This window comes from Thalassobacillus sp. CUG 92003 (assembly GCF_013618635.1).
In the GTDB taxonomy this organism is placed as follows: Bacteria; Bacillota; Bacilli; order Bacillales; family Halobacillaceae; genus CUG-92003.
The window spans coordinates 1-115,343 of the sequence record NZ_JABLSJ010000004.1 but is presented as its reverse complement, the minus strand read 5'-3'; the positions used below and the strand labels follow the sequence as shown (position 1 = coordinate 115,343).

At 43.6% G+C, this 115,343-nt stretch carries 128 protein-coding genes and 1 other RNA gene; 19 read left to right on the top strand and 110 right to left on the bottom strand.

Annotation, left to right across the window (positions count from 1 at the left end):
• Positions 1-32: 32 nt before the first annotated feature.
• The 3 genes from HOP45_RS07420 to HOP45_RS07410 all read right to left on the bottom strand — a co-directional run bounded on the left by HOP45_RS07420 (position 33) and on the right by HOP45_RS07410 (position 1,262).
• The gene (locus HOP45_RS07420) at positions 33-239 is read right to left on the bottom strand and encodes a cold-inducible protein YdjO-related protein (RefSeq protein ID WP_181348440.1); all 207 of its coding nucleotides are present in this window, start codon (positions 237-239) and stop codon (positions 33-35) included.
• A gap of 75 nt (positions 240-314) precedes the next feature.
• Positions 315-515, bottom strand: coding sequence for a cold-shock protein (locus HOP45_RS07415; protein WP_181348437.1), 201 nt, complete (start codon positions 513-515; stop codon positions 315-317).
• Positions 516-752: 237 nt separating this feature from the next.
• Positions 753-1,262, bottom strand: coding sequence for a superoxide dismutase family protein (locus HOP45_RS07410; RefSeq protein WP_181348436.1), 510 nt, complete (start codon positions 1,260-1,262; stop codon positions 753-755).
• A 147-nt stretch (positions 1,263-1,409) separates the two neighbouring features.
• Between HOP45_RS07410 and HOP45_RS07405 the strand changes: the two genes are divergently transcribed.
• On the top strand, positions 1,410-2,129 hold the full coding sequence (locus HOP45_RS07405) for a SurA N-terminal domain-containing protein (RefSeq protein WP_181348433.1): 720 nt from the start codon (positions 1,410-1,412) through the stop codon (positions 2,127-2,129).
• A 476-nt stretch (positions 2,130-2,605) separates the two neighbouring features.
• Here the strand turns inward: HOP45_RS07405 and HOP45_RS07400 are convergent, their stop codons facing one another.
• On the bottom strand, positions 2,606-6,235 hold the full coding sequence (locus HOP45_RS07400) for a dynamin family protein (RefSeq protein ID WP_181348431.1): 3,630 nt from the start codon (positions 6,233-6,235) through the stop codon (positions 2,606-2,608).
• 230 nt (positions 6,236-6,465) lie between these two features.
• Positions 6,466-7,431 carry a P1 family peptidase gene (locus HOP45_RS07395; protein ID WP_181348428.1) on the bottom strand — a complete coding sequence of 322 codons (966 nt, stop codon included), beginning with the start codon at positions 7,429-7,431 and terminating at the stop codon, positions 6,466-6,468.
• Positions 7,432-7,532: 101 nt separating this feature from the next.
• Here HOP45_RS07395 and HOP45_RS07390 point away from each other — a divergent pair, with 101 nt between their 5' ends.
• On the top strand, positions 7,533-7,808 hold the full coding sequence (locus tag HOP45_RS07390) for an acylphosphatase (protein ID WP_181348425.1): 276 nt from the start codon (positions 7,533-7,535) through the stop codon (positions 7,806-7,808).
• 83 nt (positions 7,809-7,891) lie between these two features.
• On the opposite strand, the gene HOP45_RS07385 is transcribed toward HOP45_RS07390, so the two are convergent.
• The 4 genes from HOP45_RS07385 to HOP45_RS07370 all read right to left on the bottom strand — a co-directional run bounded on the left by HOP45_RS07385 (position 7,892) and on the right by HOP45_RS07370 (position 11,407).
• The gene (locus HOP45_RS07385; RefSeq protein ID WP_181348422.1) at positions 7,892-8,635 is read right to left on the bottom strand and encodes an SDR family oxidoreductase; all 744 of its coding nucleotides are present in this window, start codon (positions 8,633-8,635) and stop codon (positions 7,892-7,894) included.
• A 108-nt stretch (positions 8,636-8,743) separates the two neighbouring features.
• A complete protein-coding gene (locus tag HOP45_RS07380; RefSeq protein ID WP_181348419.1) occupies positions 8,744-8,980 on the bottom strand; it encodes a ferredoxin family protein in 237 nt (78 codons plus the stop codon).
• A 195-nt stretch (positions 8,981-9,175) separates the two neighbouring features.
• Positions 9,176-9,727, bottom strand: coding sequence for a histidine phosphatase family protein (locus HOP45_RS07375; RefSeq protein WP_181348416.1), 552 nt, complete (start codon positions 9,725-9,727; stop codon positions 9,176-9,178).
• An 81-nt stretch (positions 9,728-9,808) separates the two neighbouring features.
• Positions 9,809-11,407, bottom strand: a complete 1,599-nt coding sequence (locus HOP45_RS07370) for an amidohydrolase (protein WP_181348413.1) — start codon at positions 11,405-11,407, stop codon at positions 9,809-9,811.
• 202 nt (positions 11,408-11,609) lie between these two features.
• On the opposite strand from HOP45_RS07370, the gene HOP45_RS07365 reads away from it, so the two are divergent.
• A complete protein-coding gene (locus HOP45_RS07365; protein WP_181348411.1) occupies positions 11,610-11,984 on the top strand; it encodes a cytochrome-c oxidase in 375 nt (124 codons plus the stop codon).
• A 105-nt stretch (positions 11,985-12,089) separates the two neighbouring features.
• On the opposite strand, the gene HOP45_RS07360 is transcribed toward HOP45_RS07365, so the two are convergent.
• From HOP45_RS07360 to HOP45_RS07270, 19 genes are all read right to left on the bottom strand, one after another.
• Complete coding sequence (locus tag HOP45_RS07360) at positions 12,090-12,296, bottom strand: DUF6501 family protein (protein ID WP_181348408.1); 207 nt, start codon at positions 12,294-12,296, stop codon at positions 12,090-12,092.
• 56 nt (positions 12,297-12,352) lie between these two features.
• The gene (locus HOP45_RS07355) at positions 12,353-12,958 is read right to left on the bottom strand and encodes an alpha/beta hydrolase (protein ID WP_181348887.1); all 606 of its coding nucleotides are present in this window, start codon (positions 12,956-12,958) and stop codon (positions 12,353-12,355) included.
• A gap of 105 nt (positions 12,959-13,063) precedes the next feature.
• Complete coding sequence (locus tag HOP45_RS07350) at positions 13,064-14,119, bottom strand: AbrB family transcriptional regulator (protein WP_181348405.1); 1,056 nt, start codon at positions 14,117-14,119, stop codon at positions 13,064-13,066.
• Between the two features lie 79 nt (positions 14,120-14,198).
• Positions 14,199-15,161: a peptide-methionine (R)-S-oxide reductase MsrB gene (gene msrB / locus HOP45_RS07345; RefSeq protein WP_181348404.1), complete on the bottom strand. Its 963-nt coding sequence runs from the start codon at positions 15,159-15,161 to the stop codon at positions 14,199-14,201.
• A 102-nt stretch (positions 15,162-15,263) separates the two neighbouring features.
• Positions 15,264-15,761 (bottom strand): VrrA/YqfQ family protein, encoded by a 498-nt coding sequence (gene vrrA, locus HOP45_RS07340; RefSeq protein WP_181348401.1) that lies wholly within the window; start codon positions 15,759-15,761, stop codon positions 15,264-15,266.
• 71 nt (positions 15,762-15,832) lie between these two features.
• Complete coding sequence (locus HOP45_RS07335) at positions 15,833-16,516, bottom strand: uracil-DNA glycosylase (RefSeq protein WP_181348400.1); 684 nt, start codon at positions 16,514-16,516, stop codon at positions 15,833-15,835.
• A gap of 122 nt (positions 16,517-16,638) precedes the next feature.
• Complete coding sequence (locus HOP45_RS07330; RefSeq protein WP_181348397.1) at positions 16,639-16,887, bottom strand: DUF2584 family protein; 249 nt, start codon at positions 16,885-16,887, stop codon at positions 16,639-16,641.
• Positions 16,888-16,921: 34 nt separating this feature from the next.
• Positions 16,922-20,035 carry an AAA family ATPase gene (locus tag HOP45_RS07325; RefSeq protein ID WP_181348394.1) on the bottom strand — a complete coding sequence of 1,038 codons (3,114 nt, stop codon included), beginning with the start codon at positions 20,033-20,035 and terminating at the stop codon, positions 16,922-16,924.
• A 2-nt stretch (positions 20,036-20,037) separates the two neighbouring features.
• Entirely contained in the window at positions 20,038-21,192 is a 1,155-nt protein-coding gene (locus HOP45_RS07320) for an exonuclease SbcCD subunit D (protein WP_181348392.1), read from the bottom strand.
• Positions 21,193-21,396: 204 nt separating this feature from the next.
• Positions 21,397-21,621, bottom strand: coding sequence for a YozE family protein (locus tag HOP45_RS07315; RefSeq protein ID WP_181348390.1), 225 nt, complete (start codon positions 21,619-21,621; stop codon positions 21,397-21,399).
• A gap of 52 nt (positions 21,622-21,673) precedes the next feature.
• The gene (gene tatC, locus HOP45_RS07310; protein WP_181348388.1) at positions 21,674-22,438 is read right to left on the bottom strand and encodes a twin-arginine translocase subunit TatC; all 765 of its coding nucleotides are present in this window, start codon (positions 22,436-22,438) and stop codon (positions 21,674-21,676) included.
• Positions 22,439-22,530: 92 nt separating this feature from the next.
• The gene (locus HOP45_RS07305; protein WP_181348385.1) at positions 22,531-22,725 is read right to left on the bottom strand and encodes a twin-arginine translocase TatA/TatE family subunit; all 195 of its coding nucleotides are present in this window, start codon (positions 22,723-22,725) and stop codon (positions 22,531-22,533) included.
• A 25-nt stretch (positions 22,726-22,750) separates the two neighbouring features.
• Positions 22,751-22,963, bottom strand: coding sequence for a twin-arginine translocase TatA/TatE family subunit (locus HOP45_RS07300; protein WP_181348382.1), 213 nt, complete (start codon positions 22,961-22,963; stop codon positions 22,751-22,753).
• Positions 22,964-23,088: 125 nt separating this feature from the next.
• A complete protein-coding gene (mobA, locus tag HOP45_RS07295) occupies positions 23,089-23,697 on the bottom strand; it encodes a molybdenum cofactor guanylyltransferase (RefSeq protein ID WP_181348379.1) in 609 nt (202 codons plus the stop codon).
• Complete coding sequence (locus HOP45_RS07290; protein WP_181348378.1) at positions 23,694-24,182, bottom strand: dihydrofolate reductase; 489 nt, start codon at positions 24,180-24,182, stop codon at positions 23,694-23,696. The genes mobA and HOP45_RS07290 overlap by 4 nt, the downstream gene beginning before the upstream one ends.
• A 19-nt stretch (positions 24,183-24,201) precedes the next feature.
• Complete coding sequence (locus HOP45_RS07285) at positions 24,202-25,161, bottom strand: thymidylate synthase (RefSeq protein ID WP_181348375.1); 960 nt, start codon at positions 25,159-25,161, stop codon at positions 24,202-24,204.
• 90 nt (positions 25,162-25,251) lie between these two features.
• Entirely contained in the window at positions 25,252-25,860 is a 609-nt protein-coding gene (locus HOP45_RS07280) for an HD domain-containing protein (protein WP_181348373.1), read from the bottom strand.
• 9 nt (positions 25,861-25,869) lie between these two features.
• On the bottom strand, positions 25,870-26,724 hold the full coding sequence (locus HOP45_RS07275) for a DUF72 domain-containing protein (RefSeq protein WP_181348370.1): 855 nt from the start codon (positions 26,722-26,724) through the stop codon (positions 25,870-25,872).
• A gap of 101 nt (positions 26,725-26,825) precedes the next feature.
• A complete protein-coding gene (locus HOP45_RS07270) occupies positions 26,826-28,496 on the bottom strand; it encodes a formate--tetrahydrofolate ligase (RefSeq protein WP_181348368.1) in 1,671 nt (556 codons plus the stop codon).
• A gap of 403 nt (positions 28,497-28,899) precedes the next feature.
• On the opposite strand from HOP45_RS07270, the gene HOP45_RS07265 reads away from it, so the two are divergent.
• The 3 genes from HOP45_RS07265 to HOP45_RS07255 all read left to right on the top strand — a co-directional run bounded on the left by HOP45_RS07265 (position 28,900) and on the right by HOP45_RS07255 (position 30,438).
• Positions 28,900-29,100 (top strand): cold-shock protein, encoded by a 201-nt coding sequence (locus HOP45_RS07265; protein ID WP_181348365.1) that lies wholly within the window; start codon positions 28,900-28,902, stop codon positions 29,098-29,100.
• Between the two features lie 244 nt (positions 29,101-29,344).
• Positions 29,345-30,028, top strand: a complete 684-nt coding sequence (locus HOP45_RS07260; protein ID WP_181348363.1) for a queuosine precursor transporter — start codon at positions 29,345-29,347, stop codon at positions 30,026-30,028.
• Between the two features lie 11 nt (positions 30,029-30,039).
• A complete protein-coding gene (locus tag HOP45_RS07255; RefSeq protein ID WP_181348360.1) occupies positions 30,040-30,438 on the top strand; it encodes a ribonuclease HI family protein in 399 nt (132 codons plus the stop codon).
• A gap of 82 nt (positions 30,439-30,520) precedes the next feature.
• On the opposite strand, the gene HOP45_RS07250 is transcribed toward HOP45_RS07255, so the two are convergent.
• Positions 30,521-30,811 carry a DUF6123 family protein gene (locus HOP45_RS07250; protein WP_181348357.1) on the bottom strand — a complete coding sequence of 97 codons (291 nt, stop codon included), beginning with the start codon at positions 30,809-30,811 and terminating at the stop codon, positions 30,521-30,523.
• A gap of 725 nt (positions 30,812-31,536) precedes the next feature.
• Between HOP45_RS07250 and HOP45_RS21000 the strand changes: the two genes are divergently transcribed.
• Positions 31,537-31,611, top strand: coding sequence for a sortase B protein-sorting domain-containing protein (locus tag HOP45_RS21000; RefSeq protein WP_181348886.1), 75 nt, complete (start codon positions 31,537-31,539; stop codon positions 31,609-31,611).
• A gap of 297 nt (positions 31,612-31,908) precedes the next feature.
• Here HOP45_RS21000 and HOP45_RS07240 read toward each other — a convergent pair whose 3' ends face one another.
• The 3 genes from HOP45_RS07240 to HOP45_RS07230 are packed head-to-tail and all read right to left on the bottom strand — an operon-like array spanning position 31,909 to position 34,318.
• The gene (locus HOP45_RS07240; protein ID WP_181348885.1) at positions 31,909-32,409 is read right to left on the bottom strand and encodes an isoprenylcysteine carboxyl methyltransferase family protein; all 501 of its coding nucleotides are present in this window, start codon (positions 32,407-32,409) and stop codon (positions 31,909-31,911) included.
• Between the two features lie 3 nt (positions 32,410-32,412).
• Positions 32,413-33,498, bottom strand: a complete 1,086-nt coding sequence (locus HOP45_RS07235) for a type III polyketide synthase (protein WP_181348355.1) — start codon at positions 33,496-33,498, stop codon at positions 32,413-32,415.
• A gap of 52 nt (positions 33,499-33,550) precedes the next feature.
• Positions 33,551-34,318: an SDR family NAD(P)-dependent oxidoreductase gene (locus HOP45_RS07230; protein ID WP_181348352.1), complete on the bottom strand. Its 768-nt coding sequence runs from the start codon at positions 34,316-34,318 to the stop codon at positions 33,551-33,553.
• A gap of 121 nt (positions 34,319-34,439) precedes the next feature.
• On the opposite strand from HOP45_RS07230, the gene HOP45_RS07225 reads away from it, so the two are divergent.
• Positions 34,440-34,988 carry a hypothetical protein gene (locus tag HOP45_RS07225; protein ID WP_181348349.1) on the top strand — a complete coding sequence of 183 codons (549 nt, stop codon included), beginning with the start codon at positions 34,440-34,442 and terminating at the stop codon, positions 34,986-34,988.
• A 66-nt stretch (positions 34,989-35,054) separates the two neighbouring features.
• On the opposite strand, the gene HOP45_RS07220 is transcribed toward HOP45_RS07225, so the two are convergent.
• From HOP45_RS07220 to HOP45_RS07195, 6 genes are all read right to left on the bottom strand, one after another.
• A complete protein-coding gene (locus HOP45_RS07220; protein WP_181348347.1) occupies positions 35,055-36,545 on the bottom strand; it encodes a carboxypeptidase M32 in 1,491 nt (496 codons plus the stop codon).
• Positions 36,546-36,769: 224 nt separating this feature from the next.
• Entirely contained in the window at positions 36,770-37,906 is a 1,137-nt protein-coding gene (locus tag HOP45_RS07215; protein ID WP_181348345.1) for a THUMP domain-containing class I SAM-dependent RNA methyltransferase, read from the bottom strand.
• Positions 37,907-38,035: 129 nt separating this feature from the next.
• Positions 38,036-38,417: RNase P RNA component class B (rnpB, locus tag HOP45_RS07210), an RNA gene on the bottom strand.
• An 87-nt stretch (positions 38,418-38,504) separates the two neighbouring features.
• Positions 38,505-38,807: a cell division regulator GpsB gene (gene gpsB / locus HOP45_RS07205; protein ID WP_181348342.1), complete on the bottom strand. Its 303-nt coding sequence runs from the start codon at positions 38,805-38,807 to the stop codon at positions 38,505-38,507.
• Positions 38,808-38,945: 138 nt separating this feature from the next.
• Complete coding sequence (locus HOP45_RS07200; RefSeq protein WP_181348339.1) at positions 38,946-39,509, bottom strand: SLOG family protein; 564 nt, start codon at positions 39,507-39,509, stop codon at positions 38,946-38,948.
• Positions 39,510-39,859: 350 nt separating this feature from the next.
• Entirely contained in the window at positions 39,860-40,267 is a 408-nt protein-coding gene (locus HOP45_RS07195) for a cytidine deaminase (RefSeq protein ID WP_181348336.1), read from the bottom strand.
• Between the two features lie 167 nt (positions 40,268-40,434).
• Here HOP45_RS07195 and HOP45_RS07190 point away from each other — a divergent pair, with 167 nt between their 5' ends.
• Complete coding sequence (locus tag HOP45_RS07190) at positions 40,435-43,506, top strand: efflux RND transporter permease subunit (protein ID WP_181348333.1); 3,072 nt, start codon at positions 40,435-40,437, stop codon at positions 43,504-43,506.
• Positions 43,507-43,631: 125 nt separating this feature from the next.
• Here the strand turns inward: HOP45_RS07190 and HOP45_RS07185 are convergent, their stop codons facing one another.
• From HOP45_RS07185 to HOP45_RS07170, 4 genes are all read right to left on the bottom strand, one after another.
• Complete coding sequence (locus HOP45_RS07185) at positions 43,632-43,949, bottom strand: YbjQ family protein (protein ID WP_181348331.1); 318 nt, start codon at positions 43,947-43,949, stop codon at positions 43,632-43,634.
• Positions 43,930-44,115 (bottom strand): hypothetical protein, encoded by a 186-nt coding sequence (locus tag HOP45_RS07180; RefSeq protein ID WP_181348329.1) that lies wholly within the window; start codon positions 44,113-44,115, stop codon positions 43,930-43,932. Before HOP45_RS07180 ends, HOP45_RS07185 begins: the two co-directional genes overlap by 20 nt.
• A gap of 157 nt (positions 44,116-44,272) precedes the next feature.
• Entirely contained in the window at positions 44,273-44,644 is a 372-nt protein-coding gene (locus HOP45_RS07175; protein WP_181348326.1) for a DUF1798 family protein, read from the bottom strand.
• A 60-nt stretch (positions 44,645-44,704) separates the two neighbouring features.
• Complete coding sequence (locus tag HOP45_RS07170; protein ID WP_181348325.1) at positions 44,705-44,983, bottom strand: hypothetical protein; 279 nt, start codon at positions 44,981-44,983, stop codon at positions 44,705-44,707.
• Positions 44,984-45,566: 583 nt separating this feature from the next.
• On the opposite strand from HOP45_RS07170, the gene recU reads away from it, so the two are divergent.
• Together recU and HOP45_RS07160 are read left to right on the top strand one after the other, a co-directional pair.
• Complete coding sequence (gene recU, locus HOP45_RS07165) at positions 45,567-46,154, top strand: Holliday junction resolvase RecU (RefSeq protein ID WP_370457976.1); 588 nt, start codon at positions 45,567-45,569, stop codon at positions 46,152-46,154.
• 17 nt (positions 46,155-46,171) lie between these two features.
• Positions 46,172-48,946 carry a penicillin-binding protein 1A gene (locus HOP45_RS07160; protein WP_181348318.1) on the top strand — a complete coding sequence of 925 codons (2,775 nt, stop codon included), beginning with the start codon at positions 46,172-46,174 and terminating at the stop codon, positions 48,944-48,946.
• A 214-nt stretch (positions 48,947-49,160) separates the two neighbouring features.
• Here the strand turns inward: HOP45_RS07160 and HOP45_RS07155 are convergent, their stop codons facing one another.
• From HOP45_RS07155 to HOP45_RS07075, 17 genes are all read right to left on the bottom strand, one after another.
• Positions 49,161-49,520: a YpoC family protein gene (locus tag HOP45_RS07155; protein ID WP_181348315.1), complete on the bottom strand. Its 360-nt coding sequence runs from the start codon at positions 49,518-49,520 to the stop codon at positions 49,161-49,163.
• A complete protein-coding gene (gene nth, locus HOP45_RS07150) occupies positions 49,513-50,178 on the bottom strand; it encodes an endonuclease III (RefSeq protein ID WP_181348312.1) in 666 nt (221 codons plus the stop codon). The genes HOP45_RS07155 and nth overlap by 8 nt, the downstream gene beginning before the upstream one ends.
• A gap of 10 nt (positions 50,179-50,188) precedes the next feature.
• Positions 50,189-50,881 carry a DnaD domain-containing protein gene (locus tag HOP45_RS07145; RefSeq protein WP_181348308.1) on the bottom strand — a complete coding sequence of 231 codons (693 nt, stop codon included), beginning with the start codon at positions 50,879-50,881 and terminating at the stop codon, positions 50,189-50,191.
• Between the two features lie 109 nt (positions 50,882-50,990).
• Positions 50,991-52,283 carry an asparagine--tRNA ligase gene (gene asnS, locus HOP45_RS07140; RefSeq protein ID WP_181348306.1) on the bottom strand — a complete coding sequence of 431 codons (1,293 nt, stop codon included), beginning with the start codon at positions 52,281-52,283 and terminating at the stop codon, positions 50,991-50,993.
• A 27-nt stretch (positions 52,284-52,310) separates the two neighbouring features.
• Positions 52,311-53,495, bottom strand: coding sequence for a pyridoxal phosphate-dependent aminotransferase (locus tag HOP45_RS07135; RefSeq protein ID WP_181348304.1), 1,185 nt, complete (start codon positions 53,493-53,495; stop codon positions 52,311-52,313).
• Between the two features lie 26 nt (positions 53,496-53,521).
• Positions 53,522-54,058 carry a cell wall elongation regulator TseB-like domain-containing protein gene (locus HOP45_RS07130; protein ID WP_181348300.1) on the bottom strand — a complete coding sequence of 179 codons (537 nt, stop codon included), beginning with the start codon at positions 54,056-54,058 and terminating at the stop codon, positions 53,522-53,524.
• Positions 54,012-54,182 (bottom strand): YpmA family protein, encoded by a 171-nt coding sequence (locus tag HOP45_RS07125; protein WP_181348297.1) that lies wholly within the window; start codon positions 54,180-54,182, stop codon positions 54,012-54,014. Before HOP45_RS07125 ends, HOP45_RS07130 begins: the two co-directional genes overlap by 47 nt.
• A gap of 107 nt (positions 54,183-54,289) precedes the next feature.
• Entirely contained in the window at positions 54,290-57,088 is a 2,799-nt protein-coding gene (gene dinG / locus HOP45_RS07120; protein WP_181348294.1) for an ATP-dependent DNA helicase DinG, read from the bottom strand.
• Between the two features lie 98 nt (positions 57,089-57,186).
• Entirely contained in the window at positions 57,187-57,576 is a 390-nt protein-coding gene (gene panD / locus HOP45_RS07115) for an aspartate 1-decarboxylase (protein WP_181348292.1), read from the bottom strand.
• Between the two features lie 19 nt (positions 57,577-57,595).
• Positions 57,596-58,462: a pantoate--beta-alanine ligase gene (gene panC, locus HOP45_RS07110; protein ID WP_181348289.1), complete on the bottom strand. Its 867-nt coding sequence runs from the start codon at positions 58,460-58,462 to the stop codon at positions 57,596-57,598.
• Complete coding sequence (gene panB / locus HOP45_RS07105) at positions 58,459-59,295, bottom strand: 3-methyl-2-oxobutanoate hydroxymethyltransferase (protein ID WP_181348287.1); 837 nt, start codon at positions 59,293-59,295, stop codon at positions 58,459-58,461. Before panB ends, panC begins: the two co-directional genes overlap by 4 nt.
• Positions 59,288-60,283 carry a biotin--[acetyl-CoA-carboxylase] ligase gene (locus HOP45_RS07100; RefSeq protein ID WP_181348284.1) on the bottom strand — a complete coding sequence of 332 codons (996 nt, stop codon included), beginning with the start codon at positions 60,281-60,283 and terminating at the stop codon, positions 59,288-59,290. The genes panB and HOP45_RS07100 overlap by 8 nt, the downstream gene beginning before the upstream one ends.
• Entirely contained in the window at positions 60,259-61,467 is a 1,209-nt protein-coding gene (locus tag HOP45_RS07095) for a CCA tRNA nucleotidyltransferase (RefSeq protein WP_181348281.1), read from the bottom strand. The genes HOP45_RS07100 and HOP45_RS07095 overlap by 25 nt, the downstream gene beginning before the upstream one ends.
• Positions 61,451-62,590, bottom strand: coding sequence for an N-acetyl-alpha-D-glucosaminyl L-malate synthase BshA (gene bshA, locus HOP45_RS07090; protein WP_181348278.1), 1,140 nt, complete (start codon positions 62,588-62,590; stop codon positions 61,451-61,453). Before bshA ends, HOP45_RS07095 begins: the two co-directional genes overlap by 17 nt.
• Before the next feature lie 9 nt (positions 62,591-62,599).
• Positions 62,600-63,010, bottom strand: a complete 411-nt coding sequence (gene mgsA, locus HOP45_RS07085; protein ID WP_181348275.1) for a methylglyoxal synthase — start codon at positions 63,008-63,010, stop codon at positions 62,600-62,602.
• Positions 63,011-63,020: 10 nt separating this feature from the next.
• The gene (gene dapB, locus HOP45_RS07080) at positions 63,021-63,821 is read right to left on the bottom strand and encodes a 4-hydroxy-tetrahydrodipicolinate reductase (RefSeq protein WP_181348272.1); all 801 of its coding nucleotides are present in this window, start codon (positions 63,819-63,821) and stop codon (positions 63,021-63,023) included.
• Between the two features lie 4 nt (positions 63,822-63,825).
• On the bottom strand, positions 63,826-64,140 hold the full coding sequence (locus HOP45_RS07075) for a nucleotide pyrophosphohydrolase (RefSeq protein WP_181348884.1): 315 nt from the start codon (positions 64,138-64,140) through the stop codon (positions 63,826-63,828).
• A 185-nt stretch (positions 64,141-64,325) separates the two neighbouring features.
• Between HOP45_RS07075 and HOP45_RS07070 the strand changes: the two genes are divergently transcribed.
• On the top strand, positions 64,326-65,201 hold the full coding sequence (locus HOP45_RS07070; RefSeq protein ID WP_181348270.1) for a YitT family protein: 876 nt from the start codon (positions 64,326-64,328) through the stop codon (positions 65,199-65,201).
• Positions 65,202-65,404: 203 nt separating this feature from the next.
• Here the strand turns inward: HOP45_RS07070 and HOP45_RS07065 are convergent, their stop codons facing one another.
• The 32 genes from HOP45_RS07065 to HOP45_RS06910 all read right to left on the bottom strand — a co-directional run bounded on the left by HOP45_RS07065 (position 65,405) and on the right by HOP45_RS06910 (position 92,712).
• On the bottom strand, positions 65,405-66,094 hold the full coding sequence (locus HOP45_RS07065) for a zinc metallopeptidase (RefSeq protein ID WP_181348268.1): 690 nt from the start codon (positions 66,092-66,094) through the stop codon (positions 65,405-65,407).
• A gap of 66 nt (positions 66,095-66,160) precedes the next feature.
• Positions 66,161-66,910 (bottom strand): sporulation protein YpjB, encoded by a 750-nt coding sequence (locus tag HOP45_RS07060; RefSeq protein WP_181348265.1) that lies wholly within the window; start codon positions 66,908-66,910, stop codon positions 66,161-66,163.
• Between the two features lie 55 nt (positions 66,911-66,965).
• The gene (gene lhaT / locus HOP45_RS07055; RefSeq protein WP_181348262.1) at positions 66,966-67,562 is read right to left on the bottom strand and encodes a lipoprotein heptaprenylglyceryl N-acetyltransferase LhaT; all 597 of its coding nucleotides are present in this window, start codon (positions 67,560-67,562) and stop codon (positions 66,966-66,968) included.
• A gap of 85 nt (positions 67,563-67,647) precedes the next feature.
• The gene (locus tag HOP45_RS07050) at positions 67,648-68,538 is read right to left on the bottom strand and encodes a menaquinol-cytochrome c reductase cytochrome b/c subunit (RefSeq protein ID WP_181348260.1); all 891 of its coding nucleotides are present in this window, start codon (positions 68,536-68,538) and stop codon (positions 67,648-67,650) included.
• Between the two features lie 28 nt (positions 68,539-68,566).
• Positions 68,567-69,241 carry a menaquinol-cytochrome c reductase cytochrome b subunit gene (qcrB, locus tag HOP45_RS07045; protein WP_181348257.1) on the bottom strand — a complete coding sequence of 225 codons (675 nt, stop codon included), beginning with the start codon at positions 69,239-69,241 and terminating at the stop codon, positions 68,567-68,569.
• A 3-nt stretch (positions 69,242-69,244) separates the two neighbouring features.
• Positions 69,245-69,751: a QcrA and Rieske domain-containing protein gene (locus tag HOP45_RS07040; RefSeq protein WP_181348255.1), complete on the bottom strand. Its 507-nt coding sequence runs from the start codon at positions 69,749-69,751 to the stop codon at positions 69,245-69,247.
• Between the two features lie 131 nt (positions 69,752-69,882).
• Positions 69,883-70,338 (bottom strand): DUF2487 family protein, encoded by a 456-nt coding sequence (locus HOP45_RS07035; RefSeq protein ID WP_181348252.1) that lies wholly within the window; start codon positions 70,336-70,338, stop codon positions 69,883-69,885.
• Between the two features lie 153 nt (positions 70,339-70,491).
• On the bottom strand, positions 70,492-71,049 hold the full coding sequence (locus HOP45_RS07030) for a ReoY family proteolytic degradation factor (protein ID WP_181348250.1): 558 nt from the start codon (positions 71,047-71,049) through the stop codon (positions 70,492-70,494).
• A gap of 20 nt (positions 71,050-71,069) precedes the next feature.
• Positions 71,070-72,332, bottom strand: a complete 1,263-nt coding sequence (locus HOP45_RS07025; RefSeq protein ID WP_181348246.1) for a tetratricopeptide repeat protein — start codon at positions 72,330-72,332, stop codon at positions 71,070-71,072.
• 18 nt (positions 72,333-72,350) lie between these two features.
• On the bottom strand, positions 72,351-73,196 hold the full coding sequence (locus HOP45_RS07020; RefSeq protein WP_181348244.1) for a hypothetical protein: 846 nt from the start codon (positions 73,194-73,196) through the stop codon (positions 72,351-72,353).
• Between the two features lie 61 nt (positions 73,197-73,257).
• Complete coding sequence (aroA, locus tag HOP45_RS07015) at positions 73,258-74,550, bottom strand: 3-phosphoshikimate 1-carboxyvinyltransferase (RefSeq protein ID WP_181348241.1); 1,293 nt, start codon at positions 74,548-74,550, stop codon at positions 73,258-73,260.
• Between the two features lie 12 nt (positions 74,551-74,562).
• Entirely contained in the window at positions 74,563-75,663 is a 1,101-nt protein-coding gene (locus HOP45_RS07010) for a prephenate dehydrogenase (RefSeq protein WP_181348240.1), read from the bottom strand.
• Positions 75,660-76,766 carry a histidinol-phosphate transaminase gene (gene hisC / locus HOP45_RS07005; RefSeq protein ID WP_181348238.1) on the bottom strand — a complete coding sequence of 369 codons (1,107 nt, stop codon included), beginning with the start codon at positions 76,764-76,766 and terminating at the stop codon, positions 75,660-75,662. The genes HOP45_RS07010 and hisC overlap by 4 nt, the downstream gene beginning before the upstream one ends.
• Positions 76,763-77,143, bottom strand: a complete 381-nt coding sequence (gene aroH, locus HOP45_RS07000) for a chorismate mutase (protein WP_181348236.1) — start codon at positions 77,141-77,143, stop codon at positions 76,763-76,765. The genes hisC and aroH overlap by 4 nt, the downstream gene beginning before the upstream one ends.
• On the bottom strand, positions 77,140-78,219 hold the full coding sequence (gene aroB, locus HOP45_RS06995; protein WP_181348235.1) for a 3-dehydroquinate synthase: 1,080 nt from the start codon (positions 78,217-78,219) through the stop codon (positions 77,140-77,142). The genes aroH and aroB overlap by 4 nt, the downstream gene beginning before the upstream one ends.
• 1 nt (position 78,220) lies before the next feature.
• On the bottom strand, positions 78,221-79,387 hold the full coding sequence (gene aroC, locus HOP45_RS06990; RefSeq protein ID WP_181348233.1) for a chorismate synthase: 1,167 nt from the start codon (positions 79,385-79,387) through the stop codon (positions 78,221-78,223).
• Between the two features lie 96 nt (positions 79,388-79,483).
• Positions 79,484-80,263 carry a CheR family methyltransferase gene (locus HOP45_RS06985; RefSeq protein ID WP_181348231.1) on the bottom strand — a complete coding sequence of 260 codons (780 nt, stop codon included), beginning with the start codon at positions 80,261-80,263 and terminating at the stop codon, positions 79,484-79,486.
• A 416-nt stretch (positions 80,264-80,679) separates the two neighbouring features.
• Positions 80,680-81,126 carry a nucleoside-diphosphate kinase gene (gene ndk, locus HOP45_RS06980; RefSeq protein WP_181348230.1) on the bottom strand — a complete coding sequence of 149 codons (447 nt, stop codon included), beginning with the start codon at positions 81,124-81,126 and terminating at the stop codon, positions 80,680-80,682.
• A gap of 89 nt (positions 81,127-81,215) precedes the next feature.
• The gene (hepT, locus tag HOP45_RS06975) at positions 81,216-82,187 is read right to left on the bottom strand and encodes a heptaprenyl diphosphate synthase component II (RefSeq protein WP_181348228.1); all 972 of its coding nucleotides are present in this window, start codon (positions 82,185-82,187) and stop codon (positions 81,216-81,218) included.
• A 17-nt stretch (positions 82,188-82,204) separates the two neighbouring features.
• The gene (locus HOP45_RS06970) at positions 82,205-82,912 is read right to left on the bottom strand and encodes a demethylmenaquinone methyltransferase (protein WP_181348226.1); all 708 of its coding nucleotides are present in this window, start codon (positions 82,910-82,912) and stop codon (positions 82,205-82,207) included.
• Position 82,913: 1 nt separating this feature from the next.
• Positions 82,914-83,705, bottom strand: coding sequence for a heptaprenyl diphosphate synthase component 1 (locus tag HOP45_RS06965; protein ID WP_181348224.1), 792 nt, complete (start codon positions 83,703-83,705; stop codon positions 82,914-82,916).
• Positions 83,706-83,813: 108 nt separating this feature from the next.
• Positions 83,814-84,038 (bottom strand): trp RNA-binding attenuation protein MtrB, encoded by a 225-nt coding sequence (gene mtrB, locus HOP45_RS06960; protein ID WP_181348222.1) that lies wholly within the window; start codon positions 84,036-84,038, stop codon positions 83,814-83,816.
• Between the two features lie 194 nt (positions 84,039-84,232).
• Positions 84,233-84,505, bottom strand: coding sequence for an HU family DNA-binding protein (locus HOP45_RS06955; protein ID WP_181348220.1), 273 nt, complete (start codon positions 84,503-84,505; stop codon positions 84,233-84,235).
• 634 nt (positions 84,506-85,139) lie between these two features.
• Positions 85,140-86,618: a stage IV sporulation protein A gene (spoIVA, locus tag HOP45_RS06950; protein WP_181348219.1), complete on the bottom strand. Its 1,479-nt coding sequence runs from the start codon at positions 86,616-86,618 to the stop codon at positions 85,140-85,142.
• A gap of 391 nt (positions 86,619-87,009) precedes the next feature.
• On the bottom strand, positions 87,010-87,750 hold the full coding sequence (locus HOP45_RS06945) for a hypothetical protein (RefSeq protein ID WP_181348218.1): 741 nt from the start codon (positions 87,748-87,750) through the stop codon (positions 87,010-87,012).
• 16 nt (positions 87,751-87,766) lie between these two features.
• Positions 87,767-87,964: a DUF2768 domain-containing protein gene (locus HOP45_RS06940; RefSeq protein WP_181348217.1), complete on the bottom strand. Its 198-nt coding sequence runs from the start codon at positions 87,962-87,964 to the stop codon at positions 87,767-87,769.
• Positions 87,965-88,183: 219 nt separating this feature from the next.
• A complete protein-coding gene (locus tag HOP45_RS06935) occupies positions 88,184-88,441 on the bottom strand; it encodes a stage VI sporulation protein F (protein WP_181348216.1) in 258 nt (85 codons plus the stop codon).
• A gap of 61 nt (positions 88,442-88,502) precedes the next feature.
• Positions 88,503-89,543 (bottom strand): NAD(P)H-dependent glycerol-3-phosphate dehydrogenase, encoded by a 1,041-nt coding sequence (locus HOP45_RS06930; RefSeq protein WP_181348215.1) that lies wholly within the window; start codon positions 89,541-89,543, stop codon positions 88,503-88,505.
• 19 nt (positions 89,544-89,562) lie between these two features.
• The gene (gene der / locus HOP45_RS06925; RefSeq protein ID WP_181348214.1) at positions 89,563-90,873 is read right to left on the bottom strand and encodes a ribosome biogenesis GTPase Der; all 1,311 of its coding nucleotides are present in this window, start codon (positions 90,871-90,873) and stop codon (positions 89,563-89,565) included.
• Positions 90,874-91,050: 177 nt separating this feature from the next.
• Positions 91,051-91,236 carry a capping complex subunit for YIEGIA gene (locus HOP45_RS06920; RefSeq protein WP_181348213.1) on the bottom strand — a complete coding sequence of 62 codons (186 nt, stop codon included), beginning with the start codon at positions 91,234-91,236 and terminating at the stop codon, positions 91,051-91,053.
• A 13-nt stretch (positions 91,237-91,249) separates the two neighbouring features.
• The gene (locus HOP45_RS06915; RefSeq protein WP_181348883.1) at positions 91,250-92,128 is read right to left on the bottom strand and encodes a YIEGIA family protein; all 879 of its coding nucleotides are present in this window, start codon (positions 92,126-92,128) and stop codon (positions 91,250-91,252) included.
• The gene (locus tag HOP45_RS06910) at positions 92,125-92,712 is read right to left on the bottom strand and encodes a YphA family membrane protein (RefSeq protein WP_181348211.1); all 588 of its coding nucleotides are present in this window, start codon (positions 92,710-92,712) and stop codon (positions 92,125-92,127) included. The genes HOP45_RS06915 and HOP45_RS06910 overlap by 4 nt, the downstream gene beginning before the upstream one ends.
• Positions 92,713-93,004: 292 nt before the next feature.
• Between HOP45_RS06910 and HOP45_RS06905 the strand changes: the two genes are divergently transcribed.
• The gene (locus HOP45_RS06905; RefSeq protein WP_181348209.1) at positions 93,005-93,532 is read left to right on the top strand and encodes a hypothetical protein; all 528 of its coding nucleotides are present in this window, start codon (positions 93,005-93,007) and stop codon (positions 93,530-93,532) included.
• A 104-nt stretch (positions 93,533-93,636) separates the two neighbouring features.
• On the opposite strand, the gene fni is transcribed toward HOP45_RS06905, so the two are convergent.
• The 8 genes from fni to prsW all read right to left on the bottom strand — a co-directional run bounded on the left by fni (position 93,637) and on the right by prsW (position 101,540).
• The gene (gene fni / locus HOP45_RS06900; RefSeq protein ID WP_255437531.1) at positions 93,637-94,647 is read right to left on the bottom strand and encodes a type 2 isopentenyl-diphosphate Delta-isomerase; all 1,011 of its coding nucleotides are present in this window, start codon (positions 94,645-94,647) and stop codon (positions 93,637-93,639) included.
• Positions 94,648-94,681: 34 nt separating this feature from the next.
• Positions 94,682-95,824 carry a 30S ribosomal protein S1 gene (gene rpsA / locus HOP45_RS06895; protein ID WP_181348206.1) on the bottom strand — a complete coding sequence of 381 codons (1,143 nt, stop codon included), beginning with the start codon at positions 95,822-95,824 and terminating at the stop codon, positions 94,682-94,684.
• A 102-nt stretch (positions 95,825-95,926) separates the two neighbouring features.
• On the bottom strand, positions 95,927-96,508 hold the full coding sequence (locus HOP45_RS06890) for a lysophospholipid acyltransferase family protein (RefSeq protein WP_181348205.1): 582 nt from the start codon (positions 96,506-96,508) through the stop codon (positions 95,927-95,929).
• 15 nt (positions 96,509-96,523) lie between these two features.
• Positions 96,524-97,201, bottom strand: coding sequence for a (d)CMP kinase (cmk, locus tag HOP45_RS06885; RefSeq protein ID WP_181348204.1), 678 nt, complete (start codon positions 97,199-97,201; stop codon positions 96,524-96,526).
• A 297-nt stretch (positions 97,202-97,498) separates the two neighbouring features.
• Positions 97,499-98,161 (bottom strand): flagellar brake protein, encoded by a 663-nt coding sequence (locus HOP45_RS06880; RefSeq protein ID WP_181348203.1) that lies wholly within the window; start codon positions 98,159-98,161, stop codon positions 97,499-97,501.
• Positions 98,162-98,406: 245 nt separating this feature from the next.
• Complete coding sequence (ypeB, locus tag HOP45_RS06875; RefSeq protein WP_181348202.1) at positions 98,407-99,747, bottom strand: germination protein YpeB; 1,341 nt, start codon at positions 99,745-99,747, stop codon at positions 98,407-98,409.
• 12 nt (positions 99,748-99,759) lie between these two features.
• On the bottom strand, positions 99,760-100,554 hold the full coding sequence (gene sleB, locus HOP45_RS06870) for a spore cortex-lytic enzyme (protein ID WP_370457987.1): 795 nt from the start codon (positions 100,552-100,554) through the stop codon (positions 99,760-99,762).
• Between the two features lie 287 nt (positions 100,555-100,841).
• Entirely contained in the window at positions 100,842-101,540 is a 699-nt protein-coding gene (prsW, locus tag HOP45_RS06865; protein WP_370457973.1) for a glutamic-type intramembrane protease PrsW, read from the bottom strand.
• Between the two features lie 57 nt (positions 101,541-101,597).
• Here prsW and HOP45_RS06860 point away from each other — a divergent pair, with 57 nt between their 5' ends.
• Positions 101,598-102,569 (top strand): asparaginase, encoded by a 972-nt coding sequence (locus tag HOP45_RS06860; RefSeq protein WP_181348200.1) that lies wholly within the window; start codon positions 101,598-101,600, stop codon positions 102,567-102,569.
• Between the two features lie 214 nt (positions 102,570-102,783).
• On the opposite strand, the gene HOP45_RS06855 is transcribed toward HOP45_RS06860, so the two are convergent.
• The 6 genes from HOP45_RS06855 to HOP45_RS06830 form a co-directional block, all read right to left on the bottom strand.
• Positions 102,784-103,776: a YpdA family putative bacillithiol disulfide reductase gene (locus HOP45_RS06855; RefSeq protein WP_181348199.1), complete on the bottom strand. Its 993-nt coding sequence runs from the start codon at positions 103,774-103,776 to the stop codon at positions 102,784-102,786.
• Positions 103,777-103,942: 166 nt separating this feature from the next.
• The gene (locus HOP45_RS06850; protein WP_181348198.1) at positions 103,943-105,223 is read right to left on the bottom strand and encodes a Glu/Leu/Phe/Val family dehydrogenase; all 1,281 of its coding nucleotides are present in this window, start codon (positions 105,221-105,223) and stop codon (positions 103,943-103,945) included.
• 131 nt (positions 105,224-105,354) lie between these two features.
• Positions 105,355-106,299 (bottom strand): D-alanine--D-alanine ligase family protein, encoded by a 945-nt coding sequence (locus tag HOP45_RS06845; protein WP_181348197.1) that lies wholly within the window; start codon positions 106,297-106,299, stop codon positions 105,355-105,357.
• A gap of 112 nt (positions 106,300-106,411) precedes the next feature.
• Entirely contained in the window at positions 106,412-107,023 is a 612-nt protein-coding gene (locus tag HOP45_RS06840) for a genetic competence negative regulator (protein ID WP_181348196.1), read from the bottom strand.
• A 197-nt stretch (positions 107,024-107,220) separates the two neighbouring features.
• Positions 107,221-108,000: a metallophosphoesterase gene (locus HOP45_RS06835; protein ID WP_181348195.1), complete on the bottom strand. Its 780-nt coding sequence runs from the start codon at positions 107,998-108,000 to the stop codon at positions 107,221-107,223.
• Between the two features lie 90 nt (positions 108,001-108,090).
• A complete protein-coding gene (locus tag HOP45_RS06830) occupies positions 108,091-108,723 on the bottom strand; it encodes a CBS domain-containing protein (RefSeq protein ID WP_181348194.1) in 633 nt (210 codons plus the stop codon).
• 131 nt (positions 108,724-108,854) lie between these two features.
• Between HOP45_RS06830 and HOP45_RS06825 the strand changes: the two genes are divergently transcribed.
• Genes HOP45_RS06825 through HOP45_RS06815 form a run of 3 tightly spaced genes read left to right on the top strand, consistent with a single transcriptional unit; the run spans position 108,855 to position 109,939 of the window.
• Positions 108,855-109,064, top strand: coding sequence for a spore coat associated protein CotJA (locus HOP45_RS06825; RefSeq protein ID WP_181348193.1), 210 nt, complete (start codon positions 108,855-108,857; stop codon positions 109,062-109,064).
• Between the two features lie 2 nt (positions 109,065-109,066).
• Positions 109,067-109,327 carry a spore coat protein CotJB gene (locus HOP45_RS06820; RefSeq protein WP_181348192.1) on the top strand — a complete coding sequence of 87 codons (261 nt, stop codon included), beginning with the start codon at positions 109,067-109,069 and terminating at the stop codon, positions 109,325-109,327.
• A gap of 42 nt (positions 109,328-109,369) precedes the next feature.
• Entirely contained in the window at positions 109,370-109,939 is a 570-nt protein-coding gene (locus HOP45_RS06815; protein WP_181348191.1) for a manganese catalase family protein, read from the top strand.
• Between the two features lie 82 nt (positions 109,940-110,021).
• Here HOP45_RS06815 and HOP45_RS06810 read toward each other — a convergent pair whose 3' ends face one another.
• Genes HOP45_RS06810 through HOP45_RS20995 form a run of 4 tightly spaced genes read right to left on the bottom strand, consistent with a single transcriptional unit; the run spans position 110,022 to position 113,488 of the window.
• The gene (locus HOP45_RS06810; RefSeq protein WP_181348190.1) at positions 110,022-110,330 is read right to left on the bottom strand and encodes a hypothetical protein; all 309 of its coding nucleotides are present in this window, start codon (positions 110,328-110,330) and stop codon (positions 110,022-110,024) included.
• A gap of 2 nt (positions 110,331-110,332) precedes the next feature.
• Complete coding sequence (locus HOP45_RS06805) at positions 110,333-110,917, bottom strand: CPBP family intramembrane glutamic endopeptidase (protein WP_181348189.1); 585 nt, start codon at positions 110,915-110,917, stop codon at positions 110,333-110,335.
• Entirely contained in the window at positions 110,904-112,451 is a 1,548-nt protein-coding gene (locus HOP45_RS06800; RefSeq protein ID WP_181348188.1) for a RecQ family ATP-dependent DNA helicase, read from the bottom strand. Before HOP45_RS06800 ends, HOP45_RS06805 begins: the two co-directional genes overlap by 14 nt.
• 29 nt (positions 112,452-112,480) lie before the next feature.
• A complete protein-coding gene (locus HOP45_RS20995; RefSeq protein ID WP_370457972.1) occupies positions 112,481-113,488 on the bottom strand; it encodes a YpbB family protein in 1,008 nt (335 codons plus the stop codon).
• A gap of 211 nt (positions 113,489-113,699) precedes the next feature.
• Between HOP45_RS20995 and HOP45_RS06790 the strand changes: the two genes are divergently transcribed.
• Positions 113,700-113,948: a ferredoxin gene (locus tag HOP45_RS06790; protein WP_181348186.1), complete on the top strand. Its 249-nt coding sequence runs from the start codon at positions 113,700-113,702 to the stop codon at positions 113,946-113,948.
• 44 nt (positions 113,949-113,992) lie between these two features.
• Here HOP45_RS06790 and HOP45_RS06785 read toward each other — a convergent pair whose 3' ends face one another.
• Positions 113,993-114,442 (bottom strand): helix-turn-helix transcriptional regulator, encoded by a 450-nt coding sequence (locus tag HOP45_RS06785; protein ID WP_181348185.1) that lies wholly within the window; start codon positions 114,440-114,442, stop codon positions 113,993-113,995.
• Positions 114,443-114,567: 125 nt separating this feature from the next.
• Between HOP45_RS06785 and HOP45_RS06780 the strand changes: the two genes are divergently transcribed.
• Entirely contained in the window at positions 114,568-115,059 is a 492-nt protein-coding gene (locus tag HOP45_RS06780; protein WP_219914535.1) for an inorganic diphosphatase, read from the top strand.
• Positions 115,060-115,343: the final 284 nt, after the last annotated feature.

The window sequence follows — 115,343 nt, the reverse complement described above, 5'->3', positions numbered from 1 at the left end:
CTTCTTAGCTGGAACGTGACGCCTCAGGCACCTTATGATTTATAGTAGATACTGTTATTGTCGACAACCTGTAACACCTTTTGTGACGCTTCCATCGCATTGCCGCAACGCGGACATTTTGGTTCTTCCTGAGTTGTAAAATTATCCCTCATCCAGCAGTTACACTCTTCAGACTGACATAGCCAAATTTTTGTTTCTTCTTCTTTAATTTCTTCTTGGTTCTTTTTACCGAATGCCATCTTAAAGAAACCTCCTCTGGAAGAAAATATGATGTAAAAGAGACTGACTCCAAAAGCCAGTCTCTTTTATTGAACTTATAATTTAGTTACATTTGCTGCTTGTGGTCCGCGGTTGCCTTCAGTTACTTCGAATTCAACTGATTGCCCTTCTTCAAGGGATTTGAATCCTTCTTCATTGATTGCGCTGAAGTGTACGAATACATCATCTTCGCCTTGTACTTCGATGAAACCGAAGCCTTTCTCTGCGTTGAACCATTTTACTGTACCGTTTTTCATTCTTAGGTCCTCCAATGTTTCTAAAAAATTAATATGCGTTTCATTATCATAAGAAAAAATCACATATTATAAAAAGTACCAAAATGAATTGATAACTCTTTATAATAGGTGATTCGGAGTTACATTTCATTGATATCTTGAGTTATTTGTTTATCATTTAATACTATACTACTTTTGCATAAAAAAGTCAAATGAAGATTTCCCCTCCTTTCTCAGTAAGTTAAAGCGATTCTATGCTCAATTGCCGTTTGCATCCTGGATAATCCCACAGGCCAGTCTTGGTCCAGCATTTCCGGAAGGTTGAGATTGATAGTCATCAGGCCCTTGATGAATAATCACAGATTTCCCGATGATATCCTGAACGTTAAAACGGTCCGTGAAAAAAGCCATTTGAGCATAACCATTATTGGAAAATAACACAGGGAAATCGCCAGGATGATGACCATGGGGTTGATTGTTAGGGTTCCAATGCCCCCCAGCCGCTTGAAAAGGATCGCCATCATCGCCGATCGCGCAGCTTCCTTTTTCATGGATATGGAACCCGTGCGGTCCGATCTGTTTACCGTTATCCGCTTTTTTAAATGGGGGTAGGCCGGAAACCTGTACAAACACCTCCACCCCGAACGGAAGTTGCACGAAGTACACCTGCCCTTTCAAATCAGGTGCAAGCGGCCCCCCTTGAACTTCGGCAAGTGCATATTCATATTGGTATTGCCTGTACACCGGAACATAAGGATAGTAATACATACTTCAACCCTCCTAAGCTTTAATTGTATTATATGTATGAACGATGAGTGATTGATATGTTGCCTCACTCTCATTTGTTTACATCATATTTGGAATGTGCTACACTCCGCTTGAAGATTTAACATGCTTATAAGGAGCGATGACTACATGAAGAAAACGCTACTCACCATTGTGCTTGGTGCAATGTTCGCGATTGGTCTGACAGCTTGTTCAGGAGATGAGGATTCAGGCAATAATAACCAATCAACTGAAGAAGAAACAAGCGGAAATGATAGCAGTCAAGAGAGCTCAGAATCGGGCGAAAGTGAAGGCAATCCTGACGAGCCGGTGGCGACTGTTAATGGCGAAGAAATTCCCAGAAAAGACCTGACAAGCCAAATGGAGAGCATGAAGCAGCAATATGAGCAGATGGGCGCTTCTATTGAAGGAAAAGAAGACCAACTGCAACAAAATATCCTCGATTCCTTAATCGGAAATGAATTGATTTCCCAAGAAGCCGAAAAATCCGATATTGAAATATCAGACGAGGAAGTCAATAAACGATATGATGAACTGCCAGAAGAACAGCGCAAGCAAGCGCTTGAACAAGGCGGATATACTGAAGAATCATTGAAAAAAGAACTGAAGACCAGCATGAAAGCTAACAAGTTTGTATCCAACAATACCGAAGATGTCAACGTTACGGACGAAGAAATTCAAGCCGAATATGATAAGTTGAAAGAATCGCAGCAAGATGCGCCGAAATTAGAAGAAATAAAACCACGGATTAAACAAACATTGCAACAACAAAAACAGCAAGAACAAATCAAAAAATTAGTCGAAGAGCTCCGCAACAAAGAAGAGAACGAAGTTGAAATCTTGATTTAATAATCAACCTTTCATTCTATAGGCAGTCCAATTAGCATTTTAATTGGACTGCCTTTTTATGTTTTGCTCGGCATGTGGCCAGCTTCCTCATACTTCGCCTTGCGGTTCATCACCAATGATAATAAGAGAAATAACCAGATGGTTCGCCATACGACGAGACTACCGCGGAAAAATGGAGCTCGACGAGACTACCGCGGAAAAATGGAGCTCGACGAGACCCCACAGAGAGCGCAGCGAGAGAGAAATCTTTCCCGATCCCCGCAGGAAAGGGAGTTGTTTCAAAGCCATCCCTGCCACTTATACGTAAACGAACTTTCTTAACCCCGTAACCGTGCTACAAGAAACGCATTTATGATGAGTCAACGGAACCGTTTAACAGAACCTTTTGTTTTAAAGTTGCCTCCCGTAAAAGGACCTCGCATGTGAAAAAAGAACGCTCAGAGCTTTAGTCGCCCGGAGCGTTCTTTCGATTATCACTATGATTTTTCGTCCAGCATCGTTTGCATTTTTTGTTGAACAATGGCTAACTTATTCATGTCATACGGATTTACAACACTGTCTTTGGCCGCTTGTAACGTATCTTCTACGTTCCGCTTCCACTGCCCTTTTAATTGGTCCTCCCACATTTTCTCCCATTGTTGCATGAATAAACGTTGAAGGTCATCTTCCGCTTTCTGGAGCTCTTCAGACATCTTCGGATCCACCTGGGTACTCAACTGGTCTTTCATATTCTCCTTTTCATTTTTTTCAAAAAAAGCATGCGTTCCTTTGAACCATTTCACTGCTTGCTTCCAATCAGCATTCGACAGCTCAACCAGGATATGAAAAGAAGGAATATGGACAGAGCTTAATCCGGGTTCCACTAAATAGATATGCTCGTCTATATCGTTAAGTTTTGATTCAAGCTCTTCTTTTAACGAGCTGATTACGTGATCGAGATAGGATTCAACTCTTAATGTCACAGCTTGACATTCCTGATACAGCTCATGATTCAGTTCGCTAAGAAATCCGTCGAGGGCATGTCGCAGCTGCTCGGATGCTTCTTTCCCCTTCCCGTTTATAGAGGCTGGATTAAAATGATGTTTAAAGTAACTGGGCATGTTCAGCATCATACGATCATGGACATAATACATCTGTTTTTTCACCTTTTGTTCAAGTGCGCGTTTATAAGCAGCAGAATCGACTCGGTCAATTTCATCTGCAGCTTGACGCAAAGCAGATTCAAAATGGTCCAGCCTCGATTGTTTGTCACGCTCACTTAAGGAAGCAGATTCTTGCAACATGGTGAGCAAGTGATTAAGTTGCTGCATGTCATGATGAATCGACTCGATGATCACTTCTGCCAATTCATGCTTAATGAAATAGGTGAAGTTTTTCTCAAAAGAAGCTAAACCTGAGGAAGCACGCGCCCCGTTAATTGCGGATTTGCTGGAAACCGGGAATATCCTGGGATTCATGATGTGGAAACCAGCTAATTGGTCCGTCAGATAGGCCGTTACCTCGTTAAGTTCCTCACCCGATGAAGAAAGATCGGCTGCATTCAAAATAAAGAACATTTTATCCATACTGAAGACATCTTTGACTCTGCCAAGTTGAGTCAAGAATGATTGATCAGCCCTGGAAAAAGGATGATTGTAATACGTGACGAATAAAATGGCATCAGCGTCTTTGATATAGTCAAACGCCACATCAGTGTGCCGGGCATTGGCAGAGTCTGCCCCTGGTGTATCCACCAATGTAATGCCCTGTCTCGTCCATTCACAATCATAATAAACAACCATTTCTTCCACAAAACAAGCGATTTCCTCGTTCGATACATAGGCTGCAAAACGTGCTAGCGGAATCGTGATTTCCGTACCAATATCTTGTTTCACATGTTCGTATCCGTTTGAAACAGCATGAAGAAACGAAGCTTGCTTTTCGTCGTTGAGTGTATCGTGAACACCATTATTTAGCCATTCGATCAGCTCGGTCAACTCAGTTGGAAGCTTGGATGCGGCAACCACGTTTTGCAGGATAGACGTGATATCATCTTTTAGCTGGTCCGAAGACTTCATCACGACACGGACGGACCCATGGGAGTTTTGCTCATCAACTGGTGATATCTTATTAATGGCTGCCGTCGTAGGGTTAGGTGATACGGGTAATATGTGATCACCGAGCAACGCATTGGCAAAACTTGACTTACCTGCACTGAAGGCACCGAACAATGCTACAGTAAACGAACGGTCAGCAAGTCTTTCTCGCTTTGCGATCAATTGTTCGATGATGGTCTCGGTTCCCGGAAGTTCACGAGCGAACGTACTAACCTCATCCACTTGCGCCATTACACGATCTGCACTACATGGAGCCGTCGAGTTCGCTTTTAGGCTAGGTTCTTCCCGAAGGGCTTGTGGTTTCGCCTTAACATCTTGTTTAACCTGCACCGCTTCTGCTGCCTGTATGGTGGCGTACCTGTTTGCAATTCTTGTCGTGACGTCCTGATGGAGTTCGTCTGCAAAGCTGCTCCGCTCGGCCGCCGCTTCTAACTCCTGCCTATAGCGCGTAACATTTGCTTCAATATCCGCTAAAGCCGCTTCTGATTGCTGTTTCTCTTCGTTAGCTTGAATAAAGGCACGATAATCGCGCAATTCATCTTTTACCTGTTCATTCAACTGGTTCGTCATACGCTTTTGCAAATCATGGATATACCTTTTGAAATACTGTCTGATGTCATTGGCGAGTTTTTCGGTATAAATTAAAACATATTTACCCGTAACTGAAGCACCGGACTCAATAAGCGTGTTCAATCTTTCAGCAGGATACTCTAGATCCATAAGCTGAATGTCCTGAAGTAAAACAGGATCATCAATACTGTACATGTTCATTACATCGATTAACCGATCACGCAATGGCCATTTAACATTCGTTTCAATCGAGGAAAGGAGTCGGGTGTGAAACTGATTCAAGCGTCTCTCTCTTTCTTCTTCGGTTTTCTTTTGCGTAAATAAACGTCCCTTTTTGAAACCAGGCTGCATGGCTTGTAAATAGGATTCGGCATCTTCTCGAAGTTGGCCCGGAATGATATAGGCATTGTTTATAAACCCGGCGGCGCGCTTCTGCATATCCTGTGCTAACTGTTCATCTGCTTGACGAAGGTTTTGGATTTCCCCCTGCGTTGTCTCGAGCGAGTCATATTGATCAAGGGTTTGCTGGGCTTTGGCCATCACATCCTGGTGATGATCGATCTCAGGTTCCAGTCTAGCCTGATAATCATCTACACTGGCTTCCAGAATGGCTGACAATTGTCTTTCAATACGGTCTGCTTCCCTGTCATTTTGCGAGCTGTTCAGGATGTCTGTTGTTAACTGTGATAACTCATTGATGGCCAATCCCTTATCTTTCAACGATGTGAAATAAATGCGTTCGGGTCGGATGTCCCACGCTTGTAACGTCTGACGTACCCGTGCCTCGAAACTTGAGAAGTTTAACTCTGATTCATCGTGCTTGTCCACTTGATTAATGATCAGCGAATAAGGGGTCTGCAAATGCTCCAGCCGCTTTAAAAAAGCCAGGTTAACGTCTGATTGAACATGGTTATAGTCGGTCACATAACACAAATGATCCATGACATGCATAAAAGACTCCGTTATCACGCGGTCTGCTTCATTGGTGGAATCCACACCGGGTGTATCCAGCAGCATCATGTGGTCCGGTAGTGAATCAAGCTGTGTGAAAATATCCAAAGACCGTATTTCCTCCCCATTCTTGCAATACTGCTTAACTGTATCCAAATCCAATTCCCCGTCGAATTGGAGGGGGGACTGATGGTGGTAATATACGACTGTCCTCGGTTCACCTGACCTCAACCGCACTACATTAGCACTTGTCGGTATTGGACTTGACGGTAAAACATTTACATTCAACACCTCATTGATCAGAGTTGATTTACCTGCAGAGAAATGGCCGGCAAATCCGATCATATACTGGTGATGATCTAATTTTTCAATTAAATCCAATACTTTCTCAGCGTGTTTGGAATCATCGCTATTCACTAAATACGTATAGACGTGTTCTAATTGATTGATCTGTTCATCTGTTCCGGGCTTTGTCACGGTTGTGTTCATGATCGTTGCTCCTTTACGGTATGAAAAAACTTATGCTATATATTTTACTGAATAAGTACACTCCGTTACAACCTCTATTTCTAAGACCCTATAAATCGCACTGTCTAAGGTTTATATTAGCTTTCCTTATCAGCCGCAATCGAATGTGAGACAACTGTGGCGGCCGAAGTGTTACTAAATAGGGTTACAAATAAATCTAAGTTGCGTACAGGATTACGAGACATATATGGTTAACTGCCATTGTTCGATTTCAAACCTGGAAGACCGTATGCTGTGGCGGATTGTTGTACTGCCCGTAGTACGGCATGCTCCACTACCTTTGCCGACAATAGATCAAGAAGCACCGGGTCAGCCTCGACCTTAGGGCTATTCATGGCAAAGAGCGCATCGCCATCAAGCATCGTGTGGGCGGGACGCATAGTCCGCGCTAACCCGTCATGTCCTGATACGGCCATCCGGTGAGCTTGTGACTTGGTGACATCAGCATTCGACATGATACAGCCAATGGTCGTATTTTCCCGTCCCTGCTCAGTCGGAAAGCCATGACGAAGCAAACACGCCTCCGTATCTAAATAATGCTGATTGTCCTGATCATAAGCTCCTGCGATGATGTTACCGTTTTGAAAATCGATGATATCCCCCAAACTATTTACGCAGACAATAGCACCTATTTTCAGATTGCCGACTTGAAGTGCATATACACCCACGCCTGATTTCATAGCATATTCATGACCAAATGCTTTGCCCACAGTCGCTCCTGTTCCCGCTCCGATATTTCCTTCTCTCGTAGCCTGGAGATTTTGAGCTATACATGCTTGATATCCCATATTGTGGTCTGGTCTCACATCAGACTGACCGATGGCTAAATCAAAAAGAATGGCACCTGGTACGATTGGCACCGTCACACCCTGCGCTTCAAATCCGATGCCATTCTCCTCTAGATAACGCATGACACCCCCTGCTGCATCCAATCCAAAAGCACTGCCTCCAGCCAATAAGACCGCATGGACACGCTCCACCATATTGTCTGAACGTAACAGATCTGTTTCCCTCGTTCCAGGGGCCCCTCCTTTTACCGACACACTGGCTACTGCGCCTTCAGCACATATGACGACACTACATCCTGTAGCAGCGCGTTCATTACTGGCATGACCTACGTTAAAGTCATGCAGTTCATTTAAGGTTATGTGTTGCATACACTTACTCCTTTCTGTATAAAAACGGGCTTTTATGTTTTTCCCATAGGGTTTTAGGCAATGGTCACTATGAGAGATAACTGATAAAGAGGTGATCACTAGTGATGCATGCCCATTTAATTGTCCAAGGACGTGTTCAAGGGGTCGGATTTCGCGCGACCGCCCAGCAGATTGCAGGTAAGTATAACATTACAGGGTGGGTACGTAATCAATCAGATGGCTCAGTCGAGATAGAAGCTGAAGGCAGTGATAAAAATCTCGAATCGTTTATTCAGGCCATGAAAAAAGGACCGAGCACATTTGCGAAAGTAGAGAATGTCAAAGTAGAAAAGAGCGAGCAAGAACAAGGCTTTCAATCATTTGAAGTAAAATATTAGAAACAGTAAGAATTAAAAAGTCTGTGCCCTGAATCAAGAGATCATCAGCGGCACAGACTTTGTTATTGCATCCATTATTCCATTTACGATTTCTTTTGCATGGGACGGACAATCACTTCATTAACGTTTACATAGTAAGGTTGTGTCACGGCATAAGTGACCGCTCTTGCGATATCTTCAGCATTTAATGGCGTCATATCACGTTCCTTGAACATATCCAATACATCGCCATCCGTAATATGATCTGTCAATTCCGTACTGACAGCACCTGGAGACACATTGGTAACTCTCACACCTGTTCGGGAAAGCTCCTTCTCCATTCCCATTGATAAAGCTTTAACGGCATACTTCGTAGCAGAGTACACAGTGCTGGATGGGAAGACTTCATGCCCCGCTACCGAGGATACGTTGATAATATGGCCGCTTTCTTGTTCCAGCATGGAAGGAAGTGAAGCATGGACACCGTATAGAACACCCTTGATATTGACATCGACCATTTGCTCCCATTCATCGACATGATTGTTTTTCAAAAAGGAAAGCAACATGACGCCAGCATTGTTCACGAAAATGTCAATGCTGCCAAACGTTTCCTTTGTGTCATTGGCTAACCGTTCGACATCTTCTTTTTTTGTGACATCCGTTTCCACAACTTTTGATTGAACGCCATATTCGGACTCAATCGAATCGGCAAGCTCCTGTAAGCGATCGGAGCGCCGGGCAGCAAGCACCACATTGGAGCCTTCATTTGCCAAATGTTTCGCAATCGATTCGCCGATACCACTGCTTGCCCCCGTTATGATGGATGTTGTATGTGCTAATTTCGTCATATTTGTCCTCCTTTATTAACTCGTCCTCTTGGGGCTTTACCCGAAAATGAGCGATCGTATGCAAAAAACTGCGCAATCATTAGAATGATTGCGCAGTTTTATAATAGGCTATTCTTCGAAGAATTTTCGGTTGATATCAATGTATTTTTCTTCTTCCTCAGGCACTTCATCTTCAATATAGATCGCTTCCACAGGGCAAACTGCTTCACAAGCACCGCAATCAATGCAGATGGATGGATCTATATAGAACATATCTTTTCCTTCATGAATACAATCGACCGGACAAACGTCTACGCATTCGGCCGCTTTTTCGTCTTTACAAGGTGATGTAATTACGAAAGCCAATTAAATCTCCTCCTTTTTATAATTAGCGTGTTCATCCGTTACATGGACACGCCTTTCTATTTATCCTTATTATATAGGATAAATCGCAATTCCTTCTTAAAGCAAATATTTTTAAGATAAAGTTTACCTTGTGACCGCCAATTAGAAAAACACGTTTCTTCCATTTTGGCATTTATGCTTTTAGCAACTTTTCATTTAATCTTCCCAAATTCTTTCTGCTATATAGTCGCCGCCTTGCTTTTGCACAAGATAAGCATCGGGATTAGAAATCTGTTTCCATTCTTTAAAACCTATCTCAACATTGAAGAGTTGCAGCATCAACGCCAATAGATTACCGTGCGTGACGAGGAGAGTAGTGTCGTGGTCTGCATCATTTTCAAGTTCTTGCAACAGGCTGGCAACGCGTTGTTTAGCCTCATTCGAGGACTCCCCACCACATATTTTAAATTCAGGATCCAAGAAAGAATCTTCCAAAGTTTCCTCCCAATCATCAAGAGGTTCCCTGCTTAAGATCCGCTCCTCAAGACGTGCATCGGGCTCAATTTCGATCCCTTTATTTTCAGCATACGGTTTGATGGTTTCCGTCGCCCTAAGAAAAGGACTCGAAATGATGCGATCGATCTTATAGCTCGAATGGTCCAAAAATGTTGCAAGCGCCTGAGATTGTCGGACTCCTGATTTAGATAAAGGGGAATCTTCGTGTTGCCCTTCTGCAGCACTATGCCTGACTAATATTAATTTATCCATCTCATCGACCTCTCCTCTTTCTATCGGCTTATTCCTATTATCGACCATAATCGGAGTGATGACAAGGCTAGGAAAGAATTTTCACACTGAATAGGTCAATGAACCGCGATGATAGGTAGCTAATACGCGGACATCTTTCAGTTCATCCGGATCGACAAGCTGGGGATGTCGATCCATTAGAACAAAATCAGCTTGATAACCGGGAGCAAGTTTTCCCTTTGAACGCTCTCTGAACTCCAATTCAGCCGGTGTGGTAAAAAATCCACGAAAGGCCTCATCGATAGAAATCTTTTCCTGAGGCATCCACCCTTGCTCAGGCTGGTGGGATAGATCGGTTCGGTTGACAGCGACAAATACCGTCTCCAGCGGGTTAAGGGATCCGATGGGTAAATCGGAACTCATCGTAACCGGGATGTGCTCGCTTAACAAACTGTTAAAGGGATCACAATACGGAAGCAAAGACGTTGGCGTCCAATTTGCTTTCTTATGCCATTCCCCGATCAAAAATGAAGGCTGTGTTTCAATATAAGGCTTGAGCCGAGCCATGCGCTGAATTAAATCAGGAGCGAGTGTCTGGGCATGAATGATCCGATGCCTTAACCCATAGGTGTTTGCTTCCATCTGTTCCAACGCACTAATCGCTTGTTCCACTGCCCGATCCCCGATAGCATGCATCGCTACTTGCATGTTATGGGCAGAGGCTGTCCGCACCATTCTTTTGACTTCATCTGTTGAATAAATTAAAGTCCCTTCCATCTCTGGCTTTTCTGGATAGGGATTTCGCATTGCCGCCGTATGAAGGCGTTGTGTCCCATCTAAAAATAGTTTGATTGCCCCTACTTTAACTTGATTGGTTCCTTCTCCTGTCTGCCTGTCGGTGTGCGTCAGGAATGCCTCCAAATCATGCTGATCAAATACATAATGGTGGAGACAAACATCGATAGGAAGCGCACCTTCCGACTCGAGCTCGGTATAAGCGCTCCATAATTTTTCGTAGGACCCGATAAAGTTCAAATCATCCGTATGCACAGAAGTAATGCCGTGAGCGCTCAGGTCCGGCAAGGCTGCCCGCAACGCTTCTTTCGCATCTGCGACAGATCGCCCCCAGAAATGATGTTTAATATAATGAACGGCAGTATCTTTAAAGCGGCCATTCCATTCTCCTTTTTCATTTTTCTCCTTAAACACCTCGGGTTCCCGTTCAAATGCCTTTTCATTTTTTAAAAGATCGACTGCTTTGGAACTGATTACACATTCATGACCATCCTGATGCATGAAGTACATGTATTTATCAACATTGATTTCAGCAAGATATTCTTTTGTCAAAAGGTGGTCGATATCCTGGAAATTATCATCATTGAAGCCTTTACCAAACACCCAGTCATACTCTTCCAAGCGCTCATAATAGGTCTCTATGGCATTTTTCATCTCCTGCCAGCTGGAAACGTCAGTTAAATCAAGTTCTTTCTGCAGCAGACCGTAACGCAATAAATGCATATGACTGTCGTTAAAGGCCGGAGCCATCACCGCCCCTCCCCCGTCCACGACATCCTTAATTACGCCCTGATACCTTCCCCGGTTGATGGCTTGAATATGGCCATCCTTAATCTCTACATGATAGCGAGAATGGGGGTGATCATTGTTAAATGGTCGATATAACGTGATATTATCCACTATCATTACTTTTGCTCCTCTCGCATGCATGGGGCGTTTAAATAGTCATCATGATGCTATGTCACACGTAGAATACTGCCCTATACATTTTAAAGTCTGTTATGCTCTACCCCTTCTCTGAGACGAGCTAAACATCTCGCCTATAGGTAAATGAATGACATAAATTGGCCACAAACTGTGTACCTTTCAATTAGAAAGGAGGATGGAGATGGGAATTCGTTTGATTCAAATCTCAGCGGTTTATTTTCTGATCGGAGTCGTGTTGGTTTACATCCTGTCAATGGTTCATGATTATACGTTAACCCCTGTGCATGTCCACATTAATCTCATGGGATGGATTTCCTTGACATTAACAGGCATCATCTATCACCTATTTCCTAAAGCTGCTGCTTCCCGGCTCGGTATTCTCCATTTTTGGTTTCACAACCTTGGCCTTCCCATCATGATGGGATCCCTAGCCTTGTTGATCCTTACGGAAAAAGCTGTCTTCAAAATCGGGCTCCCGATCGGGGCGACATTGTTATTGGTCGCTGTTATTTTCTTTGTCATCAACGTCTTTAAAAATGTCCAGCCTCAAAAATAGAAATAAAAAAACAGACCAAAACTAGTTCGGTCTGTTTCATGCGTAGGCGATTATCTGTAATGGTCCTACTTTAAATGAAGTATGTTAACTATAACTCATTTTGCCTTAGTTCATCTCATTAAAGTAGTCTTTATAAAAACCACCAATTCTGCCTGAATCATCGATGATAAAATAAAATTCGTCGGTTTCATTTTTTACATCATATGCCTTACCTGGTGTGAGGACGTTTTCAACTACAAATTTTTCGGCATCATTATGAACGCATTCTATTTGTTTCACAGTTTTGCTTGTCTCCCAGTGTTTATGCAACATCACTTATCACCTCATGAGTCAGATTAGTTCTATCATACCTTGAAGATGTTTCAGACTCAATGATTCAAATGATGGTGATAATACTTAGATGCCTGAACAACTTCTGCTTCGGTTAATTGATGGCCTTTGTTCTCCCAGTACAGTTCAACATGGGCGCCGGCCCCGACTAACAGTTCATGTAAATCTTTCGTTTCCTGCGGAGAACAGATGGGATCATTTTCTCCGGCACCAATAAAGATATGACGATCACTTAAGTCCGGCAGCTCGATGCCGCGTCTTGGCACCATCGGATGAAACAACAAGGCTCCTTTAAAACTATGTTCATAGTGAAAAAGCAGACTTCCAGCTATGTTGGCCCCATTCGAGTAACCTACAGCTATGACATTGCGGCGTTCAAAGCCATATTCAGCTGCCGCTTCTTGGAGAAATTCGTCCAGTTCTGCTGTACGATTTAAAAGATCTTCTTCATCAAATACCCCTTCATCCAAACGTCGAAAGAACCGTGGCATCCCGTTTTCTGATACATTTCCCCGCACTGAAAGAATAGAGGCTTCGCGATCAATCATTTCGGCTGCTGGTAACAGATCCTGCTCTGTTCCCCCTGTCCCATGCAATAGGAGTAGAACGTTATCGTTTTGACCTTGCTGAAAAATATGCTTCAACTTCATGTAATCCCTCCAACCTTAAGTTTCTATAACATTTCTTTTTTATTTATCTTGACTTCAAGATTAATCTTATAGAATTTTATCGCCTATGTCAAAATGTCGTCACGCCTGTTTCTTTTTTTCTATCCGTGGGAGTAGCCATTTCAAAAGCAGCGGAATCAAGAGCACAATCGTTAATAATCGAATCATTTGCAATGAGCTGACAACTGACGGGTCCCCTCCTGCATCCGTGGCTGTTAAAGCCATTTCCACCAATCCACCGGGGGCAAGACTGAGAATGGCCGTCGCCAATGACATGCCGGTCCAACTTGTCAGCAAGAAGCCAAATCCAAATGCGAGGGCAATGAGGAAGATCGATAAGGATAAATAATAGAGACAGTATTTCCCCGCTTTAATCAAGTCTCGAACCGAAATCGAATTTCCAAGATGAACACCCAAAAACACTTGAGCTAGTATGAAAACCGGAGAAGGCAGCTGGAACATAGGAACACCGAACGTTTTCATAACACCGACGGTAAGCATCGGAACGATTACGAGAGACGCAGGGATCTTTTCTTGAAGTTTATACCCTAATAAAAACGTAATCAGATAGATTATGAGCGTCGGCCAGTACCCTTGCGCTGTGGATTGAGTAATGTGTTCACCCCCGCTTGCCGCCTCTGTGAAAAAATGCGTGGCTGAAAATGGAACAATAAATAAAACAGCGACGAGCCGGATGGTATGTAGAATCGTGACCAGCACAGTATTCCCGCGCATGGAGTCGCTGACCGCCATCATCGCTGATAACCCACCAGGTACGCTGCCGATCATACTCGTTTTCGTATCGATTTCAATATAATGAGATAAAACGTAGGCGTTACCTAAACTGACCCCGATTAATACGAGAGATAAAATACTGTAGGGTACCACGTAAGGTGCGACGAGTGAAAAAGTATCAGCCTGGAATGTATTACCAATTTGGATACCCAACAATGAAAAACCGAGGTTCCTCAGCTTTAATGATGAAGACGTTCCCCCGGGAAAAATGAGCTTGTACACGATGAGAATAGTAACAGGACCTAAAATCCAAGATAAGGGCAAGTTCAGCAGCCAAAATATAAGACCCCCCACAAAAGCGATGCCATATGATATGAATAAGGCAGGATTAAGCGATGGCATGGAATATTCCTTCCTTCACTAGCTGTTTTTCTTCACTACATAGTAAACCTCCTTGCCTGAAACGACAAGGAGGAATAGATTACGTTTGAAACAAATTCAAAAAACGGCCGTATCCTTTTTCTTCCATCTGGTCTTTCGGGATGAATGTCAGGGCGGCGGAATTGATACAATACCTTAATCCCCCCTGCTCTTTCGGGCCATCCTCAAACACGTGGCCGAGGTGAGAGGATGCATGATGACTGGTCACTTCTGTTCTTCTCATCCCGAGAGACGTATCCATGTCCTCTTCAATTACGTGTTGCTCAATTGGTTTAGTGAAGCTGGGCCACCCACACCCTGCGTCATACTTATCTGTCGAACTGAATAAAGGTTCGCCAGACACGACATCTACATAAATCCCCTCTTCTTCATGATCATGGTATTCATTTTGAAAAGGGGGTTCAGTAGCGCTTTTCTGGGTGACTTTATACTGCATATCCGTCAATTGATTGCGTAACTGCTGTTCATCGTCCTGGGGCGTCCAATGATCTTTGATGAACGCTTTTCGCCCAGAACCTTTTTTGTACAACTTATAATGAAAAGGGTGTTTTTTATAATAATCCTGATGCTTAGCTTCAGCTGGGTAGAACGTCTCGGCAGGTAGAATCGGCGTCACAATCGGCTGCTTAAATCTTCCTGACTGTTCTAGCTTGTGTTTGCTCAACTCAGCAAGCTGCTTCTGATCCTCATTATGATAAAATATGGCCGTTTTATACGATTCGCCTCTGTCAGCAAACTGACCGCCATCATCTGTCGGATCAATTTGCTGCCAAAACAGCTCTACCAATTTCTCATAAGGAAAAATGTCAGGATCATACGTAATTTGCACAGCTTCTAGATGTCCTGTGGTATTCGTTATAACGTCCTCATAGGTAGGATTCGGGGTATGGCCGCCTGTATATCCTGATACAATCTCATGAATACCAGGGCGCTCATCAAACGGTTCAACCATACACCAAAAACACCCCCCTGCGAACGTCGCTTTTTGTAATGTTTGTGTCATGCTAGAATTGACCTCCCATCTCACGGTGATTCATCACAATAGGTGACAGCCTATATTCTTCACCGTTTGACGAAAAAAATCAAGTCACATGCCTGAATGCAATTAATTGAAAAACAATTTCGGTTCAGACGTTCCTCTCCTCCGAGGCTCTTCCTGTATCGATGATGATTCCTCTTCTGACGATGCATGGTAGGATTTATTTTGGGTGTCGTTGCTTGATTCCGAACTCGATGCGTTATCCTCATCGTCTTCATCTGGTTCATTCATGATCTTCATCAAGTTGATCATAGCAGGTACGTTTTTCACGTAAGGTCCGTACTGCTCAATGTAAGGAGCGGCTGTTTTAGCCATTTTTACAATGTTCTCAATGTTACTCAGCCATCCGCCTCCTGTGTTAGCACCTGCATAAGGCGTGAAAGGCCCGCCGAAACCAGGACCAAATCCCCCCGCCCCTGGAAACGACTGGCCACCGGATTGGCCTCCGAATATACGACCGATCAAACCTGATAAACCTTGTTTGGGTCCTGCTTGCGCATATGGTCCAAAGCCATAGCCTTGAGCAGGGGGAAATTGGCGAAATTGATTGGGTGGTGGAAACATGACCTATCCCTCCGTACTAATGGATTTAGGATAGTCTATGCCCTTATTCATTAAACTGCATGGGCTTTTGCTCAAGTTGGTTCAAAGGGGAGCTGCCAATCAATCGGCGTCATGCCTGCTTTTTCAAGAAACGCATTCGCTTGTGAAAAAGGGCGGCTTCCAAAAAACCCTCGATGAGCAGATAACGGACTGGGATGAGGCGATTTCAGAACAAGGTGTCTCGTGCTATCAACAGCTGCCGCTTTTTTTTGGGCATGCCGCCCCCATAGCATAAATACAACGGGCAGCTGCCGCTCGTTCAATAAATGGATGACCTGGTCGGTAAAGTGTTCCCACCCCATCCCTTGATGGGAATGCGCTTGATGGGCTCGAACCGTCAGGACATTATTAAGAAGCAGAACCCCCTGCTCGGCCCAATGTCTCAAGAATCCATGCGCAGGCGGCGTCATCCCCACATCTGCTGCTAACTCTTTATAAATGTTTCTGAGCGATGGCGGGACGTCAACACCTGGTTTTACCGAAAAACTGAAGCCATGAGCCTGATCGATATTATGGTAAGGATCCTGGCCAATAATGACCACCTTGGTATCCGCAAAACGCGTCGTATGTAAGGCGTTAAAAATGTCATACATATCTGGATAAATCGTTTGTGATTGATACTCCTGTTTTAGAAAGTGCCGTAACGATTGGTAATAGGGTTTTTGAAATTCATCTTCAAGGAGGGGACCCCAATCATTGTGTAACACATTACGCATGCTTAGCCTCCATATGAAACATAATAAAAGCGCGCCGAGAAAAACACCCAGGAAATAGAGTGCCTGCTACTATTTCCCGGGCAAGCGCAAAAAACGACCTGCAAACACGGGGTAGAAGGGCATTAATTGACACTGTATAGCGAAACGAGTTGATATCTGCAAACCGTTTGATTATTTTTTAGCCACAATTCGACAATTTGCCCCGAACCGATTTGATCTGATTTAATGTGCCGTTTTATTTCGATCGTTTCTTCCATAGGGAATATTTTATATCCATCAAATACAATTTCAAAGATATTTTCTTCTGCATTGACCCGTTTTTCTTTTCCTTCTGTAATCAACTTCCATTCCATTGACAGTGGGGTAGACATAATGGTCGCTCCTCTCAATTATGATGGCGCTCCGTTAATCAAACATAAAATGCACACGTGATCCTTCAGGGCTCGGCGTAATTTGAAGCTTAGCTGGGATTTCCTCTTTTAACTGGGGAACATGCGAGATAATACCCAGCATGCGATGCCCCTCTTGCAATTCCTTCAAGCAGTCGATGGCCTGTTCGAGTGACCGTTCATCTAACGTGCCAAACCCTTCGTCTATGAACAGCGTATCAAGTTGTACACCTCCAGCGTGCGATTGGACGACATCGGCCATACCAAGTGCTAAACTTAGAGCGGCTTTAAATCCTTCTCCGCCGGATAATGTTTTGACAGAACGCTTTTGCCCGGTATGTTGATCCAACACCTCCAGATCCAATCCACTTTGAGCACCTCGTTTTGCTATTTGATCACTGCGCAGCAATTGGTAACGGTGATCAGTCATTTGATCGAGTCGCTGATTGGCCTGCATAAGAATCTCATCTAAAAACGAAGCCAGAACATAGCGTTCCAGGGAAAGCCGCAAATGGTTTTCACCTTTGGTAAGATCAGCCAGCTCTGCCACATCGTAATACTCATCAGCACGTGCAGCTTGTTCCTCCACCAACGTGTGAAGCTCTTCTGAAATGGCCTGATGATGTTTAAGATACAGATCGATTTCATTCAACTGTTGCTGTTTGTTGTCCCTATCCAATACAGCCTGATCAAGCGCTGCCTTCAATTCCTCCATGAAAGGTTCATCTTCTTCATGTAACAACTCATTCAGCTGATGTAACCGGCTGTTCAACGTATTCAACCGCTGCTGATACGCATGAAGATCTTTTACTAATTCCTCTCGTTTAGCTTTACTCAGCTTATGTTGGTGATAGGCAGCTTCTGTATGGAACTGCTCCGTATTTAAAGCGTTGTGAAATTGCGACTGTAAGTCATGCGCGGTTTGTTCTTCTTTTTGTAGATATTTATGCAGTTCAGTTATTTCAGTTTCCAGCTTTTTCACAGCATCCCGTTGCTTTTGGTGTTCCTGTTGGACCGTCTCCCATTGCTCTTCCATTTGTTTCAGTTTGGTCTGTGCTTGTTGGATACCCTGATTTAGCGATTCGGCATCAACATCATCATCGCTGAGCTCTTTCTTCGCCTCACCCATCAGAGTTTCATATTTCAATTTCTGCTGCTCATAGCCATGGAGTTCTGCATTGATCTGTTTCCACTTAGCGTGTTCCTCATCCAATTGTTGATCCAACTGCGTGATTCTCTCAGCTGCCTGTTGAATGTCAGAAAGCTCCGATTCTTTTTTAGCTTGCTCGTGCTGAGTATGATGGATTTGGTTTTGCAGCCACTCTCGTACTTGTTTAATGTTCTCCTCGGTCATATCCTCCAAAATATCGTGAACGTCCTCATAAGAACGATCTGTTCTCGCCTTTTGGGACTCTTTTTCAGATTTGATTTGATAATAACGTTCCTGCATGTCGTTCAATTCTCTTTCAGCTGTAAGGTAGCGTTCCTGTTCATGATGGACATCATCATCGCTCACCTCCGCTTCCCCGGGCTTGGCCACATCAGGATGATGCGTAGACCCACAGACGGGACATGGGCTGCCTTGTGCCAATTGACTGGCCAAGTGATAAGCGTGTTGACTTTTCAGCCTGGCTTCTGTTTGAACGTAAGCCTGCTTCTTGTCTTCCACTTCCTGTTTTTTATGTTTAAATGCCTGATCAATCGCACGAAAGTCCTGGTGCAAGGTAAGCAATTGCTGCATTTCGCCTTCGAGACGATTAACGTGCGCTGCTTGTTGTTCCATGTGTTGAACCGACGCACTTGCTTCGACATACGCACGATGAATGTCCCTTTCGTATTGAGCTTTTTCTTTCAGCTGGCTCCGCTCGTTTGCCGCCTTATCCATCCCGGTTTCGAGTTGCTTCAAATTCGCAGCTGCCGAATCGGTCCACTGGATGACCTCATGATGTTTTTGCCGCAACGTTTCCAACTCTTGAACCTTAGCCTGTTCCCGTTGTTTCTGCTTAATGGTTTCTTTCAATTGTTCACGTGCTGGAGCCTGAGCTTCGATTTGTTGATACTCTTCATCCAACTTGTGTAAGGCATGCTTGGCTTGGTCACGCCGCGGTCGTTTTTCATTTAGCTGTTTTTTCAGTTGCTCTGAATCTGCTCGCTTCGCTTCGAGCTGGTCCTCTATAGGCTGGATTTCCGCTGCGCGTTCAGCCCATTGGATCGTTGACTCAAGCTCTTGATAAGCTGTCTGTTTGCTCATAAGCTGGTCGTGTTCTTCTTTTAACGTGCGACGCTCAGTGAATAAATCTTGCAGTCTTTGGCCTTTATAATACATTTCCTGTTTCTGCTGGGATTTTTTCTTTAAGTTTTGCCATTCCTCTTGTAGACTCTCCCGCTTCAATGTGCCTCTTTCTATCTGGTAATCCAACATGCGGAGCATGGCAAGACGGTCAAGGTTGTCATCCGGCTCTTCTTCTGAGGCCCACTCCACTTTACTGAATTCTTGATCCATCAGCCACTCCAGCTTGGACAGAGACTCTTTCAACGATTTGGTATCTTCCTTCAATTGTTCTGTCATCTGTTCATAAAAATGGGTCCGAAAAATCCGCTGAAGAATCTCTTCCCGTTCTTTACTATTCTCAGAAATTAATCGCCTGAATTCCCCTTGGGGGATCATGATCATCTTTCTGAACTGTTCGTAGTCCAGAGCCAGCATCTCTTCAAGCATTTCATTAACTTCTTTGATTCGCGAGGCCATTAAGTGATGACTGCCATTTTGCTCAAGATAGAGTTCTGCACGGGCAGGTTCTTCTTTAAAACCTTCTCCGCGTTCCTTTTTACGACGTTGTTTCGGGAAACGCGTGACCTTATATGTTTTCCCTCTTAATTGAAACACGAAGGTGACTTCTGTCACTTCTGTCACTTTTGCAAAGTCACTGCGCAGTGTATCTTGATCACGATCACTGCCGCTAGCACGCCCGTATAATGCAAAAGCCATTGCATCAAACAAGGTTGTCTTTCCGGCTCCTGTGGGGCCTGTAATCAAAAAGATCGCCTCTTCGCCCAGCTGTTCAAAATTCACGACTTGATGATGACGATACGGTCCAAAAGCAGTCATTTCCAATCGAATAGCACGCACTTTTACTGCCCCCTCTCTTGCCGCTCGACTTTTTCAATGACCTGTTCCATCATCTGTTTACGTTTTTCTGAAAGCGGCTCTGCCATCATGTCTTCATAAAAAGAAGCAAAAACTTCCGTGTGGCTCATCCGTTGTTTCTCTTTTATTCGCTGTAGATCATAGAGCTGCTTATCTGAAGCTGACGATTTTCGCTCCAGCCTCAAAATATTGGGATAAACGTTCCGAAGTTTCGCCATCGGGTCCACAAGCTGCCCTTCATCTAATAAGCGTACATGCAAATAATTGTTTGGTTGCTCAGCCGCTTCTCCTTCAAGCAGATCAGCAAAATATCCTTCAACAATTTCCAGGTCGCGTTCAGGTTTAAGGGGAACGTGTGTCATCTCATGCAGCCCATGTTCATCAAGATCTATAATGGAGACGGACTTGTTGTGCGTCGCTTCCGAAAATGAATATTTTAATAGCGACCCACTGTATCGAATGTGGTCATACCATACTTTCTGAGGTTGGTGAAGATGCCCCATAGCCACATACGTAAAGTGTTTGAAAATCCGAGCATCGACATAAGAGCTTCCCCCGATCATGGAAAGTCTCTCTTCTGATTCGCTCTCCATTCCACCTGCTAAGAAAGCATGCCCCACCCATACATGCCGCTCATTCATATCAGAGTGGGCGTGGATGTACTCTACTAAACGTTCCATCGCTTGCTGGTGTGAACGAATGGTTTCATCTCCAAACATGCTGGCGACTTCAGCTGGTTCTATGTAAGGGATAAGATGAAAGTGAACCGGGCCGTATTGATCATGCAACGTAACCGGACGTAAGACACTCTCGACCTTCGTTTCTAAGTACAACCCCTGGGATTTAAACAACTGATTGCCGAACTCCAAACGATCAGGGCTGTCATGGTTGCCAGAGATAGCCAACACAGGTACATCCCTGTCTTTGATCAGACGGGTCAAAATGTGATTCAGTAACTCTACTGCTTCTTTCGGCGGGACAGAGCGGTCATATAAATCTCCGGCAACGACGACCGCGTCGGGTTCATATTCTTTTATGACATCCAACGCGTGGTCCAGAATTGCTTGTTGATCATGGGTCATATGAACCTGGTTCACAATTTTCCCTAAATGCCAGTCAGCTGTATGAAGGATTCGCATCTTCCACCCTGCTTTCTTCTCCGTATTGTCGTTATTCTCTCATACTATCATTTTACTCGAATTGCTTTTAACGCTTCAACTACAAAAGCGAATAGATCCTCAATTACAATAAAAAACGCTCCTTGGAATTTTTTCAAATCAGAAAAAGTTCAGGCTGCCGAAACATTCTCGACAGCCTGAACGCATAGGAGATGGCTTATAAGTTTATTCATCCAGTTCTTCGATTTCATATTGAGTCCATACGCGATCAAAAACGGCCAAAGCTTCTGGAAAGGGGATATTCCACTCCAGGTACCGACTGACTTCGTCATATGAAGTGGCTTGTTTCGGAAAACTGTGATCGCCGAACATCCAATCCGCCAGTTGTTTCTCCCCATCGTTTTGTTTATTTCCTCGATATCTCATCATGTAATGATAGAACGACCTCACATCAATGCCCCCCTTTGTCTTGTTCGTCCACTTTCTCTCTGGTCAACAACAGTTACTCATCTTCACTATCTTCTTCCATAAAAGCCTGGTGTTTTTTTAATTTCCTGCGATACACCATCCTGGAGAGAATAATACTCACTTCATATAAAACAATTAATGGCACGGCCACAACCAACTGAAGTACGAAGTCGGGGGGTGAAATCATTGTGCCGATAATGATCAAAACGAAATAAGCGTATTTTCTTACCTTGACGAGAAATGCTGGGTTTACGATGCCGAGACTCGTTAAAAACATCGTTATTATCGGAATTTCAAACAACACCGCAAAAGGCAATGTCACGCGGAAGAGGAATTTAAAATAACGATCCACGGTAAATATTTCGGTAGCCATCCCGTCGTTAAGGGAAAGCAGGAAAGGAAGAATCAATTTCACAAACACGATATATCCGAAAGCCAAACCGCCTAGGAACAATAAAAAGATGGCAGGAATATAGGAAAGCGACACTTTCCGTTCTTTAGACGTTAAGGCTGGTCTGACAAACATCCAGACTTGCAAACTTAAAACCGGTAACGTACCGATGATAGCGGCAAGGCTCGCAATGGTGAAGAAAATCCATATGATGTCACCTGGGCCGGTAAAATGCAGTTCGAAAGGCACGTCCATTTTAAACCATTCGAAAATATCCCGTACATATAAAAAACCTACAACGAAAAACGCGACAAATGCGACCAGTGTCCAGATAATCCGTTTCCTCAGTTCGGTCAGATGATCAGTCACATTCATTTCTGTATCGTTTCGTGTCTTCAGGTCATCCATTTGTCGTCACCTCCAACTCAAACAACTTTAACATGTGCATAAACATAAAGAAGATGTAAGGCTTTTCCCCCTTACACCTTCCAGATTCACCATTATGATTGATTGTGATCTTTTTTGCCAGTCTGATTGTCCTGATCATCCGACATGATATCTCCTGTAGCCTTCTTAAATTCTTTTAAAGAACTACCGAAAGCTTTGCCGATTTCCGGTAATTTAGATGGGCCAAAGACGACTAAGGCAATGACGAGAATCAATACTAATCCTGGAATGCCGATGTTGCTGAACATGATCGTCCCTCCTCGACAAGCGTCCTTACTTGTCCGAATTATTCTGTTGACTAGCGATATCCTTGACGTCATTCACTTCTTCCTTGACATCTCCAGTCAGATCTTGTGCAGATTGTTTAAACTCATGCAATGTTTGACCCGTTGCCTTACCGATTTCAGGAAGTTTTTTCGGGCCAAAAACAACGAGTGCGATGACGAGTATCAGGATTAAGCCAGGAATGCCGATACTTGAGAACATATAATTCACCAACCTTATTATGGATGCGATCCAATTCGATATAATAATCATGCTTCAATTTATTTAACGATAACGTCATATCCTTCGAAACGATTACATTTTACCATTAATTCTGTCATTTGTCTTTATTGACACAGAAATTTCACCATTTGGCAAGCCTGTCTGTAATCCTCAGGCGTATTCATATTAAAAAAATGAGCGTCCAGCTGTTGATCGGAAATGCCCGGAAACGCTTCGACAAAATGGACGTCCGTACGCTGCCATAATTGACGCAAACTGTAGTGGTGTTTTTCGATAGCGTCCTCTATATGAGAAAGCAAGCGGGTGCTGTAAAGGCCCGACATCGGGTGGTAACGATTATGATGAACCGGAATCACGATACTAGCCTCCAGCCTATTCAGTTCTTGCAAAAGGTGCTGATAGACTCCCTTTTCAATAAACGGCGTATCACAAGCGCTTAACGCCAGGACACCTTCGTCCATTCGGCTCAGAGCAGCATGCAGCCCTCCCATAGGGCCAATACCCGTATGTATATCCGAAATGACCGGATACGGCTGGCTGTTGAACGCTTCCCGCTCATCTGCCACGATTGTGATTTGGTCCGCCCATTCCGCCATGATGTTCGTGACACGGTCAATGACAGGACGCCCATTCAACTCCAGCCATGCTTTGTTCGTCCCCATACGTGACGACTGTCCTCCTGCTAACACAGCCCCTTGAACACACTGCTTCATACCCGGTCATATATCCTGAAATAATAATCATAGGGATTTTTATCGTTTTTGACGCCTTTTTCTTCAGACGTTAACGACCATGCGAAATGATCAAATTGCGGAAAATGCGTATCGCCGGAAAAGACCTCGTCAATAAATGTGATATACATTCTGTCGACTTCAGCCAATAATTGTTCAAACAACACACTGCCCCCGATGACCATCCACTCCGTTTCAGGCTCTGAGACGTTCCACTGGCGGATGGTATCGACAGAATGGATGATGTCACACCCTTCTGCGTGATACGTGGTGTCACTCGTCACGATCACATTCCGTCGATTCGGCAGCGGTTTTCCAAAGGACTCAAACGTTTTCCGCCCCATAATGATGGTGTGGTGGAGCGTTGTTTCTTTAAAAAATTTCAGATCATTTGGAATATGCCAGGGTAAATCATTATTGTTCCCGATTACCCGGTTCCGATCCATTGCAACTACAAATGAGATCACACTGAACACCTTTCCTTTCTTATACAGCGATAGGCGCTTTGATCGCAGGATGCGGATCGTAACCCTCTAGCGTAATATCTTCAACCGTAAAATCAAATATCGATCGCTTTGCTGTATTTAATCTGACTACCGGGAAGGAGCGCGGCGTCCTCCCCAACTGCTCATTCACTTGATCGAGATGATTTTTATAGATGTGAGCATCGCCTAACGTATGGATGAACTCACCTGGTTCCAAACCGCATTCATGGGCAATCAAATAGGTGAGCAACGCATAGCTCGCAATGTTGAATGGAACACCTAGAAAGATATCGCCGCTTCGCTGGTACAGTTGACAGGAGAGCTTACCTTCCGCTACATAAAACTGGAACAACGCATGGCAAGGCGGAAGCGCCATATTTGAAGGGACATCTTCAGGATTCCACGCGGTGACGATATGCCGCCTTGAATCAGGGTTTTCCTTAATTTGATCGATAACCTGCTGCAATTGATCGATGGTTTCATTCCGGGACGTCTTCCAGGCTCTCCACTGCCGTCCATAGACAGATCCTAAATCACCGAATTGCTCAGCAAATTGGTCATCTTGTAAGATTAACGTTTTAAACCGTTTCATTTCCTGCTGATAAACGTGGTCAAACGCTTCATCGCCCAGACGACGCCTTCCGAAATCCGTCATATCCGGCCCGTCGTACTGGTCACTTTCCACCCACGCTTTGAAAGCCCACTCATTCCAAATATTATTATGATGCTGAAGTAAAAACCGAATGTTTGTATCCCCGTTTATGAACCACAACAGTTCACTTACAATCAAGCGAAATGGTACTTTCTTTGTCGTTAAAAGAGGAAAACCATCCCCTAAATCAAATCGCATTTGATCACCAAACAATGAATAAGTCCCCGTGCCTGTACGGTCTTGTTTCTCAGTACCTTCTTCCAACACTTTCCGACATAAATTAAGGTAAGCTTGTTCACCTTTTGCCATTCTCATCACACACCTTACACAATTTCGACTTAACATACCTGCTCACATAAACATCTAAAACTCCTCCAACAAACGGGTAACCATTCATCCCTAATCAATCCGTCCCTCCCATTCTTCATGAAAATGTTCGAGAAAATCAATTAATACGTGGTGGCGTTTGTTGGCTTCTCGCTTGGCAGCAGCCGTATTCATGAGAGACGCTACCTTCACTAACTTATTATAAACGTGTTGAATAGAGGTCGCCCTTCCATCCTTTGTATCTGTGTGAATAAGTTGCCCGTGCGCCCCACCAAAAGCGAATGTACGTGCAATGCCGACTGCCCCTATAGCATCGAGACGGTCAGCATCCTGAACGATCTTACCTTCTAGTGTGGTCGGCACATTGCCTTTGCTGAACGAAACATCTTCTATGGCTTGAATGATTTGTTCAATGGTAAGTTTGGGAACTCCGATATCGGTCAAAAACCGGATCAGTTCTCGGGTTGCTGCCTGAGGGTCATCAGTCAGTTTACTATCCGCCACATCATGCAGCCACCCTGCCATTTCCGCGATCAGCTCATCTGCCCCCTCTTTCTCTGCGAGTTGAGAAGCGACGGCAGCCACACGTTTCATATGTTCGTAATCATGTCCCGTTGGATCGTCTGCTAACATTTGGGCCACATAATGTTTGATGGCCAGCATCCCTTCATTTGTCGCCATGCCTGCCTCCTATTCATTAAACAAGTCCATTTGACGCGGGTTAAGCTGCTCATACTCCACGCCAAGCAAATCGATCATCTGCTTGGCGTTTTCTGCTGCGTCCCACCCCGAGTTATTGTTGAACAATGCGGTAACATGCGGTGTCTGGCGCTCAAGTTCACGGATATGCGTCGCCCATTCCTGCAACTCTGCTTGATTGTATCGATAAAGAAACCGCACTTTCCGCCAGTCACTCCTGCCATTTTTATTCCAGCCATGAACATTGCGCCCATGAAAACGAATAAGTGTTTGTCTGGGGTGTGTGGGCTCGAGAACTGCCGGAACGGAGCCTTCTCCCGCCTGAGGTTCATCACAAATCGTATGAATCCATTGGTGTTCTTTCATAAAATCAAGGGTCTGACTGCGATATTCATGTGAATACCAGCTACGATTACGGAATTCCAACGCCAAAGGCAAGTCGGGCAGCCACTCCCGGATCAGACGTAATTTATGGATATTTTCTTTACTCACATTAAACCAAGGTGGAAATTGAAATAGCACTGCATTCAACTTGCCGGCCTCAATCACAGGCTCAATAGACTCGCGGTACGATGTCACAAGCTCTTTGGCCTCATGGATGGTCAGTTGGCTGCGATCATGTCCCGTCATCTGCTGATACGCTTTGATGACAAACGAAAAATTAGGCGGTGTCTGCTCGATCCATTTATAATAATGCTTCGTCGGTTGAATAGCGTAGAATGCCGTATCTACCTCCACAACAGGGAAATGAGAGCCATACACCGCTAGTTTATCGGTCGGCTTGGTTTTTTCAGGGTATAACGAAGGGTGATCTCCCCATCCTGTCACACCAATCTCTACCGTCATATTCATCAACCTTTTCTTTTCGATCGATTCCCCTTGATTGTAGCAAAAAGAACCTTTCCTGACTATATCAAACGACAGGAAAGGCTAAATGACCAAGCAGATTAAAACAATCCTTTAATCGTGCCTTCTTTCGTCACATCCATATTTAAAGCAGCCGGTTTTTTCGGAAGACCGGGCATGGTCATCACATCGCCAGTCAACACAACCAGAAATCCTGCCCCTACAGAAGCTCTTATCTCACGGATCGTAATGGTGAAGCCTGAGGGGCGTCCTAACAGGGCCGGGTTGTCTGAGAGGGAATATTGTGTCTTGGCCATGCATATCGGCAACCCCCCGTAACCGGCTTTTTCAAAACGGCGCAGTTGATTTTTAGCTTTAGACGTGATTTCAATATCTTCTGCTCCGTAAATGGTTTGCGCCACTTTACGAATTTTCGTTTCAATATCATCTGATAGATCGTATGTCCAATTCAAGGCAGGTGTCGTCGATTCACAAAGATGGACCACTTTTTCAGCTAAATCGTGTCCCCCCTTCCCTCCTTCAGTAAATACATCGACTAACGAAACCTCTGCCCCTTGCGTGTGGCACCACGTTTTCAAAAACTCGAGTTCAGCCGCGGTGTCAGCAGGAAAGCGATTGATGGCGATCACAAAAGGGATACCGAATTGTTCAATCGTTTCCATATGCTTCTTAAGGTTTCCCATGCCTTCCTCGAGTGCTGATAGATCCTCCTGTTCCAGTTCTTTCTTATCAAGGCCGCCGTGCATCTTTAACGCCCGAATGGTCGCTACGATGACCACAGCATCAGGTTCGAATTCGCCTGCCCTCGTTTTGATATCCAGGAATTTTTCTGCTCCCAAATCGGCTCCAAATCCAGATTCAGTGACCACATAATCCCCTAGCTTCGCCGCAATTTTCGTAGCCATGAGACTGTTACACCCGTGAGCGATATTGGCAAACGGCCCCCCATGAATAATCGCCGGCGTATTTTCGAGAGTTTGGACTAAATTCGGTTTAATGGCATCTTTTAATAGCAGCGTAAGCGCTCCTTCCATGCCAAGCTGTTGCACCGTTACGGGTTCCTTCGTGTAAGTATATCCCACGATCATCCGGGCGAGCCGTTGCTTTAAATCTTGCAAGTTGCTGGCTAAACAAAGGACAGCCATGATCTCTGAAGCTACGGTAATATTAAACCCATCTTCTCGCGGAACACCTTTAACCGGGCCGCCCAGTCCTACTACCACTTCACGAAGGGCACGATCGTTAATATCAAGCACCCGCTTCCACTCGACTCGTCTTGGATCCAGGTTCAACGCGTTACCTTGATGGATATGATTATCTATAAAAGCTGACAAGGCATTATTGGCTGTGGTGATGGCATGAATATCTCCAGTGAAGTGAAGATTGATCTCGTCCATCGGGATGACTTGCGCATAACCTCCCCCAGCTGCCCCGCCTTTTATCCCCATGGTGGGACCGAGCGATGGCTCCCGAAGGGCAATGATGGCTTTGTGATCAAGCTGATTCAAAGCTTGTCCCAGGCCAACTGTAACAGTAGATTTCCCTTCACCTGCCGGGGTAGGATTGATAGAGGTTGTCATGATGATCTTCCCATCTGGTCGATCGGACAGTTTATCGATCAACCCGTCAGATAACTTTGCTTTATAATGCCCGTAAGGCTCCCAATCATCTTTTGAAAGCGCTAACATTTCAGCTATATCTTCGATAGGTTTCATATTGGCATCCAAGGCGATTTCAATATCGGATTTCATTATGTAAGAACTCCCTTTCTCCTTAGGTATTATAGTTCTATTGTAACCCAGTTGCACAGATTAGGTCAGGGTGTTTTTGTCAAAATTATCATGTTACACTGAAATGTAACCTGGTTAGCGTGAATCGTTTGAAACGTGTTCAATCGAACACACGTAGCGTTTATCTAGGATCATATCGCTTCTACACATTTTTTCTCATTGATTCTCATAATTTTTATTGACTCACCCAGCCACATACGTTATATTGTGAATAAGCAAATAAGATGAGTCGAATCATAAATCTAATGTAGTTCACATAGAAGTGCTGAGATTTGATTCCGCATCTCTATGTTTTTTTTATGTGGATGTCATCTTGTTTGTAATTATCACGTTTTACGTGCAAGCTTTTAGGAGGATTTATATCATGGAAAACGGAACAGTAAAATGGTTCAACGCTGAAAAAGGCTACGGCTTCATTCAAGTAGAAGGTGGCAACGATGTATTCGTACACTTCTCTGCTATCCAAGAAGAAGGTTTCAAAACGCTAGAAGAAGGTCAATCAGTAACTTTTGAAATCGTTGAAGGCGATCGTGGCCCACAAGCTGCTAATGTAGTTAAAAACTAATTGAAACCTATATAACGAGCGGCAATCCTGACTGGGATTGCCGCTTTTTTTCGGTGCATAGGAAATTGTAAAATTCGGGCCCTGTGGGTAACACATACCTAATCAGCCACGTCCGGCTCCAGTGCCTTTGTTCGTGTTTTGATTGCTAAACCCATCTCACCCTTCTATAATGGGAAGTTAATGGCTTACACGCCACGCGGTTCGTGATCTCCCGCGACACCAAAACTAAGGAGGAAGAATTAAATTGAGCAACGAATGGTTATGGCTGATTTTCGCGCTCATGAATTTCAGTCTGCTTGTCATCATATATAAAATATTCGGCATGTACGGGTTGTTCGTCTGGATTGGTATGGCTACCGTCGTCGCTAACATCCAAGTCGTCAAAACAATCGAATTATTTGGACTGACTGCGACGCTCGGGAATATCATATACGGAACCGCCTTCCTTGCCACAGATATCCTGAATGAAAAACATGGGGCCGCCACAGCTAAAAAAGCTGTATGGCTAGGGTTCTCCACCCTGATTATCATGACCTTCATGATGCAGGTGGCCCTTCGGTTCACGCCTGGATCTGACGATGTAGCTCAACTTGCCCTGAATACCTTATTTGGCATCGTGCCGCAAATTGCGATCGGCAGTCTACTTGCTTATATCGTCAGTCAATATTTCGATGTGTGGCTTTATGCTAAACTGAAACAAATCGTAACATCTGATAAATGGCTCTGGGTACGCAACAATGGAAGCACAATGGTAAGTCAACTGCTTGATAGTGCTGTTTTTTGTGGCATAGCATTTTATGGGCTATACCCATTCAATATCTGGTTGGAAATTTTTCTGACGACCTATTTCATTAAATTTATTGTCGCTGCGATCGATACTCCGTTCCTCTATGCAGCTAAGCGTATAACTCACAAATCATTAAATTAAGGGGTGAGGTTGTGATTGAGGTTTATACAGATGCGGCTTCCTTGGGAAATCCAGGAGAGAGTGCTGTAGGCATCTTTATAAAAGAAAGCAGGCAACACCATGAGGTATTTTCATATTATTTAGGAAGCATGTCCAACCATGAAGCAGAATTTCAGGCGGTCATAAAAGCGCTAGAAATATGCCAGGAAAAGTATCGCGGTGAGATTCTCTCGATCCGTTCTGATTCAAAAATCGTCGTGGAAACATTGGAGAAGAATTATACAAAAAATAAAGTGTTTCAACCATTGCTCGCTACCATCAATCTGCAAATGGAACCGTTTGCTCACGTATTTATTAAGTGGATTCCTGAAAAACAAAACCAAAGAGCTGACCAATTAGCGCGTACAGCGCTTCAACATCACTCATCATAAAAATAAGCTGGGCTGTCGGAAACTACCGGCAGCCCATTTATGTACAAAACATAACGTCAGCCAGAACCATTAACGAAGAGATTTAGGTTTCGGCAGCTTCTTTGGACAAACCCTTTTCTTCAAGCAGTAACCACGCTTCTTTTGCTGTGAGGATCTCAGGGTGAGAAATGTGCTCCAAAATGCCAATGAAGAAGCCCGGATCAAACGTTTGTTGGAATTGAAGCGTGGCTTTTAAAGCTATCATTACTTTCCAATCAGGTGTATTAATCGAGTATTTTCCAAAGTAAATGAAATGCACATCTTCATCTGACAGTTTAAATCCCTTTGACCATAGATCCTCAAGATAGTAGCCTAATGATTTCTTATGTATCATATCTGTCTCCTTATCTAAGGGAGCTTGCCCAAGTTCTTTATAGATGATGCCCTCTCCATAAACTCATAGTTTCTTCTAAACAAATTTTTCAGTTTATGAAAATGACCTTCCTTACCCTTATTAGTGTAACAAATGCACAAAATTTGTCGAATTGTATTCTTATTATACCAAAAAAAACAACCAGGTGAACTACCTGGCTGACAGCTTGTAGAGAAACCCCTGTTTTCCGCAAGCTTCTTTTTCTTGCCGCCAGGAGCGATAGCCCCTTCCCTTTCCGTGGACGAGCGCCCGAGCTTCCTCGCGAAACCCACACTCGGCGATCTCGGCTCACTCGTTCTTCCGCAGGAGTGGAAGGGGCTTCGCCCCTTGGAATTTCTTTAAAACAGAAAAAGACTATCCTTCACCTAGCCCACCAATTTTAGATGGAGGGCAATCTTTTTCATGGGCTGAAAGACAGCTGGCCGTAATGCCTGCTCACGGATATTTTCCTTTCTACGCCATAGCTCACGCAGTCTTTTGGAATCTGCGATGCTATATTGTTCCTTTCAAATTTTATAAACCCATTATTCTATTGAAAGCCGACTTTAACGAACCTGCAATACTAACCACGCTTTAAGAGTTCGTTGTCATGCCCCCCAATTAACGAGGTGAAAAATAAAAGTTCAAGGAAAAAACTATACTGTCAAGACTTTCTCGACAGTCTCACAGCCAGGTGAGCTACCTGGCTGACATCAATCGTTCATATTTTTCTTTATGCTTCACTTCTGCTTGTTTCTTCGGCCTATTTATCATGTCGATGACGGACTGAGCTGCTGAGGATCCCACTTTCGCTAAAATCCAGACCATTAGCCCACTGTATAGAAATACGGTCAATACGATGAGAAATATCATGCAATAACCTCTTTCTTATTGAGAATGATTTTCATTTCTAATTAGAGTATAGCAAACCTGATACAAGAGCGCAATGTATTTTTCAGAACATTTACACAAAGCAAACCACAGCTTTATTGCGTCAATTCCGAACGCTTATGGTAATCTTCTAAAGGTATATTTACTCAACTAGACAGTTCGACGTATAAAACCATCCTCAGTTGTTTTCATGGTCTTCCCAATGCTTTGTTTTCTATCGGGAGTCGAACCGTTAGCAAAAGAATATGCACAATCGGAAATATTATGGCGGTAACCCATGCTTCAAACAGAAGCGGAATAATCAGCAGCTCCAGTCCGACGATTATATAATTGGGGTGCTTGAAGTAATGATACGGTCCTCTATTCACTAAAGAAGCAGTCGGCAGCACGATCACCCGTGTGTTCCAATACTTGCCTAATGATGCTATACACCATATCCTGGCTGCCTGCAGCACGATAAAGAGGCTGAAAAGGATTATGGAAAAGCTCACCGGTTCGTTTATCACAAACGCTTCTATCCCGAGCGATATAAAAAAAGCGACATGGGTCATAATAAACCACTTATAATGGGAGCGGCCAAACTCCACTCCGCCATTCTCCATCATATAGCGTCGATTTCGTTCCGCTAAAGCTAACTCGAGGCCACGTTGCCCAATAATAAAGCCGTATAGGAACAGAAAAGCTATCATCACTTACACCCACTCCAGTCCAATCAGTTCTGAGCTGAAACCCGGTCCTAACGCCATCATAAACGAGCGGGATCCGCTTGGTGGAAAAGCTTGCATACAGCCATCCAGAACAAACAGGACCGTCGCGGAGGACATATTGCCATATTGCTTTAATACGTGATAAGACGCCTTAAACGGGAAAGTGTTTACACCGAGCACTTCCTGGTAAGCCTCCAAAACTTTACGTCCGCCGGGATGGGCAACGATAAACGTTAAATCATCTGCACTTACGTCAATGCTCTTCAAAAATTCATCAACGTGCTCTTTCCAAAAATGATGCACTAATTGAGGAATGCTTTTATTAAATATAACCTTAAACCCCGTGTCCAGGACATCCCATCCCATAACAGACAAACTATCTTTTTTCGTTTTGGAACTTGTAACCGACAGTTTAGGCACTGGCCCTGTCGCGCAATTCAGGAGATTTGATTCATCGCCACAGACTAACACAGCAGCAACACCGTCCCCGAAGAGAGCCGTACCAATGAAGTTACTCACGCGCGCATCGTCATTCTGAAATGTTAAACTGCAAAGTTCCACACAAATAACGAGCACATTAGCTTCGGGTTGACCCTTTAGCCATTCGTGTGCCCTGGCGACGCCACTCGCTCCTCCAGCACATCCTAATCCAAAAAGCGGCATCCGCTTGGTATCTTCCCTGAATGTCCGCTGGTTGATAATCGATGCATCGAGCGTCGGTGTCGTGACGCCAGTCGAAGATACAAACATAATCATGTCAATCTCCTCGGGCTTAATAGGACGCGTCACATACTGTGTGTGCTGCAAACATCGATCAATGGCCAGAAGTGACAAACGGAGTGATACGTCTTTATATAAATCATTACGCGCTTTAAACCCGTGAGGCTCAGACAACCATTCTGGTGAAGCTGAAAAAAATCTTTGTTTGATGTATGTATGGTCAAATACAGGGGCTAAACGGTGAAATTCCCTGTGACTGATAGGGAAGATCTTTTCCACTAAACGTTTGACCTCGTCTTGTTTTATATTGTAGGCAGGTACGCTTGTCCCAACAGAAAGGATGTAAGACATAGGAGACTCCTTTTTTTCTTTAGTATGGAAACATCCCCCTCGTTTATGCGCCCTAAAAGCCGTAGATCGTCATGCCTCCATCCACAAACAAGGTTTGACCCGTAATGTAATTGCTTGCCTCAGAAGCTAAAAATACGGCAGCCCCCGCTATTTCCGGTAGCTTACCAATTCGGTTCAGAGGCGTTCTTGATAGAATCTCATTAACATACTCCTCATCCTGTAACAGTTTCTCCGTCATGGGAGTAGGAAAATACCAGGGGCCGATCGCATTTACATTAATATTATAAGGTCCCCATTCAAGCGCCAGATTTTTGGTCATTTGAATCAAAGCGCTTTTGGACATGGCGTAAACCACACCCGTACGGAGCGCCACTTCTCCACCTACAGAGGACATATTAATAATGTTGCCATGTTTCTGTTTTTTCATTTTTTTAGCTGCAAATTGGGAAAGGAAAAAGGCGCTTTTCATATTTGTTGATATGATTGTTTCCCACTCTTCCTCACTGACTTCGAGAGCATCACTCCTTATATTCATGCCAGCATTATTCACCCATATATCGAGGTTTCTCTCACCTGTGATCGCCTCTACCTTATGAATGATATCATCATAATAATTGACATCTCCTTGAATCGCGTAGGCGTCCCGGCCTGCTTCTCTTATCAGTTGACTGACTTCCTCCAATTCGTCCGAGGAACGAGCAATTAATATGACATCAGCTCCAGCTTCAGCAAAAGCTACAGAGATAGCTTTACCAATCCCTTTTGTCGCCCCCGTTACCACGGCTAACTGATTTTCAAGGTCAAATTTCGGCAAAAACATACATATTCTCCTTTCTTGCGCTAAAATAGTCAGTATTTTTTTACATTTTGCCAAATTCTTTACAATTTGGTAAATTAAGATTACACTAATTTGTGACTAAATGAAATGGGGGTAATTTACAATGAAAAAACTACTATTAGCTCTAGGTCTATCTTCAGCCCTAGTCGTTGCAGGTTGTTCTGACGATGGTGAAGACACTAACACAGAAGACGACACCAACACAGAAGAGCAAAATAACAGTGAAGAAGAGAATGCTGGTGCTGAAAAAGAGCAGATTTTAGACATCCAGGATAAAATAACCAAGGAATTCAAGCAGTATCAGTCCAAGATTTCTGCCTATCAAGCAGCAGTCGGAGCAGAAGAACCTGTTGACTCTGAAATTGAATCCGCAGCTGAAGAAGCAAAATCAGCAGCCGAAGCCGGCTCTGAAGCAGCAGCTAACTATACGATTGAAGCTGACATTTCAGACGATATGAAAGATCAGTACATGGACGCTATGTCTTCTCTGGAAGCTTATTACAACGAAGTAGCTTCAGCGTTAGATGAAAATATGATGGAAGCTGATTTCTCTGCAGCTGAAGAAGAATTTACGGCCTTCAATGATGCCCTTGGCAGTATTTATGAAGAAGTCGGACTTTATGCACCAAGCATGATGGAAGAGCTTGGCTAAAATATTTTATAGATAAAACCGGGTTATGGTGATTCACCATAACCCGATTTTTTGTATCCTTGACTATTATAATGCATAAAGTTTAGTGTATTTGGCCGTTAAATAGTCGGTCAGATAACGAGGATTTAAGTCTTCCTTTGTTACGTCTTGCAAAATCTGCAGCGGTTTTTTCGTTTTGCCGTGCTGATGAATGTTCCGGGTCAGCCAGGTCTTAATGTGACTGAAATCCCCCTGTTCAATCGTTCCCGGTACATCAATGGATTGTTTGATGGTGTTATGAAATTGGGCCGCGTACATATAACCAAGCGCATAAGATGGAAAATAACCGAACGCCCCACCAGACCAATGAACATCCTGAAGTACACCCTCTTTGTCAGAGGAAGGCCGGATACCCAGATACTGCTCTATTTTCTCATTCCATAGTTCAGGAAGATCAGCTACCTTAATATTTCCACTTATCAATTCTTTTTCCAGTTCATACCTTACCATGATATGAAGACAGTATGTCAGTTCATCCGCTTCAATCCGAATTAACGAGGGCTTCACTTCATTGATGGCCGCATAAAAACGATCAAGGTTTAGTGACTGGAAGGAATGAGGCGCGTACTGTTTAAATAAATCATAGTGACTGGACCAGAATGCTTCACTTCTGGAAACAAAGTTCTCCCAAAATAGTGACTGCGACTCATGAATCCCCATTGACGTTCCCGTAGCTAATGGGGTAAATGCTAATTTGGGATCGATATTCTGCTCATATAAGGCATGGCCGCCTTCATGGATCGTTCCGAAGACCGCTGTGCGAAAATCCGTTTCATCGTATTTGGTGGTCACCCGTACATCACCTGAGTTGAGCCCGATGGCAAACGGATGCACCGTCTCATCTAACCTACCCGCATCAAAGTCATACCCCATCCGTTTTAAAACTTCCAGGCTGAATGCCCTTTGTTGTTCTTTCGGAAAATGACCTTGCAGTACCGAAGGATCCGGTTTCACGGCTGATTGCTGAATCTCCCCGAGCAAGTCGGTTAGTGTTTTTCTGACAGGGGGGAAAACATCATCTAAGACACCTACCGTCACCCCGGGCTCGAACGCATGAAGAAGCGCATCATAAATATGGTGCTCGTATCCCCAGTAGTCAGCGAATTTTTGATTATAAGCAACCAGTTGTTCGAGATACGGTTGGAACGTATTAAAGTCATCATCCTGCTTTGCCTGCTCCCAGACAGACTCCGATTTAGATTGCAACGTCACGTACTCCCGATATTCTTCGGATGGAATGTTCACGCTGCGTACGTATGTCTCATTGGCCTCTTCAAGCGCTTTTTGCACTATCGGATCCTCCGTCTTTCCATCCAGTTCATCTATGTAAGCTTTCATCCTGTCTGAAGTTGAAATCTCATGAACCTTTTGTGCCAACGTTCCCATGACCTCCGATCGGTTCGTAACCGATTTCTTAGGCGCTTTTGTCCGCAAGTCCCAGGCCATCAAGCCTAGCGCTTCATTATAAGAAGCTTGTTCCTTCAATAATTGTTTGAATGCTGTTTCGGTCTTCCCCATATTCTTACCTCTCCCTTACCTTTTTGTGATTCTCTTCCTTTTTAAATCTTACCATATTCTGAAGGCTAAATAGTACTTCAGGCTCGATACGGATCAGAGACGCGCGACGGATGCACCATTCCCCCTCCATTAACACATTCTCATTATAAATAGGCAGTTCAGCTATACATGATTAATAAAAAAACCAGCATGGAGCAATGTCCATAGAGCTGGCCTTTGTTAGTTCATGACTCTTTTTTTCCAAAATATTGATAATAGTCGGTTTTAATAAACCCGTTGAACAACTTTCGTTTTTTGGTGGCTTTCTGGCCGTAATGTTGCTCAAATCCTTCATGCGATGTCAGAATGTAAACACTCCAGGAAGGATGATCACCCATGATTGTCCCTAAATCCTGATAACTTGCTTCCACTTCTGGCACGTCACCAACACGCTCCCCGTAGGGTGGGTTTGATACGAGATAACCATTGGCTTGTTTAGGGTTAAGATCGCGCACTTGCATTTGCTTCCATTTGATCAAATCACCTAATCCCGCTTCTTTAGCGTTTGCTTCAGAGATTTCAATCATACGGGCGTCGATATCAGATCCTGTGATATCAAGCGGCTGATCATAGTTTGCCTTCTCCTCTATTTCCATAAAAGCATCATCCCACACATTTAGAGGAATAAAAGGCCATGCTTCAGAAGCAAATTCACGGTTGAAGCCGGGCGCAATATTTTGACCAATTAAGGCCGCTTCAATCGCAATCGTCCCTGAGCCGCAAAATGGGTCCACGAACGGTTTGTCTGCTCGCCAGTTTGTAATTTTCACCAAAGCTGCCGCCAGTGTTTCTTTAAGCGGGGCCTCACCCTGGCCGACACGGTACCCCCGTTTGTGTAATCCGGTGCCTGACGTGTCAAGCGTGAGCAGCACTTCATCCTTATGAATCGCAACTTCCGTACGAAAAAAGGCACCCGTTTCCTTTAACCAGGAAGACACACCGTGTTTTTGTTTTAATCGTTCAACAATGGCTTTTTTTACGATCGACTGACAATCAGGGACGCTATACAGCTTTGATTTATGTGACTTTCCGACCACAGGAAATTCCCCGTCCTCCGGAATATAGTGTTCCCACGGATATGCCTTTGTTTGCTCGAATAATTCATCAAAACTATACGCATGGAACCTTCCCACTAATAATTTGACGCGATCAGCCGTGCGCAGCCACAAATTAGCACGCGGGATAGCTGAGACATCAGCTGTAAAAACAACGCGGCCATTTTCCACTTGAACCTCGTCATAACCAAGATCTTTAATTTCTTGCGCTACTATTGCTTCCAACCCCATCGCAGCAGTAGCGATTAAGGTTACCGTTTCTCCCATTCGTAAAAGCCCCTTTTTCTCATACAAATATAGTTCGCCCTTTGTGTGGACCTCTTAAATGAAAAATCCCCTCTAACGCAAAGAAAAGCGCTCAGAGGGGAACATTAATAATCGATGGACCATTGAATACTTTGTAAGCCATGTTCTGTACCATTTGTACTGCTATCGGTGGTCAACCTCGTACTCAGGTGGTAATCATCTATCTCCAGATTACACTGGCTCCTTATTGGTTGAGTTCCCTCAAAGGAGTGCCCCTACCTAAATTTGGGTTGCTCGCTCGCGGGGTTTACCTCGTTCCACTCAAAGCATTTCTACTTTGACTTCGTCACTGTGGCACTTTCAAAGTAGTCATTCCCTATTCAATTAAGAACGTAGGAATTTTCCCTGCCGTTAGCCTAGTATGGCTACCTTGACTTATGGTTTCGTCAAGCACGAACACTACAGGCATCTCAGCCTGTGCGAGCATGGACTTTCCTCTGTATGACGCATCATACAGCAATTACCCAAGTATTCAATAATTCTCATTGTTTTTTCATAGACACAAACTACCTTGCATTATACCATACAACAGCTTCAGTGTCACGTCATAGCATGTGTATCAATTATCAGCGTACTTATTTCCAAATACTTCTTTCTCAAGATTCGATAGCCTTTTTAACACATCATAATTGACTTGTGAAGGTGCTTGTTGAGGCTTCGATCGACTCTCTTCTTTTTGCGTTGACCGTTTTAACTTTTCATTCTCTTGTTTAAGTCGCTCAATTTCCTGATTAAATGTTTCATAATCTTTAATAATCAAATCGAGAAATTCATCAATTTCTTCCTGATTATAACCACGCATCGACGTTTTGAACTCTTTTTCAAGAATCTCTCTTGCTTCCAAATTTACATTTTCACCCATATTCTCACCTCTGTTGGACAAACATTACTTACATTTTTTCAGAACACACCACGCATGTCAATATTCAGCAGGCGTTGACCCAAGATTCTACTATGGTAACACGAGACCGCCCCTGGCGATATGCAAGCACATAAGCAGCTATTGAGTCCAATAATCCGGATCAGCCATCTTGATTTCTTCTACTGTATCCTCGAGATCCATCGCTGTTACGTAATATACAGGGTACCCGCCCTTATCATGATAGTGTTGAGCATGGTTCAGAAAATATTCCGGACTCCCTGGTGTCTCAGGATCATAAAGGACGAGACAGCCATCTGAATGTTCGATTAAAAACCGATCTTTCCGCTTGAACTGAAAGGGACCTTCGTATTCCTTATTATAGATGGGTTGGTAATAATCCGCCAGCATGGTCATTTCCTCATATAATAACTGAACCTCTTCTGGCCATCTTTTTTCTTGATTAAGAAAAGGAGGCAGAATCGCTAAGCGGACATCGTAAGAATCACGCAAGTCCGCCACCACTTGTGCAGCCCAAAGTTCGGTTCCCATCTGCCCGGAAATCAACACCCATTCCAATCCTTCTTCAATCAAGGCAGTCAGCCGCTTTTTTATCGTAGCTTGTATATAAAAAATACGAGGATCATCTGCATTATATATGCCTAATTCGGTAGGTTTATAACCTGTCACCACTACCTTTTTCATGTCACAAACTCCTTATCAAAGCCTGCTTTCATTATAGCTTATATTATGACTGCACTCCAAACAGAATACCATAAGAAAAAAGCACGAGTCTCAGTTGTCCACTCTTTATCATCGCTTACCTGCGCTTTATCGTCGCTTCGGCCTAACGTATCATCGGACGAGGCTGGATTATCATCACTCCGCCTCCTTTTATCGTCGCTCTACGTTTTATCATCACCGTAACCGCAAAAAACGCAGAAGTCGTTGAAAATCTCTTTCAAACATAAAAAGTCCGACCAATTTCAGCGAAATCGATCGGACTTTTTGATTAAGTACCAGCATTTCATTCCGAGTAACAACCATTCTCATGTTCATTGCTCATCTGCAGGCAAATCAGTCGGAGCAAAGGAGAAAGGCAGCAATTCTTCCATGGTAAACGTTTTAACGAGCCTATCTATATTCGTCGTATGAATAAGCATATCTTGATTGAAAAATTCGCTCATGACTTGACGGCATGAACCACAAGGCGGTACCGGGCGCTTCGTATCGGCCGCTACAGCCATTTCATCAAATTCGGTTTCACCCTCCGATATTGCTTTAAAAATAGCTACACGCTCAGCACAGCAACTTACCGGATAGGCTGCATTCTCAATATTACAGCCTAAATAAACACTTCCTGACTTCGTTCGTAACGCTGCACCGACAGGAAATTTTGAATAAGGCGTGTAAGCATGATTTCGTATGTTGATCGCTTCTTCGATTAATTGTTCTTTTTGCACCTTTCCGCCTCCCTTACATAGTGGGGAAATAATTATAAAAGATGAAGCATAAATTGTAAAGCGTTTCCACAATTATTATGCCGCACAGGTTAATTGATTGACAAACTAGTATGGAGGCCTTATATCTATAACATATAAAGTTACACTTAAATTAAAGGGGGCCTGCCATGAAACGATTACTTCATTACAAAAAAATTGTCTGGGTCTTTGTTCTGTTGTTCATCTTTACTGGAATATTTACATACCTTCAACTTCCTAAACGCGATATTCCTGAGATCAATGTGAACATTGCCACTATTTCGACTGTTTATCCTGGTGCCGCACCTAGTGAAGTCGAAAGCAGCATCGTTAATCCGATTGAAGAGCAACTCGAAACAATTGAAGGAATCAGTGAAACGACCTCTGCCGCTACAACTGGGTTTTCAAATATAACAGTAACCCTTGAAGACAGTGTTAATCGTAATACTGTAAACGCTCAAATCAGACAAGTCGTGTCCGACGTTTCACAAGAGTTCCCCGAAGACGCTCAAACGCCTGACGTAAATACCGATTTACGAACGTCGGCCGTTTCTTCCTATCATGTTTTAGGTGAAAATCCCGCCCAATTATATGAATTACGTGAGAGGATTGAGAACTGGCGTGAAACATTAACGGACATTAATGGAGTCGAGGCTTTACAAGTGAAAGGGCTCCCGGAAGAACAGCTGACGGTTCAATTGGATCCGGAAGCGTTGTCAGATAACCAGGTGACGCCTTCACAAGTGATTGAGGCCATCAATCAAGAATCATCGCCGAGCGCGATCGGAACCGAGCAACAGGATGATCGCATCTATCAGCTCAACTTCCCTAAATATACGGAAATCACTGAAATAGAAGACATTCCAGTCGGCCAAGATGCGGAAAATAACCCGGTACGCTTAGGCCAAGTTGGTTCTGTATCAACCGGAATAAAGGAAGCCGAAGATCTCATCTCATATGAAGGGAAGCCAGCCCTCTCCCTTACAATTCTAGCGGAGGAAGGCGTGAACATTACTTCTCTTCAACAGCGCATCTCGAGTCACGTGGAGGAATGGAAATCTGAACTTCCCGCGAATATTTCTCTCGACCGCTTTTATACACAAAGTACGATTATCGAAGAAGTGTTCACGAATTTACTGACCTCTTTCGCGATTTCCTTAGGGGCAGTCATCCTGATCATGCTGTTGGGATTACCTTTCTCCTCAGCCATTTTGGTTAGTTTGGCGATCCCTATCTCGATTCTTATCGGATTGATCCCGCTTCCTTATGCGGGCGTAGACCTTAATCAGATTTCGATCATCGGCATCATCATTGCGATTGGTATTCTAGTCGATGATGCTATCGTAGTGAATGACAATATTCAACGGCGCTACCAATTAGGTGACGCTCCATTAGAAGGGGCCATCAAAGGTGTGAAGGATGTCAGAAAGTCTATCCTCACGTCGACTTTGATGATTATTTTCAGTTTCTTGCCTCTTACCTTTCTATCGGGGAGTAATGGCGATTTTATCAGGGCACTGCCGACCGCACTGATTGTTACAATTACTGCGTCTACGATTATTGCATTAACGCTGATTCCGACGGTGCAGTATGCACGACGCAACCGTAAGAAGTGGAAACATACAGAGAAAGTCGGTTTGCTCGGTGGTGTTTTTAACGGCATCGAACGGCGTTATGCCGACCGCACGCTCCCTTTCATTTTAAAAAAACCGTGGGTTACAGGTGGAGTAGGTTTATTGATATGCTGCCTGCTTGCTTTGCTGGTCATTCGGATCCCGTTTGAGTTTTTCCCTTCTGCAGACCGACCTGAAGTCACCGTCTCAATCGAATTTCCTGAAGGTTATCCAATTGAGGAAACCCAGTCCCAGATAGAATCCATTGAAGCTTATTTGGCAAATAAGGAGGAGAGGATTCAAGAAACAGCTGTCTATACCGGAGGAGGGCTGCCGAATATTTTCAATTCTTCTTTAGAACGATCCGGACCTAACACAGGCCAGCTGCTGGTCAGAGTCAATCGTTCAGCCATAAGTGCTTCAACATTCATTAATAAATGGGAAGAACCTTTAAGGGAACAATTTTCTGAGGCGGAGATATTCATGGAGACGATCGTCTCAGGACCGCCGCCATCTCCCCCTGTTCAACTAAAAATTCAAGGGACGGAGCTGAATACGCTAACGGCGTTAGCCAAAGAGGCACGGGATGGTCTTGCGGAATTGGATGCGACGGAAATAGCTACCCTTAATGCGGGAGATGCCCAACCAGCCATCAATTATGAACCAGATCGGACGCTTTTAGCTGAGTCTAACATTCCCGTATCGCAGGTAACTTCCCTCATTCAACTGGCAAACACGGGGGTCCCTCTTGGAACATTTGATAATGGGACAGAACGGCTGCCGCTTCAAATTGCTATTGATGATGAACAAGAAGATGGCGTGAATTTAGATGCGTTATCCGTCACTGCGAGAAACGGCCAAGGCGGAGGGCCGCCTCCTTCCTTTACGTTAGATGAGGTGATCACAACAAACGAAAGCGAACAGACGTCGGTCATCCCCCATCTGAATGGCAAACGGACGTTAACCATTGAAGCTTATCCTAAAGACGAACGGGAAAGCACTTTTACGGAGGAAACAGACGCATTTCTCAGTGATTTTCAACAAAATCTCCCGCAAGGATATAATGTCGTCCAAAGTGGTGAAGCTAGTGCGGAATCCGAATTCTTTATCGAAGTGGCGAAACTTTTCGTGATTGTTCTATTCTTGATTTATTTGACGATTGCCATTCAATTCAATTCGTTAACAATGCCGCTGCTTATTACAAGTACCGTTTTTCTGGCCATTACAGGAGCGATTGTAGGGTTGTTCGTTTTCAATCAGCCTCTCAGCTTCTTGGCCGTTCTCGGCATCGTTTCGTTATCCGGAATTGTCGTACGAAACGCTGTCATCTTAATTGAATTCATTGAACAGAACCGCAAAGCTTACACGTCCACACTAGAAGCCGTTATAGAAGCGGGGAGAGCACGGGTGCGCCCGATCATTTTGACATCCTTAACTTCCATTGCCGCCCTGACCCCGATCATTTTCACAGGAGACGCCCTGTTCCGGCCACTAGCTGTTTCAATCGTGTCTGGCTTGTTATTCTCAACCGTTCTCACATTGCTCATGGTGCCGGCCTTCTATTTGATTCTGGAGTCCATTCGAAAGCGCAAGACCGTAAAAGGATAGGAATAACCCATGAGCTGTCGAGTATATCTCGGCAGCTCTTTTATGTTTGATTACACCAACGTCCTCCTCTAAAGCATGCTCTATAAGTAAGGGTATCTCCCACTTAGGAGATACCCTTGACGTGATTATGAGCCTATTGTTACGGCTGTTCCGTAGGCGATAATTTCAGAGGCACCTGAACTGATTTGAGATGTTTCCAGACGCATGGAGACAATGCCATTTGCCCCTTTCGATTCAGCATGTTTAATCATCCGCTTGATGGCTTGCTGCCTGGCTTCATCCATCATGGAAGTGTAATCCGTCAGCTCTCCCCCGACAATATTTTTCAATCCAGCTAATATGTCCCGGCCCACGTTCTTGGATTGAACTGTACTGCCTCTTACCAACCCATGCATGTCATTAATCGTACTGCCGGTTATATAGTCAGTAGTCACGATAATCATCTAATCCCTCCTCAGCTTGTTTTTCTTTCCATAACAGGATGATCAGACCGATTGTTACCATATGGCTGCTGCCAAATAGGACTAACCCCCAGAACCAATTAAAAAAGAATAGTAGAGCACCGGCCATTTGCAGAAAACTTAATAAGAATGCCAGGATAAGTTTCATGTCACCTCTCACCTGCCCGATATCAGTTCATACGTATAACACCTTGTTCAGGATTCAAAACTCTTTGTAAAAAAAGTTGGTCATAAATTGTTATGCGTGAATTATGGGGGCAGGATGACTCCCGAAATAGAGTCCACAAAAAAAGAAGCCGAATGGGTCATTCAGCTTCCTCACGGTTCTCCCAATCAGTAAGAATCATATCGACAACATAATGAACCGACCGATACATTTCCTTGAATCGTTTTTTAGGAACGTCGGCATAATAACCATGGAGAATAAGCATTTCAACATTTTCGTAGGTTGACTGCACTTGAGTAGGGTGCACATTAACATCCCGTCTCTTCACAAACTCTTCGGCCTGGCTCAGCCAATCCTTTGCTAATTCGAACATGGGCTTGGTTTCGACCTTTACTCGCTCAAAAAATTCTCTATCTTTTTTATCGACAGCCTCTTCTGCTTGGATAAACCGCTCGTGCAAATCATCAACTAATTCTTTTATGTTCCAGGACAGTTGTTGGATATCAGACATAAAGCATCACCCTTCACCGTCTACCTTATCATGGATTTTCCTCCATGCCTAGCAGGTGTCTCAACCAGTTGTCCTTCGTTTTACAGGCTGCAAGGTGGCTTGTGATAAATACAGTTCTTTGTGCGAGCGGCGTAATTGCTTAACTTCTTCCCGCAATTTCAAGATTTCTGTCTGGAGCTTATCTATCTCTTTGCGGTGCGAAACAGCCATTGTGAAAACAACATCATCGGCTTTCAAAGAAATGCGTTTATCCAAAACACGAAATTTTTCAATCATTCGGCCAAGACCTTCTTCAAATTCTTGCTTTGACACATGAAAATCAGGTGATTTCGTTACCATGAGAAAAGCCCCTTTCAGACTTGTTTAGTATGTCTATTCTTTAAGGGGTGTATATCTCCTGCCAGGATGACAAGACTAGTAGCAAACCTACAATAATTGTCAAAGTAAGGCAGTCTTATAACTGAGCAATCGACACAATATAAGGAGGAATTAAAATGAAAAAAAAGCAGCCGTTAAAAAAGAAACCAAAGCCGACTGAAAAGACAGGTAACCCGAAAATCGATGGAGAAAACAGACCTGCTACGTAGACAAAAAGCAGGTACCACTAAATGAAAATTCAGGATGAGAATAAGCTGAATGTATCAGAACAATGCCGAACGATTTCGTATAAATCAGTTCGGCATTTTTGTGTATCAAGGAAGCGTTCCATTTCAAAGGGCACGGATGTAACTTACATGAAAACCTCCCCCGAAAGAAGACCTCTTTTCCCGAATTAGATATATGTAATGGATCTAGTCGTTTTCGAAAATGCTTTGTGTTCCAAATTCCTTTCCAGATATAATAATAAATAAGGAATTATTTTAGTTCTCATTTTCGTTCATTTTTTGATATGATACTCTCATGGCTATAGGGAGGTATGCTAGTGAACTATCCGAATGGAAAACGAGCTCGGTCCAGTCAACCTAAGGCTTCTCGAACCGAGAAACATTTTGGGAACCGCGGTATGTCACTCGAGGAGGATATCAATCATACGAATGCCTATTATCAGAGCGCTGGCATTGCGGTCATTCACAAAAAGCCGACGCCGGTTCAAATCGTGAATGTTGACTACCCCAAACGTAGTGCAGCCGTTATAAAAGAAGCTTATTTCAAACAACCATCAACCACCGATTATAATGGTATTTATCGCAGTCATTATATTGATTTTGAAGCAAAAGAAACACGGAACAAGACATCTTTTCCATTCAGTAATATTCATCAACATCAAATTGACCATATGAAAGCCGTAGTGGAACATGGGGGACTCTGTTTCTTTATCATCAAGTTCACCCCGCTTGATGAAACATTTTTATTGCCTGCAGTGAAACTTTTTTCGTTCTGGGACGAACAATATAAGGGAGGAAGAAAATCGATCCCTTATGATTATGTGAAAAATAATGGTGAACTTATACCCTTTCATTATCAAGCACGTATCAACTATATCAAAATTTTAGATAAGCTCTATTTTTGAAATGGAGGAAATGAACAATGGCAAATGAAAGCCAGTCTCGCACAGCCAGAAGACAGCAAAAGGAAAAAGCGAAACATAGCAAACGAAAGCCTCTATTGAAAAAGATCATCATGTCGATTCTTTTAGTCGGTCTCGTAATGTTTATCGGCGGAGGAAGCCTGTTTGCTTACTATATTTCTAAGGCTCCTGCTCTGGATGAAGATAAATTATCTGACCCTGTTTCTTCTCAAATACTCGATCAAAATGATGAAAATGTAACGGATTTAGCCGGCGCAGAACGACGGACTAAAATCAGTCACGAAGATATCCCTGACGTACTTAAAAACGCAGTCATCGCTACAGAGGACGCTCGATTTTATGACCATATGGGCATTGACTTCCGTCGTATTGGGGCAGCCGTTTGGGCCAATATTACGCAAGGATTCGGCGCTCAAGGTGCAAGTACGATCACGCAACAAGTGGTGAAAAACTCTTATCTTTCCAACGCGAAAACGTTGGAGCGCAAAGTGCAAGAACAGTATTTAGCCATTAAATTGGACCAGGATTATTCAAAAGATAAAATATTGGAAATGTATTTGAACAAAATCTATTATGGACAAAATTCCTACGGGGTGGCTGAAGCAGCAGAAACGTATTTTGGTGTGGAAGATTTAAATGAACTCAATTTGTCACAAGCTGCCATGCTTGCCGGGCTGCCTCAGCGGCCTTCGGGTTATGACCCTTATCAACATCCCGAATTAGCTAAAGAGCGTATGGGCACCGTATTAAATTTGATGGTCCAGCACGATAAAATCAGTGAAGAAGAAGCGGAAGAAGCAAAACAAGTCAATATGGAGGAATTCATCGGACCTAAACCTGACCGGGATACCCCGTACGATGCCTTCATCGACCGTGTGCAAAAAGAAGTCAAAAAGAAACTTGATGGTGTCGATATATTCAAAGACGGCTTGAAAATCTACACAACGTTAGACCGAAGCGCTCAGGAGCATGTTGAACAGGTCTTAAGCGACGAAGGGCCCGTCTCCTTTTCGGATGATAAATTCGAATCTGGTATAGCCGTTACCGACACCCAAAGCGGTGCCATTCGGGCGCTAGGTGGTGGACGTGATTACCAGCGAGGTAATTTCAACATTGCCACCGAATCAGAAAATCAAGCTGGTTCAACATTCAAGCCTTTATTAGCCTACGGTCCGGCTATCGAGTCACAAAAATGGTCCACTTATCACCAAATTAATGACGAAGAGACACAATTTGGTGAATATAACCCGAATAACTATGACGATAATTTCAAAGGTTGGATTACCATGCGCGAGGCCTTGGTAGACTCGCGTAATATTCCTGCCTTAAAAACGTTGAACGAAATCGGGACGCAAACAGCGAAAGATTTTGCGAATGGCTTAGGCATAACATTTCCCAATGATAATATTAAATTGACCGAAGCCATTGGAGGTGCGGATGCCGTTGTGAATCCGTTACAAATGGCGGGCGCCTATGCTGCCTTTGGTAATGAAGGCATGTATACAGAGCCTTTCTCCGTTCGTAAAGTTGAACTGCCTGATGGGAGAACGATCGATCTTAAACCGGATACGAGCCAAGCAATGGAAAAACATACTGCGTTTATGATGTCTTCCATGCTTAAATCGGTTGTGACTGAAGGCACCGGAACGGCTGCGAACATCTCAGGCTTACCTGTAGCTGGTAAAACAGGAACAACGAATATCGGCGATAATGTCACGCCTGATTCCTGGTTTACGGGGTATACAACCAACTACTCTGTCTCAATATGGAGCGGCTACTCGGATAACACAAATCTGAGCAGCAGCCAAAAACAAGTGCCGCAAACCCTCTTCAGGTCCGTCATGGGCACCCTATCTGAGGGCAAAGAAACTTCTGATTTTGTCAAACCGGATACAGTAGAGTGGGTTGAAGTGGAAAAAGGCTCCCAACCAGCTAAATTGCCGAGCGATTATACGCCTGAATCGGAAATTGTCACCGAACTATTCCATGTTGACAATAAACCGAGTGAAGTGTCAGAACAATTCGATCAATTGGATCCTGTAGAATCATTATCAGCTGAATACAACGAAGAAAATAACACGATTCAGCTATCCTGGTCCTACGGCGATGCAGAGAATGTTTCGTTTGACGTTTCCGCCAGTATCGATGGTGGCTCACAACAAGGGTTAACAACAACAAAAGAAACCCAACAACAGGTCACTAACGTTGAAGCTGGTGCCACGTATCAGTTTAGCGTTGTCGCGACAAGTGATGGTGGAGGCAGCCAAAGCAGCGAAGCTTCTACAGTTGAAGTATCTGTGCCTGGAGACGAATCAGAAGAGGAAGAAGAAAATGAAAATGGCGACGAATCAGAAGACGAATCTGGCGAAGATTCTGGTGAAGACTCCGGCGATGGCCACGGGGATGGTTCCGGTGATGGATCCGGCGATGGCTCCGGGGATGGATCCGGCGACGGTTCCGGGGATGGATCCGGTGATGGATCCGGGGATGGCTCCGGCGACGATTCCGGCGACGGCTCCGGGGATGGCTCCGGCGATGGATCCGGCGACGGTTCCGGCGACGGCTCCGGGGATGGCTCCGGCGATGGATCCGGGGATGGCTCCGGCGACGGTTCCGGGGACGGCTCCGGTGATGGCGCTGGTGATGGCTCCGGCGACGGCTCCGGGGATGGCTCCGGGGACGGATCTAACGGTCAAGATGGAACACAGAGCGAAAACGGTTCTAACTCAAATACCAATCAAAACTCTAACAGCAACAATGACGAAGCTGCGTAAAACACGATATTCAGAAAGGTTGAAACTGTGTACTCGTGCTTCAATAGAAAAATAATGCATTAAAAAAAGACCTTCAATAGACAACCGATGTGTTCATTGGTCTATATTGGAGGTCTTTTCTTCATGTCGATTATTCAGTTAAAACCTGTTATTCCAACCCTGTCTCTACTACGATAACGAATCTCCCGTTATCTCCTTTTGGATTTTTCCTACCTTAAGTGTCCCTTTTTTTTATTTCTCTTTGAACGTTTGCTTTGGCAACCAATTTCTCTAACTCTTTAAATAGTTCATTAAGTTGAATATAAGCGTAATATTGATGAGGTTGTTCGGAGATGAACTCCAGCCGTTCCTTAACGTTCAATGGCGCATAATCAAAACCAGCCAGATCATCGGAAAGTTCTGCGGTCTCCGTGTAGGCTTGCTCATTCAAGTTGTATAAGGCGTGATGAAATTGAACCAGATGTTTGTTCATAGGTGGAACGGCGTCTTGGTATTGGCGGTGGTGGTAATAAGCTGAAATGTTTTCATGTTCCCATTTCCACTGTTCGATGAAGGTTTGAGCCTGCTCATTCATAAGCCACACCTTCTTCTTTTTTCATACGTTTCTTACCTTCCCGACATAGCACGAGTAGTTGGCATGACTCACACTCCGGCCGTTGTGATTTACAATGGTAGCGTCCAAAATAAATCATACGATGATGCGTTATGCTCCATTCTTCTTTCGGAATCTTACGCATGAGAGTCTTTTCCACTTCGAGAACAGAGTCTTTCCAGCGGCAGATTCCAAGCCGCTTAGCAACACGTTCGACATGGGTATCGACAGCGATTGCCGGTTCGTCAAACGCCACCGAAGCCACCACGTTCGCTGTTTTTCTACCCACACCAGACAAACTCTCCAGCTCTGCTTTTGTTTGCGGCACTTCGCCCTCAAATTTATCAAGCAGCGTTTGGCAGAGTTTCCTGATGTTTTTCGATTTATTACGATAAAGACCGATGGAACGAATATCAGTTTGAAGTTCCTCAATCGGAACGGCTAGAAAATCCTCGGGAGATTGATATTTTTGGAATAACTGGCTGGTTACTTTATTGACCAGCGCATCTGTGCACTGAGCGGATAGTACGACAGCAATCAGCAACTCAAATGAATTACGGTGCGCTAATTCACACTTTGCCTCCGGAAACATATCAGCAAAGACATCGAGGCAGTAGCGGATTTGACTTTGGTTCAACATAAATGACCTCCTAAGAATCCTCCTCTAGCCAATTGTAATAAAGCGACACGTCCCGCTTCTTTTCGGGAGGGGCTTGTTCATGATCTTGTTTTCCTGTACGGAACTGTTTGCCTTCTTTTCGTGCCTGCTCTACAGAATGAATCCCTTTCTTCTTCCATTCTCTCAAAATACGGTCAATATACTTGAAATTCAATTTTCCCATTAAAACAGCTTCCCGTAGCGCTGCCTTTATTAAAGAAGGTTGTTGTTCATCCTGGTCAAGCCATATATTTATCGTTTCGATTTCAAAAGGAGACAAAGGGCGTCCAAACTCCTGTTCAAACAGGACAAACAGATTATCAGGGATGCTTTCATAAACTGGTTGTTCCTCAGGCGCTTCTTCTTGATACAGTGTGGTCCATAACGGCTCTAAACTGTAGCTTTCATTTAAAATATTCCGCTCATTCAGTTTTTGATCAATAGCTAGAAAACGCTTTTGAACGAGCCGTCTCAAGATGTCAGCACAATCCTTTGTTGAAAAGGACACGAAATCGGCTATCTCCTCGGGCGTTGGAAACTCATTGCCTTCGACAAGATAATGGTGAATATGAAGCACAACGATTAACTCGGGTTCCGTCAATCCAAGTTTATGGTACTGCATGAGCAATTGCTTCGGTACTGACAATTGATCATGCAGTATATGTTGATAACGGCGTTCAGCCATAATGCATGCACCTCAGGCTTTTATATTTCATGGTGATGAATCGTTTATGAAAATGGTAAAAAAAGACCTCCCATGACCATTAACATGGGCAGGCCTCTGACGTTCTCGCCTATGGATACAAACGGTTCAGCAGACGTGGGAATGGAATGGTTTCGCGTACGTGTTCTACACCGGCAATCCAGGCGACAGTGCGTTCCAGACCCAATCCAAATCCAGAATGGGGCACACTTCCATAGCGGCGCAGCTGCAGATACCATTCATACGCCTCTCCGGTCAAACCGTGCTCATCATAGCGTTGTTCCATCAGCTTCAAATCATCGATCCGTTGCGACCCTCCGACAATTTCACCATACCCTTCCGGTGCAATTAAATCGGCGCATAAGACAACATCAGAACGATCTGGGTCCGGCTTCATATAAAACGCTTTGATATCCTTCGGGTAGTGGGTAATGAAAACCGGCTTGTCAAAGCTTTCAGCAATGGCAGTCTCATGCGGGGCGCCAAAATCTTCTCCCCATTCAATATCGTCAAAGCCTTTTTCTTTCAACATATCAACCGCTTCATCATACGTAATCCGTGGGAAAGGCGCCGAAATCTTTTCAAGCATCGCTGTATCGCGCTCAAGGGTCTGCAGCTCAAGACTGCAATTTTTAAGCACAGAGGACGCGATATGAGACACATAGTTTTCTTGCACATTCAAACTGTCTTCGTGATCCATGAATGCCATTTCCGGTTCGATCATCCAAAACTCGATCAGATGACGTCTCGTTTTGGATTTTTCGGCCCGGAAGGTAGGACCGAAACTGAAGACTTTCCCAAACGCCATAGCGGCAGCCTCCATATACAATTGACCGCTTTGGGAGAGGTATGCTTCTTCATCAAAATATTGGGTATGAAAGAGTTCTGTCGTGCCTTCAGCAGACGACCCGGTTAAAATGGGAGGGTCTATTTTTACATAACCGTTTTCATTAAAAAACTCATACGTTGCCCTGATGATTTCGTTACGAACTTTCATGATTGCATGCTGCTTTTTAGATCTCAACCATAGATGACGATGATCCATTAGAAATTCCGTGCCATGATTTTTCGGTGTGATCGGATAATCAACCGCCTCGTGAATGACCTCGAAATCTTTGATTTGCATTTCATAACCGAACAGAGACCTCTCATCTTCGACGATGGTACCCGTAACATACAAAGACGTTTCCTGCGTCAAAGCTTTAGCTTCTTGAAACTTTTCCTCCCCTATCTCCGCTTTGACTACAATACCTTGCATAAACCCTGTCCCATCACGGAGCTGCAAAAATGCAATTTTTCCACTGGATCGTTTGTTAGCAATCCAAGACCCGATGGTGACATCTTCTCCTATATGCTTTGCCACTTCTGATATGGTCGTTTTCACAATTAATAACCTCCAGCTATTCGATAATTATGATTGATGCTTTTCGATAAACCGTTTAATACGTAATGATGCTTCTTCAAGCTGTTCAAGTGATGTGGCATAAGACAAACGCACATTATCTGGCGCCCCGAAACCTGCTCCTGGCACAAGCGCTACTTTTTCTTCCTCAAGCAGAGCTTTCACCCATTCGTCCACACTGGCAAATCCACAACGTTCTACCGCCTGCTTGACGTTCGGGAATAAATAGAATGCACCTTGTGGTTTGACACAGGAAACACCGGGCCATTCGGTAACAAGACTATACAGACGGTCCAGTCGCTCGCTGAATGCTTCTCTCATACGAAGGATTTCGTCATCTGACGCTGAGTAAGCTGCTAGAGCTGCGTACTGGGCAATTGAAGTCGGATTAGAGGTGGAATGAGATGCCATGTTAGTCATCGCTTTGATCAATTGTGCGTTACCTAATGCATACCCAATTCGCCAGCCCGTCATGGAATGAGATTTAGAGACACCGTTAATGATTATCGTCTGATTGTACAAGGCTTCAGAAAGACTGGCTATCGATACATGCGGCTGCTCGGTATAAATGAGCTTTTCGTAGATTTCATCGGACACAATCCATATCCCGTGCTTCAAACAGATAGAACCAAGTGCTTCTAGTTCATCTTTCGTATACATCATCCCAGTCGGATTGCTTGGGGAATTCAAAATGAACGCTTTTGTTTGAGGTGTGATCGCAGCCTCTAATTGTTCTGGCGTCAATTTGAATTGATTCTCTTCTTTTCCCTCCACTACAATCGGATGCCCTTCAGCCAATTTGACCTGCTCAGGATAGCTTACCCAGTAGGGGGACGGTACGATCACTTCATCTCCCGGATTGAGCATCACCTGGAATAATGTGAATAGTGCATGCTTGGCGCCGGTCGTTACAATAACCTGAGAAGCCTCATAATCCAGTTGTTGATCGTGTTTCATTTTGTTCGTTATGGCAGCTTTCAGGGCTGGGATACCTCCAGAAGGGGTGTACTTCGTCAAACCCTTGTCCATGGCCTCTTTAGCTGCATCTAGGATAAACGTTGGTGTGTTGAAGTCGGGTTCGCCTGCCCCTAAGCCAATAACATCATGACCTTCAGCTTTCAATTCGTTCGCCTTAGCTGTTATCGCCAGGGTACTCGAAGGCGTAAGTGATTGAACTCGATTTGCTAATTCCATTCGTATATGCCTCCATCCTATTCGTTTTATATGGCTTTTTTAAAAGACAATGTCTGATAATGGTCGCCATTCGATAACTCATAATAAATAAATACATATCTGCCGCTGGCATCTTCATATGTAAGTTCCCATAAAGGGAGATCATCTTCATAGGCTAAGCGTGATCCTTCAAGTTGACAACCGTCGCACGATTGTTTCCATTGATCGACCATCCCGCTTTCACTCACAGCCTCTTGCCGGGGTAATGTATCTAATACCTCCCCTGACGAAGCTGATACGAAGACATACTGTGAAGGTTGTCCATCCTTAAGCCCTTTCACTATATGGATAACGTCTCCGCCATTATAGGCTTCGACACTCTCTACCCCTGTAATCTCGGTCTGCTCTAAAGCAATATTTTCAGATTGTGCAAAACCTGACGTGCGCTTTTCATTAACAGAGTGAAAAAACCAGCCTAAAAAAATGAGGAGCATCATCGCACTTAACACTAATCCTCCACTCACCCATTTCACCCAGTTAGGTACGATAAATCGTGAAGATTGCTTTGTGTTGATCATCTTCATCTAGCGCCAGTCCAAACATTAGGTTTTCTTCTTTCAACGTTCGATTCAACGTGTCAACTATCTTATAAAGTTCATCCGAATGTTGTAATGTGACAGTGGAAAGTGTTTCGATTTTATTGTCCATTCATCATCGCCTCCATCTATCCTTCTGCTTCCTTACAGGGTAGCAATCCATATCATTATAACAGGTCTTGCTTCGTTTTTTTATGCGAAACTTAAAATTTTACCGATTCACGTCAACCACGATTCGGTTTCCTGAATTAACTGGTGCGTTGTCTTATGATGCACAGGAACATCAGGAATAGAATTCAAAAAATACTTTCCATATCGGGCTTTCATTAAACGTTGATCACATACAAACACGATGCCCCGATCGCTGCTAGAACGGATCAAACGTCCAAATCCCTGCTTAAAGCGAATGACGGCTTGCGGAAGCGAAAGCTCCATGAAGGGGTTATGCCCTGCTTCTTTTAATACGTGCGAACGAGCATTAGCGACGGGGTGATCAGGTGGTTGAAATGGCAGTCTGACAATCATCAGACACGTCAAATCTTCACCTGGTATGTCGACACCTTCCCAAAACGAACTTGTGCCTAACAGGATCGCTCGATTGAACGATTGGAAGTTCTTCTTCAAGCGATCACGACTTCCGCTTGATATGCCCTGCGCAAAAATCAAGTAATCATCTTCCTCCATGATATCCCTTAATAAATAATAGGCTTTCTTCAACATCTCATAGGATGTAAACAGCACCAACATACGCCCTTCCGTAATGTGAGCAAGCGAGTAGATCGCCTCGCACGTGGCGTGAATAAACTCCTCTTGATTGTCTTTGATATCGGGAAAATCAGTTGGTACCATCACATTGACTTGTTGGTCCATCGGATAAGGTGAAGGATACTTGAATTCGTTGATTGCTTGATCATGCATCCCTAATTGACGACGGATATACTGAAACGACTGTTTCATCGTTAAGGTGGCGCTCGTTAAAATCACACTCTCCTTCTTATCAAAGAGCTGCTCCTTCATAATTATGGAAATATCCAGCGGTTCACTGTACAAGAACACAGCGTTTTCTGCCCCGTTTGCTTCGATTTCAAACCACTTGACGTGTTCAATCCCTGCTTCTAGAAAATAGGATTCCAATCTGGCTATCATCTGTAACAGTCGATCACGGTGACGTTCGATATGGCCGATCGTAGCACTACCATCCACATCTTCCCGTAATTCTACTTCCGGTTTCATTTTGTAAAATAGTAATTCAAGCTGACGTGTAACATCCCGTAATGGCGCCAGTAACTGTTGGGTCATTTCCTGTAAGGCATCCATGTTTTTAGGGTTTTCTCGCGTAACGTCAAACACGTATTGAATACGACCGATATCACTTTTGCCTCTTTTTTTGTGCTTGGCCATTTTGAATAAATACCGGAACAATTCATCTAACGATTCTTTTGCAGATTCGAGTTGGCGTTCGATGGTAGTGAGTATCGCTTGGATGTCCGGCTGGTGTAACACAAACTGGAGGGGGCCATTACGGGCTGTCATGTCCATTATGTGCGAAAAATAGCTTTGAAGGGCAACATAATCGAACTGCAAACCAAAATGTTTACTGGCTGTTGTAACCAGATGGTGTCCTTCGTCTATGATGACACGGTCATATGCAGGTAACATCGGAAATTGATTGGTCAGGTCCATACAAAATACAGTATGATTCGTAACGATGAGATGCGCTTCATCAGCCAGACCGCGGGCTTTACGATAGAATGACTGCCGATTATAGTCCGCCCATAATTCGTTGTTTTCTTCCTGTTCGGTCGATATTTTAGACCAAAAATATCGACCGTTAGAAGGCAATTGGATTTCGTCTGCATCGCCAGAAGTCGTCTCGGTCAGCCAGACGAGAATCATCGCTTTGGTTAACGCTGTGTCATAATTATCATAACGACAATCCTCCATCTGCTGACTGAAACGAAGCACGCTGATGTAGTGACTTTTACCTTTCATCAACGCCACTTTGATTGGCCGATTGAGCAAAGTCTCCACCTGAGGTATTTCATTTTCCAATAATTGCCTTTGCAAATGCGTCGTATGGGTGGTGATCAAAATCCGCTCCTGATGATTCACAGCATAGTGCACAGCTGGAAGCAAGTACGCTAATGATTTACCTGTACCCGTCTCTGCTTCAATTAGAGCGTGACGAGAAGAAGTCAAAGCATCGTGGATAGATTGAACCATCAACTCTTGACTTTCCCGATATTCAAAATTCGGGAATATGGAACGTAATCCGGTTTCCTCGTGGAATATGTACTGTTTGAATGTGTTAAATTCACTTAATGGATGTATGCGAGAAGGCACTTTATCCTCTGACGCCTTGATCACCATGCCATGGAACAATTGCACATCATTCCTGAGCGAATGACTATACCGCTTGCGCAGCATTTCACTTTCCAGAAGCTCATGTAAATCACTTTTTAATTTCCGTTCCACTCTTAACAAGTGGGCAAGTGTTTCCTCGGGTAGCTGATTCATCTTGTCAAATAACACCATTAAGAGGTCACCCGTTACCTGAGCATCCGATAAGGCTCGGTGGGGGTTTTGATGGCTGATGCATAACTGTTCAGCCAGCTGGCCTAATTTAAAACTTGGCGCGCTTGGTAAAAACATTCTAGCCATTTCTACCGTATCCAATACCGGATTCCCCAATGATGCATAACCGCAACGATTCAATTCGGCATTCAAAAAGCCTAAATCAAATTGAATATTGTGTGCGACGACATAGCTGTTTTTGAACATACGATAAACGTCATCGACAATTTCATAAAATAACGGAGCCCCTTGGACATCGTCGTCCTGAATGCCGGTCAATCCGGAAATGAATGCCGGAATGTCGCTTTCAGGAAAAACGAGCGAGGAAAATTCCTCAATAACCTCATGATCCTCCATGGTGACGATTCCGATTTCAATAATACGATCTCCCTTTGCCGGGGCGTTCCCCGTCGTTTCTAAATCTACAATTGTATATCTTGCCATATATATCCTCTTTTCTAGCCTTTCGTCCCAAAAAAGAAAGGACCTCTGCTATAGCAATAGCGAAGATCCTCCTCTCTAATATACCGCCGTCTCCCTTGTTATATCGGCAGAGATGTCAAGGGGGGCTCCTCTTCCACCAATTGCTCAACTTCATTATGCGCATTCATCAAGGCAATCTTTGGCTTAAACGTTGCTAATTCTGCTTCCGAAAGGATCGCGTATGCTACCACAATAACGATATCATTCGGCTGCACCAGCCGGGCTGCTGCTCCGTTCAGACAGATGACGCCACTGCCTCTCTCGCCCGGTATGACATAGGTCTCCAGCCGCTCACCGTTATTATTATTCACGATTTGTACTTTTTCATGAGGCAGAATATCAACCTGTTCCAAAATATCCTGATCAATCGTCACACTGCCTACGTAATTTAAATTAGCCTCCGTGACACGAGCACGATGGATTTTACCTTTCATCATTGTGCGAAACATGTTAATCCTCCCATATCTCTTACCCTTTCACTACCGTCCCCGTATGGTCAAATACAACATTATCAATCAAACGTGCCTTTTTAAATTGGACCGCCACGGCAAGGATGACGTGATCTTCTATCAACGCTATCTCCTCTAATTCAGGATAAGAACGTAATTCAACATAATCTATTTTACCATGAGTTTCCCCTTCAATAAACGTTTTTACTTTTTGTTTTATGGCTTCAACTGAAGTTTCCCCGTTCATAAAGGCATCACGGCCGATTTTCAAAGCCTGCTGGATCGCTGGTGCCTCCAATCTCTCTTGTTTAGTCAGATTAGCATTCCGGCTGCTTTTGGCCAGCCCATCTGCTTCGCGAACAGTTTCGACGGCTACAATTTCAATTGGAAAATTCAGATCCTCAACGAATCCTGTGACAACAGCCACTTGTTGAGCATCCTTCATACCGAAATACGCACCGTCGGGTTGACAAATGTTGAATAGCTTTGCCAGCACGGTTACGACGCCAGCAAAGTGACCCGGCCTGCTTTTGCCACATAGCGCATCTGTTCGTCTCACTACTTGAATATCCAAAATCGGCGGAGTAGGATACATGGTCCTTTCACTCGGCAAGAACACATAGTCCACACCATGAGCTTTGGCTATTTGTCGGTCACGGGCTTCATCACGCGGGTAATGATCCAAATCCTCCCCTGCGCCGAATTGTAAGGGGTTAACAAATATGCTTAAGATCACAACATCATGGTTAGCTCTAGCCGCATCAAGCAATTGTTCATGGCCTTCATGCAAGTATCCCATCGTAGGAACGAATCCGACTGAATGATCTGATCGTTTTAGGTTCATTGAGATGGACTGCATTTCTGTTACAGATGAAATCACCCTCATGGCAAAGACCTGCCTAATGTATGTATGACGGCTTCATCCATCGTAAACGTATGCTCTTCTTGCGGAAATTGCTCATTTTTCACCTCATCCACAAAGGTGCTCAATGCTTCACGCATGTCGCGATTACTATCTCCATAAGCTTTGACGAATTTCGGGAGTCGATCAACCCCATATTGCAGAAGATCATGGTAGACGAGCACCTGACCATCACACTCAGCCCCTGCTCCGATGCCTATCGTAGGGATGGTGATAGAGCGGGAGATTAAACCGGCCAATTGCCTTGGTACACATTCAAGCACAAGCGCTACCGCCCCACTTTCCTCAACTAACTTGGCATCTTTGATAAGGCGTTCAGCGGATGATTTTTCTTTACCTTGAACTTTGTAACCTCCAAGGACATTCACTGACTGAGGGGTCAAGCCTAAATGACCAATTACAGGGATGCCGCCTGTCGTCAGCTTTTCAATCGTGGTCAGCACCTCGCCTGAGCCTTCGAGTTTTAACGCGTTGGCCTGCGTCTCCTGGTATAAGCGCGTGGCATTTCGAAGCGTTTCTTCAGAAGATATATGATAAGACATAAACGGCATATCAACAACGATAAACGTCTGCTCCGCTCCCCGTTTAACAGCTTTACCATGATGGATCATGTCCTCTACTGTCACGGAAATCGTAGAATCATAACCTAGCACAACCATCCCTAATGAATCCCCCACAAGGAGCATGTCCACATCTGCTTGTTCAGAAAGCTTGGCGGAAGGATAGTCGTAGGCGGTAACCATCGAAATCTTATCGTTATTATCCTTCATTTTCAGCAGCTGATGCCGGTTAAGCATAATATCCTCCTTTCCCCCAATGTATTTCAGCAGAGTAAAGTTTTTTCTCCTCCCCGTCAGGTCCCTCTGCGTTCAGAGCTCCATCCGGTTCAATATTCAACAATTTCCCTTCCCATTTTTCCTGCATCGTTGAAATACTGACGCGTTCTCCGATTCGATAACCATAAGCTTCCCATTTGCTTTTAATAGGGGGGAACCCTTCGCGCATATAAAGATCGTATAGCTGTTCGAATTTTTCCAGTAAGGCTTGGGTCACGAATTGCAATGACCACGTTTCACCTGTTTCAATCAGTAAAGATGTCGCCTTGTAATGAATATCCTCTGCCAAAGAATCGGCTGGCTGGTTCATGTTGATGCCCATCCCAAGGACGACATATTGGATGTGATCATGCTCGGCCTGCATCTCTGTTAAAATGCCAGCCATTTTTTTGTGATCGATCAATACATCATTGGGCCATTTTATTTGAGGCGTGACCTGGCACGTTTCCGCTAAAACTTCCGCCACTGCTGCCGCAGCTAATAACGTAAGCTGAGGAGCATGCACAGGCGGTAATTCCGGCCGGAGCAAAAAGCTCATCCAGATCCCTTCCCCCTGAGGAGAGTACCAATTCCTTTCCATTCTTCCTTTGCCCTCGAGCTGTTCATCCGCAATGATTACGGTCCCGTGGGGATAGTGTTGTTTAGCTAGTTCATGGCCCATCCGTTGTGTGGAATCGATCTGCCTGTGATGGATAAGCTGCTTGCCCACCCATTCTGTCTTCAACCCCCATTGGAGGGTGTTGAGACTCACCTTATCAGGAGAAGAAACGATGCGATAGCCCTTTCGGGAAACCGCTTCGATTTCATAACCGTCTTTTTCCAACTCCTTCATATGTTTCCACACGGCCGTTCGCGAAATGTGCAATTGATCAGACAACTGCTGACCCGATATATAGTCATCTGCCTGCTCTTCTAAGAGAGCAATCAGACGTGTTCGGGTGGATTCCATTTTATGACCCACTCCTTTAAATCTTGGAATTTATTCTCCAGTGCCCCGGTCACAACGCGCTGTTCTAATTCGTTTAGTGTCTGTTTGATCCAAGGACCTTTACGCTCATCAGGGTACATGGCAAGTAAGTCTTCAGCCCCAAACGCAAGCTCTCTCTTTGTTTTGATCGGGAGTTTTTTTTCAATCCGCTTCAACTCGGAATAAATGGCTTTGCTGTCTTGTTTAAACATATCTTCACACAATCGACTGAATGGCGTAAACAGATTCTGGTGCAAATTGTAAACAAGCCACGCATCAAGGTGCTGGTCGTTAAAATAAACGAGCTGCTTCCACAGATGCTCCGCTGCTTTATAAACGCCATTTGATTGTTTCCAGTCCTTACACCATGAAGCCAGATCCGCCACGTCGCCTTTTGCATAATAGTGTACCACAATTTCTGAAAATGACTGCAAAGGGAGTAGTGGTACGTATTCGAATGCATCAGGGTATTGACTGAACACCGGCAGGGAATGGTGCACCCCAGTCAAACGCATAAGTCTTAGTGCTTTCTGAGCACCGCTGCCAGCATGAAGTTTTTCAAATTCAATCGCGATCCTTTCAATGGCTATTTCATTTAGCAGGCTTGCTTGTTCTCGGATCGCCTGGAACGTGGCAGCATCCAATTCATAATTTAGTTGGCTGACAAATCGTAAGGCTCGCATCATACGCAAAGGATCTTCTCTAAATCTTTCTTCCGCACGTCCGACCGCTACAATTTTCTTAGCCATGATGTCTTTTTGACCCTTCCATGGATCTATGACGTTGCCAGCTTGATCCATAGCCATAGCATTGATAGTAAAATCACGGCGTTTAAGGTCATCCTTAATCTCTTTGACAAATGCGACATGGTCAGGGTGACGAAAGTCTTCGTAGCCGCTTTCAACCCGGTATGTGGTCACTTCAAACGATTCATGTTCAAAACGAACCATGACCGTTCCATGTTCTTTGCCTACTGGGATCACTTTATCAAAAATAGCTTCGATCTGATCCGGTGTTGCCGAAGTGGCGATATCGATATCCCCAATTGGACGACCGATGATATGATCACGGACGGCCCCACCCACGAAATAGGCTTCAAAACCTGCTTCCTGTATGTGTTGTAGAATACGACTGGCTTTCGTAAATGCGTCAGCTAAGTTGTTCATCATGACTCCACACCTGATTGTATAACGATACGTACTGACGGAGGATGGCCGTCGACCCGAACACATTCTGAACACGACGTTGACTATTTATAGAAAACTCAGCCCATAACTCTCCATTTTGAAGCAACCTCATGCTATAGTCATAAAACGCCTCAATTTCTCCTACCTCCGCAATAAAACCTGTTTCACCATGGTCAATCACCTCAGGGATGCCTCCGATTTTGGTCCCGATGCAAGGGACGCCACATGCCATCGCTTCGAGTAAGACAAGCCCAAAGCTTTCCTTTTCAGAGAGCAGCAATTTTAAATCTGCTATTGAAAGGATTTCACTCACATTTTCTTGTTTGCCTAAGAACAGGACCTGTTCTTCTAGGCCTCTGTCTTGGACCATTTGGTAACATGTGGAATACTCGGGACCGTCCCCGACAAGCAGCAATTTCGTGGGAGTCGTGTCCGCTATCCTTTGAAATGTTTCAATGACATCCGTTACGCGTTTGACTCTTCTGAAGTTCGAAATATGAACGATGACTTTTTCGTTCGGGTCTATTTTATATTGACTGCGGAGATCGCGGCGGTCTTGCCTGACATATTCTCGTTCGTCCACGAAATTGTAAATGACTTCCATGTCCTTATCCACTTGAAGCATATCTCGTGTTTGTTTAACTAAACTATTTGAAACAGCCGTGACCCGGTCTGATTGTTCAATACCAAAACGGATCATATTCTTTAAACTGGGATCGATGCCCAAAACGGTAATATCTGTACCGTGTAACGTGGTGACAATTTTAACATCATGCCGGGCCATCTGCTTCGCTAAGATGGCGCAAATAGCATGGGGCATCGCATAATGGACATGCAAAATATCCAACTGCTCACAGTTGATGATTTCGGCCATTTTATTTGCCAATGCCAAATCATATGGAGGATGCTGAAACACAGGGTAATTGCTGACTTCCACTTCGTGATAGTAAATATTCGAATAAACACGATTCAAACGGAAGGGAACCTGCGTCGTGATAAAATGAATTTCATGCCCTTGTTCAGCAAGAAGTTTTCCAAGTTCGGTAGCAATGACACCTGATCCCCCGACCGTCGGGTAACATGTAATCCCTATCTTTTTCATTTTATCACCTTATTCCTTCTTGTTTTCTTTAACAATCTCCCGCCAGTGCAAATCCCCGCGCTCCAGAGCTTTAATCAAGATTTCCGCCCCAGCGATGTTCGTCGCCAACGGTATATGATGGACGTCACACAACCTTAATAGAGCACTGATGTCAGGTTCGTGCGGCTGAGCAGTCAAAGGATCGCGAAAAAAAATCACCATATCCATCTGATTTTCAGCAATTTTAGCACCTATTTGCTGATCTCCTCCCAATGGACCCGATAAAAAACACGAAATGTCCAAACCGGTCTGATCGGCGATCTTCGTTCCTGTCGTGCCGGTTGCAAATAAGGTGTGGTTCGAAAAGATATGTTTATAAGCTGTGGCAAACTGAATAATGTCCTGTTTTTTCTTATCGTGAGCAACTAATGCAATATTCATAATATCCCCCTTATTCCATCAGGTTTTCAAGACCGTAGACGAGGAGGTCGAGCTTCATTACTTGCTCGGCCGCTAATTTCACACCCGACATAAATGATTCGCGGTGAACAGAATCATGTTTGATCGTCAACGATTGGCTCATACCGCCAAATACGACTTCCTGATGGGCAACGTAGCCTGGTAATCTGACGCTATGGATTTTCATCCCGTCTATATCAGCACCTCTTGCTCCTTCGACTGTTTCTTTTTCTTCCTCATGCCCCTGCTTATGCGGATTTCTCACATCCTGGATCAGTTGGGCGGTTTTAACGGCTGTCCCAGATGGGGCATCACGTTTCTGATCATGGTGCCGTTCAATAATCTCAACATCAGGGAAATATTTAGCTGCCCATTTGGCAAACTGCATCATGAGCACAGCGCCGACGGCAAAATTAGGGGCTATGACAGCTCCTAGCCCTTTAGATTCCGCCAATTCCGTAAGCTCGTCCAGCTGATCTTGAGTGAACCCAGTCGTACCGATGACTGGCCTGACATTATGCTCAAGTGCTAATTTCGTATGTTTATAACAAAATTCAGGTGTTGTGAGGTCAATTAATACATCAGCTTCAACCGTGGACAGACACGCTTCAGCATCTTCGTAGATGAGTGCCTCAAAGGATGGTAAGGTTTCGATATCTTTTACAGCGTAGCCGTCATGTTTTCTGTCAATACATGCTACTAAATGAAAGCCTTCTTCCTTTTCGATCATTCTTAATGCCTCGGAGCCCATCCGTCCGCGCGGTCCAGCCACAATCAGTTTTATCGGTGCCATCAGGTTAATCCGTCCCTTCTTCTTTTTGCGTCCAGCGATTTTGATCTCTCGTTTCTATTTTAGCCATCGTGCGATTGAATGCGTCTGATAAATCGATATCAAGCGAGTTAGCGAAGCACGTTAGGACAAACATGACATCCCCCAACTCCTCTTCCATTGTCTGATCCGGTTCACTTTGTTTTTTCGGCTTTTCCCCATAGTGATGGTTAACCTCTCTCGCAAGTTCACCTATTTCTTCCGTCATTCGTGCGGTCAAACTGAGCGGGGAGAAATACCCTTCTTTGAATTGAGATATGTAGGCATCAACTCGATTTTGCATATCTTCCAACGTATAGGTCACAAACGCCACTCTCCTTTGCCTCTTATTGTTCCCCTTAAATGGTAGCCAATAGATCACGTTTTGACAAATTATTTACTCGTTAAACACAATCTGTGTGTTGTTGCTTTCTAAACCTTTGCTTATAATGAGTATCGTGTCATTCTAATTTTTGGAGGTGCAAACGCATGTCACTGTTCGGTTTAAGGTTCAAAAATGTCATTCTCATTATAGTGGGGTCAGCCATTTTTTCCTTTGGCCTTGTCCATTTCAACATCCAGAATGAGTTAGGTGAAGGGGGATTCACAGGGATAACCCTGCTTTTGCTCTATTTATTCAACTGGGATCCAGCGCTTATGAATATTTTATTGAATATCCCCGTCCTCATGATTGGCTGGCGTATCCTGGGACGCACGACATTCTTATATTCGCTGCTTGGCATCTTAGCCGTTTCCCTATTCATTTGGCTCTTTCAATTATACATGATTCATATAGATTTAAAATCAGATATGACTTTAGCAGCCTTATTTGCCGGCGTTTTTATCGGAGTAGGACTTGGCATCATTTTTCGGTATGGCGGCACCACAGGCGGTGTCGATATTATTGCCCGTCTGATTCATAAATATTGGGGCTGGAGCATGGGACGCGCCATGTTTATGTTCGATGCAGTTGTTATTGTCACATCGATTGTAACGTACTTGAATGCTGTCCAAGGGATGTACACCCTGGTAGCTGTCTTCATTGGAGCACGGGTGATTGACTTCATTCAGGAAGGTGCCTATGCAGCACGAGGTACGACCATCATCTCTGCACAGAGTGAAACCATTTCAGCAGCTATTATGAAGGAAATGGATCGAGGCGTCACCGTATTGAACGGTCGGGGTTCCTACACAGGAGAAAACCGTGATGTCTTATACTGTGTGATAGGGAAAAACGAAATCGTCAAACTGAAGAGCCTGGTGAACGCCATTGATCCGCACGCTTTCGTAGCAGTCAACGCTGTTCATGATGTGCTGGGAGAAGGCTTTACGCTGGACGAAAATAAAAAACCACTGCATGATTAACGCCGTTTCTTCATAGAAACGGCGTTAATCCATCAATAAGACGCGTGGAAAGGAACTTGGCGAAACCCCGCAGTGAGAGAAGCAACTGAGAAGGCTTGCCGGTCCCCCGTATTTCCAGGTTCGAGGTAACATGCTTACATCAACACTAAAATCAGGGACAAAAAAAGCAGTAGCCGCTTGTCGGCTTCTGCTTTTTTATCGAATTATTCTTGATTCATACCAACAAACATTAAGATGAAACGAATGAGCTCAGCAAGTGCAACAAGTGCAGACGCTACGTACGTTAACGCAGCCGCATTCAAGACTTTTTTCGTCTTTCGCTCTTCATCATTGCGGATAACACCCGTTGATACCATTTGGCTCATAGCCCGGTTAGAGGCATCGAACTCCACAGGCAGGGTTATGAGTTGGAACAGGACCGCTGCTGAAAATAACACGATCCCTACGAAAAACAACCCCGTAAAGTTCAACAGTAAGCCGCCTAATATAAGAAAGAAGGACATGTTAGACCCAAAACTTGCTACCGGGACTAAAGCGCTTCTAAAACGCATAAACGCATAATCTTGTGCGTCTTGTATCGCATGACCGACTTCGTGTGAAGCTATTGCGGAAGCCGCCATAGAACGACCGTGGTAATTATCAGATGATAAACGGACCACTTTAGAACGTGGATCGTAGTGATCGGATAATTTCCCTCTCACTTCTTCAATTCTGACATCATACAACCCGTTATCATCCAGTATTTTCCGGGCAACTTCCCGTCCTGTCAAATACGATGACGTCGCAACTTTTGAATATTTTTTATACGTGCTTTTCACTTTTGATTGAGCCCATAAAGGAATAATCAAGAGTAACGCAATATAGATTAAATAGGAACCAAGTGACTCAAACATTGTCATTCCTCCATCTTAAGATGTGTTTTACTTCTAGCTTAATTTTATGCAATCGCGGGGGAAAGGTCAACTATTTGATTTAGCTTTCACCCGTTCAGCTTTCTCTGCTTCATATTTTCGGTATCCTACGTAGGCAAGTGTCAAGATAATGCAACCCCCTACAATTAAAACAGTCCAGAATAAAGCATCCCGGCTCATACCTGTTTCGGTTTCTAAGGGCTCGTCACTCAGCATTTCAAGTAATTGACTGCTCCAATATTCCATTTCCTCTGGATCAGTTTGAGCCGTCAACTGTTCAACAAGTAAATCCATTGTCTGGCGCTTGTCTGATGAGTGCAACATTTCAGTGGCAGGGGCGATCTGCTGCCATGTATTCTCCACGTGTCGTAAAGCATTTTCAGCGCTGGCATCTGGGGTGTAGTTGATATTCTGAGTTTCCTGTTTTAATTCAGCGACAGATGCTCTATATAGTTTTCCACTATTTTGCTCAACCATACTATCAAGTAAGACCACCAGGCCATAGGAATATGTGGTCCATTCCGCTCTCTCTCCCTCAGCTGAATCCAACTTTGCTATCAGTTCTTCAAAAAGCGGCCGTTGTGATTTATGGTTCGCCTCCACGTATGCACCCAGCTTGTCCTTATTCAGATTGTACATCCGCTTGGAAAGTTCAATCTTATCATCTATAAGTAAATGATGATACTGACGTATGAATTGCTGCATATCATCCTGATTCAATCCTTCAGCCTTTATTCCATTGGGGAACAGGAAAATACAAAGTAAAATCAGTCCTGCAATCTTTAGAACCCTGCCCATGAATACGTCCCCCTCCATTATGTTCTACCAAGAGTTTATGAAGGAGCGGACAAGTTTAGACCTCAGGTTTTTCATAGCTCAACTTTAAATTAGGGTGAATACACACGGCATAAACTACCGCTATACTGACAATACTCAGCCAGAATGTGAAATAACCGATTTCATTCATATAAGTCATCAAACTATGATAAATGGGCATTTGTTCGAAAACGTAATCGATAATATCGTTATGAAGTGTCCAAACCCCGGCCACGACAAGGTGACGGAGCTTCATTTGGTAAAAGGGTGCATAAAGCAACCCTTGGATTGCCATAGCGCCATGAGAGGCAATCAGCATATATCCCTGCCAGCCAATCGATCCTTCCAACGCCAGGGTTAACAGATTCATCACCACCGCCCATGTCCCATATTTCAGTAGCGTGACTGCAGCAAGCGCCCCGATATATGAAGTCGTTTTTCCATATAAAATGAAACCGAGAAAAATGGTAAAAAATAAGCTTGCTGTAGGACTGTCGGGCACAAATATCATATAGACAGGGTCGGTGATGCGAAGCTGCCATCCGTACCATAGATATCCATACACAGTCCCAAGCAAATTAACAACGAACAAGATCATGATAAACCATTGTTGTTTCAGTATGTAGGCTATCATTGCTTTTCCCTCCTGTGCACGTGCCTTAATACAAAACAAGACCGCGCTAAACCTGTGGCATAGCGCGGCAACTGTATATTATATATTATTCTTCTGATCCGGAATTGCCTTCCCCGGAACCTCCATCGCCTTCTCCAGAGCCAGACCCGTCTTCGCTTTCGCCGGAACCTTCACCGGAAGACTCTCCACCTTCAGAAGAGCCTCCTTCTCCACTTCCAGCATTAGCTACGAATTCTGCCAACTGTTGAAGTTCTTCATCACTGCCTTCAAAGAGTCCAGATGGCATCTCACCTATGCCATTTTGGGCAATATTTTTTATTTCGTCGACTGATTTCTCCGTTTCAAGTAACGAAGGATAGTCTCCCGACCCTTGCAATTGTTCGCCGTGACAATTCATACAGCTATTTTCATATAGAGCATAGCCGGGATCATCGGTATTGATTTCCACATCAGCGTTTTCACTGACACCATATTTTTCTCCACGTGCTTCATAATCAACTTCTGAAACAGATTCGTACGTGAGCCAAAACGTAGCGATAACCCCTAGAAGCATCAAACCCGTGGCAATCGGACGTTTAGCTGGGTGGCGATCAGGTCCACGATCCAGAAATGGAGCAAGCAATAAAGCCCCAAACGCTAATCCAGGCATCACGATCGCACCCAGTACAATGAATTCCCCACCGGCAAACTCATATTTCAAAAATTGGTATAAGAATAAAAAGTACCAGTCAGGCAACGGAATGTACCCTGTATTCGTTGGATCTGCCTGTTGTTCAAGTGGTGACGGATGAGCAGCAGTCAAAATTAAGAAACCGATTAAGAATACAGCACCAACCAGCCATTCCTTCAAGAGAAAGTTTGGCCAAAAGGCTTCCGTCCGGCCTGGGTATTCGGAATAGTCTTTAGGTAAATTAGATTTCTGTTCGTCGGTAATCCGTGAATCGCCGACGAACTTCATACCTTTTCCCCTTTGCACAGCGTTCCCTCCTTTATATCACTGTATCTTACATTGGGCCGGAAATACCCTGCTTACGGATGAGAATAAAGTGCGCACCCATTAAGCCAAACAATGCTGCCGGTAAGAAGAAGACATGAATCGCAAAGAATCGAGTCAGCGTCTGCGCCCCGACAATATCGGGATCACCAGCCAGCAATGTCCGTATTTCATCCCCTATTAATGGCGTGGCAGCCGCGATTTCCAGGCCGACCTGAGTGGCGAAATAGGCTTTGTTGTCCCATGGTAGTAGATATCCTGTAAAACCGAGACCTAGCATGACGAAGAACAATAATACTCCGACAATCCAGTTCAGTTCACGAGGCTTCTTATAAGCCCCCTGGAAGAATACGCGTAACGTATGTAGGAACAACATGACAATCACTAAACTTGCTCCCCAGTGGTGCATCCCACGGACAATTTGTCCATAAGCGACTTCTTTTTGTAAATAATAGACAGACTCCCAAGCGTTTACAATATCCGGTACATAGTACATCGTCAGGAACATACCAGATAAAATTTGGATAACAGTAATAAAAAATGTCAATCCGCCAAAACAATAAACGAACGCTGAAAAGTGATAAGCTGGGTTTACGTGCTCAGGCACTTCGTGATCGGCAATATCACGCCACAAAGGGGTAATATCGACACGCTCATCGACCCAGTCGTAAAGTTTCTGTAGCATGTATTAGATTCCCCCTCCTCTGGAGTGCGCTTTACCCAAATAAAGCATACCGTTTTCAACCTTGTGGTCGTATACAGGTAATGGCGCAGTAGGCGGTGTACCTGGTATATTCACACCATCTTTTGTATATCTTCCGCCATGGCAAGGACAGTAGAACTCGTCCTCTTGCTCGGTTCCCCAGTCAACTGTACATCCTAAGTGTGTACAAATGGGGGACAACGCAACAATTTCATCATCATTTGTTCGGTAAACCCAAGCGCTTTTTTGCACCTCAGATTCATACCATCCGTCTACCTGATCAACCTTCCAATCTATCCGCTGTGGTTCATTTGTAATGTCATCGACTGAAAGTCCGACCGACTTCAATTCTCCAGTCGCGGCAGGTTGTAACACAGGGTCGATGGCGAAACGAACCATTGGAGCCAGCATACCAGCAGCCATAAATCCTCCTACACCCGTCAAAGTGTAGTTCAAAAATTGACGTCTGGACACCCTTTGTTTATCGCTCATTCTTTTCCCCCCTCTATGCTGAAATCCATGTTACATGGACGAATTACACACAGTATACTAGGACATTACCATGATAGCGCAATCTCATAGCCCGGTCAATAAATTATCACGTTTAGAGATAAAGTTTTCCTTTACCAATACGCTTGGATCAACTCTGTAATTTGGCGGGCTTGCTCTTGAATAAATGATTGGGTTTCTGTTGATTGCAGATCAGCTTGCTTCAAGCCAGGAACCCATAATAAATTAGCATTCACATCTTTCTCTACTTTTTTCCATTTGCTGTCTACCGTAAATAGAAATATGTGTTGAAATGATTGCTTCTCAAACTGTTCAACCCACTGATTCAATCGAGCTATTTCTTCATCAAGCGAGCCTTTCAAATAGTAATAATCGGGCCCGAGGAAAATGCGGCCGCGGTATTCCTTCTCAATCGCTCGGGTGAAGATATGGGTTAATTCCACTTGAAAGGAGGTTGTGATAAAATCGGCATCCTTGCTCGGCTCAAATGGGATCAACGGAATGACCAATGTATCGATGTATTCTTTCGCTTCTACATATTGTTCAACGTCAGCTTTTCTTAGTAGCATGTCCCTTCACTATCCTTTCCTATACACATCTATTTTACTAAAGATATATTCAAAGAACAAAACCGTTTTACACCTTTAAACCCATTTTGAAGACAACAGAATCGATCCAAAGAAAAAACCAGACATAGTCAGCCTGGTTAAGGGTGATGCTTATTAGTAATCTTCAAGTTTTTTGACGATGTGTTTCCATTCGCTCGTCAGTTCGTAAAAGCGTTCCTTCTCCCCATTTTCCAGAGCACGGTCGATTTCTGACTCATACCGTTTCTTCTGATGCTCAAGAATGCTGAGGTCCAACAACCGATGCACCATACGGCGATCATTGTCATCGACATAATAATCCTTAGGCAAAAAGGGGTTCTCCTCTAAGACAAGCGCATAGCGGGAACATTGCTGGGCTTTCTTAAAGTTCATCTGAAGATAAATGGCTTCATCTTGGTTCAAACGAATATCATGAAACGATTTTTCAGCATCGGTCGTCATAATCCTATCTTTATAAAAACGGAATGGCGGGTCTTGAACACCCTGGGCACTAATGGCCAATCCACGCGGACAGAATTTCACTTCATCCACAAAGTGGACATGAGAAAGCAATGTTTCATGGTTGATAAGATAATTCAAAATCCATACACTTTCTCTTTTCTTTAACTGGAAATGATTCAAAAACCAACGGACAAATTCCTTTTTATCGTTGACTGAAATCGGTGTATGCATATTCGCTCCTCCCGCACCGTTTACTCAGTTCCATCATCGGTTAAACGACTGACAAACTCCTCAACTTCATGATCGGATGGCTCAATGACAAGATATTCTTGCAGCATTTTTTTCGCTTGCGCCATGTGTCCTTCTTCAACCAAGAAATAACCGAATTCTTTAAGAAAATCACTGTCTTCTTTAAAGGAAATATAAGCTTGATTATAATATTCCAGTGCTTCACCATACATCTCTTGCTTTTCTTTGGCATGGGCCAATTCCCAGAAGTAATTAGGATCTTCTTCTCCTAGCTTCAGCAATTCCTCGATTAATTCGGAAACAGACTCATAATCATCTTCGGCTTTAAAACGTTCGGTTAAAAACAGAATGGCTTCTTTATAACCTGGATCAAGAGCAATTGCCTCTCGCATATACCGATAGCTTTGCTCTGTTTCCTCCAGTTTATGAGCTAGACTACCCGCAAGATGATAAAGTTCTTTATTATATTCATCTTTATCTAGCCCTTTTTTCGCCATATCAAATGCTTCCTGGAGCATACCGTTTTCCTCATAAGCGTGAGCCAGTTGAGGGTAGACGGAAACATAATAAGGATCTTTGTTCAAGACGTTCTCCCACACTTTAATGGCAATATCATTACGATTGGCTTGGAACGCAACGACCCCGTGCCGGAATTGGATATCAGGATGTTCTTCCTCTACCCGGCTGAACATTTCCAGTGCAAGTTCGAACTCGCCAGTAGCGGCGTAGGCTTCAGCCATGCGCGAAGCAACCTCAACTTCTGCAATGACCGGCTGGTGCTCCATGGCATTCTCGTAAAACGGGATACTTTTATTGTATTCGCCATTGGAAAAGGCAAGTTCCCCAAGTGCGAAATCGATAATTGCCTCATTCGGTTCTACCTGCTTGGCCAATAACAGCTTTTGTTCAGCTACTTCATATAAGCCTTGGGATTGATATAAATCGGCGAGCTGCATGAGCGACTGGACATATTCTTCATCTTCCGGATTAAATTGATTAAGAAGGTTAATGGCTTCTTCGTCTTCTTCCAGATCAATGTGGATGTCTGCAAGCATGACTTTGATTTCTGCTTCTTGTGGATAGCGTTGAGTAAGTTCAAGCAGGATCATCTTCGCTTCTTCCAACATCCCCCACTGAATGTATAACTCTGCGATGGTAAACTTTTCTTCTTCATCTGCCTCAGGCAAATAAGTCTGCAAGGTTTCTAGAGCTTGTTGGGTGTTATTTTCCTCCATCAAACTTACAGCTTTTTGTATCTCTTCCATACTTACATCCTTTCACGGTTAAACAAAATGTTTGGGGATGGCAACGTTCATTGATTTCCCAGGATCAGAAGCCAGCACCGATTGATTCACCTGGGTAATTTTCCCCCTCATGACGGTAACATTCGGAACAGCATCATGATAACGAAAATTGATCTCACCATCAATCGGAGAGCCTTCACCGAGCCAATAAAGGTTATAATCGGCGTAACCGTTGGGGATTAACCTGCCTTTATAGGGATAAATGCCGCTCACTTTTAAATTTTCAAGGGTGAGTTCATCTTCGATTGGATCAACCAAGTGTATCATACCATAATATTGACACATCTCCTGCCATTTTGACCATAGTGCTGGAGACGAAACCGTGAAAGGAATTCTCCTGAAACTTTGACCTTCCTCCAACCATTCCCAAGCTTTCGCATGGAGAAAGTGCTCCTCTTCAACCTCAATCATGATAAACGGACAGGCTTGTCTCCCCAAAAATCGAACCATGTCGGATGTGAGCAGTTGAATTGGGACCTTCGGCACGATCATATGATCGACCGGAAGATGACGAAGGGATTGCTTAAATGTGTGGAACGTCTTTCTGAAACTGCCAGAAGCTGTCATCGGCCACTGAACTAACAACAAGGTACAGCCTCTTGCCATATAGTCTTCAGCATCCTTGACACGAGAGCTTGATGCAAACAAAGGGCGTTTGACATCCAACATAACTTTCCCGGGGGCAACGAGGAAACCATCCATATTAACATTGAAAACGTATTTGCCAAAACCTGTTCGTTGGAAACATTCCTCACTCACAATTACATCTTTTAAATCAAACTTACAGTCATCGTATATATACTGCCTAAAAGAATAAGCTTCCACGTATGAAAACCCCCGTTTGGTTTTCTATATACTATGAAAGCTCATCATAAATTATGAAATATCAGTGCTGCATCAACGAATTTATTACATCAAAAAAGCCAGGATAAGAGGTGTTGATGCTCTCAAAATCGGTGAGGGTGACAGGATGGCTGCAAATAAGCGAAGCTATGGCGCCCATCATGCCAATTCGATGATCGTGGTAGCTATGGATATGACCACCCGTTAACGGAGTAGGGCCTGTAATTTCCAGTCCATCTTCTAATGGTTTTACATGCGCACCCAATTGTTGGAGATTATGTGCAACTGCTTCAATTCTATCTGTTTCTTTCACCCTTAATTCCTTTGCATCTTTTATGACTGTCGTACCATGTGCCTGGGTAGCAGCAAGAGCGATAATCGGGACTTCATCAATTAAATTAGCTATGAGATCGCCTTCAATCGTAGCACCTTGCAAAGAAGCAGACTCGACAATGATGTCGCCGATCGGTTCACCTGCAATGGTCCGCTTTACGTCTGTTTGCAGTGACGCTCCCATCACCTCCAGCGCCTGGATAATGCCTGTTCGAGTCGGATTCAAACCGCAGTCTCTGATAACGATACGGCTGTCCGGTATGATTGAAGCTGCCACCAGAAAGAAAGCGGCAGATGAAATATCGCCAGGTACAGTTATATCAGCCGGTTTAGGGACTTGACCACCTTGAATGGAAATCTGCCCTTCAACGGCTTCAATGTCAATTTGATAGCGGGGGAGGAGCCGTTCAGTGTGATCACGTGTTTGGGTTTTTTCAATGATTGTCGTTTCTCCATCTCCCAACATTCCAGCTAACAGAAGCGCCGTTTTAACTTGTGCGCTTTTAACAGGCATATCATAGACCATGCCCTTAAGCTGGCCGCCTTGAATAGCCAGAGGTAATAACGATCCACCCGCTCGTCCTGAGATCTCGGCCCCCATTCTACTAAGCGGTTGAACCACTCGATCCATGGGGCGTTTCGTTAATGATGCATCACCGTATACCGTTGAAAAAAGAGGCAATGCAGAAAGTACACCCGTCATTAAACGAGCAGTGGTACCCGAGTTCCCAAAGTAAATCGGTTGCTCTGATTCGTATAGATGATGTAAACCTGGACTGTCAAGCACCACTCTCCTCTCATCCATAACGACCATTACCCCCATCATCTCGAAAGCTTTAACCGTTCTTAGACAATCTTCTCCCATTAGGAAATTATCTATGACAGATCTCCCTGTTGCCAGAGACGATAGAATGGCGGCACGATGCGAGATCGATTTATCACCAGGCAAGGTTAACTCCCCTTTTAGGTGACCCTTATGCGGGTGTAACTCAATAACGCTCATAACGACTCCTCCTCAATCCTCTATACCTACTTCGTATCGGAAACTTTCCAAAATGCGTTTGCTCTTCTTCTGTTCCCCACTCGTTTGAAAACTGATGCGCAGGACACCGGTGATCCCTTCCCTTATCTCCAAAATTTGAATATTTTTAATGCTGATATCATAGTCAGCCAGGTGACCGATCACCGTTAATAACGCGCCGGGTTGATCGGTGATATCAACATAAATATCGTAAAATGAAGGAATCGCCCCTTTACGGCGGACAGGGAGACCATCCCGGTACAATTTAGCTTCTTGTAAATACGCGTATGTCGCTTCACTATTTTGTTCTTCCAATAACTGTTTGACGTGTTCCATCTCTTTAATCCAATCGCTTAACATCGACAAAAGTTGCGGCCGGTTTTGGAAAAAGATATCTTTCCAAAGCTGCGGGTTACTTGAAGCGATGCGGGTAATATCACGAAACCCCCCAGCCGCTAATTCTTCCAGGTAAGGATGGGTCTTCTGCCAAACCCTTGCCTGATGAACAAGAGACGAAGCGATTAAATGCGGAAAGTGAGACACGACACCTGTCATTTCGTCATGCTCTTCAGTGGTGAAAACAAGAAAGCGTGCTTTTGTCGGTTCCAGCAGCGTTTTCAACTGTTCAATATATGCATGATCCACCTTTAATGAGGGCGTTAAGACATAAATGGCATTTTCGAACAGATGGGGTTTAGCAGCAATAAAACCCTGCTTATGGGACCCCGCCATCGGGTGTCCCCCCACAAAATGCAAGCGAGGGTTCTGGATGCGCTCGCCTGCTTTCATTACATTGCCTTTCACGGAGGAGACATCTGTAATGAGCAAATCGTGGTCGAGCGGAATCTCATCAATTTTCTTCATATATGCAATGGTGGTTGAAATCGGCGTTGCCAGGATAACTGTATCCACTTGATGGATACACGTTGTTATATCAAAGCATATTTCATCGACCCCGCCCTGTTGCAGAGCCAATTGAGCGCTGTTTGAATCGTGATCATAGCCAATGACTTTTATATCACTGCGCTGCTTTAAACTGAGGGCAAGGGACCCGCCAATCAAACCGAGTCCAATGACTAACACGGTATCTTTCAAGACGTCTCACCAGTTTCTTGCTTATTTAAATACAGTTTCATTTCAGTTTGAAGCTGTTCCATATCTTCACGAGCCCCTATGGTGACGCGTATCGTATTCGGAAGGCCTAACGCTTCACCGGAACGGACGATGAAGCCTTTACTCAACAAGTGTTCGAATACGTGATCTCCGCTGAGGGGGAGATGAATCAATAGGAAGTTGGCTTCACTGGGATAATACCCCAGACCCGCTTCATCACAAAATTCCATCAACCGTTGTTTGTTCCTCTGGTTTTCAGTCGTGGTCCAATCAATGAAAGCCTCATCATCCAACGCCAGCAAAGCTGCAGCTTGCCCAATCGTGGATGTATTAAACGGCTCTCTTGCTGGCTCTAATCGGTTGATAATCTCAGAATGAGCAATTCCATAGCCGACTCGGAGTCCTGCTAACCCATAAGCTTTTGAAAATGTTCGGAGCGTCATAAGGTTCGGATACTGTTGCAATTCAGCTATCACATCAAAATAGTCTTGGGCAGTCATATATTCGTAATAAGCTTCATCGACTACGACGAGTACATGATCAGGGCAATGCTCCATGACATACCGAAGCGTTTCGTCGTTCATATGGACGCCGGTAGGATTATTGGGGGTACACAACCACAGCACACGGGTGTGCTCATCAATCTGTTCCAACATTTCCTTTACATGATGGTGCCCCTCCACGAGCGGGACTTCTCGAACTTCTGCCCCCTCTATCAAGGCATTGTGCTGATATTGCGGAAACGTCGGTGTTGCCATTACCGTGTTTGCGCCAGGTTCGAGAAATGTACGACAAATAATTTGAACGATTTCGTCCGATCCATTCCCAAAAATGAGAGTGTTTTCGTCAACACGATGTTTTTGACTTAATTTCTGTCGCAATGTTCTCGCGTGGCCATCCGGATATTTTTCAAGCTCGGCGATCAAATTCGGAAGTTCCGTTTTCACACTAGAAGAGAAGCCGAATGGATTTTCATTCGAAGCTAACTTTATTATTCGCTCCAGCCCATATTCTTTTTTCACATCCTCTATTTGCTTGCCTGGTTTATAAGGTGCCATACGTGTCAGAACTTCTTTTGCTTTCATGAGGATCCTCCTCTTCCTGCATTCAAATCAGGTCGTAATTGCTTGGCATTATGGTGGTAAATATGACGTACCTCCGGCTGATCAAGTTCAGTTTCCACAGTGACCATGACCCGGATACATAAGGGTAGGCTATCAGGGACAGGGATCTCCTGCATACACATAACGGGAACATAAGTCCACCCGGGTACATGTCGCAAAGCTTTGGCCGGAAAAGCCGCATCTATATCTACCGTAGCACTGAACATGACGGATGCCACATTCTCAGCCTCTACGTGGTTATCGTGAATGATGTCTTCTATCAATGCTTGCGATCGAGCAATAATCTCAGCCGCTTCATTATGATCAACTGTAGTTGCTCCTCGTATGCCTCTGATCACTGGTCAAGCACCTCTCTTTTAAAACGATTGATAAACGACACAAGATCCTTGTCTGCGATGGGTTCAACCGTGACTTCACCCAAACGTTTTAACAATACAAAATGAATGCTTTCGTTAATGGCTTTCTTATCTTTCTTCATACGTTCCAATAGCTTTTCAGCTTTAATCTCAAATGCGCGGTCAATCGGGTAGTCATTATTCCTTAACCAATCTCTGAATGCCATAATGGGCAAATCTGCTTCAAGAACGGACTGACTGATATACATAGCAAACAGCATGCCGGCCGCTACAGCTTCCCCGTGCGTGATTTCACCGTAGCCCAAGTGCGATTCCACCGCATGGCCAAGCGTATGGCCAAAATTCAAATACTTTCTGATACCCGCTTCTTTTTCATCCTTTTCGACAATATTAGCTTTAATTTCAATGCCTTTTAACAGATGAATTTCCATCTGTTCCGGCGAAATTTTTGCAATATCACACGCCAATAGTTCATGAAATAAAGCGGGATCATCCAAACAACCATGTTTAACTATTTCAGCATAACCCGATCGTTTTTCTTGAGCGGGCAGCGTGTTTAACGTGTCAATATCATAAATGACTTGCACGGGGTTGTAAAAACTGCCGATCATGTTTTTGCTTTCCGGGTGGTTGATCGCCACCTTGCCTCCGACACTACTATCATGAGCAAGGATGGTTGTCGGCATTTGGACAAAGTCCACGCCGCGCATATAGGTAGCAGCTACAAAACCAGCCAAATCACCTATCATCCCCCCTCCTAGAGCAATGATGACAGAATGACGGTCTAAACCGATTTGAAAGCAGTAATCTTGTAATTTCGCATACATGTCCATGCTTTTTGATTGTTCACCGGCCGGGACGACAAAATCGTTGACTTTTATATCTTCTGAAAAAGCAGCCTTCACTTCATCAGTGTAAAGCTTTGATGCGTTACTGTCCGAAATTATAAAAACGTGACGATAGGAACTGCTCAGTAATCGACCAGCTTCATGCCGTAATCCTTTACCAACCATTACATCATAATCGTGGGAACTCGCCTGAACACGCAGCGTATGCATATTAAAATTCCCTTGCTTCTTCCCGGTAGTCATCCACGATCTTTTTCATACGGGGGAAATGATCAGCCGGAAATTGTTCTGTCAACGCTTTAGCAAGTTCAAATGCAACAACGTGTTCCATCACAACGGAAGCAGCGGGCACTGCACACGAATCAGAACGCTCAATGCTGGCCTGAAACGGTTCTTTACTGTCAATATCCACACTTTGCAGCGGTTTATACAACGTGGGGATCGGCTTCATAACACCTTTAACAACAATAGGCATCCCAGTGGTCATACCACCTTCAAACCCACCTAAACGGTTGGTCTTCCGAAAATATCCCGTGTCTTCGCTCCAGTCAATTTCATCATGCACGTCGCTGCCATTTCGGCGAGCTGCTTCAAAACCGATGCCAAATTCTACACCTTTGAAGGCGTTAATGCTGACTACACTACCAGCGATTCTAGAATCAAGCTTACGGTCGTACTGTACGTAAGAACCAACACCCGGCGGCATCCCTTCAACGAAAACTTCCACAACGCCACCAATGGAATCTCCTTCTTTTTTAGCTGCGTCTATTGCACTCATCATCTCATTTCCTGCATCCTCATCTAGCGTGCGAACTGGTGATTGTTCTGAGATTTCTGCACGTTCTTGAAACGACAGCGTATCCTTCTCTTCACTTCGAATACCTGCAATTTCTTTTACATATCCAATAACATCAATGCCGAGTTCATGGAGGAGCGATTTAGCTACTGAACCTGCTGCTACTCTTGCAGCCGTTTCCCTGGCGGATGAACGTTCCAGTACATTACGCATATCTCGGTGCCCGTACTTGATACCGCCGTTCAAATCTGCATGTCCCGGGCGCGGCCGCGTAACCGTGCGGCGGATTTTTTCGTTTTCCGGCAGCGGCTCTTCGCCCATAATGTCCTGCCAATGCTTAAAATCATCGTTTTCGATGACGAGCGTAATCGGTGAGCCCAGCGTATAGCCGTGGCGGACACCACTCGTAATGTTGACGAGGTCTTTCTCGATCTGCATTCGTTTCCCGCGTCCGTAGCCGCCTTGCCGTCTAATTAATGATTGATTTATATTGTCAACACGCAACGGAAGGTGTGAGGGCATACCTTCGACGATTGCTGTTAATTGTTTTCCATGTGATTCCCCAGCGGTTAAATAGCGCATGAACTTACCTCCAATGATAAATTTTACGTACTACTATATCACAAGCTTTCCAGTTTGTGTTCAAGTAATTTAAGTTTTCTTACAGAATTCCTCTCATTATGTAACTGTCTTTCGATAAAAGAATGTGTCAAAAACATCAAATCCATGAGTCTGGGGCGCAAATATCTGTTCTGTACTGCCAACGAATAGGAACCCTTCTGATTTGAGGGCGCGGTAAAATTTAGTGTAAAGCTCATTTTTTGCCGATTCCGTAAAATAGATCAGCACATTACGGCACACAATCAAATGGAAATCTGAATCAAATCGATCTGACAAAAGGTTGTGACGCTTAAACTGAACTGCATTTTTTATGGCTTCACTGACATGGTAAACGTTGTTGTCCTTCGTGAAGTACCGCTGCCTGATACTGTTCGGCACTCCTTTTAACGCCCGTTCATGATAAACGCCCTGTCTTGCTTTCTCTAGCGCTTTTTCGTCAATATCAGTTGCCGTAATCTGGATATTTTTCAAGGGCAGGTGCTGATTCAGAATCATAGCCAGTGTGTAGGGTTCTTCACCTGTCGAACAGGCAGCGCTCCAAATTTTAGGTCGCTTCGACTGCTTTAAAATTTCTGGTAGTATGCTTGTTTCTAATACGTCCCACCGTTTCATGTTACGATAGAATTCTGAGACGTTGATGGTCATGCGATCCAGAAGTTCCGACACCAATTCGTTATCACAACTCAATGCCTGAAAATACGTGTGAAAATTGTCAAAACCTCTTTTTTGCCGTAAAGATGTCAATCTTCTTTTCATTTGGGCTTCTTTGTAATGGGATAAATCTATCCCTGTCTGCTTTTTAATCTGCCTGATAAATCCTTCGTAATCGTTACACATCGTCATTGGTGCCCCTTTATCTAATGTAATTAAAGATTAATGGAAGCGCATCACGATGTAAAGGGTTAATGCACGGAAGTTAGTACACTCCCCAGGCACTATAATGAGTAGCAAAAAAAGAGGTTGGGACAAAACTAAATGAAATACAAAAATTCCGAACGATTTCGTTCGGAATTTCTGTATTTTAGAGAGCTGTTTAATGACCGCTCCGTCAAAACACTTCGCTTTCCATGGGCACGGCCTCAGCTTCCTCGGAAAGCAAAGAACGCTTTCCTGCGGGATCTTCGGCTCGCGCTGTTCCCATAGGAGTCTACGTGTTTTGACTACGCTCATGAACATCATTGAATTCATATCCATTTTTAATGTTCGTTTTTTAAAACTTCTCTTTTACTTATGTCCCAGTCTCTTTGCTACCATTAAAAAATCCATTTCGCGTCGTCTTTTGTATAATCTACCGTTTGATCTTTATTGAAGAACAAATTAATCTCCCGTTCCGCGCTCTCAGGAGCATCAGAACCGTGAATGACGTTCTTGCCAACGGTCAGCCCATAATCACCACGAATAGTGCCAGGTGCAGCTTCCAGTGGATTTGTCGCCCCCATCATTTGACGGGCAGTCGCTATAACATTCTCACCTTCCCATACCATAGCAAAAACAGGACCGGATGTGATAAATTCCACCAACTCCCCGAAGAATGGCTTATCTTTATGCTCACCATAATGTTCTTCTGCCAGGCTTCCTGGGATATGCATAAGCTGAGCTCCGGCCATTTTGAATCCTTTGTTTTCAAAACGGGTGACAATATTTCCAATTAAATTACGTTGCACGCCGTCAGGTTTAACCATAATAAATGTTCTTTCCATGACAAACACCTCGTTTATGTATTGTTGTAAGCGCTTTTAATCAAGTGCCATAAAAGAGTTTAACAGATAATAGTGAAACTGGCAATTGCTTACGACTTACGCTTGCCGATGTATTTCGCAATGCCTTTCAAAGTTTGCTTCGTTCGACCAGCAGGCAGCGCTTCTAATGATTCATAGGCCTTCGTTAAATAGTGGTCACTTAACTTTAAGGATTGCTCTATCGATCCATTTGTCTGAATGATGTGTAAAATATCCTGAAGATGTTCAGAATTTGCATCTGCTTCTGGCGTAAATAATGCGTTGACTTTTTGTTTGAAGCCCGGATCATGCATTGAATATAAAACAGGCAATGTAATATTTCCTTGCAGCAAATCACTGCCAGCTGGTTTGCCTAATTCAGCTTCAGAAGCTGTAAAATCGAGAACATCGTCGATGATTTGATAGGACATACCAACATAGTACCCGTAATCGTTAAGTGCATTTTCCTGATGTTTGGGGACGCGGCCGGCGATTGCACCCAAACGGCAACTAGCAGCAATCAACAAAGCTGTCTTCCGCTTGATACGCCTTAAATATGTACGCAGATTCTGATCAGTATTGTATTTATCTTTAATCTGCTCAATTTCGCCGAGGCACAGCTCCACCATCGTTTTGGATAGCACTTGATGGGCTCTCGGGTCATCAAGTTCCGAAAGAGATTCCAGTGACCGCGCAAACATATAATCGCCAGTATACATAGCGATGCGATTGTCCCATTTTGACTTGATCGTCGGCTGTCCCCTTCGCAGTTCAGCTTCATCGATCACATCATCATGAACCAGTGAAGCAGTATGAATCAATTCAAGCGAAACCGCTACGGCTTTCATGCGATCCAGCTCATAATCACCACATTTCCCGGCTAGCAAAACAAATACGGGTCTGATCCGCTTTCCTCCAGCTTCTAGAAGCTGTGTGGAAGCTTCGGTCAACACAGGATGTTCAGCTTGGATGGTGTGATTGATTGCTTCTTCAATTTTGGCAAGATCTTGTTTTAAAAATGAATAAATCATCGCTAACTTCATTGAAGGTCACCCTATGTTTATGGTTTCTTAACACCCATGTGCATGGCAGCTACTCCCCCCGTGAAAGACTTGACCTTTATATCGGAAAGACCTGCTTCGATGAACATGGCTGTCAGTTCGTCCTTATTTGGAAAGTCCTTGGCTGACTCCTGGAGCCAATTATACTCATCGTAACTGCGAGCGAACAAACGGCCAAGTACAGGCATAATATGTTTGAAATAAAAGTAATAGAGCTGCCGAAACCCTGGCACATGGGGTTGAGACGTTTCTAAACAGGTCACAGTTCCACCAGGCTTAACTACACGTCTCATTTCTCGTAACACTTGCGTATAGTCAGGGACATTTCGCAGGCCGAAACCAATCGTAACATAGTCAAAGTGATCAGAGGGAAAAGGGAGAGCCATTGCGTTGCCCCGTTCAAATTCTATCTGAGGCGTTTTCCGCTCCAGCTTTTTGTTAATAGCGACAGAAAGCATGTTATCACTGAAGTCAATGCCGATGACTTTACCTTGTTCTCCTGTTTTATCTGCTAAGGCAAAAGTCCAATCACCCGTTCCACAACAAACATCCAATGCTGATTCGCCGGGCTGGACATTCATTCGTTTCATAACGTCACGCCGCCAAAAACGGTGCTGCTGAAACGAAATAATGGAATTCATGCGGTCATAGCGCTTATATATATGCTCAAATACGTGATGAACGCGTTCTTCTTTGGATGGTTGCATGTTAGCCTTCCTCCGCGACATGGTTATCATAGTATTTTAAGTTAATGGTTGTATCTACGTAGGATTTCAGCCAGTTCAAGTGAATCGGAAGTTGAGAAACTGCCTTCTCGAGGCGGTGTATGTTCATCTGGATGGTTTGATCCACATAAGGAAGCAATTGTGATTCACCCATGATCGATTGTTTACTGCTCATTAAAATATCCATGACAGGCGAAAACCGACCTTCTTGATAGCTTTCTTTTTCGCGCACTAACTTGTTGGTAAGCAGCCACTCTCCTGCTACATCGTTGATGGAAGTGCGTTCGACATAACTTGCGACACGTTGGATAAGTAAAGATTCAACTTTTTTTAATGAACTCATAAATTCTTGGAAGGAACGCACATCCTGATAGTAAATCTCCATTTTCAATTCGTTGATTTCTTTAATGGCTGAAGCGAGCGTATGAATCATGGGAATATCTTCTAAAGTGGATAAGAGATAATAATAGAGCCCGCTATAATAATCACCGGCTAATACCGTCAACTGTCTTTTTTTCACCATGGCGGAATTATCGTCATCATCAGACAAGGTCACAAGATCGTGGGTATCAAGTGCGATTTGGACAAGCATGGTGGTCACAATATATTGTTCTTTTCTACTCTGGCTGAACGACGTATGGGCCACTATGGAAGATAAAATAACAAGTTTATCTTCATCGATGACGGGTTCAGGTATAAACTTAGCTAAGTATGGGTGGCGGACTTGTTCAGCTACTAACTGTTTTAAATGTTGGATATCCATGGATTGTCCCATCTCGAACACTTATCTCCTTTCAAGAATGGAGGCTGTCCCATTCCCATTGTATCATACACGCCATGCATAATGCTTTATGTAAACTAACCTCACTTGCCTGATTGAGCTTCAATCTTCTTCGTTGTTTATCATATCACCGTGACTCGTTTGAATATGGGCGTTGCCCCTTACTTTAACGGCAGAGGTATGTTCCGTGAATTGAGCGATCATAACCTCGTTTCTATCCAGTTTTTCAGAATGATGAAAACGCGTATCGGTTCCTCTCGTCAAGCCGATGACGTTCACGCCATCTTCTAAAGCTTTTATAACAAAAAAATCATTTGAGGTCGTCATATTATTGCCTCCTTATGTTTCTTTTCTACTATCTCTTACTCTCTGCTTCATGTCAATTATATGAAATTGCCTGATAGAGAGTCGCGCTTTGTACTATTATAACCATACTGCTTAGTGCCCAACCCGAAGGTTTCCACATTTCATAAAAAAAGGGTGCTTCTCAGCACCCTTTTTCCGTCAGCCCTATGTAGCTTTTATTTAACCACGTCTTTTAGGGCTTTACCAGGTTTGAAAGCTGGAACTTTGCTCGCAGCGATTTCAATTTCTTCACCTGTTTGCGGGTTACGGCCTTTACGTGCAGCACGCTCGCGTACTTCAAAGTTACCGAAACCGATCAGCTGTACTTTATCACCGTCTTTTAGTGAATCCATGATAGATTCGAATACGGAATCTACAGCTTGTGTAGCATCTTTCTTAGAAAGATCAGCTTTTTCAGATACTGCATTGATTAAATCTGTCTTGTTCATGACATTCACCTCCTCTCAAGGGGTTCACATCTTAAAGAAATGGATAAGCTTATCCACCCAAAATGCTTATAACCATAAGGCTGACATCCTTTTGAATGGATGACAAGCCTTATATTAAACGAGTTTACACCGAAATTCAATAGAAAATACTATATAAATCGCTTGATGGTGCGATTTATATGTGATTTCCCCCATCATATCATTAGAAAATCACCTTACATGCAAAACATTTGCAACAAGCTGTTAACCCTTGATGTGACAGGGTTCAAGCATAAAAATAACTCTAATATCGTAAATACGACATTAGAGCTTAGAAACCCTTTTAATTCGAAGAAAAAATTCCGAAAAAAATTATGAATCCGCTATAGATCCGTGTTAATATATCATTTAATCTCTTCACCCGGATGAAGCAGCTGCGCGCTCATTCTTATATTGTTACTGTAAGAAATAGAAAGGGGTGGCTATACAACCACTCCTTCACATGCCCGCGGAAATGTGAAAGATCCCAAGGACTGTTTTCCTTACAGAAACGATCACATTCAAGACTTTCAGATACCCATAATGTGAATAGCGCTTTCATGATCAATCAACCACAGCATCCAGCCAAAAAATAAAAAACGGCCCAACAGAGCCGTTATAAAATGATAGCAATCAATCCACCCGAACCTTCATTGATGATTCGTTCGAGGGTTTCTTTTAATTTATATCGTGCATTTTCTGGCATTAACGAAAGTTTTGCTTGAATGCCTTCACGTACAATTGAGCTCAACGAACGACCAAATATATCCGAATTCCAAATTGATAATGGATCCTCTTCAAAGTCCTGCATCAGATATCTCACCAGTTCTTCGCTTTGCTTTTCAGTCCCGATAATTGGGGAAAATTCGGAATGTACATCCACTTTAACCATATGAATTGATGGGGCGACAGCTTTCAAGCGAACTCCAAACCGTGAACCTTGTCTGATGATTTCCGGTTCATCTAATGCCATATCGGAAAGCTTTGGTGCTGCTATCCCGTAGCCTGTCTGTTTTACCATATGAAGCGCTTCTGCCACTTGATCATACTCGCGTTTAGCATGAGAGAAGTCTTGCATGATCTGCAGCAAGTGATCTTTCCCCCGGATCTCTTCTCCTACGATTTCTTTTAATACAACATCATACAGGTGTTCCGGAGCGTGCAAATCGATTTCCGCAATACCTTCACCCAAGTCCATGCCGGATAAATTAGCATCTGTAATGTATTCATAATCTTCAAATCGTCCGACTACCCTGTCAACATCACGGAGACGTTTAATATCCTGCACCGTGTCTTCAATAGACGATTGGAAACTGAGTCGCAGCCAGTGATCTGTGTCAAGCACCATAACCCAGCTTGGCAGGTTTACATTTACTTCTAACACCGGAAACTCGAACAGTGCCTCGCGCAGAACGCTTTGGACGTCATGCTCCCTCATACTTTCAATGGATAGGGCAAGCACTGGAATGTCATACTTTTCACTCAATTGCTGACGAAGTAATTCCGTATCCTGTTGATGCGGTTTCACGGAGTTGATGACCATAATAAAAGGTTTACCCACTTCTTTCATTTCCTCAACGATTCTTTCTTCTGCTGACACATAATCTTCACGGCTGATCTCGCCGATTGTGCCATCAGTGGTTACGACAATGCCGATTGTAGAATGGTCCTGAATAACTTTGCGCGTCCCTATTTCCGCCGCTTCCTGAAACGGAATAGCCTCTTCGTACCAGGGAGTGTGTATCATTCTCGGTCCGTTTTCATCTTCGTAGCCCACGGCTCCATCCACGGCGTAACCGACACAATCGACAAGACGAACACGCAAGTCTAAATGTTCATCAAACGCGATTGTAGCAGCTTGATTCGGTACGAACTTCGGCTCAGTTGTCATGATCGTTTTCCCAGCCGCACTCTGAGGAAGTTCGTCTAAAGCTCTTTCCCTTTCGGACTCTTCTTCGATGTTGGGTAATACGACAAGTTCCATAAATTTCTTTATGAAAGTAGATTTTCCGGTTCTTACCGCACCCACCACGCCTAAATATATATCCCCATTTGTCCGTTTGGAAATATCCTTGAAGATATCTACTTTTTCCAAAGGATCCCCTCCCGCTATAAGATTATCAATACAAAACAAGCTTTGACATTTTCATTCTATGACGTTGTCCAACTAAAATATGACCAGGGCGGAAAAAAAGATAAAAAATGGCTCTGCTGAAATCTTATGTTGTTCGGTTTAAAAAAAGGTCCATTATTGAGCAAAACTTTCTGTAAGCAGCGTACGAGCTGCAGAAGTATTTCGTGCCAGATGCCGCATAGGCTCGTGGAAATACCTTCCTAAAACAGAAAAAAAGGTTGGGACAAACGTAAATAACACACAAAAAATTCCGAACGTTTCGCCAAATCGTTCGGAATTTTTTGTGTGTTATAGAGGTATTTAAATGACCGCTCCGTCAAAACACGTCGCTTTCAATGGCCTCAGCTTCAGTTCAGGAACGATTGGTGTTCTCGTCTAAGTCCGGTTTAAATACCGGCTCCCCGTCTTCAATCGTATAAGGGGGGCTATACCCCGGGACGAATGGGGAATGATCGGTCAGTAAATATCTGAGGTCATCACCTTTTTCATAGGTATGATCATTTCCTTCCATGAACTGGTAAATATCTTTCCGGTAATCAATCACTAATTCCTGACGGTCGTTAATGAGAACAGGCAAATTTTTCTGTGAATAAGGACTTTCCACCGTAAGCGGGTTATCGTAGCCTAATTTTTCATATTTCAGTTCATAAATACCCGATGCAACCTCTTTACCGAAAGGGGGGTAGCCATTTTCCCTTTTATATACATCTATCTTCGTGTTGATCGAGCGAATCGTTTCTGAAGTGCGCAAATCAAGCACTTTCACTGTTGGATTCTCCTCCACATTGATAAGGACATATTGATAATGTCCCCCGTTCTCGAATGCAGTACCGGGTGCTTCCGAAATCAACCCTTGTTGTTTCAATGCACTAAAATCAAGCAAATATTTTTGAAAAATCGGCGTATCCTGTGGTTTTGTTTTAATCGGTAAATAATTGCTTGTTTGTTCCTGGTATTGCTCGACTGCATTTTGAACAGTTTCCAACTGCTGTTGATTGGGCACTTTATTTTTGGCAAGTTGATCATTCGGATAGAGACAACCTGTAAGGGCCATTAATAGCAATGGCATCAATGCGATTTTCATTAGCTTCATGATGCTTCCTCCCCACCTATGCTGTCGGTCCGCTGAATACGATATAAAATATAATGATGCCTGATAATATCATGAATACGTAGGCTAAAAATCCGACAATCCCAGCGATAATGCCTTTCAATTTATGGCGGCTCAGCCAAATTAAACCGATGGCTACGAACATAAAAATAATTCCTGCAAATGATATGTACATTTTAAGCATTGACTCAGACATTCCCGTCAGCTCCCTTCAGACCACTGCTTAATCCGAATGGTATTATACCATAGGCATCTCCCAACGAAAAACGAAACTGCCCCAAATGGAATAACCGGGAATGCCACGGCATCCCCGGTTGACTAAATAATCCCGTTAACAGCTCACATTAAAATAGGTGCTGCCCGTTATACTATGCATGTTAGCTTGATTATGCATCCTCAAGTGCCTACACGTTCATTACTTAAATATATTATTGAGACTGTTCATATCCAGCGGCATTTCCTGATTCACGATAGCCTCTACGATTTTATCCTCTTTCTTTTTAGATACTGGCTTATTCGCCATCTTCGACAACTGCTTTACCAATTGTCTTACCGTTTTTTCATCAGAAAAGTCAGCATGTTTGACAGACTCAGCCACTTGAAACACGTCGTCTGGATTTACATCAGCTTTTTTCTGAATTTTGTCGAACATATTCTTCTGAAACCCATCCATTAACACTCAACCTCCTCGTGCATTTCATTCAACATAGTATATGCACAGAGGAATAAGTGTGTCAGTCGTTGTATCGTTCACCTAAAATGTTCGAAAGGTCTTCCATCTCATGACGCCTGCCGCGGGTCATCAATTGATCCACGACATCTTTAGGCGCTGCATTTTCAAAAAGAATTTGATAAATCCCTTTTGTAATCGGCATTTCCACTGATTGTTCTTCGGAGAGTTGATAGGCCGCCTGAGTGGTTCGTACGCCTTCCACAACCATCCCCATTTGATCTAATACATCATCGAGCGGATATCCTTTGCCGAGCATATTACCTGCCCGCCAATTGCGACTGTGGGGGCTGGTACACGTGACAATCAGATCGCCTATTCCGGTCAATCCAGAAAATGTTAAAGGATTAGCCCCCATCGAAGTACCTAACCGCGCAATCTCAGCCAGCCCTCGAGTAATGAGTGCTGCTTTAGCATTGTCTCCATACCCTAAGCCATCAGATATGCCTGCACCGAGCGCAATAATATTTTTTAGTGACCCTCCAAGTTCTACACCAATTAAATCCGGAGATGTATAAACGCGAAACTTATCATTAATAAATAAGCCCTGTACAATTTTGGCCACTTCCAAATCATTGGAAGAAACTGTCACAGTTGTCGGCTGCTGCCGGCTTACTTCTTCAGCATGACTGGGCCCTGATAAAACAACGATGTCATCATATAAATGTCTCGGAATTTCTTCTGAAATCACCTGGGAAACACGTTTGAAAGATTCTGGTTCAATCCCTTTCGACGCGTGCGTAATGGTAACAGGTGTTGTCAGTTCACCTGCTACATCCCGGCATACTTCCCTCATAGCTTTAGTAGGCACGACAAGGACAACATGGGTAACGTCCTGCATCGATTCCGACAAATCGGAACTTGCGTTAATGCCATGAGGCAGCTTGACTTTGGCTAGATATTTTTCGTTCGTACGGGTTCGATTAATTTCCTCAGCATGTTCACGTCGGTGCGTCCACAAGCGAACGTCATGTCCATTATCAGCTAATACGACTGCAAGCGCCGTGCCCCAGCTTCCGGCACCTAAAATAGCTATCTTCTCCATAAGACCACCCTGCTTTCATCTAATTACGTTTCCGGGCAAATAGTTTGATTGGTGTTCCTTCAAATCCAAACGCCTCACGAATGCGATTCTCTAAAAATCGTTCATAGGAAAAATGCATAAGCTGTGAATCGTTGACGAAGACAACGAAGCTTGGCGGTTTTACTGACACTTGCGTCACATAAAATATTTTCAATCGCTGCCCTTTTATCGAAGGAGCAGGCTTAATAGCCAATGCATCCATGACCACTTCATTAAGGATGTTCGTTTGCACCCGTTTTGTATGGTTTTCACTGGCCTGCAATACCTTCGGAAGCAGCGTATGGATGCGCTTCTTTGTTTTCGCTGATAAGAAGACAATCGGTGCATAGTCGAGGTATTGAAACTGCTGCTTGACCTTGTCTTCAAATTCTTTCATGGACTGTTCATCTTTATCCACTGTATCCCATTTATTTACGACAATGATGACGCCTTTTCCTGCTTCGTGCGCATATCCGGCAATTTTTTTATCTTGTTCCAAAATACCGGCTTCTGCATCAATCATAGCTAATACGACATCTGAGCGTTCAATCGCTTTCAACGCTCTCATGATACTGTATTTCTCGGTATTTTCGTAAATCTTGCCCCTTTTTCTCATGCCAGCTGTATCAATAATAATATAATCTCGTCCGTCCTTCGTAAACGAGGAATCGATGGCATCTCGCGTCGTACCCGCGATGTCACTGACAATAACACGTTCCTGGCCGAGCAGGCTGTTTACGAGCGATGATTTTCCTACGTTCGGGCGTCCAATCACACTGAAACGGATTAAATCATCATCCTCTACCATCGGCTCACGTTCGGGGAAGTGATTGACTACCTCATCGAGTAAGTCACCGAGGCCTAAACCATGCGTGCCGGATATCGGAAAAGGTTCACCAAAACCAAGCGCATAAAATTCATATATATCTTCCTGCATTTTGGGGTTATCTATTTTGTTTACAGCCAATACGACCGGCTTATTGGATTTGAATAATATTTTTGCAACTTCTTCATCGGCTCCTGTAATCCCGTCCCTCCCGTTGACCATAAAAATGATAACATCAGCTTCTTCTATGGCAACCTGGGCCTGAGCTCTCATTTGGACGAGGAGTGGTTCATCCCCTAGTTCAATTCCTCCGGTGTCAATCAGGTTGAACTCAGTAGTCAACCACTCCGCCTCTGAATAAATCCGGTCTCTTGTCACACCGGGAGTGTCCTCTACTATGGAAATTCGTTCTCCAACTAAGCGATTGAAAATGGTGGATTTCCCCACATTAGGTCTTCCTACTACCGCGACGACTGATTTTCTCATGGAAGGCCATCCTTTCTCCGTTTCTACTGTTATTATTCCACGTTTCTCTGAAACTGAAAAGTGTAAAAAAGCTGTTCCCCCACAAAAGGTTGAACAGCTGCAGCTTGATAATTAATTCGAGTTTTTGTGCGAACTTTTCTATTTTAGCAAAAATCAACGAAATAAACAATTCTTCCTTCAGTGTTTAACGATGATATAGAGTGTATCACTTAAACGATGGGCAATGCCGTCCAGAATAGCCTCTAAATTCGCTGCAATAAATTCCATTTGGGCCGTTTCCTTACAAAAGAAGACGGGCACTCCGCCGCCCACTTCATCTTTATGGGTCGTTATGGCTGCTAATATCGCCTTTTCAATCTTCATCCTGCTCCGCCCCCTACTTACTGTTATCCTTCTCTGAAGGCATACGAATGGCATTTTCTAACACCGGCACAGCACCAATGACGTCAATCGCACGCTGGATATCATTGTCTTGCGGTAATAGAAACACTCCGATCCGACCGTCACTCAAGTCACGCTTAATTAAAGGTACTAATGCAGGTGTACCACTATCTCGATATACGCCCAACGAGACAGACACATCATGCAAAATGGCCTGCCGCTGACCGAGGTTGGCAATCGTCGAACGTACATTAAAGTTTTTGGGCGTTAATACAAACCCCATCCCGTATTCTAAAATTTCTTTTTGGCGCTCTGGTAAACCAATGTTCATGATATAAATTTGATCGATATATAATCCGGCTCCCTCAAAGTAGAGAGGGCTGTTTTCTATCGTGACAATCTCTTTTAAGGTTGCCCCATGCATTAATAGTTTAGACGTGATGATAGCCGCGACCACACAGCCGAGTGCGACCCATACATTAAAGGCTAAATAGGCAAACGTTACGACAAACGAGGTAAATATGACCAGATAGTTGCGACTTTCAAACGCAACCGCAATGCCTTCGATATACGTGTTCCCTCGTGGAACAAGCTCATAAGAATCAAGCTCGCTCAACGTGTTTCTTTCCATATTGCGAACTTCTCTGAATTGCGATGCCGCTAACGTTAGAAAGGTGACAGCTGTAAACTCCTTTTCCATGATAGAAGGAACCGCTAATGTGCCAAGCGCCGCTGCTATCAATCCTAACGACAAATGGATGATCTTACCATGAAGATATGTCGGGTACTGTCTATAATCGGTCCTTAACAATAAAAGCCGGATGCCTGTTCCCGCAGTAATCCCCAACAGGATGGGGTACGTATATTCATTCACAACGGCACCGCCCCTTTGTTGCTGCCAACCTTCATCAGCCATGCCTTTAGGTGCCTAACACTATGAATGATTAAGAGAATGAGCATACCTTTCATACATGCAATCATCATCTCCTGAGATGAATCTGCCAAGGGAAACGCAACGAGAGACATCGTTGCCGAAAGCATTAAATGAGCTAAAGCCATTCCCAAAACCCATAATCCCAGCTGCTCATATAGCGTAAATTGGTAGACGCCTATCAACACGTATAATGATATAATAATGATATAGTCGCTTATCAATACGTACCAAACCGGATGCATCATGGTAAATAGCTTAACGCACGTAAAACCTATGGCTATCAAAACGGGGCTGAAAAATCTTACAAAAATCCTCCCAGGCTTCAGCCATAACGTCAAACCTATGAACAGCATCACCATAACATTGCTTGATATGGTGATATTATATGCCGAAAAACTATATTGATAGAGAATCATGATTACTAAAACAGAACTTACCAACCAAAACCGAGTCCGGCTCGATGGCAAAAAAAATAAAATGATTATTACGACCAGCCAGCTATGCCAATAAAATACTTCAGCCATCACCCTTCACCTCTCCCACAGTATGGGTGAATTCCCGTCATATTAAACATCGCATACCGCAATAAATCTTTTCCACGTTGTCTCGCCCGATCCTAACAGACAGGAAACGTGAAGCCACGTTTTCGGTAAAGGTACACGTTTATGCGAATAGGGACCATGCGCTGAATGTTCAGTCTTTTTGAAACTTTCGCTCCAGTAAATCGTATGTATATAACCAACCTAACAAAGGAGAGGAAATTTTATTCATAAAATTACTCATGATCGAATACTCATTTCCTTCTTGCTTTTAGGAATGTGTGTTGTTTTTACCGGGTGTTCTGCCGGCGACTCACCTGACAGTACGGCTCAAGACCAAAATATAACGACAATCGAAACGGTTTTACATCAACAGTTCACTGGACCTGACCAAACATTAATGGATTTGTTAGACGACCCTGCCAATTCAACAATCATTGGAAACGGAGAAACAACAACGCCAGATGCGCCTACTCAGCTAGATGTATATTTAGAAGAAAAATATCGACCTTATTTTAGTGAACGTATGTATGAAGAATTTATTGGAACATATGCCCTGGAATATCACACTTCTCCATCTAATAACGGCTATCAACTTGACGTTGAAACGACAAAAATTGAAGACGTTGCGACTACTGAAGGAGCCTACGATTTCACTGTGAATGTACTGTACAAGAAGAAAGGAGGAGAAGAACGTCACGCTAATGTTACAGGGCGAATGAACATCAATAAGGAAAGTACCATCACTAAATATCGACTCATGGATGACGACGGCTTATCCAAATCTTTGACATCCAGTCATTAGAGTGAAATAAATAAGAACTAATAGATGGATCAACAAGGATAGACTTCATATAAAAAGCGACCAAATCATAGGCGATTTGGTCGCTTTTTAGTGGCATTTGACACTCATTTTCCATTTAGGCGTTGTTCACGCCAGTCTAAAGTGGCCCCCGTCAGCACGTAAGGTTTATGTCTTAATTCCGGAAGTGTAGAAGCGTTCATCAGCATTAAAGCGATTTTTATCTCTTCATGGATGTGAACGATCGTATCGATCAATCCTTCCACCCCTTCGGCATGCAACACTTTTAGTAACGTGCCGGACATTCCAAATGCATCCGCTCCCAACAATAAAGTTTTCACCCCATCTAAACCGTGCCGAATGCCTCCTGAACCCATAACATTAGCGTGTGGTAATGCTTCTTTTAATTCCATAATAGACACGGGGGTAGGGACGCCCCAATTTTCAAACGACCGGAGGGGCGACTTTCTCCGTTTATTTTCAATGTTAGAAAAGTCAGTACCGCCTCGGCCGCCTACATCAAAATAATCCACACCGATATTCTGCAGTATCCGGCCCGTCTCTTTAGCTATTCCAAACCCGACTTCTTTTACCACAACGGGGATTTCAATAGCTTCGACAATCGCTTCTATATTACTCAAACGGTTGGTAAAATCACGATCGCCTTCTGGCATGATCAGCTCCTGCAATGTGTTCAAATGGATTTGCACCGCGTCAGCGTTAAGCATTTCGATAGCTTCGCTAACTTGAGCTACACTTGCTTCACTACCGACATTCGCAAAAATAATGCCGCGGGGGTTTTCCTCTCTTACCACTTGGTAGCTTCGTCTCTCTTTTGGATCCTTCAAAGCAGCCATCTGGGAGCCTACCGCCATGTTAATACCGGTATGAGCAGCTGCTCGCGCAAGATTACGGTTGATCTTTTCTGTTTCAAGGCCACCACCGCCTGTCATCGCATTAATAAAAAGAGGGGAACTTAAATGAAGTTCCCCGAAGTGTGCAGCTATTTGTAAGTCATTCCAATTCAATTGCGCAATGCTTTGGTGCACAATCTCCATATCATCAAAATGATTATGATAGCTGCTCGTATAGTCGATGGCATGGCGTATATGGTCCATTTTTCGTTCGCCTCTGGACATACACAACCCTACTTTAGTCTTTGTATTTGTCGAGCTGGTCACCAATCATATCGCTTAGCTGAAAGCCGGAATGGTCATCTTCTTTTTCATATTGCTGAAGTTCTTTCCGATCCGCATCACGTTCAAGTTCTTTAATGCTCAATGAGAGGCGCTTAGCTTGCTCATTTACATCAAGGACCTTCACTTTGATTTCCTGACCTTCATCTAACACTTCACCAGGGGTGGCAATATGACGATTCGCCATCTGAGAAATGTGTACAAGCCCCTCGACCCCTGGGAACACTTCAACAAAAGCACCGAAACTTACAAGACGCTTAACCGTCCCTTCGAGAATGGCACCTTGTTCTACACGCTCTTCAAGGTTATGCCAAGGCCCAGGCTGAGTTTCTTTTAAAGATAGTGAAATCCGTTCGTTGTCGCGATCCACCGATAGGACTTTCACATTGATCGACTGGCCTTCTTCTACGACGTCACTCGCTTTCTCGACATGTTCGTGAGATAGCTGGGAGATATGTACAAGTCCGTCAATACCTCCAAGGTTCACGAACGCCCCGAAATCAGTCAAGCGCTGTACTGTGCCTTCAACAACCTGACCTTCTTCTAAACGTTGCAAGACATCTTGTTTTTGTGAGGTCTCTTCGTCTTCAACAACAGCTCGATGTGATAGGATGACACGGTTTTGGTCACGATCCAGTTCTACGACTTTCAGGCGTAGTGATTGGCCTTTATATTCTTCAAAATCTTCAACATAATACGTTTCCACAAGTGATGCGGGAATGAAACCGCGCAACCCGATGTCGACAACTAATCCACCCTTAACGACATCTTTAACTTCGGCTTCGAAAACTTCACCGCTTTCAAATTTCTGCTCGAGATCCTCCCAAGCTTTATCTGCATCGACCGCACGCTTGGAAAGTACAATTTCATCATCTTCAACTTTTTTCACTTGTAAGGTCAACTCGTCTCCTTCATTCACAACATCAGCTGCTTTTTCAACATGGAGACTGGATAATTCACTGATGGGAACAATCCCTTCTACTTTATAACCAACATCTACGAGGACTTGTTTTTCTTCGACTTTGACAACTTTTCCAGTCACAACGTCCCCTGCAGAAAATTCGTTCATTCCAGTAACTTCTTGATTCATTTCATCCATACCAAGCTACCTCCTTCAATTTCCGACACAACCTAAATAAAGAAATGCCCTTTTGTCTAACTTCTAATATTTAAAGCTTTTTGTCAAGTGTTTACACTTTGTTCATTGATAATTTTTATGCAATTGTCTGATTTCTTGCATAATTTTATCGGTCACTTCTCGGGCGGATGCTTTTTGGTCACGATAATACTGCATATCCATTGGTGGCCCATAAACGACTTTCAGTGGCTTAAAAGCTTTATATGGTCCTATAATGGCACAGGGTACGATATAAGCATCAGAGCGCAGAGCAAAGAATCCAGCCCCTGCCAGCCCTTCTCCGATCTCGCCATCTTTACTGCGCGTCCCTTCTGGAAACAACCCTAGCGTTTCATTATTATTCAAGATACCCAGTGCTTTTCGCAAAGCGGCTCTATCTTTCATTCCCCGTTTGATCGGAAAAGCATGCACGCGTAGTAAGATGCCGCCTAATACTTTATTTTTAAATAATTCTTCCTTAGCCATAAAGTAAATGTTGCGCTTGCACGTAATGCCGACAACCGGAGGGTCGATGTTGGCAATGTGATTCGAACAGATGATCACAGGCCCTTCGTTAGGCACGTTCTCTCTGCCGATGACTTTAATACGGTATAACGGGTAAAATACAGCGCTGCATAATGCCTTTCCAAGCCAATACAAGCTCATCTCAAGCTAACTCCTTTACGGTTTATTCTCTTGAATGATTTCAATGATCCGGTTGACCACTTGATCGATGCTCAAGGAAGTCGTATCAATTTCCACAGCGTCTGCCGCTTTCACTAGCGGGGCGACTTCCCGACTAGAATCAAAGGTATCTCTCGCCCTTATTTCTTCTTTCAAAGCATTCAAATCAGAAGGGAATCCCTTCTCTACGTTTTCTTTATGCCTGCGTTCGGCTCGCTCTTCTACAGAAGCAATGAGAAATATTTTCACCTCAGCATCAGGTATGACATGCGTCCCAATGTCTCTTCCATCCATAACGACGCCCCGTTTAGATGCCAGCCCCTGCTGCGTTTTGACCATGGCTTCTCGAACAGAAGCATGCTGGGCGACCACCGACACATTCTGGGTCACACGTTGAGTACGGATATCCGACGTCACGTCTTGTCCATCCACAAAAACATGCTGACCATCCGTTTGCTGCTCGAGCTTAATCGATGTCTTTGCCAATAATGAGGACATGGCGCTCTCTTGATCAAGCTTTAAGCTGTGTTGCAATGCCTTCCATGTTAAAGCACGATACATTGCACCTGTATCTATGTAAATATATGATAGCTTATAGGCTACTTGCCTGGCTACAGTACTTTTCCCTGCAGCAGCAGGACCGTCTATAGCAACTGCAATCGCTTCGCTCGCCATCCCAATCACTCGCTTCCCTTAATTTCATCATGACGCACTACCTTATGTTTCATAATAAAAGCGCACTTAGGCGAATGTTAAGTACGCGTGCGCCATCCTTCTTATGTAAATCAACGGTTCTGGTAAGTGTAGCGGCATTTACTCATTTACTGCTACTTTAAAAGAATAACACATAATCACAAGTGAAATCCACGTCCATTTCAAGAGAAGCTTTGTAAAATCTCACGATTGATTTAGCATGGACGCCACCCTAGTGGATTATGGTATAAGAGCTTGGAAGGTTAGAGCGATCCTCCATTACATGCCTTGTTTTTTTTGGTTCATTTGCTGCTCAAAACAATACTGAATGATGGTTTGTCTATCTGAATCTGAGATGTCGATGAATTCCACTGAAGCTTTATCCCGATTGGAATGATAATTTGCCACCACCCGGACGATCTTACCAGAAACAAAAATATATTTCTCTTCCCCAGCATTCGTCCCCAACACGAGGGTAATCTTAATGCTTTGATCCCTTTCAACGGTATGGTTTAGAGGCAGTAATACTGCAACTCCTCCACCGCTAATATCGAGGGTAACAGATGTGAATGGAGGAAAAAGATCTTCCGCATGCTGAATCGCAATGTCGGCCGCACGCTCTATTCGTACATATTTGCGCCTTTGAATACGAATAAGCTCATCTTCGCCGGGATAGGTTAACATGAGGACAGGAATCTTCAGTTTTTTCCGTGCCGCAACTTCAGTAGGAAATGTATAAACAGATTGGTTTCTCCCTAAAAAGCTAGCGTTAAACTGTATGCCCTCTAGAAAAAAATCCGTCCTCCCTGTTGCCAAATTAACCGGGTAATCAATATACACATGCTCATCTTCAAAATCCACGATTTTACACCTGTAACGATCTGGTTCTTTTTGTTCACGCTTCCATAATTCCAGCGTGACAGATTGCCCTACTTCAATCATACTTTCCCTTCTTTCTTCTTATTTAATTGGCTAAATATTACACCCATTATCTCAAAATTTCATTAAAAGGGAAAGACTGCCGAGAAAGTTCTGCGTTCACCTTAGCATTGTTTTTGTGTGTTATCTGCGATGACGAAGCGGTTATTGAACGCCTTTTTCAGTACAAAAAAATCCCGAACGGATGGAAGCTTGTTCGGGATTTTTGACTATCATTCAGTTTTATGTTCAATTGGACGAAAAATCGGCTACACCGTATCTCCGAAAATCATTTCGGCTTTTTTCAATTTTTCAATGTCTTCTTCTTTACCGGTCTCTGCGTTAATAAAAATTTTGTATGTTTCATTGTCCATTGTTCCCAAAAATTCATAACATAGTACTTCTTCTTTAGCATTATTCTCAATTACCGCTAAATGATGCTGTTGTATATCCAATCCAGGGTTGACTTGTTTTCGAGCTTCCTCTTCAGAAATGGACGGTTTTGGAACATCACGTTCATGATGGCTAGCAAAGTAATCCAGGGCACTCATGTTCAATACTTGGCCATCATCTAATGCCACCTTCAATTGAATAGCATCAGGGTACATTCTCACTTCATCTTCACTATACACAAATGTATAAACACCCGTGTTTTCATATTGGCTGCTTTGCACCATCTCCATGTCAGGGAGATCTAATTTTTCAAGCCTTTCTTTTCCTTTTTCTCCGCCTTCATACAGACTGATCTTACTTTCTTTCACAGGTCGGTTAATCATGACGTTCAAAGGGTGGCCACCTTGTTTGGAAATATCCATATAACCACTTTTGTCACCATTTTCAAAAGAGACCGTAATCGTTGGCACGTCAGCCCCTTTACCGGATTTGGTGACGACCAAGTCGGATGCTGATTGTTTCTCGAACCACTTATTCGCAATGTCAATGGCTTCGTCTTTCCCGATATCCTCACCATCTAAATGGTTTATTTTTTTCAAATCGTGGGAGCCTCCAGGGAAATTGGTCGATTCATTTTCGCTATAGCCGGTCACTGATTTTTCCACCGTTTTGAATCCGTTGATAATCGTGTTATCTTCCGTGTTTTCATTGGTTGCCAAAGCCAGTTCAACATCCATCCAGCGGAGGTTATCCTGAAGTACAGTATTTTGGACTTTTCTAAGTTCTTTCTTAATTTCCCCCGATTGTTTATACAATTCCCTTAACCCTTTAATCTCCTTATCACTCAAAGGTTCTTGATCAAGGTCTCTTACAGCTGTTTTATAAGCGAAATCACCAATGTCATATAAAAATTCTTCCGTTTTATTAAATGGCATCAATGTAAGCGGGAGTTGTCCCACATCAGCATTCGCTTCTGACGTTATACGCCAAATTTCTGCCAATTCAGGAGATAACTGCTCTTTAGAATTAATAGCCAGCACCGTACCAATTTTATCATTGAGCAAATCCATCAAATAGGTTAATTCATGGAACGAGCGCTGATAGTTATTTTCAGCTTGGATCAAAACCGCGTTCTTATCTTGGTTTTCTTTATATCCCCAAACGCCTACACCTGTTAAAGCTAATGCTAATACGACGATAGTTATCCAACGAAACATTGTATCACCCCTTTATTTGCAGAATATATGCTTTCCGATTTGCTTTATTTGCGGTCTTGACCAAATCCAGTCTGACGTAGCGGTGTTCGGGTTAAAATAGTACAACGCACCACCTGAAGGATCGCCACCGTTGATGGCATCAAGTACGGCGTTCTTAGCTGAATCATCTGGCGTCAACCAAATTTGCCCATCGCTTACAGCTGTAAAGGCACGCGGTTCAAAAATAACGCCTGAAACAGTATTAGGGAACGTTGCGCTTTCAACTCGGTTCAAGATAACCGCCGCTACAGCCGTTTTGCCGACATGTGATTCTCCCCTTGCTTCACCATGTACTGCGTTCGCCATCAACTGGATATCATTTTGTGAATAACCATTAGGCACGTTAACGGCTGTCGGTTTTGTACCTTCCTGCTGCTGATTTTGTTGGCCCCCTTGATTTCCTTGACCGCCATCCTCTACTTGCTGTGCTTTTGGTGTACCGCCATAATAAGTAAAGTCTTTTCCCTTATTAATTTGTTCTTTAACGAATTGCCGATCATATTCACTTGCATCAGCTAATTTTTGTTTGACCACGTCACCGGCCAGCCCATCAATCTCTAGGCCGAATTCATATTGAAAATTACGGAGAGCCCAGTATGTTCCCCAGCCAAACACCCCATCGATATCTCCGTTGTAAAACCCTAAGTGTTGAAGTCTTGCCTGTAATTCAATGACGTCGTCCCCTGTCGCCCCATGTTGGATGACTTGATTCGAGAAAGCCTCAGCTTTATTTGGTTCGAAATCAAGTTCTGACGGAAATAACATCATGGTTAGAGCTGCAATCACGATTATCACTTTTCTTATTCCCATGATTTCATAAGCCTCCTGGAAGTACGTTCTTTAGTAACTAATTCATGTAATTGTATTCTTTGAAGCTCTCACGCTTTTATACATCCAAGGCAAACAAAAACGGTTTTTGCTTTATTAGCACCGCCGAAAGCAAGGTGTTTTAATGGTGCGGTCATGGAACATTACTCTAAAAACACACAAATGCCGAATGATTTCAGCGAAATCATTCGGCATTTTGTATTACTTTTAGTTTTGCTCGAGCATAGCTAACGTTCTTCTTTTACAAGCTTTATATGGTGATCATTTGCCAGTTTAATTTTTCTTATCCCTAATACCCATAGCACAATCATAAAAGGAATTATATAATAAAGCCAGTTGTAGAATGGCTGCTCAAGAATCCAGTCGTATGTACCGTGCAACGACCATGGAATTAAGAGCGCCAATCCCAGCCTGATCCGTTTCAAGTCACTGTTAAATTTAGCTTTCCCTACATAGAACCCCATCAATATTCCGAATAAAGCGTGGGAAGATACAGGAAAAATCGCTCTACCGATTGCAAATTCTATCCCATTGGCAAACAAGTAGATGATATTTTCCACCGTAGCGAATCCCAAACTTATTGCTACACCATAAATGATGCCGTCATAATGATGGTCAAATGATGTATGTTTATAAATCGTAAATAAAAAGATGAACCACTTAAAAAACTCTTCCAATAATCCTGCCATGATAAAGGATTTCAATAGAGGGGATTGAAATATCCCTTCAGTTTCAAAAGCATATTGGACGAATAAAAGAGGGAAGACAAGAATCGCACCTGTTATAAAGGTCCGCACAATGAGGGGGAGCGGCTCAAGTTCGATTCGCTTGCTTAAATATATGAATGTCATGAGCGCAAGGGCAGGGGCAATCGCCACAGTCAATATGGCCAGCATCAGCGGTTCCTCTCTTTCCTTCCAATTCATTTCATCGTATCATGAAGATATAAGAAAAGGAATATTAGAAATTAAGAGGGTGACATAATGAAAAAAATTCTTATTATCCATACGGGCGGCACCATTTCAATGAAAGAAAATAAACAGACTGGTACAGTTGATCGGGAAGATGATCAGCCGTTACAAGAGCTGTCAGCTATGATCCCTGCTTTTGTGACGATTGAGGACATGGTGTTATTCCAGCTGCCTTCGCCTCACATCGGACCGGAGCAGATGCTGAAGCTAGGAAAAACAATTCACGAAAAACTTGCCGCAGAGGATTTTGATGGCATTGTCATTACGCATGGAACAGATACGTTAGAGGAAACGTCATATTTTCTGGACCTGTATTTGCAAACGCGAAAGCCGGTTATTGTGACGGGCGCTATGCGATCCAGTAATGAATTAGGATCGGACGGCCTTTATAATTTAGTAACCGCTATCCGAGTGGCTTGTTGTGATGAAGCACAGGATAAAGGGGTCCTGGTCGTTATGAATGACGAAATCCATACCGCAAAGAATGTGACAAAGACGTCCACCAGCAATGTGGCCACATTTCAAAGTCCTCAATACGGACCGATCGGTATTACAACAAAAAGCAATGTCTTTTTCCACCATAAATTGACTGCACATGAATCATACCCGATTCAAAACATTCAAAAGAATGTGTCGTTAGTCAAAGCCTATGCTGGCATGGACGGGCTTATATTTGATGCTTTACGCCACAATAAAATCGATGGTTTGGTAGTCGAAGCACTTGGCCAAGGCAACTTGCCTCCCGAAACAATTGATGCCATAAAAAATATGATCAATGAAGGGATACCTGTACTCCTCGTTTCAAGATGTTATCAAGGCGTGGTCCAATCGACTTATGCCTATCAGGGTGGCGGACGTCACCTTAAAGATATCGGGGTCATTTTTGTCAATGGATTGACAGGACCAAAAGCCCGAATAAAGTTAATGATCGCCTTAGAAATGACCAACACGCCATCTGAACTTGCACCGATGTTTGAATTCTAATGTCCGAGCAGATTTACAAGATCGACGTTGGTCCTAAACGTAGTCAAAACACAGAGACTTCGACGGGAAGAGCAGGAGCCGAAGATCCCAATGGAGCGGCCGTCGAAAGCCTCCTTCAATCACACAAATGCCGAACAATTTCAAAAAAACGTTCGGCATTTGTGTGTTAATTAGTTATGTCACAGCCATTTGGTGTGCTGCTCTCAGTATGATCTCAACCTATTTTACTGCTATTTTTTGAAGCAATGGCATCAGCAAGCTGCTTACCATGAAACCTGCCATTTTCAATAAATATTTCATTATTATTATAGCCTGCAGCAATGACGCCTGCTATATAAATCCCCTTAACGTTTGTTTCCATAGTGGATTCATCAAACGCAGGACGGCCTGTGGCATCATCGATTTCGACTCCCATTTTGGCAAGAAAATCATGATCCGGACGATAGCCAGTCATAGCAAAAACAAAATCATTCGCTACAGAAAATTCCTTGCCTCCACATTCATAAACGACCGACTGAGCCGTAATTCGCTTTACCTGTGCACAAAATTCCATCGTAACGATACCTTTACGGACAAGCGCTTCAAATTCTGGTAAAATCCAAGGCTTAATGCTTTTCGAATAATCATCTCCCCGGTATAAAACCGTTACATTGGCACCTGCTTTCACTAGTTCGAGTGTTGCATCGGCAGCAGAGTTCTTCCCACCGATGACCACTACATCTTTATTGAAGTAGGGATGTGCCTCTTTAAAATAATGCATCACTTTATCAAGGTGTTCACCCTCTACCCCTAGTTTATTTGGCTGGTCATAGTACCCCGTAGCGATGACGACATCTTTGGCAGCATAGCGTTGCATCTCTCCTGAATGCTTTGTCGTCTCCAAGGTAAAACCATCTTCCGTTTTAGTCACTTCATTTACTTTTTCGTAAGCATTAACACGCAGTTGCTCCCTGACAGCCACAGAGCGGTAGTACGCAAGGGCCTGATTTCGAACAGGCTTTTGTCGTTCAGTTATAAACGGGATTTGCCCGATTTCAAGTTTTTCGCTTGAACTGAAAAATGTTTGATGGGTCGGATAATTATATATTGAATTGACCACATTACCTTTTTCAATTAATAAAGGACTGATCCCGAGGCGCTGCAATTCAATCGCTGCACTCATCCCGCATGGACCAGAGCCAATGATTATGACTTCTTCACGTTGCATAGAACGGTCACCCCTCTTCCATTTCCTCCAATTAACTGTCTATTTGATACAGTATGGTTCATACAATCAGAAAAACCCGGATGACGAATCCGAGTTCTTGTTAGGCATATAAACAAAAAATCTCCTACCATTCTTCATGATAGGAGATTATATCATAAGGTTCAACTTAAATCCATCCACGGAACCTGGAAGCCTCGGCCATCTTTCTGACCCCGACCATGTAAGCCGCAAGCCGCATATCCACTCTTCTCGTTTGAGATGTACGATACACATTCTCAAAGCCTTTAACCATGACTTTATGAAGCTTCTCCTGTACCTCTTCTTCTGTCCAGTAATATCCTTGGTTGTTTTGCACCCATTCAAAGTACGAGACCGTGACACCACCTGCAGAGGCTAACACATCCGGTACTAACAATATGTCCCGTTCTGAAAGAATGCGAGTTGCTTCTAATGTCGTCGGTCCGTTAGCAGCTTCTACCACAATGCCAGCTTTAATGTCATGAGCATTATCTTCCGTTATTTGGTTTTCTATCGCTGCTGGAACTAATATATCACAATCCAATTCAAGTAATTCAGGATTCGATATCGTTTTTTTAAATAAGTTCGTTACCGTTCCGAAACTGTCCCTGCGATCGAGTAAATAATCGATATCTAATCCATCCGGATCGTGAAGCCCGCCGTAGGCATCAGAAATCCCCACGACCTTTGCGCCTTTATCGTGCATGAATTTAGCAAGGAAGCTGCCTGCATTGCCAAAACCTTGCACGACGACACGTGCACCATCTATGTCGATCCCTTTCTTTTTAGATGCTTCATCGATGCAAATGGTCACCCCGCGTGCCGTTGCCGATTCACGTCCATGCGAGCCACCGAGTACGATCGGTTTTCCTGTGATAAATCCAGGATTATTGAATTCGTCAATCCGGCTATATTCATCCATCATCCACGCCATAATCTGTGAATTGGTAAACACATCAGGGGCCGGAATATCCTTCGTGGGTCCGACAATCTGGCTTATAGCCCTAACGTAACCTCGACTGATGCCTTCGAGTTCACGAAATGACATGTCACGCGGATCACAGACGATTCCGCCTTTTCCACCACCATAAGGAAGGTCGACAATCCCTGCCTTCAAACTCATCCAAATAGATAACGCTTTAACCTCTTTTTCTGTAACGTTAGGATGAAACCTAACGCCTCCTTTAGTCGGTCCAACCGCATCGTTATGCTGGGCTCGATACCCAGTGAATATTTTAATGGAATCATCGTCCATCCGCACAGGAATCCTGACAGTCATCATGCGGACCGGTTCTTTTAACAATTCATAAACTTCCCCTGGATACCCTAGTTTGTCAAGCGCTTTTTTTACCACCGATTGGGTGGATTTTAATACGTCTAATTGATCGATTGCTTCATTATTGGAATCTACTGGCTTATCAGCTGACATTGGTCTACCTCCTATAACGTCCTTAATCCTTTAGTGGTCGAAGCTTGTCTACCTTACCTGTTTATTAATAAAAGTATAATGGCACATATTGAACACAACCATGGTCACTCTGACAGTATTTGTAAGCGGTTTCAACCTCCGATGGTACTTGTATCTCGGGAAAGGTTTACAAATTGTTCGACCATTTCGTTATAACTCCAGCCAATTTTTTGCGCTGCATCAGGGAACAGACTTGTTGGGGTCATGCCAGGTAACGTATTCACTTCTAGTATAACCGGATTCTCATCTTGATCAATCATGAAATCTACACGCGAATAGACATCACAGCCCAGCAATTGATGCGCCTTTACAGCATGTGCTTGTAATTGATCCCGAAGTTCTTCTGAAAGCGGGGCTGGAACAAGATGTTCGCTTCCACCCGGTTCATATTTCGATTCAAAATCATAATAGTCATTTTTAGGTATGATTTCAATAACGGGGAGGGCTTGTTCGTTACCTTTCGCTCCCACTACCGGTACTGTCACTTCACGTCCAGCAATGTAAGCTTCAACTAATATTTCTTGATCGGACGTTAATGCTTTCAGAATGGCTGGTTCAACTTCTGCGGGTTCTTTCACAATTGTGAACCCTAACGTCGACCCTTCCTGGTTCGGCTTGATAACAAATGGTGGTGTGAAAGAGCCATTGATGTGCTCCGTCATTTCTCCTACATGCTCATATCGGTTTCTATAATAAATCATACTTTGAGCTGTATAAAGCCCATTCAGATGAAAAAGTTGTTTCGATTTGGCTTTATCCATGGCAAGGGCAGAAGCCAGAACACCTGAGCCTACATAGGGTATGCCCAACATATCAAGTAATCCTTGTATTTTTCCGTCTTCTCCATGTTTTCCGTGTAAACCAATAAAGACAAGATCAACATTCAGGTTTAGAACAACTCCCATTCGCTCAGGGTGAAAATCAACCCCGATCACCTCATGTCCATTCTCATCCAAGGCATTCATAATGCCTTCACCAGTTGACAGGGAAACATCCCGTTCGCCTGATACCCCGCCATACAACACGCCAATCTTCAATTCATACACTCCTATCACATTTCCTGCTGTTCATCATATTATATATCCTTTTTCATCTTAACATGTTAGCTGTCTATCAGCTATTTATTTTCTAAAAAAGGACGGAGCTGATTCAGCTTTCGTCCTTTAATTCTTCCTGATGTTGACCAAAGTAATGATGGATCGTGACGACCGCTGTTCGTTTCGCAATCGATTTTCCATATTCCTCTAATCGGTGGCTTGTCACAGCACTCGCTGAAGCAAATTCTGACATCAGTGCAATCACCTGTTCTTCTTCCAAGTGGCTGATATCATCTTCTAGGAGTAACATATAATAACCTTCATGGTAATGGTAAAGATCGCCTCCACATACGTTCAGCAAATTAAGATGGTCGACGGCTTGGATGACGTCCTCAAACTCATCAAAAGAGAAAATCATTTCACGGCTTTCATCTAAGGTTACTTTCATTTCTAAGTAATCTTCCTCATCTTCGTAGTCCTCAAATTCACTCTTTGTAACGATGACCAGCATACCTTGAGCCTGCAGCAAATATACTTGCACGAGCAATACCCCATTTAGTTCGACACCTATCTCTGAACTTGCCTCAAACATCATATCACTGAAAATGCGATGAACTCTGGGCAGGTCTTTCCACAATTCATCCCGAGTGAGACCACGATCCATCAAATCATCAAATGTTAAAAAGATTTTAAACTTTTGATTAGAGACTCGCTCTATACGCATGGTATCGCCCCCTTATTCCTTCTGTTCTTATTCATATCTTATGTCGTCACAATCTTTTATGGTACCGAATAACAAATTAAAGGCGAATTTCTTACGTGGGGGCCTATCGCCTACCCGATTTAACCATACTTTTAGCTTATATCATTTACGCCTTATCATGCAGTCATTTCAAGAAAGAGATCTGCTATTCCCGTGTCTCAACGGTCAAATGCGGATTCAAGCGTAATGACGTGGCATTCCGCCTTCGTCCCAAGTCGCATCGAGATGTGAGCCGTTCCGTATCCTTCCGTCACCAGCTTAACAACATCTCCCTCCAGATGCACACCGCCTCGCTGAAAAAAACCAAGACCAAATAATCGGATCTGTCCGCCATGAGTATGGCCTGAGAGGACAAGTCCTTTTGAAGGATGCACCGACGGCATGTCTTTATACATGACCGGATCATGTATAACTGTAATATGGAACGTATCTTTACGGGCCTGTAAATCAGTTACTAACGCTGCTTTATCATTTTTATAAGGATCTACCCCTACCAGTACGAACGTATCTCCGTTTTCAGATTCAAATTCGGTGAAAGCATTGCCTAGAATTGTGACACCGCACTCGCTTAAACGTGCATCAAGTTCATGATAGGCGGCTTTATAATCATTGTTTCCCCAAATAAAATAGATAGGGGCATTGAAGGTCTGCAATTTTTTTATATTGGCAACAGCTTGATCGACTGAGACGCGCTTATCAAATAAATCGCCGCCGACAATAACCATATCAATTTTTTCCTCAACAGTATCCAAGGTTGTCTGACTCAGATTACGCTTATGGATATCCGCTATAAAAAACATATGTATCTCATTGAACGAAGCCGGAAATCCCGCTGATTTAAAGTGATGACGTTTGACATGATCTTTAAAAGCCAGTCGATACATATAAAATAAAACACCTGAGATACCTAATGATAGGGCTGCCAGTATAAACCTCATTCATTATCCCCCTCTGTTTTCACCAGTGCGTCATGATGATATTGACAAAAAGTAAACCCCCCATGCTCGTGCAAGCAAGGGGAGCTCTATTTATACTTCCTTTACACTTAAAATCCGAAACCCTGTTCGCTCTAATTTATTTGTAAATCGTTCTATATTATCACTAGCATCTACTTTAAGAACGATGCGACGCGCCAATTTATCGGTTTCATCAAATGTCGTCAGAGAGATGACGTTCTCATGATGACTTTTAATAATGTCCCCAAGCCGTTCGATTCGACCCGCAGAATCCTCAGAAGTGAACGCGATTCGCACCCCTTTCTTCTTAACACCGAAAGCACTTTCAAACTGTTCGAGCACGTCATCACGGGTAACGAGTCCAAGGAACGTGCGATCGCGATCGACCACAGCCAACACAGGAAAGCCTTTAAAGGCCGGCAACGTATGTTCAAAAACCTCATCTTCCGTTATGGCAAGCTCTTCCCACCCGACCAGATTCGCCGTTTTGGTTTGACTAAGATAATCAGCTTGATTCAGTTCACTGTTGAAACAGCCGCGATAGATCAGTTCTGTCGAAATCATACCGATGAATGTATCCCCATCCAATACCGGCATACCAAGGATATCGTGCTCATCCAGGGATTTTAATACATCAGCAAGTGAATCTTGGACATCCGCCACGTAACATTGATGTTTCGGTTTCATTAACGTTTTTACAAACACGATTATGACCTCCCAGTTATTAATTATGTAAAAGCATCGATTAACTTTTATCGTAGCCCTATCTATATCTTAGCATAGGACGAACTGTTGACACATATTTTATTCTGATAACGGATTGGAAGGTGATACGAATGAGCAGTCAATTCAAATGTTATCAGCCTTTTAACAGTAATAACGACCCTTGCCCTCCAAAATTAGTGAAATGCTACAGCACGCCTCCTAATTTGTATGTGGGTTTTCAACCACCAGGCCTCCCCCAGTTCTCACCAGCTGAAGCTCTATGCAAGGGAACATTATGGCCATTGTTCTATGACCCTTACCCCTTTAAAGGAGGTGATTGAACTTGACCAAAATTCCCAAAGAATACGAAGACCTACTCTTAGAAATCCAACGTGCTGATTTCGTCCTCGTGGAATTAACGCTGTACCTTGATACGCACCCTTACGATCAACAGGCACTCGAGCAATTCAATCACTGCGCCCATCACAGCAAGCAACTCAAACAGCAATTTGAACAATTATACGGTCCCCTTATGCAATTCGGGGAAAGTTATTCAGCTTACCCGTGGCAATGGAGCCGTGGGCCTTGGCCTTGGCAGATATGATCAGCTGATGAAAGCAAAGGCAGAATAAGGAGGTCATGTCATTTGTGGTATTACCAAAAGAAATTGCAATACCCTGTAAAAGTTCGGGAATGTAATCCCCGGCTGGCCAAATATCTGATCGAGCAATACGGCGGGGCTGATGGCGAATTGTCCGCTGCACTCCGTTACTTGAATCAGCGGTATACCATTCCTAACGAAGTGATCGGGTTATTGACTGATATCGGAACAGAGGAGTTTGCTCACCTTGAGATGATAGCGACCATGGTTTACAAATTAACGAAAGATGCAACGCCAGAACAAATGAAAGAAGCCGGACTTGGCGCGCATTATGCTAATCATGACAATGCCTTGTATTATGAAAATGCAGCAGGATCTCCTTGGACAGCGACTTATATTCAGGCTAAAGGTGATCCAATTGCCGATTTATATGAAGATATTGCAGCCGAAGAAAAAGCAAGAGCAACATATCAATGGATCATCAACATGTCAGATGATCCTGAATTAAATGATGGACTGAAATTTTTAAGGGAAAGAGAAATCATTCATTCACAGCGCTTTAGAGAAGCAGTCGAAATACTTAAAGAAGAGAGAGATAAAAAACGATATTTCTAATTGAAAAGCAAGTGATGAACACTTCCTCTTTAGGCGGCGATGCCAATCCATTACAGTATGGCCTCGCCGCCTTTCATTTTATTCACAGTTTACATAATGATGTTCCCGTCGTGTTAGGTATGGCATTTAGCAAAGCCGTTTGTTCATTGTCGTTAAATAGTTCACCCCAATACATGTAAGCCAGCACGGCAATGGTAGCGAGAACGATGAAAATGACGAGTAAACGAACCAATGGGACGCCTGCCCCTACATTCATCGCTGTTTTTTTACCTGTATGCACTTCACTTCGTGGCGGTAGATTCAATACATCCATGTCTTCGTCTTCTGCATAGCTTTCCGTCTTGTATTGCTCCCGTGCCTCTGATTGCCTTTCGTGTTCATTCGTATTCACCTTTATCCCCCTTTTCTTGTCCTGATCCAACTAGCCAGCAAGAAATCAATTATGAAATGAGCCACTATGGTTGCGAGCAAATTATGAGTCAGTTCGAACATATAACCGATAAAAAAACTAATAAAAAGAACAGAAACCAGCAACACAATTTTCTTCAAGTACCGGAAATGGACGAGAGCAAACAGAATACTGGCAGCTAAATAGCCATATGAATTTTGGATAACTCCTCGAAACAACACCTCTTCACTGACAGCTACTAACAACACGAGCGAAAATATGCCAGAGAACGAACGATTACGAAAAACTTTATAATTTATTCCCCCATCATCATAATGCTTTTCAGGTATGACTTTGATTAATATCAGATCGAAAATAACGACAATTAACCCCGGCACCACACCAAACACAAGTAACTCTCTCACATTGAACGAAAACAATTGCAGCCATTGGTTAAGCCATTCCTGAAACAGAATAACACTTCCGAATACCGCGAGCACCAGGAGAATGCACTGTGTTACTACTAAATGAAACGTAACTTCCTGATCTGTCATTTGTTGAATGATTTCATCTTGCCTAAGTCTTCCCATAGGTCACTTCCTGATTAAAAATTCTCCTCAGCCGCTCCTGCCAATCAGAGACGACTCTCGCTTGCGTAGACGGGGATCGGGGTGATTCATCTACACAAAAACCACATCCATCACAACACGGTACTTCCGGGTTTCGGATCGTGTCCTGAAAAGCTGAAAATAATTGTTCTCTTCGGCACATCGACGTGTCGATCCAGCTGATCATTTCTGTTAATTTACTTTGTTTATATTGCATGCGCAGCTTGATGAATTCCGTTATCCGTTGTTTTTCTGCTTGCCAGAAGCGAGGCTCATGAACACGTATCTTCCGTTTAGCTATCAACCCCCTGATCTCAAGTTGACGCTGAAGAAAATTCCATTGCGCCTCAGATAACTGCAGCGCTTCTTGCATGTCCTCATCAGCAGGGAGAGAAGGTCCGGACGTCATGAAGAACTCTAGCTGGCGAAAGATTTCATCCATGCGACCGATTGCTGGCAGCTCCCTTTCATTCAACCGTGCTGGAATATGATAATCACGATCATTGTACAACACTAAACTCACACTGTGACGACCATCTCGTCCGGCACGCCCCACTTCTTGAATAAAAGATTCCACTTGTGCAGGTACGTGGAAGTGAATCACCATCCGAATGTTCTGTTTATCCACCCCCATGCCAAATGCGCTTGTACAGCATACAACGTCCAACTGATTGTTCATGAACTGTTGTTGCACGAGCAATCGGTCGGTCTGTTCCATACCACCATGATAAAAAGAGATACGAACGTCTTTTGTATGCTCCTGCAAATAATAAGCAGCTTGCTCGGTCCATTGTCTACTGGAGAAATATATCATCGAGGGAACGTGCCGTGATTCCAAGAGGGAGCGAATGCGACGCAACTTGTCCTCATCCTGAGAGCACCGTTCGACTGCGAAGCTGATATTGGTACGATCCATCGGATAAACATGACGTACCATGTCACATGATGGAGACAATTGATTGATGATATCCTGTTGAACATCGGGCGTCGCTGTAGCGCTTAAAGCCAAAATAGTCGGCTCACCCAAAACTTGGATGGCCGATGCCAACCTCATATAATCAGTACGGAATTCATGCCCCCACTGAGAAATGCAGTGGGCTTCATCAACCACCAATAATGATACGGTAATAGTTTTCAGGTGTGCTTGCACCCATTCGTTCTGAATCATCTCAGGTGACATATACAGTACGTTATAACGGCCAAGGTGACGGAAGACCTCAGCCCGTTCAGATCTATCCATAAAACTGTTCAACGCCGCTACATTTTTGATGCCGTGAGCTTTGAGCTGCTTAACTTGATCAATCATAAGTGAAATAAGTGGCGATATGACGATGGTGACCCCCGGAAGCAGCAAAGAAGGCAGCTGGTAGCATAAAGACTTTCCGCTACCTGTTGGGAGAATGCCTAAACAGTTATGTCCCTTTAATATATCATTGATTATTTCCTCTTGTCCTTCCCGAAAATTTTCATACCCGAAATAGTCGTACAGCATATGTTTTACATCCATCGCGGCCATTTTATTCACCCTTTGATTGACAAAATCTATTATTGAAGATAACGCGCTAAAACTAATCGAATGTGAAAATAATCAAACCTGCCATCACACGCTTGATGAATGGTTTTAAGTTTTTTTGTTTCAAGCCGTTTCGCAGCTGCAGCAATGCTGTGGATGGCATCTGAGTCTGGGATATACATAAGGATATCGAATTCAGGAAGCATTAAGGCCATCTCTACAATATGATCTTGAATCGTACTCATTTTTAGGTTGCGGATCTCCTGCACCGCCGCTAATTGATGCCCTTTCTGCAAAAGATCATGGGTTTTTTGGGCAGACCTTGTAATCAACGGTTTTGTATCATCAGTAAATGAGTAAAGAATCGCTGTTTCGTTTCTAACTGTTACGTATAGCTGAGACCACAGATGATGTAAGAAGACGTGGATATCATGGCGCCCATACTCAATGTCATCACTCAACTGCTGCAACGTTTTACCGATGTATCCACCACCCGAGAGGCGATTTACAAATAGATGCGCTTGTGTTTCAGTTAACCGAGTTAAGAATGCATGAAGCTCACAGAAAATCGCATCATTTACTGCTTGCAGCTGTTTTTTATCTTGGTCATAACGCTCTCTCACCCACTCTTGAACATTCTTATCTTCTATGATGGGGATAAAATGCAGCTCGTTTCTTGTCATATTGGTTATGGTTTGAATATACAATAACAGCTTCCTAGCAAACTGGGGAACGATATCATGTAACAGAAACCCGTTCAAGTAGGGAAGTGGATCTCTTCCATCTTCCACCTTAGCCTCACCTTTTGTTGTTAGGTATGCGCTTCCTCCCTCAGCTCTTTCAATATCCCCTTCCTGTTCCAGTTCATCGATAAGACGATCCAGATCATAACGAGACAACGATTTATAAATCCCGAAATACCTGGATATCTGATACACGCGTGCGTCTTGAAGCGTCTGTGAGGAACGTTTTCCGGTCAGAATATGATACAAACCGGACAGGGTCCGCTCGCCCTTCATGCGTTTGATGCAATCTAACACTATATACGTAATAACGCTGCTTTTCCTTTTATAGATTGTTCCTATATGTTTCTCAATAATAAGGGATTCCTCCCTTTCGGCCCCTTAATGTTGAAATGATTAATAAAGAGATTTACAATATCCTATGAACCATTTGAACCTGAGAGCGTAAATTTTTCAAGCGTTGTTGGAGATAAATCGGGTGATCACAAGCACCTAGGAGGTAAACAAAATGGCTAAATACACCATTGTTGATAAAGAAACATGCATCGCATGCGGCGCCTGTGGAGCGGCTGCACCTGACATATACGACTATGATGATGAAGGTATCGCTTACGTTGTGCTGGACGATAACGAAGGAAAAGCGGAAGTTCCGGAAATATTAGAAGAGGATATGGAAGATGCGCGCGATGGCTGCCCTACTGATTCGATAAAAATAGCCGAGGAACCATTCAATGGAGACCCTTTAAAATTTGAATAGACACTTAGAACTAAAATCCTTCATCATATGAATGAAGGGTTTTTTTATCGGGTCATTTCCTCATATCTTTCTTTGGCTTCATTTTGATCGAAACTAGAAAACCAACGGTAATGATGTTCATCAATGATACGATAATGCTGACTAATGACATTTTGTTGGAGTGTAAATGAACCTGACTGATCGATCGTGTGCCACCAGACTTTTCCTCCGAGCGTTTTACCTTTTCGCCGGTCGATGTAATCATGGGCGACTGTTTCAATCACTTCTAATGGGTCTTCCCCCAATAATGATTTAAGAATGTCGCTATCTCGGAATAAAGCACATACCGCCACTACAGTTGTCCAGCCTGCCTGAGTCCGCCCCTTTTCGATCTGGACCAGGGTTTTTTTAGACAACCCAAGAACAGCGGCCATACGTGACTGGTTGTAATCAAATTCTACACGGATCAATTTCATCTTCAACGACACTTGCTCAATCAGGAACGCTTTATCCATACGACAACTTCCCTCCATTTTCATCGTCTTTATTTTAACATGCCTAATGCTTTTATTCCCATTAAATTGCTGATATAATTTATGAAGTGACCCTACATAAATCATGAATTATAGGAGGCATCATCATGGCTAACAAAGAAATTGAAGTATTTGTCGAAATTCCGACAGGCAGTCAAAACAAATATGAATATGACAAAGACAAAGGCGCTTTCAAACTGGATCGCGTTCTATTTTCATCGCAGTTCTATCCAGCCGAATACGGTTACATTGAAGACACACTCGCTCTGGATGATGATCCGCTGGATGCGTTAGTCCTTGTAACGAACCCTACTTTTCCTGGTTGCGTCATCGACTCACGCGTCATCGGCTTTTTGAATATGATCGATGATGGCGAAGAAGATCAGAAACTTCTGGCTGTACCTGTTGAGGATCCGCGATTCAAAGAAGTTCATTCATTAGACGATGTACCGCAGCATAAATTAGAAGAAATATCCCACTTTTTCAAAACGTATAAAGATTTGCAAGGTAAGAAAACGGAAATTGGCGAATGGGAAGGACCCGATGCAGCTGCTAAATTGATCGATGACTGCATTGAACGCTATCAAAATCAAAATTAAGCTTTCAAAGAGGCTGTTCCAATAGGATGGAACAGCCTCTTTTATTTATTAGGCTCAGTTAAAGTTTGTTGTTGATATGTGAAGCGGATATTTATCTCGAAACGGAGTCTTTCGCTGAAGGGCAGAATTCTGTAAGACTCGATTTCGAGATGTTTGTGGGCGTGTAGGGCCGTTGGGGAAGGATTCGCTTTCCTGCGGGGGGATCTGGCAAGCCTCCTCAGGCTTCGCCGAGGCCACTGAAATACTGTCCTGTTTTTTGGTCTGAATAAAAAAAGAGCGATTTT

Coding starts and splice junctions, on each gene's coding strand:
- HOP45_RS06945 (WP_181348218.1), bottom strand. CDS start 87,750: ATGAAGCTAATGAAAATCGCATTGATGCCATTGCTATTAATGGCCCTT.
- HOP45_RS07155 (WP_181348315.1), bottom strand. CDS start 49,520: ATGAATGAGCAGGCTCAAACCTTCATCGAACAGTGGAAATGGGAACAT.
- panB (WP_181348287.1), bottom strand. CDS start 59,295: ATGCTTAACCGGCATCAGCTGCTGAAAATGAAGGATAATAACGATAAG.
- prsW (WP_370457973.1), bottom strand. CDS start 101,540: ATGAATTGGAAGGAAAGAGAGGAACCGCTGATGCTGGCCATATTGACT.
- hepT (WP_181348228.1), bottom strand. CDS start 82,187: ATGAAGTTAGCGATGATTTATTCATTTTTAAAACAAGATCTTGCCAAA.
- dinG (WP_181348294.1), bottom strand. CDS start 57,088: ATGGCAAGATATACAATTGTAGATTTAGAAACGACGGGGAACGCCCCG.
- HOP45_RS07190 (WP_181348333.1), top strand. CDS start 40,435: ATGAAACGATTACTTCATTACAAAAAAATTGTCTGGGTCTTTGTTCTG.
- mobA (WP_181348379.1), bottom strand. CDS start 23,697: ATGAAGCAGTGTGTTCAAGGGGCTGTGTTAGCAGGAGGACAGTCGTCA.
- vrrA (WP_181348401.1), bottom strand. CDS start 15,761: ATGTTTCCACCACCCAATCAATTTCGCCAATTTCCCCCTGCTCAAGGC.
- rpsA (WP_181348206.1), bottom strand. CDS start 95,824: ATGGATGAAATGAATCAAGAAGTTACTGGAATGAACGAATTTTCTGCA.
- HOP45_RS07400 (WP_181348431.1), bottom strand. CDS start 6,235: ATGAACACAACCGTGACAAAGCCCGGAACAGATGAACAGATCAATCAA.
- HOP45_RS06850 (WP_181348198.1), bottom strand. CDS start 105,223: ATGTCAGCTGATAAGCCAGTAGATTCCAATAATGAAGCAATCGATCAA.
- mtrB (WP_181348222.1), bottom strand. CDS start 84,038: ATGACGACCTCAAATGATTTTTTTGTTATAAAAGCTTTAGAAGATGGC.
- dapB (WP_181348272.1), bottom strand. CDS start 63,821: ATGGCACCGATAAAACTGATTGTGGCTGGACCGCGCGGACGGATGGGC.
- HOP45_RS06835 (WP_181348195.1), bottom strand. CDS start 108,000: ATGAGGTTTATACTGGCAGCCCTATCATTAGGTATCTCAGGTGTTTTA.
- HOP45_RS07095 (WP_181348281.1), bottom strand. CDS start 61,467: ATGAACAACTTAGCTGACGCATTTACGAAAGCCAGTCGTATTCTACAA.
- HOP45_RS07280 (WP_181348373.1), bottom strand. CDS start 25,860: ATGGCGACAAATGAAGGGATGCTGGCCATCAAACATTATGTGGCCCAA.
- HOP45_RS07030 (WP_181348250.1), bottom strand. CDS start 71,049: ATGCATACACCGATTTCAGTCAACGATAAAAAGGAATTTGTCCGTTGG.
- sleB (WP_370457987.1), bottom strand. CDS start 100,554: ATGATGTTATTTCCGTCAGAACTTGATTTCGAACCAAATAAAGCTGAG.
- mgsA (WP_181348275.1), bottom strand. CDS start 63,010: ATGAATATTGCATTAGTTGCTCACGATAAGAAAAAACAGGACATTATT.
- msrB (WP_181348404.1), bottom strand. CDS start 15,161: ATGACACAAACATTACAAAAAGCGACGTTCGCAGGGGGGTGTTTTTGG.
- HOP45_RS06935 (WP_181348216.1), bottom strand. CDS start 88,441: ATGGATGGGTTTCAGAAGAATATGTTCGACAAAATTCAGAAAAAAGCT.
- hisC (WP_181348238.1), bottom strand. CDS start 76,766: ATGAAAGCAAAAGAAGTTCTGACACGTATGGCACCTTATAAACCAGGC.
- HOP45_RS07065 (WP_181348268.1), bottom strand. CDS start 66,094: ATGTTTGAGTCACTTGGTTCCTATTTAATCTATATTGCGTTACTCTTG.
- HOP45_RS07220 (WP_181348347.1), bottom strand. CDS start 36,545: ATGGGGAAGACCGAAACAGCATTCAAACAATTATTGAAGGAACAAGCT.
- HOP45_RS07075 (WP_181348884.1), bottom strand. CDS start 64,140: ATGCAAAATCGAGTTGATGCCTACATATCTCAATTCAAAGAAGGGTAT.
- HOP45_RS07135 (WP_181348304.1), bottom strand. CDS start 53,495: ATGGAATTAGCAAATCGAGTTCAATCACTTACGCCTTCGAGTACCCTG.
- der (WP_181348214.1), bottom strand. CDS start 90,873: ATGAGAAAATCAGTCGTCGCGGTAGTAGGAAGACCTAATGTGGGGAAA.
- HOP45_RS06920 (WP_181348213.1), bottom strand. CDS start 91,236: ATGAAGATTGAAAAGGCGATATTAGCAGCCATAACGACCCATAAAGAT.
- HOP45_RS07100 (WP_181348284.1), bottom strand. CDS start 60,283: ATGGAATCCACCCGAACACGTCTGATTGCTCTCTTAGAAGAGCAGGCA.
- HOP45_RS07350 (WP_181348405.1), bottom strand. CDS start 14,119: ATGCCATCGCTTAATCCTGCCTTATTCATATCATATGGCATCGCTTTT.
- HOP45_RS07395 (WP_181348428.1), bottom strand. CDS start 7,431: ATGCAACACATAACCTTAAATGAACTGCATGACTTTAACGTAGGTCAT.
- HOP45_RS07175 (WP_181348326.1), bottom strand. CDS start 44,644: ATGTCTGATATCCAACAACTGTCCTGGAACATAAAAGAATTAGTTGAT.
- HOP45_RS07035 (WP_181348252.1), bottom strand. CDS start 70,338: ATGCTACTAAGAAAAGCTGACGTTGAACAATATGTAGAAGCGAAAGAA.
- HOP45_RS07170 (WP_181348325.1), bottom strand. CDS start 44,983: ATGGTAACGAAATCACCTGATTTTCATGTGTCAAAGCAAGAATTTGAA.
- HOP45_RS06855 (WP_181348199.1), bottom strand. CDS start 103,776: ATGCAACGTGAAGAAGTCATAATCATTGGCTCTGGTCCATGCGGGATG.
- HOP45_RS06825 (WP_181348193.1), top strand. CDS start 108,855: ATGAGCAGTCAATTCAAATGTTATCAGCCTTTTAACAGTAATAACGAC.
- HOP45_RS07385 (WP_181348422.1), bottom strand. CDS start 8,635: ATGACGAAATTAGCACATACAACATCCATCATAACGGGGGCAAGCAGT.
- HOP45_RS06880 (WP_181348203.1), bottom strand. CDS start 98,161: ATGATTGAAGTAGGGCAATCTGTCACGCTGGAATTATGGAAGCGTGAA.
- HOP45_RS07240 (WP_181348885.1), bottom strand. CDS start 32,409: ATGATAGCTTTTCTGTTCCTATACGGCTTTATTATTGGGCAACGTGGC.
- tatC (WP_181348388.1), bottom strand. CDS start 22,438: ATGGATGACCTGAAGACACGAAACGATACAGAAATGAATGTGACTGAT.
- HOP45_RS06930 (WP_181348215.1), bottom strand. CDS start 89,543: ATGGAGAAGATAGCTATTTTAGGTGCCGGAAGCTGGGGCACGGCGCTT.
- aroA (WP_181348241.1), bottom strand. CDS start 74,550: ATGAGCGTTATTGAGTTACACCCGCATAAGGGTCACCTAAAAGGGGAG.
- HOP45_RS07375 (WP_181348416.1), bottom strand. CDS start 9,727: ATGGATAAATTAATATTAGTCAGGCATAGTGCTGCAGAAGGGCAACAC.
- HOP45_RS07265 (WP_181348365.1), top strand. CDS start 28,900: ATGGAAAACGGAACAGTAAAATGGTTCAACGCTGAAAAAGGCTACGGC.
- HOP45_RS07235 (WP_181348355.1), bottom strand. CDS start 33,498: ATGTCTTACATCCTTTCTGTTGGGACAAGCGTACCTGCCTACAATATA.
- HOP45_RS07370 (WP_181348413.1), bottom strand. CDS start 11,407: ATGATAGTGGATAATATCACGTTATATCGACCATTTAACAATGATCAC.
- HOP45_RS07070 (WP_181348270.1), top strand. CDS start 64,326: ATGTCACTGTTCGGTTTAAGGTTCAAAAATGTCATTCTCATTATAGTG.
- nth (WP_181348312.1), bottom strand. CDS start 50,178: ATGTTGAACCAAAGTCAAATCCGCTACTGCCTCGATGTCTTTGCTGAT.
- HOP45_RS06910 (WP_181348211.1), bottom strand. CDS start 92,712: ATGGCTGAAGTATTTTATTGGCATAGCTGGCTGGTCGTAATAATCATT.
- HOP45_RS07130 (WP_181348300.1), bottom strand. CDS start 54,058: ATGAAGATGATCAACACAAAGCAATCTTCACGATTTATCGTACCTAAC.
- HOP45_RS06970 (WP_181348226.1), bottom strand. CDS start 82,912: ATGCAACCATCCAAAGAAGAACGCGTTCATCACGTATTTGAGCATATA.
- HOP45_RS07225 (WP_181348349.1), top strand. CDS start 34,440: ATGAAAAAACTACTATTAGCTCTAGGTCTATCTTCAGCCCTAGTCGTT.
- HOP45_RS07215 (WP_181348345.1), bottom strand. CDS start 37,906: ATGGGAGAAACGGTAACCTTAATCGCTACTGCTGCGATGGGGTTGGAA.
- HOP45_RS07040 (WP_181348255.1), bottom strand. CDS start 69,751: ATGAGCGATAAACAAAGGGTGTCCAGACGTCAATTTTTGAACTACACT.
- HOP45_RS07250 (WP_181348357.1), bottom strand. CDS start 30,811: ATGATACATAAGAAATCATTAGGCTACTATCTTGAGGATCTATGGTCA.
- HOP45_RS06785 (WP_181348185.1), bottom strand. CDS start 114,442: ATGGATAAAGCGTTCCTGATTGAGCAAGTGTCGTTGAAGATGAAATTG.
- HOP45_RS07365 (WP_181348411.1), top strand. CDS start 11,610: ATGGGAATTCGTTTGATTCAAATCTCAGCGGTTTATTTTCTGATCGGA.
- HOP45_RS06890 (WP_181348205.1), bottom strand. CDS start 96,508: ATGAGCTTGTATTGGCTTGGAAAGGCATTATGCAGCGCTGTATTTTAC.
- bshA (WP_181348278.1), bottom strand. CDS start 62,590: ATGAAAAAGATAGGGATTACATGTTACCCGACGGTCGGGGGATCAGGT.
- HOP45_RS06955 (WP_181348220.1), bottom strand. CDS start 84,505: ATGAACAAGACAGATTTAATCAATGCAGTATCTGAAAAAGCTGATCTT.
- panD (WP_181348292.1), bottom strand. CDS start 57,576: ATGTTTCGCACAATGATGAAAGGTAAAATCCATCGTGCTCGTGTCACG.
- HOP45_RS07405 (WP_181348433.1), top strand. CDS start 1,410: ATGAAGAAAACGCTACTCACCATTGTGCTTGGTGCAATGTTCGCGATT.
- cmk (WP_181348204.1), bottom strand. CDS start 97,201: ATGGCGAGCGAAGCGATTGCAGTTGCTATAGACGGTCCTGCTGCTGCA.
- HOP45_RS06805 (WP_181348189.1), bottom strand. CDS start 110,917: ATGGGAAGACTTAGGCAAGATGAAATCATTCAACAAATGACAGATCAG.
- HOP45_RS07300 (WP_181348382.1), bottom strand. CDS start 22,963: ATGTTCTCAAGTATCGGCATTCCTGGCTTAATCCTGATACTCGTCATC.
- HOP45_RS06940 (WP_181348217.1), bottom strand. CDS start 87,964: ATGTCTGAGTCAATGCTTAAAATGTACATATCATTTGCAGGAATTATT.
- HOP45_RS07305 (WP_181348385.1), bottom strand. CDS start 22,725: ATGTTCAGCAACATCGGCATTCCAGGATTAGTATTGATTCTCGTCATT.
- HOP45_RS07360 (WP_181348408.1), bottom strand. CDS start 12,296: ATGTTGCATAAACACTGGGAGACAAGCAAAACTGTGAAACAAATAGAA.
- aroC (WP_181348233.1), bottom strand. CDS start 79,387: ATGCGCTATTTAACCGCTGGGGAATCACATGGAAAACAATTAACAGCA.
- HOP45_RS06800 (WP_181348188.1), bottom strand. CDS start 112,451: ATGGCCGCGATGGATGTAAAACATATGCTGTACGACTATTTCGGGTAT.
- HOP45_RS07415 (WP_181348437.1), bottom strand. CDS start 515: ATGAAAAACGGTACAGTAAAATGGTTCAACGCAGAGAAAGGCTTCGGT.
- panC (WP_181348289.1), bottom strand. CDS start 58,462: ATGAGGGTGATTTCATCTGTAACAGAAATGCAGTCCATCTCAATGAAC.
- HOP45_RS07060 (WP_181348265.1), bottom strand. CDS start 66,910: ATGGGCAGGGTTCTAAAGATTGCAGGACTGATTTTACTTTGTATTTTC.
- HOP45_RS07285 (WP_181348375.1), bottom strand. CDS start 25,161: ATGGCAAAAGGTGAACAAGCTTACCTTAATTTATGTCGGAAAGTGTTG.
- HOP45_RS06985 (WP_181348231.1), bottom strand. CDS start 80,263: ATGTGTAACGATTACGAAGGATTTATCAGGCAGATTAAAAAGCAGACA.
- HOP45_RS07145 (WP_181348308.1), bottom strand. CDS start 50,881: ATGGCTGAACGCCGTTATCAACATATACTGCATGATCAATTGTCAGTA.
- HOP45_RS07275 (WP_181348370.1), bottom strand. CDS start 26,724: ATGACGGTAGAGATTGGTGTGACAGGATGGGGAGATCACCCTTCGTTA.
- HOP45_RS07330 (WP_181348397.1), bottom strand. CDS start 16,887: ATGTCTACCCCACTGTCAATGGAATGGAAGTTGATTACAGAAGGAAAA.
- fni (WP_255437531.1), bottom strand. CDS start 94,647: ATGGACCATATACGCCATGCCATCGACTATACGAGCAGCTATCATAAT.
- HOP45_RS07335 (WP_181348400.1), bottom strand. CDS start 16,516: ATGCGTAATGTGTTACACAATGATTGGGGTCCCCTCCTTGAAGATGAA.
- HOP45_RS07185 (WP_181348331.1), bottom strand. CDS start 43,949: ATGATTATCGTGACTACTGACTATATAACCGGCAGTACGATTAATGAC.
- HOP45_RS07420 (WP_181348440.1), bottom strand. CDS start 239: ATGGCATTCGGTAAAAAGAACCAAGAAGAAATTAAAGAAGAAGAAACA.
- HOP45_RS07270 (WP_181348368.1), bottom strand. CDS start 28,496: ATGAAATCCGATATTGAAATCGCCTTGGATGCCAATATGAAACCTATC.
- HOP45_RS07200 (WP_181348339.1), bottom strand. CDS start 39,509: ATGAAAAAGGTAGTGGTGACAGGTTATAAACCTACCGAATTAGGCATA.
- HOP45_RS07160 (WP_181348318.1), top strand. CDS start 46,172: ATGGCAAATGAAAGCCAGTCTCGCACAGCCAGAAGACAGCAAAAGGAA.
- HOP45_RS07025 (WP_181348246.1), bottom strand. CDS start 72,332: ATGGAAGAGATACAAAAAGCTGTAAGTTTGATGGAGGAAAATAACACC.
- HOP45_RS07320 (WP_181348392.1), bottom strand. CDS start 21,192: ATGCGAATCCTTCATACAGCTGACTGGCATTTAGGGAAAATTGTGAAC.
- gpsB (WP_181348342.1), bottom strand. CDS start 38,807: ATGGGTGAAAATGTAAATTTGGAAGCAAGAGAGATTCTTGAAAAAGAG.
- HOP45_RS06790 (WP_181348186.1), top strand. CDS start 113,700: ATGGCTAAATACACCATTGTTGATAAAGAAACATGCATCGCATGCGGC.
- HOP45_RS07125 (WP_181348297.1), bottom strand. CDS start 54,182: ATGGACAATAAAATCGAAACACTTTCCACTGTCACATTACAACATTCG.
- HOP45_RS06780 (WP_219914535.1), top strand. CDS start 114,568: ATGGCTAACAAAGAAATTGAAGTATTTGTCGAAATTCCGACAGGCAGT.
- lhaT (WP_181348262.1), bottom strand. CDS start 67,562: ATGATAGCCTACATACTGAAACAACAATGGTTTATCATGATCTTGTTC.
- ndk (WP_181348230.1), bottom strand. CDS start 81,126: ATGGAAAGAACATTTATTATGGTTAAACCTGACGGCGTGCAACGTAAT.
- HOP45_RS06860 (WP_181348200.1), top strand. CDS start 101,598: ATGAAAAAAATTCTTATTATCCATACGGGCGGCACCATTTCAATGAAA.
- HOP45_RS06905 (WP_181348209.1), top strand. CDS start 93,005: ATGTGTGTTGTTTTTACCGGGTGTTCTGCCGGCGACTCACCTGACAGT.
- HOP45_RS06840 (WP_181348196.1), bottom strand. CDS start 107,023: ATGCGTATAGAGCGAGTCTCTAATCAAAAGTTTAAAATCTTTTTAACA.
- aroB (WP_181348235.1), bottom strand. CDS start 78,219: ATGCATACGCTGCGTGTTCAGGCGAGTTCCCACGATTATGATGTAATG.
- HOP45_RS07180 (WP_181348329.1), bottom strand. CDS start 44,115: ATGAAACTTATCCTGGCATTCTTATTAAGTTTTCTGCAAATGGCCGGT.
- qcrB (WP_181348257.1), bottom strand. CDS start 69,241: ATGCTACAGAAACTTTACGACTGGGTCGATGAGCGTGTCGATATTACC.
- HOP45_RS07410 (WP_181348436.1), bottom strand. CDS start 1,262: ATGTATTACTATCCTTATGTTCCGGTGTACAGGCAATACCAATATGAA.
- HOP45_RS06965 (WP_181348224.1), bottom strand. CDS start 83,705: ATGGGACAATCCATGGATATCCAACATTTAAAACAGTTAGTAGCTGAA.
- HOP45_RS07230 (WP_181348352.1), bottom strand. CDS start 34,318: ATGTTTTTGCCGAAATTTGACCTTGAAAATCAGTTAGCCGTGGTAACG.
- ypeB (WP_181348202.1), bottom strand. CDS start 99,747: ATGTTTCGTTGGATAACTATCGTCGTATTAGCATTAGCTTTAACAGGT.